The sequence below is a fragment of the Agromyces sp. Marseille-Q5079 genome (genome assembly GCF_051016555.1).
Taxonomy (GTDB): Bacteria; Actinomycetota; Actinomycetes; order Actinomycetales; family Microbacteriaceae; genus Agromyces.
This window is the reverse complement of record NZ_JBPEJF010000009.1, coordinates 1-111809: the sequence shown is the minus strand read 5'-3', so window position 1 is coordinate 111809 and position 111809 is coordinate 1. Positions and strand designations below refer to the sequence as shown.

The 111809-nt window shown below is 68.3% G+C and carries 106 protein-coding genes, 3 tRNA genes and 2 pseudogenes (1 of these 111 running past the window's edge); 56 read left to right on the top strand and 55 right to left on the bottom strand.

What is annotated here, in order from left to right:
* From ACR3IO_RS17375 to ACR3IO_RS17360, 4 genes are all read left to right on the top strand, one after another.
* On the top strand, positions 1-1119 hold the 3' portion of the coding sequence (locus tag ACR3IO_RS17375; protein WP_434072473.1) for a penicillin acylase family protein. Its footprint begins 1104 nt before the window's first position; only the last 1119 of its 2223 coding nucleotides appear in the window; its start codon lies off the left edge, out of view; its stop codon occupies positions 1117-1119.
* The gene (locus ACR3IO_RS17370; protein ID WP_434072472.1) at positions 1116-1730 is read left to right on the top strand and encodes a GNAT family N-acetyltransferase; all 615 of its coding nucleotides are present in this window, start codon (positions 1116-1118) and stop codon (positions 1728-1730) included. Before ACR3IO_RS17375 ends, ACR3IO_RS17370 begins: the two co-directional genes overlap by 4 nt.
* Positions 1731-1796: 66 nt before the next feature.
* The gene (locus tag ACR3IO_RS17365) at positions 1797-2690 is read left to right on the top strand and encodes a formylglycine-generating enzyme family protein (RefSeq protein ID WP_434072538.1); all 894 of its coding nucleotides are present in this window, start codon (positions 1797-1799) and stop codon (positions 2688-2690) included.
* A gap of 95 nt (positions 2691-2785) precedes the next feature.
* A complete protein-coding gene (locus ACR3IO_RS17360; protein WP_434072471.1) occupies positions 2786-3832 on the top strand; it encodes an NAD(P)-dependent alcohol dehydrogenase in 1047 nt (348 codons plus the stop codon).
* Positions 3833-3868: 36 nt separating this feature from the next.
* Here the strand turns inward: ACR3IO_RS17360 and ACR3IO_RS17355 are convergent.
* The 3 genes and pseudogenes from ACR3IO_RS17355 to ACR3IO_RS17345 form a co-directional block, all read right to left on the bottom strand.
* Positions 3869-4300, bottom strand: a pseudogene (locus ACR3IO_RS17355) (NUDIX domain-containing protein); the annotation flags it as partial.
* A gap of 12 nt (positions 4301-4312) precedes the next feature.
* Complete coding sequence (locus tag ACR3IO_RS17350) at positions 4313-4564, bottom strand: hypothetical protein (RefSeq protein ID WP_434072470.1); 252 nt, start codon at positions 4562-4564, stop codon at positions 4313-4315.
* 11 nt (positions 4565-4575) lie between these two features.
* A complete protein-coding gene (locus ACR3IO_RS17345) occupies positions 4576-5544 on the bottom strand; it encodes a proline dehydrogenase family protein (protein ID WP_434072469.1) in 969 nt (322 codons plus the stop codon).
* 255 nt (positions 5545-5799) lie between these two features.
* Between ACR3IO_RS17345 and ACR3IO_RS17340 the strand changes: the two genes are divergently transcribed.
* Positions 5800-6369 carry a dihydrofolate reductase family protein gene (locus ACR3IO_RS17340; protein WP_434072468.1) on the top strand — a complete coding sequence of 190 codons (570 nt, stop codon included), beginning with the start codon at positions 5800-5802 and terminating at the stop codon, positions 6367-6369.
* Here the strand turns inward: ACR3IO_RS17340 and ACR3IO_RS17335 are convergent.
* The 3 genes from ACR3IO_RS17335 to ACR3IO_RS17325 all read right to left on the bottom strand — a co-directional run bounded on the left by ACR3IO_RS17335 (position 6366) and on the right by ACR3IO_RS17325 (position 12719).
* Positions 6366-7688, bottom strand: a complete 1323-nt coding sequence (locus ACR3IO_RS17335) for an MFS transporter (RefSeq protein WP_434072467.1) — start codon at positions 7686-7688, stop codon at positions 6366-6368. The two genes, ACR3IO_RS17340 and ACR3IO_RS17335, sit on opposite strands and share 4 nt — an antisense overlap.
* Positions 7685-10771 carry an alpha-mannosidase gene (locus ACR3IO_RS17330; RefSeq protein WP_434072466.1) on the bottom strand — a complete coding sequence of 1029 codons (3087 nt, stop codon included), beginning with the start codon at positions 10769-10771 and terminating at the stop codon, positions 7685-7687. Before ACR3IO_RS17330 ends, ACR3IO_RS17335 begins: the two co-directional genes overlap by 4 nt.
* Before the next feature lie 109 nt (positions 10772-10880).
* A complete protein-coding gene (locus ACR3IO_RS17325; RefSeq protein WP_434072465.1) occupies positions 10881-12719 on the bottom strand; it encodes a threonine/serine exporter family protein in 1839 nt (612 codons plus the stop codon).
* A 148-nt stretch (positions 12720-12867) separates the two neighbouring features.
* Here ACR3IO_RS17325 and ACR3IO_RS17320 point away from each other — a divergent pair, with 148 nt between their 5' ends.
* Positions 12868-13311, top strand: a complete 444-nt coding sequence (locus tag ACR3IO_RS17320; RefSeq protein WP_434072464.1) for a MarR family winged helix-turn-helix transcriptional regulator — start codon at positions 12868-12870, stop codon at positions 13309-13311.
* 104 nt (positions 13312-13415) lie between these two features.
* A complete protein-coding gene (locus tag ACR3IO_RS17315; protein WP_434072463.1) occupies positions 13416-14924 on the top strand; it encodes an MATE family efflux transporter in 1509 nt (502 codons plus the stop codon).
* A gap of 106 nt (positions 14925-15030) precedes the next feature.
* Here the strand turns inward: ACR3IO_RS17315 and ACR3IO_RS17310 are convergent, their stop codons facing one another.
* Positions 15031-17160 carry an acyltransferase family protein gene (locus ACR3IO_RS17310; RefSeq protein WP_434072462.1) on the bottom strand — a complete coding sequence of 710 codons (2130 nt, stop codon included), beginning with the start codon at positions 17158-17160 and terminating at the stop codon, positions 15031-15033.
* Positions 17161-17214: 54 nt separating this feature from the next.
* Here ACR3IO_RS17310 and ACR3IO_RS17305 point away from each other — a divergent pair, with 54 nt between their 5' ends.
* Positions 17215-17358, top strand: coding sequence for a hypothetical protein (locus ACR3IO_RS17305; RefSeq protein ID WP_434072461.1), 144 nt, complete (start codon positions 17215-17217; stop codon positions 17356-17358).
* A gap of 86 nt (positions 17359-17444) precedes the next feature.
* Here the strand turns inward: ACR3IO_RS17305 and ACR3IO_RS17300 are convergent, their stop codons facing one another.
* Positions 17445-17867: a pyridoxamine 5'-phosphate oxidase family protein gene (locus tag ACR3IO_RS17300; RefSeq protein ID WP_434072460.1), complete on the bottom strand. Its 423-nt coding sequence runs from the start codon at positions 17865-17867 to the stop codon at positions 17445-17447.
* 275 nt (positions 17868-18142) lie between these two features.
* Between ACR3IO_RS17300 and ACR3IO_RS17295 the strand changes: the two genes are divergently transcribed.
* Complete coding sequence (locus ACR3IO_RS17295; protein WP_434072459.1) at positions 18143-18835, top strand: hypothetical protein; 693 nt, start codon at positions 18143-18145, stop codon at positions 18833-18835.
* A gap of 44 nt (positions 18836-18879) precedes the next feature.
* Here ACR3IO_RS17295 and ACR3IO_RS17290 read toward each other — a convergent pair whose 3' ends face one another.
* From ACR3IO_RS17290 to ACR3IO_RS17280, 3 genes are all read right to left on the bottom strand, one after another.
* The gene (locus ACR3IO_RS17290) at positions 18880-20364 is read right to left on the bottom strand and encodes an MFS transporter (protein WP_434072458.1); all 1485 of its coding nucleotides are present in this window, start codon (positions 20362-20364) and stop codon (positions 18880-18882) included.
* A 133-nt stretch (positions 20365-20497) separates the two neighbouring features.
* Positions 20498-20839, bottom strand: a complete 342-nt coding sequence (locus tag ACR3IO_RS17285) for a hypothetical protein (protein WP_434072457.1) — start codon at positions 20837-20839, stop codon at positions 20498-20500.
* 53 nt (positions 20840-20892) lie between these two features.
* Entirely contained in the window at positions 20893-22533 is a 1641-nt protein-coding gene (locus ACR3IO_RS17280) for a flavin-containing monooxygenase (RefSeq protein WP_434072456.1), read from the bottom strand.
* A 192-nt stretch (positions 22534-22725) separates the two neighbouring features.
* On the opposite strand from ACR3IO_RS17280, the gene ACR3IO_RS17275 reads away from it, so the two are divergent.
* Positions 22726-23664, top strand: a complete 939-nt coding sequence (locus tag ACR3IO_RS17275; RefSeq protein WP_434072455.1) for an SDR family NAD(P)-dependent oxidoreductase — start codon at positions 22726-22728, stop codon at positions 23662-23664.
* Positions 23665-23760: 96 nt separating this feature from the next.
* On the opposite strand, the gene ACR3IO_RS17270 is transcribed toward ACR3IO_RS17275, so the two are convergent.
* The 4 genes from ACR3IO_RS17270 to ACR3IO_RS17255 are packed head-to-tail and all read right to left on the bottom strand — an operon-like array spanning position 23761 to position 26407.
* A complete protein-coding gene (locus ACR3IO_RS17270) occupies positions 23761-24474 on the bottom strand; it encodes a TetR family transcriptional regulator (protein WP_434072454.1) in 714 nt (237 codons plus the stop codon).
* A gap of 2 nt (positions 24475-24476) precedes the next feature.
* Complete coding sequence (locus ACR3IO_RS17265) at positions 24477-24962, bottom strand: HtaA domain-containing protein (protein ID WP_434072453.1); 486 nt, start codon at positions 24960-24962, stop codon at positions 24477-24479.
* The gene (locus ACR3IO_RS17260) at positions 24959-25594 is read right to left on the bottom strand and encodes a carboxymuconolactone decarboxylase family protein (RefSeq protein ID WP_434072452.1); all 636 of its coding nucleotides are present in this window, start codon (positions 25592-25594) and stop codon (positions 24959-24961) included. Before ACR3IO_RS17260 ends, ACR3IO_RS17265 begins: the two co-directional genes overlap by 4 nt.
* Before the next feature lie 15 nt (positions 25595-25609).
* On the bottom strand, positions 25610-26407 hold the full coding sequence (locus ACR3IO_RS17255) for an SDR family oxidoreductase (RefSeq protein WP_434072451.1): 798 nt from the start codon (positions 26405-26407) through the stop codon (positions 25610-25612).
* 188 nt (positions 26408-26595) lie between these two features.
* On the opposite strand from ACR3IO_RS17255, the gene ACR3IO_RS17250 reads away from it, so the two are divergent.
* From ACR3IO_RS17250 to ACR3IO_RS17225, 6 genes are all read left to right on the top strand, one after another.
* The gene (locus ACR3IO_RS17250) at positions 26596-27417 is read left to right on the top strand and encodes an IclR family transcriptional regulator (protein ID WP_434072450.1); all 822 of its coding nucleotides are present in this window, start codon (positions 26596-26598) and stop codon (positions 27415-27417) included.
* A 262-nt stretch (positions 27418-27679) separates the two neighbouring features.
* Positions 27680-28912 (top strand): NAD(P)/FAD-dependent oxidoreductase, encoded by a 1233-nt coding sequence (locus tag ACR3IO_RS17245; protein ID WP_434072449.1) that lies wholly within the window; start codon positions 27680-27682, stop codon positions 28910-28912.
* A 35-nt stretch (positions 28913-28947) separates the two neighbouring features.
* Positions 28948-29271 carry a ferredoxin gene (gene fdxA, locus ACR3IO_RS17240; RefSeq protein ID WP_354241780.1) on the top strand — a complete coding sequence of 108 codons (324 nt, stop codon included), beginning with the start codon at positions 28948-28950 and terminating at the stop codon, positions 29269-29271.
* Positions 29272-29273: 2 nt separating this feature from the next.
* On the top strand, positions 29274-30635 hold the full coding sequence (locus ACR3IO_RS17235; protein WP_434072448.1) for an FAD-dependent oxidoreductase: 1362 nt from the start codon (positions 29274-29276) through the stop codon (positions 30633-30635).
* On the top strand, positions 30628-31785 hold the full coding sequence (locus ACR3IO_RS17230; RefSeq protein WP_434072447.1) for an Mrp/NBP35 family ATP-binding protein: 1158 nt from the start codon (positions 30628-30630) through the stop codon (positions 31783-31785). The genes ACR3IO_RS17235 and ACR3IO_RS17230 overlap by 8 nt, the downstream gene beginning before the upstream one ends.
* A gap of 102 nt (positions 31786-31887) precedes the next feature.
* Positions 31888-32256, top strand: a complete 369-nt coding sequence (locus ACR3IO_RS17225) for a VOC family protein (RefSeq protein WP_434072446.1) — start codon at positions 31888-31890, stop codon at positions 32254-32256.
* A 46-nt stretch (positions 32257-32302) separates the two neighbouring features.
* On the opposite strand, the gene ACR3IO_RS17220 is transcribed toward ACR3IO_RS17225, so the two are convergent.
* The 9 genes from ACR3IO_RS17220 to fdxA (ACR3IO_RS17180) all read right to left on the bottom strand — a co-directional run bounded on the left by ACR3IO_RS17220 (position 32303) and on the right by fdxA (ACR3IO_RS17180) (position 40289).
* Positions 32303-33532 (bottom strand): CaiB/BaiF CoA transferase family protein, encoded by a 1230-nt coding sequence (locus ACR3IO_RS17220; RefSeq protein WP_434072445.1) that lies wholly within the window; start codon positions 33530-33532, stop codon positions 32303-32305.
* On the bottom strand, positions 33529-34677 hold the full coding sequence (locus ACR3IO_RS17215) for a thiolase family protein (RefSeq protein WP_434072444.1): 1149 nt from the start codon (positions 34675-34677) through the stop codon (positions 33529-33531). Before ACR3IO_RS17215 ends, ACR3IO_RS17220 begins: the two co-directional genes overlap by 4 nt.
* Positions 34678-34693: 16 nt before the next feature.
* Entirely contained in the window at positions 34694-35107 is a 414-nt protein-coding gene (locus tag ACR3IO_RS17210; RefSeq protein WP_434072443.1) for a Zn-ribbon domain-containing OB-fold protein, read from the bottom strand.
* A complete protein-coding gene (locus tag ACR3IO_RS17205; RefSeq protein ID WP_434072442.1) occupies positions 35104-35316 on the bottom strand; it encodes a ferredoxin in 213 nt (70 codons plus the stop codon). The genes ACR3IO_RS17210 and ACR3IO_RS17205 overlap by 4 nt, the downstream gene beginning before the upstream one ends.
* Positions 35316-36605, bottom strand: a complete 1290-nt coding sequence (locus ACR3IO_RS17200; protein WP_434072441.1) for a cytochrome P450 — start codon at positions 36603-36605, stop codon at positions 35316-35318. Before ACR3IO_RS17200 ends, ACR3IO_RS17205 begins: the two co-directional genes overlap by 1 nt.
* Positions 36606-36863: 258 nt before the next feature.
* A complete protein-coding gene (locus ACR3IO_RS17195; RefSeq protein ID WP_434072440.1) occupies positions 36864-38357 on the bottom strand; it encodes an aldehyde dehydrogenase in 1494 nt (497 codons plus the stop codon).
* Positions 38358-38480: 123 nt separating this feature from the next.
* Complete coding sequence (locus tag ACR3IO_RS17190; RefSeq protein ID WP_434072439.1) at positions 38481-39356, bottom strand: SDR family oxidoreductase; 876 nt, start codon at positions 39354-39356, stop codon at positions 38481-38483.
* A gap of 77 nt (positions 39357-39433) precedes the next feature.
* On the bottom strand, positions 39434-39721 hold the full coding sequence (locus ACR3IO_RS17185; protein WP_434072438.1) for a hypothetical protein: 288 nt from the start codon (positions 39719-39721) through the stop codon (positions 39434-39436).
* A 265-nt stretch (positions 39722-39986) separates the two neighbouring features.
* Positions 39987-40289: a ferredoxin gene (fdxA, locus tag ACR3IO_RS17180; RefSeq protein ID WP_434072437.1), complete on the bottom strand. Its 303-nt coding sequence runs from the start codon at positions 40287-40289 to the stop codon at positions 39987-39989.
* Positions 40290-40469: 180 nt separating this feature from the next.
* Between fdxA (ACR3IO_RS17180) and ACR3IO_RS17175 the strand changes: the two genes are divergently transcribed.
* From ACR3IO_RS17175 to ACR3IO_RS17165, 3 genes are all read left to right on the top strand, one after another.
* Positions 40470-41639, top strand: a complete 1170-nt coding sequence (locus ACR3IO_RS17175; protein WP_434072436.1) for a cytochrome P450 — start codon at positions 40470-40472, stop codon at positions 41637-41639.
* Positions 41640-41641: 2 nt separating this feature from the next.
* On the top strand, positions 41642-41845 hold the full coding sequence (locus ACR3IO_RS17170; RefSeq protein ID WP_434072537.1) for a ferredoxin: 204 nt from the start codon (positions 41642-41644) through the stop codon (positions 41843-41845).
* Positions 41846-41912: 67 nt separating this feature from the next.
* Complete coding sequence (locus ACR3IO_RS17165) at positions 41913-42917, top strand: cyclase family protein (protein ID WP_434072435.1); 1005 nt, start codon at positions 41913-41915, stop codon at positions 42915-42917.
* 165 nt (positions 42918-43082) lie between these two features.
* On the opposite strand, the gene ACR3IO_RS17160 is transcribed toward ACR3IO_RS17165, so the two are convergent.
* The 6 genes from ACR3IO_RS17160 to ACR3IO_RS17135 form a co-directional block, all read right to left on the bottom strand.
* Complete coding sequence (locus ACR3IO_RS17160; RefSeq protein ID WP_434072434.1) at positions 43083-44072, bottom strand: ABC transporter ATP-binding protein; 990 nt, start codon at positions 44070-44072, stop codon at positions 43083-43085.
* Entirely contained in the window at positions 44053-45051 is a 999-nt protein-coding gene (locus ACR3IO_RS17155; protein ID WP_434072433.1) for an ABC transporter ATP-binding protein, read from the bottom strand. Before ACR3IO_RS17155 ends, ACR3IO_RS17160 begins: the two co-directional genes overlap by 20 nt.
* Positions 45052-45121: 70 nt before the next feature.
* Positions 45122-46684 (bottom strand): ABC transporter substrate-binding protein, encoded by a 1563-nt coding sequence (locus ACR3IO_RS17150; RefSeq protein ID WP_434072432.1) that lies wholly within the window; start codon positions 46682-46684, stop codon positions 45122-45124.
* A 108-nt stretch (positions 46685-46792) separates the two neighbouring features.
* On the bottom strand, positions 46793-47386 hold the full coding sequence (locus tag ACR3IO_RS17145; RefSeq protein ID WP_434072536.1) for an ABC transporter permease: 594 nt from the start codon (positions 47384-47386) through the stop codon (positions 46793-46795).
* A 302-nt stretch (positions 47387-47688) separates the two neighbouring features.
* Positions 47689-48690: an ABC transporter permease gene (locus ACR3IO_RS17140; protein WP_434072431.1), complete on the bottom strand. Its 1002-nt coding sequence runs from the start codon at positions 48688-48690 to the stop codon at positions 47689-47691.
* A 396-nt stretch (positions 48691-49086) separates the two neighbouring features.
* Positions 49087-50562: an MFS transporter gene (locus tag ACR3IO_RS17135; RefSeq protein ID WP_434072430.1), complete on the bottom strand. Its 1476-nt coding sequence runs from the start codon at positions 50560-50562 to the stop codon at positions 49087-49089.
* Positions 50563-50679: 117 nt separating this feature from the next.
* Here ACR3IO_RS17135 and ACR3IO_RS17130 point away from each other — a divergent pair, with 117 nt between their 5' ends.
* Positions 50680-51141: a MarR family winged helix-turn-helix transcriptional regulator gene (locus ACR3IO_RS17130; RefSeq protein ID WP_434072429.1), complete on the top strand. Its 462-nt coding sequence runs from the start codon at positions 50680-50682 to the stop codon at positions 51139-51141.
* A 25-nt stretch (positions 51142-51166) separates the two neighbouring features.
* On the top strand, positions 51167-51361 hold the full coding sequence (locus tag ACR3IO_RS17125) for a hypothetical protein (protein ID WP_434072428.1): 195 nt from the start codon (positions 51167-51169) through the stop codon (positions 51359-51361).
* A gap of 246 nt (positions 51362-51607) precedes the next feature.
* Here ACR3IO_RS17125 and ACR3IO_RS17120 read toward each other — a convergent pair.
* Positions 51608-51691: transfer RNA gene (locus ACR3IO_RS17120), tRNA-Leu, on the bottom strand.
* Between the two features lie 333 nt (positions 51692-52024).
* Here ACR3IO_RS17120 and ACR3IO_RS17115 point away from each other — a divergent pair.
* The 9 genes from ACR3IO_RS17115 to pknB all read left to right on the top strand — a co-directional run bounded on the left by ACR3IO_RS17115 (position 52025) and on the right by pknB (position 64284).
* Positions 52025-52780: an HAD family hydrolase gene (locus ACR3IO_RS17115; protein WP_434072535.1), complete on the top strand. Its 756-nt coding sequence runs from the start codon at positions 52025-52027 to the stop codon at positions 52778-52780.
* Positions 52777-55293 carry a glycoside hydrolase family 65 protein gene (locus ACR3IO_RS17110; RefSeq protein WP_434072427.1) on the top strand — a complete coding sequence of 839 codons (2517 nt, stop codon included), beginning with the start codon at positions 52777-52779 and terminating at the stop codon, positions 55291-55293. The genes ACR3IO_RS17115 and ACR3IO_RS17110 overlap by 4 nt, the downstream gene beginning before the upstream one ends.
* A 65-nt stretch (positions 55294-55358) precedes the next feature.
* Entirely contained in the window at positions 55359-56096 is a 738-nt protein-coding gene (locus ACR3IO_RS17105) for an FhaA domain-containing protein (protein WP_434072426.1), read from the top strand.
* Complete coding sequence (locus tag ACR3IO_RS17100; RefSeq protein ID WP_434072425.1) at positions 56093-56668, top strand: FHA domain-containing protein FhaB/FipA; 576 nt, start codon at positions 56093-56095, stop codon at positions 56666-56668. Before ACR3IO_RS17105 ends, ACR3IO_RS17100 begins: the two co-directional genes overlap by 4 nt.
* A 3-nt stretch (positions 56669-56671) precedes the next feature.
* Complete coding sequence (locus ACR3IO_RS17095; RefSeq protein WP_434072424.1) at positions 56672-57904, top strand: PP2C family protein-serine/threonine phosphatase; 1233 nt, start codon at positions 56672-56674, stop codon at positions 57902-57904.
* A gap of 85 nt (positions 57905-57989) precedes the next feature.
* Positions 57990-59324 carry an FtsW/RodA/SpoVE family cell cycle protein gene (locus ACR3IO_RS17090; protein WP_434072534.1) on the top strand — a complete coding sequence of 445 codons (1335 nt, stop codon included), beginning with the start codon at positions 57990-57992 and terminating at the stop codon, positions 59322-59324.
* A complete protein-coding gene (locus tag ACR3IO_RS17085) occupies positions 59321-60778 on the top strand; it encodes a peptidoglycan D,D-transpeptidase FtsI family protein (RefSeq protein ID WP_434072423.1) in 1458 nt (485 codons plus the stop codon). The genes ACR3IO_RS17090 and ACR3IO_RS17085 overlap by 4 nt, the downstream gene beginning before the upstream one ends.
* The gene (locus ACR3IO_RS17080; protein WP_434072422.1) at positions 60775-62502 is read left to right on the top strand and encodes a protein kinase domain-containing protein; all 1728 of its coding nucleotides are present in this window, start codon (positions 60775-60777) and stop codon (positions 62500-62502) included. Before ACR3IO_RS17085 ends, ACR3IO_RS17080 begins: the two co-directional genes overlap by 4 nt.
* A 102-nt stretch (positions 62503-62604) precedes the next feature.
* Positions 62605-64284, top strand: a complete 1680-nt coding sequence (gene pknB / locus ACR3IO_RS17075) for a Stk1 family PASTA domain-containing Ser/Thr kinase (protein WP_434072533.1) — start codon at positions 62605-62607, stop codon at positions 64282-64284.
* 97 nt (positions 64285-64381) lie between these two features.
* Here the strand turns inward: pknB and ACR3IO_RS17070 are convergent, their stop codons facing one another.
* Genes ACR3IO_RS17070 through ACR3IO_RS17060 form a run of 3 tightly spaced genes read right to left on the bottom strand, consistent with a single transcriptional unit; the run spans position 64382 to position 66002 of the window.
* Positions 64382-65026: an anthranilate synthase component II gene (locus tag ACR3IO_RS17070; protein WP_434072421.1), complete on the bottom strand. Its 645-nt coding sequence runs from the start codon at positions 65024-65026 to the stop codon at positions 64382-64384.
* Positions 65023-65181, bottom strand: coding sequence for a hypothetical protein (locus ACR3IO_RS17065; protein WP_434072420.1), 159 nt, complete (start codon positions 65179-65181; stop codon positions 65023-65025). The genes ACR3IO_RS17070 and ACR3IO_RS17065 overlap by 4 nt, the downstream gene beginning before the upstream one ends.
* 2 nt (positions 65182-65183) lie before the next feature.
* Positions 65184-66002 carry a class E sortase gene (locus ACR3IO_RS17060; RefSeq protein WP_434072419.1) on the bottom strand — a complete coding sequence of 273 codons (819 nt, stop codon included), beginning with the start codon at positions 66000-66002 and terminating at the stop codon, positions 65184-65186.
* Between the two features lie 71 nt (positions 66003-66073).
* Between ACR3IO_RS17060 and ACR3IO_RS17055 the strand changes: the two genes are divergently transcribed.
* On the top strand, positions 66074-66313 hold the full coding sequence (locus ACR3IO_RS17055; RefSeq protein ID WP_434072418.1) for a cell division protein CrgA: 240 nt from the start codon (positions 66074-66076) through the stop codon (positions 66311-66313).
* Positions 66314-66457: 144 nt separating this feature from the next.
* Here the strand turns inward: ACR3IO_RS17055 and ACR3IO_RS17050 are convergent, their stop codons facing one another.
* A complete protein-coding gene (locus ACR3IO_RS17050) occupies positions 66458-67315 on the bottom strand; it encodes a rhomboid family intramembrane serine protease (RefSeq protein WP_434072417.1) in 858 nt (285 codons plus the stop codon).
* A 7-nt stretch (positions 67316-67322) separates the two neighbouring features.
* Positions 67323-67862 carry a peptidylprolyl isomerase gene (locus ACR3IO_RS17045; RefSeq protein ID WP_434072416.1) on the bottom strand — a complete coding sequence of 180 codons (540 nt, stop codon included), beginning with the start codon at positions 67860-67862 and terminating at the stop codon, positions 67323-67325.
* Positions 67863-67982: 120 nt separating this feature from the next.
* Here ACR3IO_RS17045 and ACR3IO_RS17040 point away from each other — a divergent pair, with 120 nt between their 5' ends.
* Together ACR3IO_RS17040 and ACR3IO_RS17035 are read left to right on the top strand one after the other, a co-directional pair.
* Positions 67983-68507, top strand: a complete 525-nt coding sequence (locus tag ACR3IO_RS17040; protein ID WP_434072415.1) for a DNA helicase — start codon at positions 67983-67985, stop codon at positions 68505-68507.
* A 613-nt stretch (positions 68508-69120) separates the two neighbouring features.
* Complete coding sequence (locus ACR3IO_RS17035) at positions 69121-69372, top strand: hypothetical protein (protein WP_434072414.1); 252 nt, start codon at positions 69121-69123, stop codon at positions 69370-69372.
* A 187-nt stretch (positions 69373-69559) separates the two neighbouring features.
* On the opposite strand, the gene ACR3IO_RS17030 is transcribed toward ACR3IO_RS17035, so the two are convergent.
* From ACR3IO_RS17030 to dnaA, 10 genes are all read right to left on the bottom strand, one after another.
* Entirely contained in the window at positions 69560-70003 is a 444-nt protein-coding gene (locus ACR3IO_RS17030; RefSeq protein ID WP_434072413.1) for an NUDIX hydrolase, read from the bottom strand.
* Positions 70004-70089: 86 nt separating this feature from the next.
* Positions 70090-70162 (bottom strand) — tRNA-Ala (locus tag ACR3IO_RS17025).
* Positions 70163-70203: 41 nt separating this feature from the next.
* Positions 70204-70277, bottom strand: a tRNA-Ile gene (locus ACR3IO_RS17020).
* Between the two features lie 65 nt (positions 70278-70342).
* Positions 70343-70747: a DUF3566 domain-containing protein gene (locus tag ACR3IO_RS17015; protein WP_434072412.1), complete on the bottom strand. Its 405-nt coding sequence runs from the start codon at positions 70745-70747 to the stop codon at positions 70343-70345.
* A 6-nt stretch (positions 70748-70753) separates the two neighbouring features.
* The gene (gene gyrA / locus ACR3IO_RS17010) at positions 70754-73342 is read right to left on the bottom strand and encodes a DNA gyrase subunit A (RefSeq protein ID WP_434072532.1); all 2589 of its coding nucleotides are present in this window, start codon (positions 73340-73342) and stop codon (positions 70754-70756) included.
* A gap of 1 nt (position 73343) precedes the next feature.
* The gene (gene gyrB, locus ACR3IO_RS17005; RefSeq protein ID WP_434072411.1) at positions 73344-75356 is read right to left on the bottom strand and encodes a DNA topoisomerase (ATP-hydrolyzing) subunit B; all 2013 of its coding nucleotides are present in this window, start codon (positions 75354-75356) and stop codon (positions 73344-73346) included.
* Positions 75357-75479: 123 nt separating this feature from the next.
* Positions 75480-75980: a DUF721 domain-containing protein gene (locus ACR3IO_RS17000; protein WP_434072410.1), complete on the bottom strand. Its 501-nt coding sequence runs from the start codon at positions 75978-75980 to the stop codon at positions 75480-75482.
* The gene (gene recF / locus ACR3IO_RS16995) at positions 75973-77274 is read right to left on the bottom strand and encodes a DNA replication/repair protein RecF (RefSeq protein WP_434072409.1); all 1302 of its coding nucleotides are present in this window, start codon (positions 77272-77274) and stop codon (positions 75973-75975) included. The genes ACR3IO_RS17000 and recF overlap by 8 nt, the downstream gene beginning before the upstream one ends.
* 94 nt (positions 77275-77368) lie before the next feature.
* Positions 77369-78523 carry a DNA polymerase III subunit beta gene (gene dnaN / locus ACR3IO_RS16990; RefSeq protein WP_434072408.1) on the bottom strand — a complete coding sequence of 385 codons (1155 nt, stop codon included), beginning with the start codon at positions 78521-78523 and terminating at the stop codon, positions 77369-77371.
* 453 nt (positions 78524-78976) lie between these two features.
* The gene (gene dnaA, locus ACR3IO_RS16985) at positions 78977-80332 is read right to left on the bottom strand and encodes a chromosomal replication initiator protein DnaA (protein WP_434072531.1); all 1356 of its coding nucleotides are present in this window, start codon (positions 80330-80332) and stop codon (positions 78977-78979) included.
* Between the two features lie 512 nt (positions 80333-80844).
* Between dnaA and rpmH the strand changes: the two genes are divergently transcribed.
* The 8 genes and pseudogenes from rpmH (at position 80845) to ACR3IO_RS16945 (ending at position 88963) form a co-directional block, all read left to right on the top strand.
* Entirely contained in the window at positions 80845-80982 is a 138-nt protein-coding gene (rpmH, locus tag ACR3IO_RS16980) for a 50S ribosomal protein L34 (RefSeq protein ID WP_056010217.1), read from the top strand.
* Positions 80983-80990: 8 nt separating this feature from the next.
* Positions 80991-81395 carry a ribonuclease P protein component gene (gene rnpA, locus ACR3IO_RS16975; protein WP_434072407.1) on the top strand — a complete coding sequence of 135 codons (405 nt, stop codon included), beginning with the start codon at positions 80991-80993 and terminating at the stop codon, positions 81393-81395.
* Positions 81388-81681, top strand: a pseudogene (gene yidD / locus ACR3IO_RS16970) (membrane protein insertion efficiency factor YidD); the annotation flags it as partial. The gene rnpA and the pseudogene yidD, both read left to right, overlap by 8 nt.
* A 147-nt stretch (positions 81682-81828) precedes the next feature.
* Positions 81829-82782, top strand: a complete 954-nt coding sequence (yidC, locus tag ACR3IO_RS16965; protein ID WP_434072406.1) for a membrane protein insertase YidC — start codon at positions 81829-81831, stop codon at positions 82780-82782.
* Between the two features lie 2 nt (positions 82783-82784).
* Positions 82785-83282 carry a protein jag gene (locus tag ACR3IO_RS16960; protein ID WP_434072405.1) on the top strand — a complete coding sequence of 166 codons (498 nt, stop codon included), beginning with the start codon at positions 82785-82787 and terminating at the stop codon, positions 83280-83282.
* 16 nt (positions 83283-83298) lie between these two features.
* Entirely contained in the window at positions 83299-83934 is a 636-nt protein-coding gene (gene rsmG / locus ACR3IO_RS16955; protein WP_434072404.1) for a 16S rRNA (guanine(527)-N(7))-methyltransferase RsmG, read from the top strand.
* A gap of 3044 nt (positions 83935-86978) precedes the next feature.
* Positions 86979-87971, top strand: a complete 993-nt coding sequence (locus ACR3IO_RS16950; protein ID WP_434072530.1) for a ParA family protein — start codon at positions 86979-86981, stop codon at positions 87969-87971.
* A complete protein-coding gene (locus ACR3IO_RS16945; protein ID WP_434072403.1) occupies positions 87971-88963 on the top strand; it encodes a ParB/RepB/Spo0J family partition protein in 993 nt (330 codons plus the stop codon). The genes ACR3IO_RS16950 and ACR3IO_RS16945 overlap by 1 nt, the downstream gene beginning before the upstream one ends.
* Positions 88964-89091: 128 nt before the next feature.
* Here ACR3IO_RS16945 and ACR3IO_RS16940 read toward each other — a convergent pair whose 3' ends face one another.
* From ACR3IO_RS16940 to ACR3IO_RS16915, 6 genes are all read right to left on the bottom strand, one after another.
* Positions 89092-90066, bottom strand: a complete 975-nt coding sequence (locus tag ACR3IO_RS16940; RefSeq protein ID WP_434072402.1) for a D-alanine--D-alanine ligase family protein — start codon at positions 90064-90066, stop codon at positions 89092-89094.
* Between the two features lie 17 nt (positions 90067-90083).
* Entirely contained in the window at positions 90084-91406 is a 1323-nt protein-coding gene (locus ACR3IO_RS16935) for a PLP-dependent aminotransferase family protein (RefSeq protein ID WP_434072401.1), read from the bottom strand.
* Positions 91407-91571: 165 nt separating this feature from the next.
* Complete coding sequence (trxA, locus tag ACR3IO_RS16930) at positions 91572-91895, bottom strand: thioredoxin (RefSeq protein ID WP_116080086.1); 324 nt, start codon at positions 91893-91895, stop codon at positions 91572-91574.
* Positions 91896-91933: 38 nt separating this feature from the next.
* Entirely contained in the window at positions 91934-92908 is a 975-nt protein-coding gene (gene trxB, locus ACR3IO_RS16925; RefSeq protein WP_434072400.1) for a thioredoxin-disulfide reductase, read from the bottom strand.
* Between the two features lie 151 nt (positions 92909-93059).
* Positions 93060-94682 (bottom strand): murein biosynthesis integral membrane protein MurJ, encoded by a 1623-nt coding sequence (gene murJ, locus ACR3IO_RS16920; RefSeq protein WP_434072399.1) that lies wholly within the window; start codon positions 94680-94682, stop codon positions 93060-93062.
* Complete coding sequence (locus ACR3IO_RS16915) at positions 94675-97209, bottom strand: DUF6049 family protein (RefSeq protein WP_434072398.1); 2535 nt, start codon at positions 97207-97209, stop codon at positions 94675-94677. Before ACR3IO_RS16915 ends, murJ begins: the two co-directional genes overlap by 8 nt.
* Positions 97210-97308: 99 nt before the next feature.
* Here ACR3IO_RS16915 and ACR3IO_RS16910 point away from each other — a divergent pair, with 99 nt between their 5' ends.
* The 6 genes from ACR3IO_RS16910 to dnaB all read left to right on the top strand — a co-directional run bounded on the left by ACR3IO_RS16910 (position 97309) and on the right by dnaB (position 102540).
* Positions 97309-98739: a CCA tRNA nucleotidyltransferase gene (locus ACR3IO_RS16910; RefSeq protein WP_434072397.1), complete on the top strand. Its 1431-nt coding sequence runs from the start codon at positions 97309-97311 to the stop codon at positions 98737-98739.
* Between the two features lie 202 nt (positions 98740-98941).
* A complete protein-coding gene (gene rpsF, locus ACR3IO_RS16905; RefSeq protein ID WP_055854044.1) occupies positions 98942-99313 on the top strand; it encodes a 30S ribosomal protein S6 in 372 nt (123 codons plus the stop codon).
* A gap of 5 nt (positions 99314-99318) precedes the next feature.
* A complete protein-coding gene (locus ACR3IO_RS16900) occupies positions 99319-99843 on the top strand; it encodes a single-stranded DNA-binding protein (protein WP_434072396.1) in 525 nt (174 codons plus the stop codon).
* 76 nt (positions 99844-99919) lie between these two features.
* Positions 99920-100180 carry a 30S ribosomal protein S18 gene (rpsR, locus tag ACR3IO_RS16895; protein WP_022889097.1) on the top strand — a complete coding sequence of 87 codons (261 nt, stop codon included), beginning with the start codon at positions 99920-99922 and terminating at the stop codon, positions 100178-100180.
* Between the two features lie 11 nt (positions 100181-100191).
* The gene (gene rplI / locus ACR3IO_RS16890) at positions 100192-100644 is read left to right on the top strand and encodes a 50S ribosomal protein L9 (RefSeq protein WP_434072395.1); all 453 of its coding nucleotides are present in this window, start codon (positions 100192-100194) and stop codon (positions 100642-100644) included.
* 522 nt (positions 100645-101166) lie between these two features.
* Positions 101167-102540 (top strand): replicative DNA helicase, encoded by a 1374-nt coding sequence (dnaB, locus tag ACR3IO_RS16885; RefSeq protein WP_434072529.1) that lies wholly within the window; start codon positions 101167-101169, stop codon positions 102538-102540.
* A 75-nt stretch (positions 102541-102615) separates the two neighbouring features.
* On the opposite strand, the gene ACR3IO_RS16880 is transcribed toward dnaB, so the two are convergent.
* Positions 102616-102888 (bottom strand): hypothetical protein, encoded by a 273-nt coding sequence (locus ACR3IO_RS16880; protein ID WP_434072394.1) that lies wholly within the window; start codon positions 102886-102888, stop codon positions 102616-102618.
* Between the two features lie 248 nt (positions 102889-103136).
* Between ACR3IO_RS16880 and ACR3IO_RS16875 the strand changes: the two genes are divergently transcribed.
* The 9 genes from ACR3IO_RS16875 to ACR3IO_RS16835 all read left to right on the top strand — a co-directional run bounded on the left by ACR3IO_RS16875 (position 103137) and on the right by ACR3IO_RS16835 (position 110492).
* Positions 103137-103508 carry a hypothetical protein gene (locus ACR3IO_RS16875; RefSeq protein WP_434072393.1) on the top strand — a complete coding sequence of 124 codons (372 nt, stop codon included), beginning with the start codon at positions 103137-103139 and terminating at the stop codon, positions 103506-103508.
* Positions 103509-103782: 274 nt separating this feature from the next.
* Complete coding sequence (locus tag ACR3IO_RS16870; RefSeq protein WP_434072392.1) at positions 103783-104157, top strand: PadR family transcriptional regulator; 375 nt, start codon at positions 103783-103785, stop codon at positions 104155-104157.
* Positions 104158-104159: 2 nt separating this feature from the next.
* A complete protein-coding gene (locus tag ACR3IO_RS16865) occupies positions 104160-104528 on the top strand; it encodes a DUF1048 domain-containing protein (protein WP_434072391.1) in 369 nt (122 codons plus the stop codon).
* Positions 104525-105352 (top strand): ABC transporter ATP-binding protein, encoded by an 828-nt coding sequence (locus tag ACR3IO_RS16860; RefSeq protein ID WP_434072390.1) that lies wholly within the window; start codon positions 104525-104527, stop codon positions 105350-105352. Before ACR3IO_RS16865 ends, ACR3IO_RS16860 begins: the two co-directional genes overlap by 4 nt.
* Positions 105349-106113 carry an ABC transporter permease gene (locus ACR3IO_RS16855; RefSeq protein ID WP_434072389.1) on the top strand — a complete coding sequence of 255 codons (765 nt, stop codon included), beginning with the start codon at positions 105349-105351 and terminating at the stop codon, positions 106111-106113. Before ACR3IO_RS16860 ends, ACR3IO_RS16855 begins: the two co-directional genes overlap by 4 nt.
* 193 nt (positions 106114-106306) lie before the next feature.
* Positions 106307-106645, top strand: coding sequence for an ArsR/SmtB family transcription factor (locus ACR3IO_RS16850; RefSeq protein WP_434072388.1), 339 nt, complete (start codon positions 106307-106309; stop codon positions 106643-106645).
* The gene (locus ACR3IO_RS16845) at positions 106642-107382 is read left to right on the top strand and encodes a cation transporter (RefSeq protein WP_434072387.1); all 741 of its coding nucleotides are present in this window, start codon (positions 106642-106644) and stop codon (positions 107380-107382) included. Before ACR3IO_RS16850 ends, ACR3IO_RS16845 begins: the two co-directional genes overlap by 4 nt.
* Positions 107383-107435: 53 nt before the next feature.
* Entirely contained in the window at positions 107436-108323 is an 888-nt protein-coding gene (locus ACR3IO_RS16840) for an aldo/keto reductase (protein ID WP_434072386.1), read from the top strand.
* A gap of 204 nt (positions 108324-108527) precedes the next feature.
* Positions 108528-110492, top strand: coding sequence for an FAD-binding monooxygenase (locus ACR3IO_RS16835; protein ID WP_434072528.1), 1965 nt, complete (start codon positions 108528-108530; stop codon positions 110490-110492).
* 41 nt (positions 110493-110533) lie between these two features.
* Here the strand turns inward: ACR3IO_RS16835 and ACR3IO_RS16830 are convergent, their stop codons facing one another.
* Together ACR3IO_RS16830 and ACR3IO_RS16825 are read right to left on the bottom strand one after the other, a co-directional pair.
* The gene (locus tag ACR3IO_RS16830; RefSeq protein ID WP_434072385.1) at positions 110534-111190 is read right to left on the bottom strand and encodes a DUF305 domain-containing protein; all 657 of its coding nucleotides are present in this window, start codon (positions 111188-111190) and stop codon (positions 110534-110536) included.
* The coding region (locus tag ACR3IO_RS16825) for a DUF3105 domain-containing protein (protein WP_434072384.1) at positions 111187-111809 on the bottom strand (623 nt) is incomplete at its 5' end. The genes ACR3IO_RS16830 and ACR3IO_RS16825, both read right to left, overlap by 4 nt.

The following is a 111809-nucleotide window of genomic DNA, read 5'->3' as shown; positions in this document are numbered from 1 at the left end:
CTGCTCACCGCCGACCGCGCGGGTGCCGTGCTCTCGGCCACGGTCGGCCGGGCCCCCGACCGTCCGCGCGCCGAACGCCGCCTGCCGCTCGACGCGACGCGCACCCACCCGGTCGCCGACCGACGGATGCCGCCCGCCATCGCGGTCGACGCCGTCGCCGTGGATGCGAACGAACGACCGTCCCGCGACGACGTGGACCTCGGCTGGGCGTACGCGCACCCGCACCGGGCACGCCGCATCCGCACCCTGCTCGACGCGGCGCCGCCGGCCGGCCTGACGACCGACGACCTCGCGCCGATCTGGGGCGACGCGCTCCTCGGCGGCCTCGAGGGCTGGCTGGCTCTCCTGCCAACCGGCGCGGCGCTCGACGACCTCACTCCCGAGGCGCGCCGAACCTGCGCCCAGCTGCGCGCGTGGAACGGCGTCATGGATGCCGACTCGCCGGCGGCCGCGCGGTTCGCCGCGTTCCGCGAGGAGCTCGTCGCCGAGGTCGCCGCGCTGCCCGAGCTCGCACGCCTGCACGACCCGCACGGCTTCGGTGCGATCTACGACCCGTGGATGGGAGTTCGAGGCCGCATCGCGGCCGCGCTGCCCCGCCTCCTGGACGCCCCGGCGCTGCGCAGCCAGCGCGACCGGCTGGTGCGCGCCGCCCTGAACGCGGCCGCCGTCCGACCCGACGAGCCCTGGGGCGAGGAGCACCGGATGCTGCCGCTCCACGTGTTCGTCGACGTGCCGGGCGCGACGGATCCGGGCCGCGACCTCGACGTCGGCCTGTCCGGCGACGGCGAGAGCGTGCGCTGCACGGGCTCGACGCCCGGGGTCACGCGCCGCAGCTGGCGCGGCTCGGTCGCGCGCTGGGCGTGGGACCTCGGCGAGCGCGACCGCAGCCGCTGGGGCGTGCCGTTCGGCGCCTCCGGCGATCCGGCATCGGCCCACTTCGCCGACCAGCTCGCCGACTGGGTCGCCGCAACCCCGCCGCTCGTGCCGCGGCTCGCCCCCGACATCCGCCCCCTTCGCGATCCGAACGACCCCGCAGGAGATCAGGCTGCATCCCCGCTGTGGGGCAGGGATGCAGCCCGATCTCCTGCACCAGAGACCGAACAGGACGCCGACTCATGACCGATGCACTCGCCCGGCCCGCGGCATCCGACCGCCTCGCCACCGGCCGCCCCGGCGACCTCGTGCACGTCGCGCACGACCCCGCGCTCGGCACGATCGAGGTGCGCGTGCTCGACCCCGACGCCCACCTCGACGTGATCCACGCGTGGGTGACGCAGCCGCGCGCGCGGTTCTGGGGGCTCGGCGAGCTGTCGCGGCAGGAGCTGCGCGACCTCTACGCCTACGTCGACTCGCTCGAGACCCACCACGCCTTCCTCGTCTTCCGCGACGGCACGCCGGTCGTGCTGCTGCAGACGTACGAGCCCGAGCACGACCCCGTCGGCGAGTGCTACGACGTCGAGCCGGGCGACGTCGGCCTGCACGTCTTCATCGGCGACCGCGGGGCGCCCATCGACGCGTTCACGACGCGCATCTCGCGCGTGCTCGGCGACTTCCTGTTCGCCTCCCCGGGTGCGCGACGCATCGTCGTCGAGCCCGACGTGAACAACGACGGCGCGGTGAACCGGATGACGCGCATGGGCTTCACCCCGGGGCCCGTGATCGACCTGCCCACGAAGCAGGGGCAGCTCGCGTTCATGGACCGCGAACGGTGGTTCGGCGCCGGGCGGTGAGCCGGTGCTGAGCCGGCCGGGTCCCGGCAGCCCGCACCCGGCTACGGTGGAAGCGTGACCGACGACATGGTGCTCATCGCCGGGGGGACCTTCCGAATGGGCAGCGACGAGTTCTATCCCGACGAACGTCCCGTGCACGAGCACGCCGTGGCGTCGTTCCGCATCGACCGCTACCAGGTGACGAACGAGGAGTACGCGCGGTTCGTCGACGACACCGGCTACGTCACGGTCGCCGAACGCGAGCTCGACCCTGCTGCCTTCCCCGGCGCGGACCCCGCCGACCTCGTCCCGGGCGCCATGGTCTTCACGCCCACGTCGGGGCCCGTCGACCTGCGCGACTGGCGCAACTGGTGGCGCTGGCAGCCCGGCGCCTTCTGGCGCCGCCCGTTCGGACCCGACTCGGGCATCGACGACCGGCTGCGGCATCCGGTCGTGCACATCGCCTACGAGGATGCCACGGCCTACGCGACCTGGGCCGGCAAGCGCCTGCCCACCGAGGCCGAGCACGAGTACGCGGCTCGCGGCGGCGTCGACGGCGCGCGCTTCGCCTGGGGCGACGAGCCGTACCCCGGAGGCGTGCCGCAGGCCAACTCGTGGATCGGCCACTTCCCGTACGACAACCAGGGGTGGGGCGGCACCGCGCCGGTCGGGTCGTTCCCGGCCAACGGCTACGGGCTCTTCGACATGATCGGCAACACGTGGGAGTGGACGACCGACTACTACACGCCGCGGCACATGAAGCTCTCGGACGCGCCCGTCGATCCGGGCAAGCGCGAGAACCTGCTCGCCACGGCGAGCGCGCAGGAGGGATTCGCCGACATCCCGCGGCGCGTGCTCAAGGGCGGTTCGCACCTCTGCTCGCCCGAGTACTGCCTGCGGTTCCGGCCCGCGGCCCGTTCGCCCCAGGCCGAGGACACGGGCATGTCGCACATCGGCTTCCGCTGCGTGCGCGACGCCTGAGGTCCCTTCGACCACGACGAGCGAGCCCATGCCGACATAGGCTGGACACTCCGCTCGTCTCCCCATCTCGCCGCTCGACCCCGAAGGAGTCCGCCGTGCGCACCGTCCACGCCTACGCCGCCCCGTCCGCCACCGAGCCGCTCGTCCCCACGACGATCGAACGTCGCGAGGTGGGCCCGAGCGACGTGCTCATCGCGATCCGCTACGCCGGCGTCTGCCACTCCGACATCCACACCGTGCGCGGCGACTGGGGTCCGATCACCTACCCGCAGGTCGTCGGGCACGAGATCGTCGGCGAGGTCGTCGAGGTCGGGGCGGATGTCTCGAAGCACGCCGTCGGCGACCGGGTCGGCGTCGGCTGCATGGTGAACTCGTGCCGCGAGTGCGAGAACTGCAAGGCCGGCATGGAGAACTACTGCCTGAAGGGCAACACCCAGACCTACGCCGCCCGCGACCGCGACGGCTCGATCACGCAGGGCGGCTACTCGACCCACATCGTGGTCGACGAGGACTTCGTGCTGAAGCTGCCCGCCACGATCCCCTACGAGGCCGCCGCGCCGCTGCTCTGCGCCGGCATCACGACCTACTCGCCGCTCGCGCACTGGAACGCCGGGCCCGGAAAGCGCGTCGCGGTCGTCGGCCTCGGCGGGCTCGGACACATGGCCGTGAAGATCGCGGCGGCCATGGGCGCCGAGGTGACGGTGCTGTCGCAGACGCTCTCCAAGCGCGACGACGGCGTGCGCTTCGGCGCGACCGACTACTTCGCCACGAGCGACGACGCCACGTGGACCGAGCTCCGCAACCGCTTCGACCTCATCATCAACACGGTGAGCGCACCCATCGACATGCGCAAGTACCTCTCGCTGCTGGCGCTCGACGGCACGTTCGTGAGCGTCGGCGCCCCGCCCGAGCCGCTGCCCGTGCACGTCTTCACGCTGTTCGGCAACCGCCGTTCGTTCGCGGGTTCGAGCATCGGCAGCATCGGCGAGACGCAGGAGATGCTCGACTTCTGCGCCGAGCACGGCATCGCGCCCGAGATCGAGCTGATCTCGGCCGACCAGATCAACGAGGCCTACGAGCGGGTGCTCAAGAGCGACGTTCGCTACCGCTTCGTGATCGACGCGGAGACCCTCGCCGGCTGACTCCGAGGGCGACGGATGGCATCACGGCATCCGACCTCATGATGCCTGCTGACGGGCTGACCGGAACGGGCCATCGAGCAGGGCCCATTGGATCAGCATGATGGTCTTCCCATCGGTGATGCCGCCCTCTCGAATCATGTTGTGCGCGACGGCGATCGGCATCTCCAGCACTTCGATGTCTTCGCCCTCCTCGGCGAGCCCACCGCCGGCATGTCGCCGATCGATCCGGCTGTAGGGCGCGGCGAAGAAATGCAGACGCTCCGTCACGGATCCAGGACTCATGTAGGACTCGAAGACCGGGGTGAGGGTTCCCACCGAGACGCCGAGCTCTTCCTCCGCCTCACGACGGATGGCCGACTCGGGATCATCGCCCTCGAGCAGGCCCGCTGCGCACTCGATGAGCATTCCATCGGGATGGTCGTTCACGTACGCCGGGTAGCGAAACTGCCGTCCGAGCAGCACGGTCTGTCGTTCCGTGTTCTAGAGGAGGACCACGGCGCCATTGCCGCGGTCGTAGGTCTCCCGCTGCTGCCGGGACCAGTTCCCCTTACGATCGCGGTAGTCGAACGTCGTGCGCCGGAGGACGTGCCAGCCCTCGGACGTCAATTCGACGCTTCGCACCGCGACATCCGGGTTTCGACGCAGATCCAAGCCGGCCTGCGCAAGTCCCACGCGGCCGCGATGGTCCGGGATGTCGATCCCGCGGCGAGGGACTGATGCAGCGCTGTCCATGGGGATCTCTCCTAGAGGGTCAGCGGCGCGAGATCGGCGATCGCCCGGAACACACGCTCAGGGCTTTCGGCCATTCGATTGAGGACGTACAGCCACCATTCGTCCCCGAAGATGCAGTATTCGCGGGTAGCCCATCCCTCGGCCTGCAGGCTGTCGAGCAGGTCGTCACCGAGCCCCATCAGCATCTCCACCTCGACGGCTGCGGCATCCACCTGCCGGAGGGAGGCGCGCAGCAGGGGCTCGTCATGGGTCGCCAACGTCAGGGGGTGTTCGGCCGCGAGGATCCGCGCGGCCAGCTCCTGGTAGCGGACGGAAAGCTCACCGCTGTCTCGACCGAGCGCCACCGCAGATGGTTCGAGGAAGGCTCCCTTCACCAGACGGATGCGACCGGGGAGCGTGAGAAGGCGATCCAGGTCGGCGGTTGAGCGGTGCAGTCGAGCTTGGAGCGTGATGCCCGCACTGCGTGTACGAGCGGAGAGCCACTCGTACACGTCGAGCACCGCGTCCGTGCGGTCGGATCCCTCGGCCGAGATCATGAAGACAGTGCCGACTGCTTCGCACGCCTCCGCTATCCGGAGGGCATTGGCGCGAACGAGATCCGACGACACGAGCAGCCCGATATGCGACAGGTCGCCGGAGACGGTCGACGGAATCTCGGTGGCTCCGACGTGCTGCGCTAGAGAGACGAACACCTCCGTCGCGGCGATGGCCTCCGCCCTGTCGCGGATGCTCTCTCCCGCGAATTCAATGCTTCCGTCGTGCCCTCGGCCGACGGCTCTCCGCACGGCGAGCTCGGCCGCGCCGATGTCTTCTCCGGCGACATATCTCGCCGCGACCCGACGAGCCATGTCGGCGAGCACCGGATCGCTCATCACGTGTGCCTTCGCGCGCTCGTCCAGCGCCCAGGCTCGAAGCATCTCTGCTGCGATCGTCGTATCCATCCGTGCTGCGACCTCCGCGCGCGAGGGCATCTCATCCATGGTCACACACTAGCGCAGAACGTGCAGGACCGTGCAACTTCGTGCAGAAATCGAGGACGCACGGTTCATCGCGGTGGAACGAGGGGGTCCGAACTCGTCGCACAGGCGGGTGCGTCCGAGCCGGATCGTGCGCCGACACTGCCGTCGAGCGACGGGCTGATTATCCTCAGCCCATGAGCGCTTCACGCGAGACGCCGTCTGGTCGGCTGCCGGTCAGGTGAAGACGCGGTGCGCGGGTCAGAGGAGAGTGCAGAGATGAGACCACTTCGATACTCGATCAACGTGACACTCGACGGCTGCTGCCATCACGAGGCAGGGCTCCCTCCGGACGAGGAGTCGATGCGCTACTGGACCGACGAGATGGAGCGAGCCGATGCGTTGCTGTTCGGCCGGGTGACCTACGGAATGATGGAGTCCGCGTGGAGGAAGCCGGCCACGGGCACGTGGCCCGACTGGGTGACCGAGTGGCAGATGCCGTTCGCCGAGGCGATCGACGGGGCGAAGAAGTACGTCGTGTCGGCCACGCTCGACGCAGTCGATTGGAATGCCGAGCTGGTTCGAGGCGACATGGCGCAAGCGGTTCAGCGGCTCAAGCAGGAGCCGGGCGAAGGTCTGTGGGTCGGTGGCGTGACGCTCCCCCTGGCGTTGGCAGATCTGGGACTCATCGACGAGTACGAGTTCCTCGTGCAGCCGGTCCTCGCCGGACACGGGCCGACGCTGCTCGCCGGACTGCGCGAGCGAATCCAGCTCGAGCTCGTGGATCGCCAGGAGTTCCGGTCGGGGGCGGTCGCCATGCGATACCGGCCCACGCGAGAAACGTCCTAGTCCCGACCCCGGCGGCCCACCATGAAGGGCACCGCCGACAGCACGCAACTCACGGCCGGAACGATCGTGAGCGCCAGGAACACCGTCTGCTGCATGTCAGGCGTGACCGTCACGCCGCGCTCGTAACCGGCGATCACGACGAACACGCCGAACACCAGCACGGCGAGCGCGTTCATGATCTTCGAGACGAACGTGAGCGAAGCGAACGAGATGCCGTCGTTGCGCACGCCGAGGCGCCGCTCGGCGTCGTCGACCGAGTCCGCGATCATGGTCGCCTGCGTCACGAGGAACACGCCGAGCATGAGCCCGGTCAGGAAGATGAAGACGAGCAGCACGACCAGGTTCGCGAACCCGACGAGGTACATGGCGAGGTAGAGCGCCGCCGCGACGAACGAGCTCCACACCATCACGCGTCGGGCCGACGTCACGCGCAGCAGCAGCGGGCTCGTGAACGACGAGATCACCATGCCCAGGATGATCGCCGCGCCCACGAGGGTGAACGCCCCCTCGTCGCCGTAGGCGATCACGACGAAGAGGGCACCGCCGGCCTGCACGATGAACCGCCCGAAGCCGAGCACCGAGGCGAGCAGCACGGTGAGCAGCGCCGTGTTCTTGAACAGCGTCGTGACGAGCTGGCGAACGCTGAGGCCGTCGGATGCCGCGGTGGTCTCGCGCTCGCGCGCGAAGAAGAAGGCGAGCAGGAACACGCCCATGCCGAGGAACGACGTGAGGAACACGGCGAGCGTCCACCCGCTGCCCGTGGTCTCGGGGCCGAAGCTCAGCAGCTTCGCGATCCAGGGCATGCCGAGCGTCGAGAGGCCGAGGGCGATCGAGCCGAAGGCGCGCACGCTGCCGATGACCCGCGTGCGCCGGTCGGGCTCCACGAACGCCGATCCGATGAGCCCCCAGAACGGCACGTCGCACACGGTGTAGGCGAGGCTCCAGAGGATGTACGTGACGCCGAAGAACGCGATCTTCGCGGGTTCCTCGACGTCGGGCACCGCGAACAGCAGCCCCGAGAGCACCGCGACCGGCACCGCCGAGAACAGGATGTACGGGCGCAGCTTGCCCCACCGCGACCGGGTCATGTCGACGATGCTGCCCATGACCGGGTCGAGCACGGCGTCGATGAACTTCGAGGCGGTGATGATCACGGTGACGGCCGCGAGCCCGCCGCTGCTGATGCCGGCGTACTGCAGCAGGTACACGAGGATGAACGTCGACACCGTCGTGAGCACGAAGTTCTGCCCGAACCCGGCGGTGACCATGGCCCGCGCCTGGGTGCGCGGCGCGATCGTCGTGTGGGTGGCCTGGCTCACGGGCGGGTCTCCAACCGGATGGTCTTGATCTCGAAGGGGCCGAACTCGAGCCGCTCCAGGTCGACGCCGTCACCGGCGCCCGCCGATCGTTCGAGCAGGTCGGTCTCGACGGCGACGACCGTCGCGGTGACGGATGCCGCGGCATCCGCCGTCGCCGGTCGAGTGGCGGAGCGTATCGAGACCCCCGGGATCGCCAGGTGCAGGGCGGTCGTCGTGGCCCGCCCGAGGCTCTCGTACAACCGCAGCACGACGCCGTCGCCGTGCTCGGCGCGCTTGAGCGTCTCGATGATCACGCCGGGGTCATCGACGGATGCCGCAGGGCCGAACGGCGCGGCATCCGTCAGGTGCAGCGGGTTGTTCAGCCGGTACGCCTCGCGCACGACCTTCGCGAGGTCACCCGTCGCGAACGGCGTGAACGCGTACGTGAAGCGGTGGCTGCCACGGTCGGCCGTCTTGTCGGGAAACGTCGGCGCGCGCAGCAGGTTGAGGCTCAGCAGCCCGTTCTTGGCGCGGTGGCCGTACTTCGAGTCGTTGAGCAGGGCGAATCCGCCGGCCACGTCCTCGGTCGCGATCCACTTGTGCGCGCAGACCTCGAACTGCGCCTCCTCGACCGAGTCGCGCTCGGTCGTGACGCGCTCGAGGTGCCCGAACTGGATCTCGCAGCGCACCGTGTCGCCGTAGTGCGTCGGCCGGAACTCCGCGCGCAGCATGCGGTGCTTCTCGTGCCAGTCCACTTCGGTCTCGAAGCGCACCACGTCGCTGCCGGCCTCGAGCACGATCCGCTGTCGAACGGTCACCGAGCGCGAGCGATGCTCCTGCGTGCGCCACACGGTCGGCCCGTCCATGCCGGATGCGACATGCGACATGCGCAGCACGCGGGTCGGGCGCTTCACATAGTCGGGGTTGATGTCCCACGCGTTGAACGGCCAGACATACGGGTCCCGGTGCACGACCAGGCGATTGAGCCCCGCGCCGGCGTGCTCGGCGCCGTCACGGCCCCGGTACGACACGATCACGCCGTCGGCGTCGAAGCGCACGGTCACCAGGCCGTTGCCCAGGCTCTCATCGGTGAAGACGAGGCCGGATGCCGCCTCGACCGGCCTCAGTTCCGCCGCAGCGTAGGGGCCCACCTCCGCCCGGTACCAGTCGTCGCCCACCTTGACGACCTCGTCGCGCGCGTGGCTCGTGAGGTTGAGGGCGGTGCGCGGCGCGTTGGCGGTTGCGCTCGACTCGTCGCCGGCGGCATCCGCTCGCTCGTAACCATCTGAGCTGGAACCAACCGCCGTGCGCTGCGGCAGCCGCCCGATGAGCTCTGCCGCGTACACGTCGAGCTCGCGCTCGATGCGCTCGTACGTGGCGATCGCCTCTCGATTGACGCGCGCGATCGACGAGCCCGGGATGATGTCGTGGAACTGGTTCAGCAGCACCTCGCGCCAGTGCCCGGCGAGCACCGACCGGTGGTCGTCGCCGGTGAGCACGGCGAGGGCCTCGACCTCGTGCAGCTTGCGCTCGACGAGCCGGTTGTGCCGCTTGATCTGCGCCTGCGTCGTGTACGTGCCCTGGTGTGTCTCGAGGTAGAGCTCGCCCACGTGGGTGTGCGCGATGTCGCGCTGCTCGAGGCGGCGGAAGAAGTCGCCGGCCGTCGACATCCGGATCTTCGGCAGCCCGCGCAGCCCCTGCCCTTCGGAACCCCGCTCGCGGTCGGTGAGCTCGTGGTGGATCTCGTTCGGGCCGCCGCCACCGTCGCCCGAACCGTAGACGAGCAGCGCGGTCTCGAGCGCCTTCTCGGGGTAGCGCGCGAGGCCGGTCAGCAGGTTGTCGGCGCCGGCTCGGCTGTTGTAGTCGCCCTCGGGCGGCATGTGCACGAGCACGCTCGACCCGTCGATGCCCTGCCAGGTGAAGGTGCGGTGCGGGAAGTCGTTGGTCTTGTTCCACGCGAGCTTGATGGTCTGGAACCAGTCCATGCCGCTCTTCTTGAGGATCTGGGGCAGGTTGCCGTTGTAGCCGAACGTGTCGGGCAGCCAGCACAGCCGCAGCTGCTCGTCGGTGAGCCCGAACTGCTCCTGCAGGAACCCGCGGCCGACGAGTGCCTGGCGCACGAGCGACTCCCCCGACGGCAGGTTGGTGTCGGGTTCGACCCAGAACGAGCCCTGCAGTTCCATCCGGCCGTCCGCGACGGCGGCCCTCATGCGATCGAAGAGGGCCGGATGCTCCTGCTGCATCCAGTGCATCTGCTGCGGCTGGCTCGTGCCGTACACGTAGTCGGGCCGGTGCTCGAGCGCGTTCATGGCGCGCACGTACGTGCGGGCCGACTTGCGGTGCGTCTCGCGGAGCGGCCAGAGCCAGGCCATGTCGAGGTGGCCGTGGCCGACGGCGTCGTAGACGAAGTCGCTCGTCGAGGGTGCGGCGAGGGCCGGAGCGAGCGCCGCCCGTGCCGCAGTGACGTCGCCGTCACGGAAGGCGGCCCAGGCCGCCGCGAGGGCGCGACGCAGTTCGGAGGCCAGCGCCGCGTCATCCGTCGCATCCGCGAGCACGACGAGCGTCAGGTAGTCGTAATAGAGGGAGTACGCCTCGTCGTCGCGGGTCGCGAGCTGGGCGCCGTGGAAGCGACCGCGGCCGACCTCGTAGAGGATGAACCCGTTGTAGGCGACATCGGCGTAGAACTCGACGCGGCCGTTCGAGAGGTCCACGCCCTGCACCGGTCGATACCGGCCACCGCTGTGCGGGTGGTCGCCCTGCTGGAAGACCGTGCTCAGCGAGTCGAGCAGCTCGCCCCCCGGCGAGTACACCAACCCCTCGCCATGGATGCCGAGCAGCACGACCGGGTTCTCGACCCCGGCGGGCACCTCGCCGGTGATCCGCAGCCAGGCGCAGTCGAACACGCCGCCCCACGCGGAACCGGGCCGGATCGGCTCGAACGCCGCCCGATCGAGGTCGGCGAACGCGATCGGCTCGGGCGAGCGCACGATCTCGGCGCGCAGCGGCGCGACCCGCGTGTAGATGCGCTGTCGGATGCCCCGGAGCCGCCGATACTCGGCCGGCTGGCGTGCCGCGATCCCGAACAGGAAGTCCGCGAAGCCCATGGCACTCCTCCGGGTCGGTTCGATCAGCCCTCTCGACCCGGCCGCGTCGGTGCGGCGCGATGAGGGTGTCGCGGGCAGCAGTCTAGGTCACCGGCGTACCCGGCGAGCGTCAGAGGATCGGCCGGCCGAGTCGACTCGACACCGCCGTGCCGGCGAGCACGCCCAACGAGATCCCGACGATCGTCGAGATCGTCGTGATGAGCGAGGCCGAACCCGTGGAGTCGCCGCCGAGCACCGTCGCGACGCCGACGAGGCCGAGGGCACCCGGCACGAGCAGCCAGAACGCGGGCATGAAGCTCACGAGCGGCGAAGGCCCCGAGGGAAGCCGCGCGACGAGCGCCGTCACCGGCATCACGACGAGGGCGCCGATGAGCGCCGAGAGCACCCCGCCGAAGAACAGCGCCCCCAGCACCTGCGCGCCGTAGGCGACGTAGAGCACCACCAGGATCCACCCGAGCGACGCACGCGGAGCGCACTGGTACACGACGATGCCGATGCCGAACATGGCGACCGCGATCCAGGGCGCGACGACGCCGAGCGCGGTCGCAGAGGACGCCACCTCGAGCGAGGGGATGCCGACCAGGGCGCCCGCGGCGATGATGCCGACGGCGAGCAGCACGAGCTGCATGCCGCCGGCGGCCAGGCGCCCCGCGCCCGAGACCATCTGACCGGTCGCGAGTTCGATGGAGCCGACCGTCAGCAGCGCGCCGGGCAGCAGCACGACGAGCGGCGCGATGAGCGCCGGGAGCATCCCCGAGTCGAGCCCGAGCCGCAGGCCGAGCAGCACGACGAGCGCCACCGAGAAGGAGATGCCCACGCTGAGCAGCGCGCGGTAGCGCCCCGCGAGGCGCTCGCCCGCGAGCAGCGCGGCGCCGACCCCGGCGCCCAGCACCGCCGCGGCGGCGACGCCGGTCCACGAGGCTCCGAGGAGCACGGCGAGCCCGGCGCTCACCAGGACGTAGGCCGCACCCCGCTGCACCGGGGAGTACGGCGGCGGCAGGGCCCGCATCCGACGGATCCGGGCACGGATCTCGGCCGGATCGACGGAGCCCGACCGCGCATCGTCCACGATGTGCTGCAGGTCATCGACCTGGTGCAGCAGCAGGGTGCGTTCGCCGCTCGCCACGGCGCCCGTGGTCGTCACGCCCTCGCCGTGCGCGGAGACGAGCAATGCCGTCGGGAAGACGATGATCTCGGTGTCGACGACGCCGTTCGCTCGGGCGATGTCCTCGAGCGTCTGGCGCACGGTCACCACCGAGTAGCCGGCATCCGTCATCGCCTGGCCGATGTCCTCCATCGCGGCCTGGGTCAGCACGGGATCGGCCGCGGGGGCACCCGTGGCCGAGCCGATGATCGCCGACGCTCCGGGAGCGCCGGGCACGATGAGACCGGCGGAGCGCGGGCCGGGCGAGCGCCGCCCCGCCATCACGAGGATGACCACGGCCGCGAGCAGCACGACCGCCGCGATCGCCCACGACAGCGCCGACGTCGTGGGGTCGGCGGATGCGGGCGGCACGGCCGGCACCTGGGTCGGGACGGGCGTCTCGCTCGGCGTCTCGGTGGGCACGGCCGTCTCGGTCGGCTCCTCGGTCGCGGGCGGCTCGGTCGGCTCCTGGGTCTCGGGCGCCTCGGACTCGGTGGGCTCCACCGGCTCGACGGACTCGGTCGGCTCGACGGTCGGCGTGGGTGTGGGCGTCGGCGTCGGCGTGGGTTCGAGCGTCTCGGGCAGCTCGGTCTCGAGGGGCACGGGGTCCGGCTCGTTCGGCGCGGCCGGCCGGGACTCGACGAGCGGCGTCGCGATGAGCGAGGAGGCCGCGACGTCGGTCCCGCTCGCCATCGCCGCCGCGGGCGCCATCACCAGGGCGGATGCCGCGAGCCCGACACCGAGCGCGACGGCCGACCCGAGGGTGCGCAGTCGCCCTGGCGGCCGCGTTCCGGTGAAGCCCACGGTGCCCCCGATCTTCCGCGCGCCCCCGCGCACGGCCTGACCCCAGCGTAGGACCCGCGTCGATCGGGCGACAGGGACTCGACCCAACGGCGATGCGCCGAACAGTTCGAAGGTTGAATGTTAGAGATCGAACTGTTAGAGTATGAACATGGAGACACCGGAGAACGCCTTCACCACCAGCCTCGGCCTCGTGCGCTGGATCGGCTGGGCCCAGCGCAAGGCCGGCGAGGACTGGATCCGGGCTCGTGACCTCAGTCACGAGCAGGCATTCGTGCTCGGCTTCCTCGTGCAGAACCCCGGCGCGATCCAGCGGGACATCGCGCAGATGACCCGCACGAGCGCCGCCAGCGTCTCGAGCCTCCTGCAGGGGCTCGAGCGACGGGAGCTCGTCGAGCGACGCACCGACCCCGAGAACGAACGCAGCAAGCGCGTCTACGCGACCTCGGCCGGCGCCGAACTCATCGCCGGGTTCGACGCCGCGATGGTCGCCGCCGACGAGACGATCCTCGCCCCGTTGAACGAGGCCGAACGAGCCGCCCTCCTCCAACTCCTCCAGAAGATCACCGCGGAACTCCCGCAACCCACCCGGTAGTCCGGGCCGAGCGCGGCCGTCCAGAGTCGCGCCCCCACCACTTCTCACTTCGCCGTGCCGGCGCTCGTCGGCGCGCGCTCGAACCTGCCCGGAAAGGAGCAGTCATGAGCACCACGAACCTCGATTCCCCCAGGCCGGCCCCGGCCGACGCCGACACCTCGGCGCCCGCCGAAACCGCCACCGCCACGACCGCCGCCACCGCCGACGCCGTCGGCACGGACCGCTGGTACCTCTCCTCGGCGCCGATCGTGCGCGCCCTCATCCACCTCTGCGTGCCGATGGCCGCCGCGATGATCGTCGGCGCCGTCTACAACGTCATCAACGCCGGCTTCATCGGCTCGCTGCACGACTCCGCCCTCCTCGCTGCGATCACGCTCGGAGCACCCCTGCTCGGCCTGGTCATGGCGGTCGGCGGCGTCTTCGGCGTCGGCGGCGGCGCCCTCATCTCGCGCCTGCTCGGCGCGTCCGAGCACGACCCCGCGAAGGCCGGCGAGATCCGGCACGTCTCGTCGTTCGCGCTCTGGGGATCGGTCATCACGGGCGCCGTCCTCGGCGGCCTCGGGCTGCTGCTGCTGCATCCGCTCGTCTCGCTGCTCGGTGCGGATGCCGCCGCGGTGCCCGCGACCAGCGCCTTCGTCGGCGTCCTGCTGGCGTTCGTGCCCGTGCTCGCCGCGGCGTTCTGCCTCGAGCAGATCGTCCGGGCCGAGGGCGCGGCCCGACAGGTGATGGTCGCGCTGATCGCGTCGACCGTCGCGAACGTCGTCTTCGACGTGCTGTTCATCCTCGTGCTGCACTGGGGCGTCGCCGGCGCCGCACTGGCGATGGGGCTCTCGAACCTCGGCGTCGTCGCGTACTTCGTGGTCTGGCTGACGCGGCACAGCGAGCACGTGAGCCTCGCTCCGCGCTGGTTCACGCTCTCGCCCGCCGTGCTGAAGCCCGTCTTCGGCGTCGGCGTCGGCGAGCTCCTGCAGGCCTCGTTCCTCATCATCACGTCACTCGTGCTCAACAACCTCGCGATCGCGTACGGCGACAGCGCCTTGGCCGCCATGGGCGTGGCCGTGCGTATCGCGCAGGTTCCCGAGTTCCTGCTGATGGGCGTCACGCTCGGGGTGCTGCCCCTGCTCGCCTACGCCTACGGCAAGGGCGACCGGGCGCGGCTCACGTCGGCGCTGCGCGGCTCCGCGATCACGGTGGGCGGCATCGCCGCGATCACCGCGGCCGTCGTGTTCGTGTTCCGCGAGCCGCTCTTCTCGGCGTTCTCCGCCGATGACTCGGTGCTCGCCATCGGCGTGACGATCCTCACGGCACAGCTCGTCGCGATGATCGGCAATGCCCTCGCCGGCCTCATCACGTCGCTCTTCCAGGCGACCGGGAGGGCACGCGCGGCGATCGTCATGTCGATGGCGCAGGGCGTGCTGTTCATCCCGATCGTGATGCTCGGAAACCTCTGGTTCGGCCTCGCGGGCATCATCTGGGCGCTCACCGTCACCGAGCTCATCGTCTTCGTCGTTGGCGTGGTGATGTGGCTCGCGTCGCGGCGCGCGATCGACCGCGGCCTCGCCGACGGCAGCGCCGAGCGTGCGGACGCGGCGCTCGAGCAGGCGGACGTCTAGCCTGCCGCTCGCCGAACGGAGTCGCGTCGGGCGTGCGTCGATCGCTCCTGCTCCGGACGCGGCGCAGCACGTCGATGACGGCGTCAGCCCCCACCCCGACGCTCGGCTATCGGAGGCCCGGTACCGCCTCCTCGATGAACGGCCGCAGCAGTCTCGTGTACTCGACGTTGAGGTGGTCTCCATCGAAGTAGGCCGGGATGCCGCCGATCACCCCGTAGCAGAGGCTCTCGTCGCAGAAATACGGCGTGGGGTCGAATGCGATGACGTCGGGGTCCGCACTCGACCGTGCTGCCAGCAGCATGGGATCCGGGGGCTGGGCGACGTCTCGGCCCACACCGCACCGAAGCGGGTCGGAAGCATTCAGCAGCACGCAATCCCGGTCGCGAACCGCCGCATTGAAGGGAGGGTCACCGAGCACGACCACCGTCGAGCCCGCGGCCGTCCACCGGCTCCAGTACGCGGTCAAACCTTCCGCGTACTGCATCTCGGCCGGTCGGCCGGTGCCGTCGTCGACGAGCTGCTTTCGGGTGAACGATGACGTGAAGACGTATGCGGGTCGTTCCCGTTCGACGTGAGCCGCGGCCGTCTCGCCCCACCTCATGCAGCGCTCGTTCTTGGCGGTGGATTTGTCCCTGCCATACCCGGCGAACGCGACCTCGGCCGGCGGACACCCACCGAGGAAGCTGATCGTCAACCTCCAACCGCGCTCGCGGGCCATGTCGAACAACGCCCATTGCCACTGCTGTGCGTGAGAGTCTCCGATGAGCCAGACGTCGGTCGCCGCAGCAGAACCGTCGGAGTAATCGCAGACGCGAGTCGTTCTCTCGTCCCCGGCTTCGAGCACCGGAAGCAGGTCTCCGCACGCGTCGGGCGTCTGGTAATAGGCGTTGCGCTCACCCATCTCCGCGACCTTCGCGGGAACGGCGAACGGGTCCTGGCACCGCGCGGGGTCGGAGACCGCATTCGGCCCCTCACACGGCTCTGCGGTCGGCGCATCGACCGCCACGGTGCGAGATTGCTCGTCCATCGCAGAGCCCCACGCAATGCCTCCGGAAAGTACCGCGATGACGGCCATGCCCGCCACCATCGCACCGAACGTGCGTCGGGCAGAGGAACGCAGCCAGGTCCATCGCTGACCGGGGCTCTCGATGAAGCGTCTGGTGAGCCACGCGAGCACGAGCGTGGCGAGCACCACGCCGACCTTGTCGAGCGTGGTCATCGGCCGGAGGAGAACGAATGGCGTGATCACGATGAGCGGCCAGTGCCAGAGGTACACCGAATACGAGACGTCACCCAACCACTGGACGGGCCTGAGAGTCGAAACACGCTCGTGAACCAACCGAACTCCCGTGCCGCCGGCCGCGATGACGAGGAGCGTGCCGAGGACCGGCACGACCGCCGCGATTCCGGGGAGGGGAGTCGCCTGATCGAATACGAGTGCCGACGCGACGATGAGGGCGAGTCCGAGAAGGGAGGCGATCTCGGCGATCCTGCGCGGGAAGCGCACGCGATGAGCAGCGAGTGCGAGGAGTGCGCCCGCGGCGAATTCCCAGGCGCGCGTGAAGGTGACGAAGTACGCCTGAGCCGGTGACGACCACGTCATCCAGATGCTGGCGACGAGCGAGATGATGCCGATGCCGGCGAGCATCATCGCGACGGCGGCTCGCCGTCGTGCGGGCAGGAACGTGCGTGCGGCCATCCATGCGAGCATCATCGCGAGCGGCCAGATCAGGTAGAACTGCTCCTCCACCGAGAGCGACCAGTAGTGCTGAGCCACCGTTGCCGCGTCATTCTGCGCGGAGTAATCGACGGAGAGCGCGGAGAGGACCCAGTTCTCGACATAGAACGCACTCGCGGCGATCTCCATCGCCGCCCGCGGCCAGGAGATGGTCGGCACCCACAGCAAGGTTGCGATCGCGCCGAATGCGAGGACGACCAGCGCGGCAGGAAGGAGCCGCCGCACACGTCGCGCGTAGAACGCGCCGAGACGAACCCGGCCGGTTGCGAAGAGCTCACGACCGAGATGCGACGTGATGAGGAAGCCGGAGATCACGAAGAAGACGTCGACCCCCACGTAGCCGCCCGTCACGCGAATCGGCCAGAGGTGGTTGAGCACGACGAGGGAGACCGCGACCGCTCTCAGTGCCTGGATGTCGGGTCGGAATGCGCGGGAAGCTGCGGGAGGGTTCGGCTGGGCGGACGGTGCGTCTCGGGCGGTACCGAGCGAGGTCGTCATCGGATGCGCCCTCGACGTGCTTCGCGGACCGCGTGGACAGACATCCATCGGGAGTTGAGCGACGACCAGTCAGCAGCGGGCGAGACGATCGTGGCGCTGCCATTGGAAATCCTCACTGCCCAAGTATCACGGCTCGCGGATACGGGAAGCGTCACGACCTCTGGTTCGGCCTCGGCGCTCGAGCAGGCGGCGGCCTGACGCGAACGGCCGGCCGCGGCATCCGCTCGTGGCATCCGTCGCAGAGCCGCCCGGCGGTGACGCCAGTCGACGGATGTCGGCCTTCGTCAGACGCCGTCGGGCAACTGGAACGCCCGCCCCGAGATCTCGGTCGGCGTGATCCGCACCCAGCGATCCTTCTCCTCGGGCGCCCACGGCGTGACGCCGAGCTTCTCGGCCTCGCGCACCTCGGCGTCGTGGTCGAACTCCTCGGCGTCGCCCTTCACGACCACGCTGAAGGCCTCGGACCCGTCGGTGCCGTCGACCTCGAAGGCGACCCGGTGGCGGATCGTGAGCTCGAGCAGCTTCGTGCCGGGAGACGTGCGGAAGACGATGGTGCCGTCGGCCACCCCGTGGTTCACGGGGAAGATGTCGATCTCGCCGGCCGCCCCAGCCGCGATGCGCCCGTACGGCGCCGAACCGATGCGCTTCCAGCACTCCGCCGCATCCAGTTCGCGGGTCGGCGGCCGTCCATCATCTCTCTCGCCCATACCGTGAGCCTTCCACCGCGGCCCGCGGTCCGCAATGAATTTGCCCGCGTGATCAGAGCATCTTCGCGGGCCGGACGAGTCGCGTCGAGGTCACTGCTCCCGGTGCGCCAGACGAGGTCGTCCGGTTCATCGGCGAGTCTCATGCGCGCACACGATCGCCCGCGGTCGGCGAATGCCGGATTCCTTTGACGTGCTTGACCGGCCGGAACCCAGGTTCGGGTCGATTCCGCCCCGCAGACGTTGGTCGGGGACTCGAACAGGGCAAGGATGGGGTGGTGTCTGATCGCCGCGAACCTCGCCCCGGCAGACAGCCGCGGCCTCCGTGGTGGCTTGCCACGAAAGAGGAGCGCGCATTCTTCTATGCCGGCGTCTCGGCGCTGTTCAATGCGGTCTTCGCCGCGGCCAAGCTGCTCCTCTTCCTGCTTGAACCGAACCTGTTCCTGCTCGCGAACGTGCTCTTCTCCCTGGGAGTAGGGGCCGCGAAGGCGATCGCAGTCGGCAGCTACCGCCGATCGCGGCGGTCTGCAACCGACAGGGCACCCTCGATCGCGGAACAATACCGCGCCTCAACGCTGATCGGAGCGGTGCTGACGGGATCTGCGATCGTGTACATCGCCCTCTGCCTGCCGCTCCTGATCGAGACGAAGGTGGGCTTCGCGTTCGAGCCGCTGATCGCGGAGATCCTCGCGCTCATCGCGTTCATCGAGCTCGGTTTCGCGATCACCGGCACCATCCGAACCCGCCATTCCAAGCAACCGCTCGTGAAGAGCATCCGGATCGTCAACCTCGGGAGTGGTCTGATTCTGCTCGTTCTGGCACAGGCCGCGATTCTCTCGTTCGCATCGACCGCGGACTCCTCGTGGGGTGTTGGGATCTCCGCCATGCTCTTCGGCGGATCCACCGTTCTCTGCGGCCTCTACCTCGTGATCGGTTCGATCGTCCGTGGACGTGCCACCGGTGATCGATAGCGCGTCAGCAGCCCGGCCGAGTCCGACAATGCCAGAGGCGGCGGTCAGTTGACGCGGACGGGTGCAGCTTCCTGGTCCGAGGTCGTGTCGTCCTGAGCGATCGCCTCGATGACCTCTCCACGCTGGCTCATCGGCGTCGACCTCCTGATGGCGATGGTCGCGGCGAGCGCGATCGCGCCGGCGATGATGACGAGGACGATGCCTGCGTTCCAGGACTCGATCGTCGGTGATGTCGTGTCGGGCACTGTGCTCGAGGCGAGGACGATCCCGATGACGGCCGTGCCGATGGCGCTGAAGATCGTTCGACCGACCGTGAAGGTCAAGGCGACGGCCTCGCTCGTGTCTCGGGCGTCCACGTTCTCGACGATGACGATCGGCACGCTGACGGTGATGAAGACCGTGCCGACGGAGCCCACGACGATTCCCACGATCGCCAGCGGCAGGTTGTGAACCGAGAAGAGGAAGCTGGCGTACCCGATGACGCCGAGCACGATGCCGGCGGCCAACACGATCTTGCCTCCGCGTCGACCAGCGACCCGGCCCGCCAGCGGCGAGAGCATGAACGCGATCGTGCCCGAGATCAGCCCGTACAGTCCCGCCTCCGTCGGGGTCAGGCCGAGCCCGACGGGCATGTCGGCCGGAGTCTGTTGGAGGATCGGGGTGAGCAGTGCCGGCGCGGAGAGGATGCCGATGGAGGCGAAGGCGGTGGCGATGAGGGTGAGCACCAGCGAGCGCGTTCGGAAGAGCCGAAGGTTGAACATGGGGTTCTTGATCCGCAGTTCCCAGACGACCCAGAAGATGAACAGCACGGCCCCGACCACGATCAGCCCGAGAACGACGGGGCTGGCGCCCTGACTGCGCGAGATGGTGAAGCCGAAGAGGATCGCTGCGATCGCGGGGGCCATCACCAGCGCGCCGAGCACGTCGAGGCGACCGCGTACCGTCACGGCGACGACTGACTTCGGCAGGATGAGCGCAACCAGGATGGCTACGACCGCGAGCACCGCCGAGACCACGAACATGCTGTGCCAGCCGGAGGTCTGCAGCAGGATTCCAGCAGCCAGAGCACCGACCGATCCGCCGATCAGGCCGATGCCCGACGTCAGGCTGATCAACAGCGGCACCTTGCGGGCCGGTGCGACCTCGCGCGCGAGTCCGATCAGCAGGGGGAACAGCCCTGCACTCGTGCCTTGGAAGGCGCGCCCGATCAGGATTCCCTCGAGGTTCCCCGCGACGACGCTGATGATGGAGCCGACGGCGGAGATCACCATCAGGACGATGAGGACTCGCTTTCGACCGTAGATATCGCCGAGACGTCCGGAGATCGCCGCGGTTCCCGCACCGACCAGCAGGAAGATCGTGATCACCCACGAGATCGTGGCGGCGTCTGCTTCGAAGACTCCCATCAGTGTGGGGATGGCCGCGTACATCATCGTCACCTCGAAGATCGGCGTGAGTTCGATGATCATGAAGATCGCGATGATCAGTGCGAACGGCATGACCTTCGGCGGAGCTGTGGTGAGGGACATCGTGATGACTTCCTAACGTCGTTGTCGGAGAGGTCGCGCTGCACCAGAGCTGCGGCTGCTGCTCTGGTGCAGGTGATCATGAACGCTCGTGGGCCGGCCGACGGGCCGGCCGACCCGCGAGAGGGGTCCGCGGTCAGGCGGTGAACGGGGCGACGATCATGGCAGTGATGTCCATGGCGTCACTGGTACTCAGGCCGGAACCGAACATCAGGTTGCGGGCGTCCGATGCGGTCCCCTCGACCTCGTAGATCGTGGCGTACCGGAAGGGTGCTGGTCCCCCCGGCTCTTCCGTGAGCCGCAGTGTGCGGGCACTGATGAATCCTGGAAGCGCGAGGACCTCCTGGACGTGGGTGCCCCAGTACCACTCCTTGAACTCTGCGTCTCTACCGGGCGCCGAGTTGATCAACGTGATCAACGCTTCTCGGTTGGTCGCGCTCGACACGGTATCCGCGTCGGTCGTGTCGGTGTCGGTCATGCTCGTACCCCGTCGTTCGATGTTCTGCTGGTGAACTGGTTGTGGCGCCGAACTCAGACTGCGACGCGGTCGCGAGTCGAGGCGAGAGCGCCGCCGTAGTCCTCGGTGGACGAGAGCTCGCCGAGCATCTCGTGGAGTTTGGCGCGGCCGCCGGGATTGAGCAGGAACTTCTTCGGCTTGCCCTGCACGTTGGCGCCGTAGTAGTGGCTGTGCTCGGCCGAGAAGATCGAGAGCGGAGCGAGGGTCTCGACCATCGTCATCCATGCCCCCTCCTGCTCCTCGGTGGGCTCGAAGCGGTCCAGCCCGTGCTCACGGGCGTAGATGAGCGTGTCCGCGATCCAGTCGACCTGGTCCTGCGAGTACCGCGGGTAGTTGCCTCCGCCGGCACCGTGCGGACCTCCCGGGAAGAAGAAGTTCGGAAGCCGATGCGCACTGAAGCCGGCGAAGTCGGAGGGACCGTCCTCCCAGTCGGTGCTGAGGTCGAGGCCGTCGCGGCCGACGACCCCCATGCGCGTGAGCGCGCCCGTTCCGAAGTCGAAGCCGGTGGCGTACACGATGATGTCGTAGTCGCGGTGCCCCTCGGTGGTCTCGATGCCGGTCGCATCGACGCGGACGAAGGGCGTCTCGCGCAGCGAGACGAGCGACACGTTCGGCTTGTTGAATGACTCGAAGTAGTCCGCGATGAACGGCGGTCGCTTCGCCCCGAAGAGGTGGTCCTTCGGGATCAGCCGCTCGGCGGTGGCCTGATCGGTCACGATCGAACGGATCTTGTTCGCGAGGAACTCGCAGAACTCGAGGTTCACCTCGCGATTGGTCGTCATGTCGTAGTAGTTCGACGTGAGCTTGCCGAAGCCGGGCGCCTTCCAGATCTGTTCGTAGAACGCCTGGCGCTGCTCAGGGGTGTCATCGGTCGAGAACCGGCCTGCCGGCGGGTGCATGAACCCGGTCGGGTTGGTCGGCGCGGTGAGGGTCTGAACGACCTGCTCGAAGTTCTCGCTCAGCCACTGGCGCTTCTCGTCGGTCATCGGCGAGTTGTTGAGCGGCGTCGTCCAGGTCGGCGTGCGCTGGTAGAGATCGACCTGCGCCGCGATCTCCGAGATCACCGGCAGGATCTGCGCACCGCTCGGACCGTTGCCGATGATCGCGACCCGCTTGCCTGCGAAGTCGAGGGGCACGTGGGGCCATGCACCGGTGTGGTGGCCCTCTCCCAGGAAGCTCTCGAGACCGTCGATCTCGGGGTAGTGGGGCACCGAGAGCCCGCCGGTCGCCGAGATCACCCAGCGTGCTCGTACGTGCTCTCCGGTCTCGGTCGTGACGTCCCAGCGGTTCGCGTCCTCGTTCCAGACGGCCGACACGACGCGCTGACCGGTGCGGATGTGCTTGCGGAGGTCGAAGCGGTCGACGACGTGATTGAGGTAGCGCTCGATCTCGGGCTGGGTCGCGAACTCCTCCTCCCACTTCCACTCGTCGAAGAGCTCCTTCGAGAAGAGGTACGCGTAGGTGTAGCTCTCGGAGTCGAAGCGGGCGGCCGGGTATCGATTCCAGTACCAGACGCCGCCGACGTCGTCGCCGGCCTCGAGCGTCTGCGCACTGAACCCGGCCTCGATCGCCCGGTGGAGGGCATAGATGCCGACCACTCCGGCTCCGATGACCAGTACCTCGATGTCGACTTCGTTGTCCGACCTGCTCGTCATGCGACTTGCTCCCGCTCCTATGCTCTGGCTGGGCCAGCCATCGCACAAATCTAAGCATGATTGCTGAATTAAGGCAATCGGTGACTTGTAGCTGGAGAAATTACCTGAGATGCGCCGATTGCAAGTTCTGAGCGGATGTGATGAACTCCTGCATGGTCGCTCGCTGCAGGGACCGTCACTCAAGGGAGAATGATGAACGCCAAACCAGACCTGCGCTTCGACGGGCGCGTCGTGATCGTGACCGGCGCGGGCCGTGGACTCGGTCGCGCCCACGCCCTGCTGCTCGCACAACGCGGCGCGAAGGTCGTCGTCAACGACTTCGGTGGATCCAAGGAGGGCGTCGGAAGCGATACCGGGCCCGCGAACGATGTCGTGGCCGAGATCGTCGCCGCCGGCGGCGAGGCCATCGCCGACTCGAGCGACATCGGTGTCGAGGCGAACTGCCACGCACTGGTCGACGCTGCGGTGCGCGAGTTCGGACGCCTCGACGTCGTCGTCAACAACGCCGGCATCTCCCGGTGGGCGAGCTTCCCTGAAGCCGACGCCGACAACCTCGAGCGCACGCTCGACGTCCACCTCCGGGGCACCTGGCACACCACTCGCGCGGCCTGGCCGCACTTCGAGGCGCAGGGATACGGCCGCGTCATCACGACCGTCTCGACCGGCATGCTCGGCCTGCCCGACAACCTCGCGTACGCCACCGCGAAGGGTGCGCTGATCGGATTCACCCGCAGCCTCGCCGTGGCCGGCGAGCCCAAGGGCATCCTCGTCAACGCCATCGCCCCGAACGCGATCACGCGACCGAGCGAGTCCGCGACCAAGCCGAACATCGTCACCGCGACGGCGCCGGACTCCGGCATCCTCCAGGCGATGGAGACCGGGCTCGTCTCGCCCATGGTCGCCCTGCTCGCGCACGAGTCGTGCCCGGTGAACGGCGAGATCCTCGTCGCCGGCGCGAAGCGGTTCTCACGGTGGTTCCTCGGCATCACGCCGGGCTGGCTCTCCGACGGCACCCCGACGATCGAGGAGGTCGCCGAGAACTGGGACGAGATCAATGATCAGGACGGCTACTACGTGCCGGCCAGCCTCACCGACTGGTCATCGCGCTTCATGGCGCACCTGGGCCGCTGAACGAGCGAGCTACGGCATGCGCCAAGCCTGAGGGACGGCCCCAACACGAAGGGCCCCGACCGAATCGCCGGTCGGGGCCCTTCGTCGTCCAGTCGGTCAGTCCGTCGCGATCGCCCGCGGGTCGCCCTCGACGATCGGCGCGACGAGTCCGGCAGCCAGGAAGACCACGAGATCATCGATGAGGATCCCCATCTTCGCCGGCTGTGCGCGCTTCTGCTGCGCTGCCTGATACCGCGCGAGCGCGTGCACGGCGCTCGTCAACGTCACCCACCATCGCTCATCGAGGATCGGTTCCGGGATGCCGGGCGCGAGACGCGCGAGGAGCGCCCGAAGCGTGATGACGGATGCACCGGTGTGCACCCCCTGGGGGCGGAGCCCTTCGTATCCGCCTTCCTCGGTGATGAACAGCGAGAGGAAGGCCAAGTAGTGGTTGTCGGGCTGGATGTGAATGGCGAGCGGGCGCACGAACGCGCCGACCACATCGGCGACCGTCGGGACTTCGCCGCCCACCATGAGGCCGGCGACGAGCTCGGCGCGATCGGACTCGCTCTCGGCACCACGGAACTCCATGATCGCCTTCACGAGCGCGTCGCGATCGCCGAAGTGGTATTGCACCGCCGCGTGATTGCGCTGGCCGGCCTCCATGCCGATGTCACGCAGCGGCACCGCTGAAATCCCATGCTCAGCGAACAGGCGTTCGGCCGCGACGAGGATCAGTTGCCGCGTCGCCTCTCCGCGCACGTTTCCGCGCTCACCGGTGGGCCGACGGGTGCTCCGACGTGGTGCGCGCTCCGGCGCGGATTGAGACATGCTTAGGAATCTAGCGCGATGCGGATCCCGATCGGTGCCATTTCCGTTCCGGCCGGGTACACCGTGCCGAAGAGTTCGACGGCGCCCGGTGCGAGCTGCGTCGGCAGGCCGTCCCAGACGAGCGCCGCATCCGAGCCGGTCGAGTCTCCCGCTCCGATGGCGACCACGGCGAGCAGTTCGTTCGGGTCGTCCACCGTGTGCGTGGCGAGGACCCCGCCGTTCGGGCCGACCACGACCTCCGGATCCTTGATGAGGATGTCCAGGTGCCCGTGGTGGGCGAGGAAGCGGACCGATCCCTCGAACGACATCCGCCAGTCGTCGCCCTCGCGGTGGGCCGAGCGGAGTGGAAAGGTGATGACGCCGGACTCGCCCTCCGTGGCGCCACCTTCGACCGCATAGGTGCCATGTGCGATGTCCGTGACGTATCTGATGAGCGAGTCTCGGACCGCCCAGTGCAAGGCCTCGCCCACCGCGGTCACGGCGGTCACGGCTGCTCGTCGGATTCGGGAGCGTGACCGGCCGGGAACCCGGTCATGCCGGGCTCGAGCTCGAGCCCGAGGTTGCGGAACGCCATGCAGTGCATGTCGTACGTGCCGATCGTGAAGACGAAGTCGATGAGCTGCCGACGGTCGAGCTGGGAGGCGAGTGCCGCCCAGGTCGTGTCGGAGACCAGCTTGTCGCCCGTGACCATCTCGTCGATGGCGCGCACGAGGACGGCGTCCTCGACTGACCAGCCCGCGGCATCCGGACCCTCGGAGAGTGCTGCGACCTCGGCCTCGGTGAGCGCGCCGCTCGCGGTGCTCATCCAGACGTGCTGCGCCCACTCGTACTCGCCGTAGCCGAGCCAGGTGGTGCGCAGGATCGCGATCTCGCGCTGTCGGTCCGACAGCGTCGAGTGACGCAGGTGGTTGGAGAAGGGCATCCATCCGCGGATGAAGTCGGGGTGCCAGGCGTAGATGCCGAGGATGTTCGCCTTCGGGCGCTGCACCGGGCCGTCGGCGGGTGCGCCGCCCGGGGCGTGGGCGCGGAGCGCTGAGAAGGCGTCGTCGACGTCGTCGGTCCACTCCTCGGTGGGGCGGGGAGGGACGCGGGGGCTCGTGATCTCGATGGTGTCGCTCATGTTCGTTCGCTCCGTTCAGCCGATGAAGGATCCGCCGTTGACGCTGAGCGTCTGGCCCGTGACGTAGCCCGCCTGGTCGGAGACGAGGTAGGAGACCGCTGCCGCGATGTCCTCGCCGACGCCGACGCGGCCGACCGGGATGTACTTGGCCATGTCGTCGGCCGAGGGGATGGTGCCAGCCGCGCGCTTCTTCGCGACACTCGGCGTGTCGACCGATGAGGGGGCGACGGTGTTCACCGTGATGCCGGCCTTGCCGAACTCGACGGCGAGCGCCTTCGTCATCGCCATCTGGCCGCCCTTCGATGCGGCGTAGTGGGCCATTCGAGGGGCGCCGCGCTGGGCGCTCGACGAGGAGATGAGGATGATGCGCCCCCAGCCGGCGTCGATGAGGTCGGGAAGGCTCGATTGCACCGTGTTGAACGTGCCGGTGAGGTTGATGCCGAGCACGGTGTTCCACTGGTCGAGGGTCATCTCGAGGAAGGCCTGCTGCGGCGCGACGGCCGCGTTGGCGACCACGACGGAGACCGCACCGAGTTCGGCGCGGATCGCCGCGAGCGCGGCGTCGACCTGCTCACGATCGGCGACGTCGGCGTCGTAGCCGCGAGCCCGGCCCCCGTTCGCGACGATGCCTTCGGCTGCCTCCGCTGCCGTGCCGGGGGTCCGGCCGATGATCGCGACCGCGAATCCGTCCTCGGCGAGCCGCTGGGCGATCGAGAGTCCGATGCCTCCTGCGGCGCCGGTGACGACGGCGACCCTCTGCTCGGGGGCGGCGGTGTCGCCCGGTGCGATGACGGGCGCCTCGGCGATCGACATGTCGTACTTCCTCTCCATTGAAGGCGGGCCAGCGGGACTCGACTCAACTGCGAGGTGTCTCCGCGCCCGATGACGCAAGTGTCATTCAACGGAACATCTGTTCTGTTGAGTGACTGCAAATAGAATGCTTGCGCAGCGGTCGGATGTCAAGCCGCCGTTGGCGGTACTCGAGACGAAATGAGCGGGCGATGAGCATGGCGACGGATGCGACCGAGGGCGAAACAGGCGAGGCGAGCCGTCGGCGCCAGCCGCTGGCTCGCGGCATCGAACTGCTGACCTACATGATCGAGAGCCCGAAGGACTCCCACGGCGTGCGCGAGCTCGCGGGCCGGCTCGGCGTCAGCCCGAGCACCGCGCACCGCCTCATCACCGACCTTGAGAAGCTCGGCCTCGTGCGCCGCGCCGGCAACGGCACGTCGTATCGCCTCGGGCTCGAGTTCCTGCGACTCGCCTGGCTCACGACGGGCCGCTACCCCTCGCAGGAGCTCGCGCTCGGAGTCCTGGAGCATCTCGTCGCCCAGACGGGCGAGTCGGCGTTCTCGTCGCTCTATGACGACCAGCGTCGCCAGATGATGTTCACGTCGACCGTCGAGTCCTCGCATCCGCTTCGCTACACACTGCCGCTCCAGCAGTGGATGCCGCTGCACGGCGGCGCGAGTGGTCTCGCGATCCTCGCCTTCCTGCCCGACTCGGTGCAGCGCGAGGTCGCGAACGGGCCGCTCGCCCAGCTCACGCCCGACACCGTCACCACGCCCGACGCGCTCCTGGAGCGCCTCGCGCAGATCCGCCGCGACGGCTACGCCATCACGCGAGGCGAGCGCATCACCGGCGCGGTCGCCATCGCCGCCCCCGTCTTCGGCCTGGTCCCCGGTGACGTGGCCGGCGCGGCGGGCGTCTCCATCCCCGAGTCGCGCTTCGACGAGTCGACCTCCGTCGAATTCGCCCTCAAGGTGCGCGAAGCCGCCGCGCAGATCACCGCGAACATCAGCGGGCAGCGCCTCGAGCGCTGACGCGACCGCTCGCGCTCTCCCGCTCGATCCACCCGTGGGCTCCCAAGGGCCCTGCACCGCTCCGCCGCGCCCGGGCACGACCACGACGCCCTCCACGCGGCCCATCCGAGCGCCCTCACGCATCGATCGGCGACGCCGAACCACACGATCCGGTTGACATCCGCGACCCCTGCGGCGATACTCACTGTTGCGTACAACCGATCTCTTGTTCGGTTGTACGCACGGAACCACTCCCCCGACAGTGAAGTTGAGGATCACCACCATGAGCGAACACGGCGCCGACAGCCATGTCGTCATCATCGGAGCGTCGCTGGCAGGAACGCGCACCGCACAGGGCCTGCGCACCTACGGCCACGCCGGTCGAATCACCCTGATCGGCGCCGAGGACGAGCTCCCCTACGATCGCCCTCCGCTCTCGAAGGAGCTGCTGCGCTCCGACTGGTCGGATGAATCCGTCGCGGGCGTCCGGCTCATCACCGAGGCGGAGATCGCCGAACTCGACATCGACCTCCGCCTCGGGGTCGCCGCGAACGGCCTGGACACCGAGTCCCGCACCGTCTCCTTGGCCGACGGCACCTCGATCGCCTACGACCGGCTCGTCATCGCGACCGGTGCCGGTGCCCGCCCCTCCCCCTGGACGCCGCCCTCCGGGGTGCTCCAGCTGCGGACCCTCGCCGATTCGCGTGCCATCGCCGCACGCCTCGCCCGTCAGGAGCACGTCGTCGTCGTCGGCGGCGGCTTCATCGGCACCGAGATCGCCGCGGCCGCGATCGGCTTCGGCTGCCCCGTGACGGTCGTCGACCCCGTACCCGAACCCATGACCCGCCTCGTGGGCGCCGAGATCGCGGGCGCCCTCGTGGACCTCCACCACGCCAACGGGGCCGTGACCCGCTTCGGCGTCGGCGTGACCGACATCCGCGGCGAGGCCGGCGACCTCACCGTCGTGCTCGACGACGGATCCGAGCTGGCCGCGTCCGCCGCGATCGTCGGCATCGGCTCGGTCGCCAATACCGGCTGGCTGGACGGCTCCGGCCTCACGCTCGCCAACGGCGTGCTCACCGATCCCTACCTTCGCGCGATCGGCGCGGAGGACGTCTACGCGATCGGCGACGTCGCCCGCTGGCCGCACCCCGGTCACGGCATCGACATCCGCGCCGAGCACTGGACGAACGCGAGCGATCAGGCACGGTACGTGGCGGCCGCGATCACGCAGGGCGCGAGCGCGGCCTTCGACTCGGCCGACTACGTCTGGTCCGACCAGTACGCGTGGAAGGTGCACTCCGTCGGTCGACGCGATCCCGCCGGGAGCTCGATCGTGGTCGGCGACCTCGCCGCCGACGGCCGCGTCGCCGTCATCCACGCGGATGCCGACGGCATCGCCTGCGGCGCCGTGACGGTCAACTGGGTTCGCGCGCTCAACCAAGTCCGACGCCTGCTCGCCGTCGGACGTCCGGCCGACGCCATCGTCGAAGAACTCGGCCTGCGCGCCGCCTGACGGCGCGCGCCGCAAACCTGAAGGAAGGACACGCGATGGTCTACGTGGTCACCGAAGCCTGCGTCGACGTGCAGGACAAGAGCTGCATGCAGGAATGCCCCGCCGACTGCATCTTCGAGGGCGGGCGGATGAGCTACATCAATCCCGACCTCTGCATCGACTGCGGCGCCTGCGTCACCGCGTGCCCCGTCGACGCCGTCTTCTACGACGCCGAACTGCCGGCCGACCAGGAGCCGTATCTCGAACTCAATGAGCGGTTCTTCGCCGAGGTCGAGACTCCCAAGAGCGGCCGCAAGGCCGGGAAGATCTTCTTCGACGTCGACGAGATCGCGGCCCTCGCGCCGCGCGGAAAGGCCTGAACATGTCAACCACCCGTGTCGCCGTCATCGGCTCTGGACCGTCGGGCGCGTATACCGCGCAACTGCTCACCGAGGAGTCCGAGTCCCCCGTCGAGGTCGACGTCTTCGACCGCCTGCCGACGCCGTTCGGCCTCGTCCGCTACGGCGTCGCCCCCGATCACCCGCGCGTCAAGTCGATCACGACCTCGTTCGCCGAGGTGTTCGAGGACACCCCCGGCCTGCGATTCCTCGGCAACGTCCACGTCGGCGCGGATGTCTCGATCGACGAGCTCCGCAGCCACTATGACGCGGTCGTCTTCGCGCACGGTGCCCCGCTCGACCGTCGCCTCGACGTGCCGGGTGAGGAACTCGCCCGCGTGCACGCGGTCCGCGAGTTCGTCTCCTGGTACCAAGGACACCCCGACCAGTCGGCCGAAGCCTTCGCGCTCGACGGCCGGCGTGCCGTCGTCATCGGCGTCGGCAATGTCGCCCTCGACGCCGCGCGGATGCTCGTGCGGGAGATCGACGACCTGCGGCGCACAGACATCCCCGAACACATCGTCGACGCCTTCGCCTCGAGCACCTTCGAGGAGGTCGTGGTCATCGGCCGCCGCGGCCCCGGCTTTGCGAAGTTCACGAACAAGGAGTTCATCGAGCTGCTCGAGGTCGAGAGCACCGACGTCGTCATCGACCCCGCGGACCTCGAGCTGGATGCCGCACAGCAGGCGCACGTCGACGCCGACCCGGCGGCCAGGCGGCTGCTCACGACGTTCCGGAAAGCCGCCGATCGCGGCGTCCTCGGCCGCCCCAAGTCGATCCGCTTCCTCTTCGACCGCACGCCGATCGGATTCGTCGGCGAAGACGGCGCCGTCAGCGGCATCCACCTGGCGAAGACGAGCGATCCCTCGACGACCGAGGTGCTCGAGACGCAGCTCGCCCTGCGTTCCGTCGGCTACCTCGGCAAGCCGCTCGACGGCCTACCCTTCGACGAGCGCACCGGCACGGTGCCGCACTTGGACTCCCGCGTCATCGACGGCGACGTCGTCGTGCCCGGTGTGTACGTGGCCGGCTGGATCAAGCGCGGCCCGAACGGCGTCGTCGGAACGAACCGCAAGTGCGCGCTCGAGACGGTGACCTCGATCCTGGCGGACATCGCAGCGCGCGACGGCGTCTCCACCGCGTCGACAACCCTTGAGGTCGACGAACTGCTCAGATCCCGCGGCGTCCAGGTCGTCGACTGGCATGGCTGGCGTGCGATCGAGGCGGCCGAAGGCGCGACCGGCGCGACCGTCGGCCGGGAGCGCGTCAAGCTGCACGACCGCGACCAGATGCTCCGCGTGGCCGCCGAGCGACGATCGCTGGTGGGCGCGCCGGGCCATGGCTGAGAACGCCCTCGAGGCCACCGCTTCGGCCGTCCGGGAGGCGGTCGGGGCGGTGACCGATCCCGAGCTGCGCCGCCCGCTCGGCGAGCTCGGGATGATCGAGTCGGTGACGGTCGACGGCGGTGTCGCCGTCGTGGGCATCCTGCTGACGATCGCTGGCTGCCCGATGGCCCAGCGGATCGAACGGGATGTCGCGGCCGCAGCGGCGTCGACCGATGGCATCCACGAGGTGCGTGTCGACGTGGGCGTCATGACCGACGAGCAACGTTCCGAGCTCACGACACGGCTCCGCGGCGGCCGAACGACGGCCACGACCCCCTTCACTCCTGGCTCGCTCACGCGGGTGATCGCGGTCACGAGTGGCAAGGGCGGGGTCGGCAAGTCGACGGTGACCGCGAACCTCGCGGTCGCGATGGCGAACCGAGGACTTCGCGTCGGCCTCATCGACGCCGACGTGCACGGTTTCTCGATTCCGGGCCTCCTCGGCCTCATGGACGCGGAGGGGCGGGTGCTCCGGCCGACCCAGGTCGACGACCTCGCGCTTCCCCCAGTTGCCTACGGTGTGAAGGTCATCTCGATCGGGATGTTCCTGCGCCCGGGTTCCGAGGACTCGGCGGTTCCGTGGCGCGGGCCGATGCTCCACCGCACGCTCGAGCAGTTCCTGGCCGATGTCTTCTTCGGCGATCTCGATGTGCTGCTCATCGACATGCCTCCCGGAACCGGTGACGCCGCGATCTCAGTCGGTCACCTCCTCCCGCATGCCGAGATACTCGTTGTCACCACCCCGCAGTCCGCGGCCGCAAGCGTCGCGGTCCGCAGCGGACAGCTCGCGCGCCAACTCGGACAGCGCATCATCGGCGTGGTGGAGACGATGTCGCCGACAACGCTCGCCGACGGCTCGACGTTCGAACCCTTCGGCTCCGGGGGCGGCCGAGCGGTCGCCGACCGCCTGTCCACTCCCGACTGGGAGGTGCGCGCCGTCGCGAGCATTCCGTTCAGCACTGCCTTGCGCGCCGGCGGCGACGCCGGTCTCCCGGTCGTCGCCGAGCGACCCGCCGACCCCGCAGCGCGCGCATTCGCCGAGCTCGCCGCGAGCCTGGCCGTGCGCTCGCGCGGACTCGCAGGTATCAAGCTGCCGCTCAGCGTCGCCTGAACGCCACGGTCAGAAAGACCTGATCAGCACCCTGTTGCTCCTGTTACCCTCAACGCCATGGGCAACTCGGATGCGCAACCGACCATCTCCGTGATGTTGATCGTGTCCGACGCCGATGCGGCGGTGAGGTGGTACACGACCGCCCTCAGCGCCGGCCGACTGTGGGACTTGGGCGGCGTTGCCGGACTCGAGATCGGTGGCGCGCCGTTCTTTCTCCACGAAGCCGTGCCGGGCAAGGGGCACGAGCTGAGTCCGGCGGAGGCCGGCTTCACCACCACTCGCATCGAGATCTTCGTCTCCGCTCCCGATGACCTCATCGAGCGAGCCGCGCAGGCCGGCGCGACCGACGTGGAGGAGGCGACCGACCACGACATGCCATGGGGTGCCCATCGCCAGGGAGGGTTCACCGATCCCTTCGGCCATCGTTGGTCGGTGGGCGATCGGACCCCGCTGCACCGGGTCCCGCGGTAGTGCCATCCGCTGACGGTACTCTCTCCGCAGGTTCGTCGACACGAGCTCAGCGCACGCCCACCGGTTCCGCCTCCGCGCCGACGACGCCGTCCGCGACGAGCACGGCGACATCGTCGTCGGTGTACCCGAGCTCGCCCCGGAGGATGGCGATCGTGTCACCGCCGAGCACGGGCGGGTAGGCCGCCTCGACCTCGGCGGTGCGGACGAACCGGATGGGGGTCGCGACGTTCTCGAACGAGACCGCATCGTTGCGCACGGTCAGGAGCGAGCCGTCGTCGGCAGCGCGGGCATCAGTCAGGGCTTCGAGCACGTTCTTGACCGGCGCGACGGGCACCGACGCCTCGCCGAGCAGGTCCACCCATTCCGCGGCCGGTCGCTCGGCGATGCGCGCCTCGAGGACGTCCCAGAGCTCGCGCTTGTTGCGCAGCCGCGCCGCCGCGTCGACGAAGCGATCGTCCATGACGAGCGCTTCGAGCCCGAGCACCCCGCAGAAGTCCTCCCACATGCGCGGCGTGTTCGCCGTCACCACGAACTCGCGGCCGTCCTGGCCGCGGAAGGAGCGGTACGTGGCGATCGAGTCGTGCGCCGCACCCTGCGGACCTGGCGCCGCGTCGTTCACGCGCGTGTACAGCGCCTGGTACGACAGCATGGCGAGCTGCCCGCGCAGCATCGATACGTCGACGATCCGTCCCTGCCCGGTCTCGCCGCGGGCCTGCAGCGCGGAAAGGATGCCGATCACGGCATACAGTCCCGCGACGACGTCTCCGGCGGGGATGCCGAGGCGCGCGGCCGGAGCACCGGGGTGCCCGTTGAGGCTCATCACCCCGCTGAGCGCCTGCACGACCATGTCGTAGGCCGGCCGGTCGCGCCACGGCCCCTCCTGGCCGAAGCCGCTGATCGAGGCCCAGACGAGCGACGGATGCTCCGCCAGGATGATCTCGGGTTCGAGACCAAGCCGAGCAGTGACGCCGGGGCGGAAGTTCTCGATGACCACGTCGGCGCCGGCGATGAGCCGACGCACGACCTCCAACCCGCGAGGGGACTTGAGGTCGACGGCGATGCTCCGCTTGTTGCGGTTGTTGGCCAGGTAGTACGCGCTGTCGCCGGCGATCTCCGGACCGGCGATCGCGCGGCTGGAGTCGCCGGTCAGGGCTTCGACCTTGATCACGTCGGCACCGAGGTCCCCGAGGAGCTGCGTCGCCGACGGCCCGGAGAGGAAGGTCGTGAGGTCGATGACCCGCACTCCCTCGAGCGGCGGGCGCTGCACGGCGCTCACGCCGCCTCGAAGAGGTGGACCGTGCACGCTCCGTGGTCGAGGCCGGCGGTGCCCCCGCCGGTGACGTGCGTCATCGCCCAGCGGGCATCCGGCACCTGGCGATCGCCGGCGTTGCCGGTGAGCTGCCAGAAAGCCTCGGCGATCTGCGCGACTCCGCTCGCACCCACGGGGTGTCCCTTCGCGAGCAGTCCGCCGCTGGGGTTCACGACCACGTCGCCGCCGAACGTCGTTCGACCGTCACGGATGAGGTCGATGGCGCGACCGCGCTCGGCGAGCCCGAACGCCTCGTAGTAGACGAGCTCGGCGATCGAGAACGCGTCGTGCAGCTCGATCAGGTCCAGGTCCTCCGGGCCGATGCCGGCCGCCTCGTAGGCGTCGCGGGCGGAGTGGGCGCTGATGTCGGGGAAGGTCATGTCCCGGAAGCCCTCGGTGACGTGACCGGAGTGCAGGACCGACGCCGCAACCCGCATGCTCGCGTTCGCCCCGAGCCTGGCGCGCGCCCGCTCGGAGGCGAGCACCACCACGGCGGCTCCGTCGCCGGTGGGGCAGCACATCAGCAGGGTGAGGGGGTCCGCGACCGGGCGTGCGGCGAGCACCTCCTCGACCGTCACCTCCGACCGGAACTGGGCGTAGGGGTTCAGTGCCCCGTGCTTGCGCGCCTTCACGCTCACGAGTGCGAGGTCGGCTTCGGTCGCCTCGGTCTCGTACAGGTACCGAGTGGCCCGCATCGCGTAGACGGCGGGCATGACGATGCCCTGCTTGACCTCTCGGTCCTCGGGCGAGAGCGGCAGCGTTCCGCCGCCGAACTGCGTCAGCTTCTCCACGCCGATCACCACGGCGACGTCGATGAGTCCCTGTGCGATGGCCGACCATGCCTCGTGCACGGCGGTCGCACCGCTCGAGCAGGCGTTGTCGACGTTGACGGTCGGCACGGTGCCGAGTCCGATCTCCTTGCAGATCCGCTGGCCGGTCATCATGCCGCCGTAGGAGTGCCCGACGTAGACCGCGTCGACGTCGGACTTGTCGATGCCCGCGCTCCGGAGCGCGTCGATGAGCGGCGGCACGGCGAGGCCGACATAGGAGGAGGAGCGGTGCTTGCCGAACGGCACCATCGCCGCCGAGATCACGTGGACGTTCTCTGTCATGGGAGGGTTCTCCTTGTCATTCGCCGGATGGCGCAGAAGCGACCGGGATGAAGTACCAGTCGTCGCCGTCGACACCGAGTACGACGCGCATGCCGGGTCGCAGGGGTTCGCCGTCCTCGCGGAGGTCCGCGAGCGTGCGCACCTCATCGTCGAGGTCGACGTATCCGAGCGGGCGCACCGTCGCTCCGCCCAGGTGCAGGCGGGTGAAGGCGTACAGCACGCCGGTCGTCGACAGGGCGGTCGGGGAGACCTCGGTGCCGACGCAGGTGCTGCACACGATGCGGGCGCCGATCATCGTGCAGCCGCACGAGTCGCAGCGCGTGCCGACGAGCCGGCGCCCTTCGGGGAAGGTGCCGAGGAGTCCGTCGCCGTCGAGATCCGGGGTGGGCTGCGAGACGATGGTCTGCTCGATGCCGGTCGCGGCGATCATGCGGTCTCCTCCTGCGCGGCCGTGGCTCGCGCGATCGCGCGGGTGGGGCACACGTCGATGGCCATCTGGATCTTGTCGACCTGGTCACCGTGGTCATCGACCACGATGGCGATGCTCAGGTCGTCGAGGTCGAACGTGGCCGGCGCGTAGAACGTGCACTGTCCCGACCCCATGCATCGGTCGCGGTCGACCGTCAGGCTCGCGGACATCACGCGACCGCCTCGGTGTACTGGAGGTAGAGGTGCGTGTGGCCGCGGAACTTGTAGCTGCGGATGAGGTCCCATTCACGCGCGTCGGCGGTGCCGTGGTGCCACTCGTCGATCGAGATGCTCGTCGTGCGCTCGAGGATCCGCTGGATCGTGAAGACCGCCTCGGCCCTGGCCAGAGGGGCGCCCGGGCAGGTGTGGATGCCGCGGCCGAACGCGAGGTGCTGACGCGCGTTGGATCGGGTGGGATCGAACTCCGTCGGGTTCTCGAAGACGCGAGCATCGCGACCGGATGCCCCGTGGAGGAGCATCACGACGGTGCCCGGAACGAGCTCGAGTCCGCCGAGCTCGGTCGGCCGCTTGGTGAGGCGGAACGAGCCCTTGATCGGAGCCTCGATGCGGAGCGTCTCCTCGATGAACTTGGGGATGAGCGAGAAGTCGTCTCGGAGCCGCTGCTGCAGTTCGGCGTCCCCGGCGATGCGCTGCATCGTGATGCCCATGAGCTGGACCGTGGTCTCCTGGCCGGCGGCGAACATGTTCGACGCGATGCGGGCGACCTCGATCGGCTCGGGGAGCGAGCCGTCGGGGAACGTCGCGAGGGCCATGCCCGTGAGGACGTCGTCCTTCGGCTCGGCGCGGCGCTCCTCGATCCTGGCGACGAAGTAGTCGTAGAGCCGCTCGAGGCTGTTGTGGTGGTTGGCCTGGAGTTCGAGGTTGCCGAGCACGGGGCCGGGTTCGGATGCGAGCAGGTCGAGCAGCATCTGGTGATCCTCGACGGGGACGCCGAGCAGGTCGGCGACCGCGAGGATCGTGTAGCCCTTGCAGTAGTCCCAGATGAACTCGCCCTTGCCCTTGGGCAGGAACTCATCGAGGTACCGGTCGGCCGTGTCCTTCAGGAACTGCTCGTTCTCCTTGAGGCGCTTCGGCGTGATGAGGCCCATCAGGATCGACCGGTGGTCGGTGTGAACTGGCGGGTCGAACGTGACGATCTGGTCGTTCTGCGGGAAGAAGGCCCGGTGCTGCTCGAGGAGCTCGGAGATGTCGTCGCCGACGACTTCGAAGGGCAGGTCGACCACCGGGCCGCCGGTGCGGTTGATCGACGAGTAGACGTCGGGCTGGTGGTAGACCTGCAGCGCCTCCTCGTAGCCGGTGACGATGACCACGCCGTACTTCGGCTCACGGAACACGGGGTGGTTCGCGAGCATGTGGTCGAAGTAGGGCTCCGCCTTCTCGGCGACCTCGGGATCGGTGAAGAAGTCGGTTTCCGTGGCGGAGATCTCGACGGTGGGCATCTGTGGTTCCTCTCTCTGCGCGACCGCGGAGCGGGGTGCCGGCTGAAACCTCGTCGATTCAGCGCCCTGCTCGCGGCTGCGGTGCCGCTGCATGTCCCGTCAAGGGGACGTGTGATGGTGTTTCGTTCGGTAATACCTAACGCGTGTACCGTAGAACGATACGGATAGCATCGCCTGTCGCCGCGCCGCTGTCAAGCGAGCCGCGGGCTGACCGGGTCCGCCCCGGTGCGGCATCAGCACCGGGGCAGACCTCGGGGCCTACTGGAAGCGGGTCGGCGTGCCGTCGAGCAGCACCGTCTTCGACTCCAGGTACGGCGCCACGCCCTGGATGCCACCCTCGCGGCCGACGCCCGACTGCTTGAAGCCGCCGAAGCCCATGCGCGTGTCGGTCTTGAAGCCGTTGTGCCCGACCGTGCCCGAGCGAAGGCGGCGGGCGACCTGGTACGCGCGATCGACGTCGCCGGTGAAGACGGCGTTGTTCAGGCCGTACTGCGTGTCATTGGCCAGCTCGATCGCGTGCTCCTCGTTCTCGGCCGGAATCACCGAGATGACCGGTCCGAAGAGCTCCTCCTGGGCGATCGTCGACCGGTTGTCGACATTGCCGAACACGGTGGGCTCGACGAAGTAGCCGCGCTCGAGGTGCGCCGGCCGCTTGCCGCCCGTCACGAGACGCGCGCCGTCGGCGATGCCCTGCTGGATGTAACCGAGCACGCTCTGCTGCTGCTTCGCCAGCGCGAGCGGGCCGAGCTGCGTCTCGGGATCGAACGGGTCGCCGACCCGCACCGACCCGAACGTCGAGGCGAGCGCGTCGACGAACTCGTCGTGGCGGTGCTTGGAGACGATCACGCGCGTCAGCGACATGCAGACCTGGCCGTTGAGCGAGCACTCCTGCTGCGAGATCGCCGCCGCCGCGGTCGCGAGGTCGTAGTCGTCGAGGAGGACCGCAGCGGACTTGCCGCCGAGTTCGAGGGTGTACCGGGCGAGGCGGCCGCCGGCGACCCCGGCGATCTGACGGCCGACCGCGCTCGAGCCGGTGAACGCGATCTTGTCCACGCGGGGGTCCCGAACGAGCTGCTCGGAGACGTCGCGGTGGCCGTTGACGACGTTGAGCACACCCGGCGGCAGGCCGATCTCGTCGGCGATCTCAGCCAGGATGAGCAGCTCGCCCGGCGCCTCCGGCGGAGCCTTGAGGACGACCGTGCAGCCGACGAGCAGGGCGGGCGCGATCTTGTACGCGGCGAGCGACAGCGGGGTGTTCCACGGCACGATCGCGCCGACGACGCCGACGGGCTCGTTGACGACGGCGCCGAACGCGGCGAACTCCGGGGTGTCCAGCGTCTCCCACGGGTAGGTGTCGGCCAGGTCGGCGTAGTACTCGAACAGGTTGGGCACCCGGGAGATCGATCCGAGCGACATGCGCCAGACCGGACCCGTCTGGCGGGTCCAGAAGGTCGCCGCCTCCTCGGTGCGGGCCCGCAGGCCGGCGGCGAGCTTGCGCAGGTACTCCGCGCGTTCACGCGGCTCGAGGAACGACCACGTCGAGTGGTCGAATGCACGGCGGGCGGCAGCGATCGCCGCATCCATGTCCTGCGGCGTGGTCTCGGCCACCCGGAAGAACGTCTCCTCCGTCGTCGCGTCGATGACGTCGAGCGTCGATGAACCCGCCGGGGCGACCCACCGTCCGTCGATGTACAGGCGATCGGGGTGCTGCAGGCTGATGGGGGTGTCGCGGACTGTGAGAACGTCGGTCACGTCTCTCTCCTCACTTCATTGTGTTGCCGGCTCGAGGCGGCCGCCGCGAGCGTCGATGGTCGGGCGTTCAGGCCCGTGGCACGGGCATCCGATCATCGGATGCCGGTACCGGTCGGATGCCGGTCAGGCGGCCTGCCGCGACAGCACGCCGCGAAGGGTCCAGGTGAGCCGGTCGGGCTGCAGGCCGGCGAGCTCGAGGGCGTTCATGCCGTAGTCCACCGAGAGGTGCACGCCCGAGACGTAGCTCGCGAGGTCGCTGCCGAGGAAGGCGAGGGCCTTGGCCATGTCGACGGACTCCGCCAGCCGACCGGCGGGGCCGACCTCGGCCTCGACCTTGTCCTGCCCGCCCTTCATCTCGGCGAACTCGGAGAGCATGCCCGAGACGGTCATGGCCGGGAGCACCGCGTTGATGCGGATCTTGCGGAGGTCCGCGAGCGGCGAGACCTGTTCCGCCACCCAGAGGTTGAGGGCCCGCTTGGAGAGGATGTAGCCGAGCGATCCCGGCACCGTGCCGAACTCGGCCTCGAACTCCTCCGTGATCCGCACGAGGTCGTCCCAATCGCCGCCGCGGACGAAGGGCACGAGCTCCTCGCGGACCGACGGGTTGTCCCAGCGCAGGCCGCCGTTCGAGGTGACGAATGTGATCGAGCCGTTCGCCACGACGCGGTCCACGAGGTAGGTGTCGGTCACGTACTTGTTCGCGATGAAGTTCACGGTCAGGGTCTCGAGGAACGAGTTGTGCACGCCCGAGATGCCGGCGATGCCGAAGAAGGCGTCGATTCGATCGGGGATCTCCGCGAACGCGGCGTCGATGGATGCCTGCTCGCCGAGGTTCGCGATGATGGACCTCGTGAGGCCGGGTACCGGGGGCTCGACGCGGTCGAGTGCGTACACGTTCGCACCGAGATCGACGAGGATCTCGGAGAGCGCCCGGCCCATCCCGGATGCCGCGCCGGTGACGACGACCGTCTTGCCGGCGTATCCGAAGTAGTCGTTCATGTGGTTGCTCCTTGTTCGAGGTTTGCGGCGGTGCGCGAGTCGGCCCGCGCACCGCCCGGTTCTGAGGACGCGATCGGTCAGTGGCCGACGGCCATGGCGGCGACCAGGTCACCTGCGCCAGTCGCGGTGCCGGCCTTCGGCGTGCGCATGAGCATCGCGGTCACGAGGGCGCCGAGCGAGAGCACCACGACCACGGCGAAGACCGCGCTCTCGGTGCTCTCGAACTCGCTGATAAGGCTGGGCAGCGCGGTGTGCAACATCGTCAACTCGAACGAGCTGACGACAGCGACGAGCATGAGCACGGCGATCACGAATCCGAGCGATCGGCGCGTGCCGAGCCTCGGCTCGGCCAGGGGTGAGGTCATTGCCATTCTCCACATTGAGGTCGGCTCCGCGATGGCTTCATCGCCACCGCTTGATGCTGGTTCAGTTGCTCTGATATCGTTCGGTTGTAACGAACGACTGATCCTTACAACAGGACCAGTGTGAGCCACGATGCTTCGCGTGTCAATTGCGTTCATCAAAGACAGTTTTGAGCGAGTTCGCTCAACTTTGGTGCGCCTCTGGTCTTGCACCCATGACGAAGGGCCCGGACGAGCGTCGCTCGCCGGGCCCCTCGCGTCGTTCCGGTCAGCCCTTCGGCAGCCCGAGCACGAAGTCCGCGTCGTGCTCGATGAGTCCGAGCTTGCGACCGCCCTTCGAGATGTCGAGCCCCTCGAAGAACTGCTCGTTGACGGCGATGAACTGCTCGTCGTCACCGTCGAGTTCATCGTCGTAGCGGATCGCCTGGGTCGGGCACACGGCCTCGCAGGCGCCGCAGTTGATGCAGAGGTCCTGGTTGATGTACATCATCCGCCCGCCCTCGAAGAGGCAATCGGCCGGGCAGACCTGGATGCAACTGCGGTCCTTGACGTCCACACAGGCTTGGGTCACCACAAAGGCCATTTCGTTTCTCCTTCTCGACTTCGTCGTCCGAGCGGATGCCGTCTGGACTCACCCACTCGGGACGGGTACACTGACGACACTTCTAAGCGTTGGTTCTCAAATCTAACACCGGGAAGCCCCGAACACACGAATCACAGTGACCAAGGCTGTTCACGACAGGAGAGCTCGATGACGACAGCGACCTTCTCGATGCAACGCGTCGACCCGTACAACCCACCCGCCGAGCACCTCCGGCTACAGCAGGAGGACTCGATCGCCCAGGTGCCCTGGGCCAACACCGGCACCATCTGGGCCATCACCAAGCACGCCGACGTCCGGGCGGTGCTCGGCGACGCCCGGTTCAGCTCCGATCGCACGCTCCCCGGGCACCCGATGAACTCCGGCTACGTGACGGGCTCGGACCTCAAGCAGCTCATCGCGATGGACCCGCCGGAGCACACGCAGCACCGACTTCGCGTCATGGGCGAGTTCACGGTCAAGAAGATCGCCGCGTTGCGCCCGCGCATCGAGGAGATCGTCGAGGAGACCATCGACGCCATGCTCGCGAGCGGCCGCGAAGCCGACCTCGTCGAGGCGCTCTCACTTCCGGTCCCGTCCATGGTGATCGCGGATCTCCTCGGAGTCCCGTACGAGGACCACGGTTTCTTCCAGGAGAACAGCGCGACCTTCGTGGACATCGACACGCCGATGGAGGGCCGCGTCGCCGCGATGGGCGCGCTCAAGGCGTACGTCGGCGAGCTCGTCGGGTCGCGCGTCACCTCTCCCGGCGACGACATCCTGAGCCGTCAGCTCGCGGCGGGTGCAGACCCGGTGGAACTCACCGGGCTCGGATTCCTCCTGCTGATCGCCGGGCACGAGACCACCGCGAACATGATCTCGCTCTGCGTCGCGACCCTGCTCGACCGGCCCGAGCTCCTCGAGCAGCTCCGCGACGACCCCTCGCTCATGCCGGGCGCCGTCGAGGAACTGCTGCGCTACTTCACCATCGCCGAGGTCGGTCACCAGCGCCTCGCCACGGCCGACATCGAGATCGACGGAACGCTCATCCGTGCCGGCGAGGCGGTCTACGCCTTCGCGAATGTGGCCAACCGCGATCCCGAGGTCTTCCCCGAACCGAACGCGATCGACTTCACCCGTGGTGCGCGCAACCACGTCGCCTTCGGCTTCGGCCCCCACCAGTGCCTCGGCCAGAACCTCGCCCGCCTCGAACTGGAGATCGTGCTCGAAGCGGTCGTCCGCCGCCTTCCGACCCTCCGCCTCGCGGTGCCGTTCGACGAGATCCCGTTCAAGGAGCACGGCCCGAACTACGGCGTCTACAAGCTCCCGGTGGCGTGGTGACCATGCAGATCACGGCGAACAGGGCGACCTGCATCGGGTCGGGGCAGTGCGTGTTCACCGACCCCGACACGTTCGACCAGGATGACGACGGCCTCGTGCTGGTCCTCAGGACCACCCCCGCGACCCCGGGCGAGGTCGCGTCGGCGAAGGAGGCCGTGCACATCTGCCCGAGCCGCTCGCTGGCGTTGAGCGGGGACGCCCCGTGACCCGGCGGTCGACGACCTCCCCATCGCCGCGCGTGGCGGCATCCGCATCTCGAGAATGGAACACCCGATGACGATCGAGCAGACCGCGCCCGCGCTGGCCGGCCCCGACCCGTACGACGCGTGGCTCCGACGCGTCGCGAACGACCACGAGGCCGCGCGCCACGTGCCCGGCATCCAGTGCCGCGGATCGGTCGCGCTCATCGACGAGGCTGCGCGCCTGCGCGGCATCGCCGAGGTTCGGCTCGGACGGGCGATCTCGCTCGAACGCGAGGTCGAGACCCGACCCGACCGGCTCGCCGACGGCCGCGAGATCGCCGAGGCCGAAGCGGCGCAGTGGCGCGCGCTCGGAAACGCCGACCTCCCGCAGGGCCATGGCAGCGTCGACCTCGTCGTGACGGTCGGCCTGCACGGGCGTCACGCGCACGGCGGCGACGTCATCTCCTACGACGCGCACGGCGTGCACAACACGCATCTCGACGGTCTGGCCCACATCGGCGCGGATGCCGCGTGGCACGGCCCGATCCCGGCCGGGAACTCGCAGACCGACGAGGACACGATGGTCAACTGGGCGCAGCACGGCATCGCCACGCGTGCCGTGGTGCTCGACATGACCGCCGTCCGCGGGGTCGACTGGGTCACCGCCGAGCAGCCCGTCACGGCGGCCGAGCTCGACGCCGCCCTCGCCGCGACCGGAGTGGATCTCCTGCCGGGCGACGCCCTCGTCGTCTACCAGGGGCGCGACCGCTACGAGGCCGCCGGCAACGTGTATCCGAGCGGTGCCGCAGCCGTCGCCCGCCCGGGCATCGGCGAGGACGGCTCGGCCTGGATCGCCGCCAAGGAGCCCGGTCTGCTGCTGTGGGACTTCCACGACGCGCGTCACGACGCGCGCGGATCCCTCGAGGTGCACAACCTGATCTCCGCGATCGGCCTCTGCATCGTCGACAACTGCCTGCTCGGTCCGGCGGTCGCGACGCTCCGCGAGGCCGGCACGTCGACCGGTCTGGTGGTCGCCGCTCCCACGGCGATCCACCGCTCGACCGGCGTCCTCATCAACCCGCTGCTGCTGTACTGAGCCGCAGTCGAAGCGACGTCGAAGTGGGGCCGGTGTCGTGAGGACACCGGCCCATTCGTTGTCGCCCCGTCTCCCGAAAACCAAGCAGGGGCGGCCCATCGGCATCGAGAACGCAGAATGCCGGCCGGCCGCGGGTGAGCGGCAGGCCGGCATCCCGAACCCGATTCAGTCGAGCGGGAAGTGGCAGGCCGCGAACTGTCCCGCGCGCACCTCGCGCATCTGAGGCTCCTCGACGGCGCATCGATCCTGCGCGAGTGGGCAGCGTGCGCGGAATCGACATCCCGACGGCGGATTCAGGGGCGATGGGATGTCGCCCTTCAGCGCCGGACCGGTGAAGCCGTCCTCGCTCTCGGGGGACGGGACCGAGTCGAGGAGTCCGCGCGTGTACGGATGGGCAGGACGGGCGTACACCTCGACCGAGTCGCCGAATTCACATGTCTTGCCGAGGTACATCACGAGCACCTTGTCGCTGAAGCTGCGCACGACGCCCAGGTCGTGGGCGATGAAGACGATCGTGAGGTCGTACTTCTGCTTGAGTTCTTCGAGCAGGTTCAGGACCTGAGCCTGCACCGAGACGTCCAGCGCGGAGACCGGTTCATCGCAGATCAGCAGCCCGGGCTTCACTGCCAGGGCGCGCCCGATCGCGACGCGCTGCGCCTGGCCCCCGGAAAGTTGGCGAGGAAGCATCTCGGCGAATCGCTCACTCGGCAAGCCCACTTGCGTCAGAATCGCGGGCGCGTCGATATCGCGTTGCCGCTTCGCAACGCCGCCGATCTCTGCGCCTTCCATCACGAGGTCCTTGACCGCGCGGCGCGGGTTCAGCGAGCTGACCGGGTCTTGGAAGATCATCTGCATGTCACGGCGCAGCTCCCTCATGCGCGCCGGTGACGCGGACTCGATGCGCTCGTCACGATAGCGAACCGAGCCGCCTGCGATCGGGTCGAGGCGCAGCACGGCGCGACCGGTGGTCGACTTGCCGCAGCCCGACTCGCCCACGATGCCGAGGGTCTCGCCGGGCAGGAGGTCGAAGCTGACCCCCGCCACGGCCTTGAACGCCCCGTGCGCCGTGTGGTACTCGACGTCGAGGTCCTCGACGGACAGGATCGCCGCATCGCCGCGCAGGTGCGCGCTGCCACTACCGGCCAACGAGCTCACCTTCTCTCATCTCGGTGGGGTGGAAGCAGGCCACCGCGTGGTCGTTCGCGACCTCGAGCATCGCGGGTTGCGAAGACTCGCAGGCCTCGGATGCCGCGGCGCATCGCGGCGCGAACCGGCATCCGAGTGGCGGGTCCGTCGGCGACGGCAGCGATCCGGCGATGACGTTGAGCGGCGTGTGCCGTGCATGGTCGATCGACGGCGTCGCCGCCAGCAGTGCACTCGTGTAGCGGTGCCGCGAGTCCTCGAAGACCGCGCGGCTCTCCCCGATCTCCGCGAGCCGGCCGGCGTACATCACGGCGGTGCGGTCGGTGCTGCCGGCGACGACGTGGAGGTCGTGCGAGATCAGCATGAGCGACATCCGCCGTTCGATCTGGACGCGGCGGAGCAGGTCGAGCACCTGCCGTTGAATGGTCACGTCGAGTGCGGTCGTCGGTTCATCGGCGATGAGCAGCTCGGGTTCGCAAGCGAGAGCGACCGCGATCATCACGCGCTGCCGCATGCCGCCGGACAACTCGTGGGGGTACGCGCGGAGCCGTCGCTCCGGGTCGGGTACGCCGACCTCCTTCAGCAGGTCGAGCGCCCGCGTCGCCGCCTCGCTGCGCGATACCCCGAGATGACGGCGCATGCCCTCGGTCAACTGGCGCTCGACGCGGACGACCGGATTCAAGGATCGGCCGGGATCCTGGAACACCATTGCGATCTGCGGACCCCAGATCTCCTCGAGCTGCTTCCGCGACAGCGCGAGCAGGTCGCGTCCCTTGAAGAGGATCTCGCCGGTCCGGTCCGACCGTGCGGGCATCAGGCCCATGATCGCGCGGGCCATGACCGACTTGCCCGAGCCGGATTCGCCGACGATGCCGAGCGCTTCGCCGCGACGCAGGCGAAGCGAGACGCCATCGACGGCCTTCACTACGCCTTTGGGTGACCCGATGTAGGCGTGGAGGTCGGTGACCTCCAAGAGCATGTCTTCACTCATCGCTGCTCCTTCCTTGAACGACAGGGGTCCCGGGGGTGCAGGGCGCTCGCCCCGAACCCCCGGGCTCGGATCACTGCTCGAGCCAGATGCCGGCAGCTGCCGGCTGCGTGTAGCCGTACATCTCCACGCCATGGACCTTGTCGGTCACGGTCGCGCCGTTCAGGTATTCCTGGAACAGGACGTAGGGAACGATCTCGGCCAGGCGGTCCTGCACGATCTTGTACTGCGCCTTCTGCTCGTCGGGGTCGGTCGTCGCGAGTGCCGCGTCGAGCGCATCGTTCAGCTCCGCGTCGTCGATGCCCGAGTAGTTCGTGCGGTTCGCGTCGCCGTGCAGCGCACCCCACAGGCGCGAGGCCGGGTCGACGAAGGCGAGCGAAGACGACGCCAGGTTGTAGTCCCCCGTCGTCGTGACGACGCCCTGCTCGGAGGAGTCGCGCTGATCCGCGGTGACGGTGACGTTGTCGTACTGCTTGAGCTGAGCCTGTAGTGCGTCGAACGTGGCGGGGCCGGTCCCAGGGAACACGGTGTACGAGAACTCGACCGGCTTGCCTTCGGCAGCGAGTTCATCGAAGAGCTCCTGGGCCTTCTCCTGGTCGAAGGTCTGCAGCGGGATGTCCTCGTAGAACGGCGACTCCTTCGTGAACAACGTCTTCGGCACGGAGCCGTTGCCCCGGTTCACCGCGTTGGAGAGCTGTTCGAGGTCGAGGGCGTACGCGACCGCCTGCCGAGCCCGAACATCGTCGAACGGGGCCTTCTTCGTGTTGAACATGAAGCCGATGCCGCCGTTGAAGATGTCGATCTCGTTGGGGTACCCGGCGGCCTCCGCCTCGACGAATGTCGAGGGGTCGGAGTTGAGGGCGATATCAGCCTGGCCGGAGATGAGACCGTTGAGGCGCTGCGTGTTGTCGGGCACGCCCTGGACCTCGATGGCATCCACGTAGGCGGGGTCGCCGAAGTAGTCGTCGTTGCGCGTCAACTTGAGCGTGCCGCCCTGCGTCCAACTTTCGAAGACGAAGGGGCCCGCACCGATCGGGTTCTTGTTGAACGCCTCCTGGCCCTGTTCGAGCGCGGTCGGCGAGGCGATCCACTGCAGCGAGTAGATCGGCATGAGACCGAGCAGTCCGGGCGTCGGCACGACCATGTGGAGCTTCGCGGTTCGAGCATCGACGACTTCGATGCTCTCGATCTGGCTCGCGACGCCGGCACTTGCCGAGCCGAGGGCCGGATCCTTCATGCGATCCCAGTTGTACTTCAGTGCCGCCGCATCGAAGGGCGTGCCGTCGGTGAACGTCATCCCCTCGCGGGTGACGACGTCCCAGGTTGCGCCGCCGTCGCTCGTCATGAACGACTCGCACAAGCCGCAGTCGTAGTCGCCGGTCTCCTCGTTCGCGATCACGAACTGGCCGTAGAGGGCGGTGTACGTGATCGGCATCGAGGTGGAACTGAACACCTGCACCGGGTCGAATCCGGTCGGCTGAACGACTTCGAGCACCCGCAGCGTGCCTCCCGACACGGGTCCGCTCGCTGCCACGTCGTCGCTCGTCGCTGCGTTGCCTCCACCGGCGCAGCCGGTGAGCAGCAGCGCTGTCGCCGTCACGACGGCGATCAGCACTGATCGCTTCCTGGTGATCATGGTCATCCTGTCTCTCTCTTGGTGGGTCGGTACTGCGGAGCAGCGCGTCTGATCGGGACGGCGAACGGCGGTCTGAGCGAGTCGCTCGACCGTGCGCAGACGATCCGGTCAGTCGTGCAGGGTGCGGTCGAACCGCAGGCGGAGGTGCTCACCCGCCTGGTTCAGGGCGAAGACGGTGAGGAACAGCACCGTCGCTGGAACGAAGACGAGGTAGGGCGAGGTCCGCATCTCTGTCGCGCCGGCGTTGATCATCCCGCCCCAGCTGGGCGTGGGCGGTGGAACGCCGAGTCCGAGGAAGCTGAGGGATCCCTCTGCGACGATGAGCGCGGCGATGACCAGCGGCAGGTAGGCCGCGATGGTCGGGACGACGTTCGGCAGGATCTCTCGCAGCAGGATCCTGCTGTCGGATGCGCCCATGTTGCGGGCCGCACGGACGAACTCACGACTGGACCACGCCATGGTGTTCGCTCGGGCCAGCCGGATGAACGTGGGCGTGCTCGTGAGGGCGAGACCGACGAGCAGGGTCGGAACGCTCGGCGAGAAGATGGAGGTGATCGCCAGCAGGAGCACGAGCGCGGGGAATGACAGGAGCACGTCCGCGACGAGCGTCACCGACCAGTCGACGCCCTTTCGGAAGTATCCGGCGAAGAGTCCGAGGGCGGTGCCGACGAGTACTCCGCCGAGCGCGGATACCGTGCCCACGACGAGCGAGACCTGGCCACCATAGATCAGTCGGGAGAGCATCGACCGGCCGGTTCCGTCGGTTCCCAGGAGTGTGTCCAATGACCCGAGCTGGGGCGGCTGGCGTGGCGGCCCGACGACCTCGTCGATCGAGGGGATCGGGAGCGCCGACGCGAAGATCGCGAGGAACACGACGAGCGCGATCCAGACGTAGGAGAACCAGACGAGGACGGACCATTGGCGCTTCGCCGGGGCCACGACGGGGGTTCCGAATCGCACGACCGGCGGCTCGGCGATCGCGGAGACGCTTCGGGTGACGACGGTCATGCCGACACCGCCTTTCCGGGTGTCTTGGCGGTCGTCGACGACTTCTTCGACACCGGGGCGCGCCGGACGCGAGGGTCGATGATTCCGTAGCCGAGGTCCACGACCATGTTGATGACGACGAATCCGATGGCGATGAAGGCGACCACACCCTGAACGGTGACCACGTCGCGCTGGATGATCGAGGTCGAGATGAGCTGCCCGATACCGGGAAGGACGAACAGCGACTCGACGATGATCGTCCCGCCGATGAGCCGGGCGAGGCTGAGTCCCGAGATCGTGAGCAGCGAGAACGATGAGGGCCGGAACGCGTGTCGGAACATGACGTACGACCGGGACATGCCCTTCGCTCGTGCCGCCGAGACGTAGTCCTCACGAAGCGTGCCGATGAGGTCAGCGCGCAGTACGCGGTGGAAGGCGGCGATCTCGGTCAGTGCCACCGCCAGCGCTGGGAGGATGGCGCCGCGCAGATTCTCGCCCACGTCTTCGCTGATCGGCGTCCACCCGAGCGCAGGAAGGGACTTCATCGTCACCGCGAAGAGGTACACGAGCACCGGGCCGGCGACGAAAGCCGGGATCGAGAGGAAGGCCGAGGTCACGCCATTGATCCCGCGGTCCAGCGGCCGGTTCGGGAAGGTGGCCGAGAGCACCGCGAGGGGGACGGCCACGATGAGCGCGATGCTCAGCGCCAGGACGGCGAGTTCGATCGTTACCGGCAGGCGCTGCATGATCGCATCCATGACCGGGATGTGCGTGATCGGCGAGACTCCGAGGTCACCCTGCAGTGCAGAGAAGAGCCAGTCGAGGTACTGCACGATGAACGGCCGGTCGTAGCCGAGCTGCGCATTCATGGCCGCCACAGCATCAGGGGTCGCCGCCTCGCCGAGAATCACCTCCGCGACCGAACCCGGCGCCATGGCCATGAGGGCCTGCACACCGATGGTGACGAGCAGGATGACCAGGAGCGCGTATCCGACGCGCCGCGCCGCGTTAGCCCACATCGTGGATACCTCGCCGCGGATCGCTTGGGGTCGAAACTTGGTCGTGCACTCGGACTCCTTTGTCGAGCGGGCCGGCGCAGAAACGCGCTGCCGGTGTTCTGCTGAACAGAACAGTGTCGCTACATAACGCAACACAGGAGGAGTGTGTCAGGCCCACTCATCGCTTGTCAACCACTATTGAGCACCTTCGCTCAATTTGTCGGCCCTCGGTCCGTCTCCCGGGTCGAGCGACATTGCGCTTCAAGCTCTCTGCCGCCGAAAGGCGGGGCTATTGACACTCCCCCTTGGTGGCGTGAGAACTAAGCGACTGATCCGATAATTACCCGCCGCCGCACAACTCGCATTCCGAGGCGCGACATGGCGTTTCTCGTGCCCATCGGAGCACGGGCGCCCTTCTCACGCATTCGTGCCGGCGCCGACAAGCACTCCGGGCACCGCGTCGATCGAGGCATTCACCTTCACATCCGCCGGCTCGGACCCAGGCTTCGACTTCGGGATGAAGGCCGCCACGAGCGCTGCGATGAGCGTGACGCCGGCACCGATCAGGAGCGCCGTGCGGAAGCCGGCCTCCGACGGCACGGCGACACCACTGAGGGGAACGGTCATCTGCGCGAGCACCACGCCGATGATCGCGGCGCCGATCGTCGTGCCGAGCGAGCGCATGAGCGTGTTGAAACCGTTCGCCGCGGCCGTCTCGCTGCGCGGCACCGAGCTCATGATGATCGCAGGCATGGCGCCGTACGCGAACGCGACGCCGCCGTTGATGACGAGGCTGGTCGCGAGCAGGCCCCAGGTGCTCCCCATACCCACGAGCGCCACGCCGTAGCCGGCCGCGAGAATCACGGTGCCGAGCACGAGCGTGAACTTGGGGCCTCGAGCGTCGGTGATGTGCCCACCGATCGGCGAGAGCAGCAGCATCATGAGGCCGGCGGGGGCCATCCAGAGGCCAGCCGCGAGGATCGACTGGCCGAGGCCGTAGCCGGTCGACGACGGCAACTGCAGAAGCTGCGGCATCACGAGCATGCTCGCGTACATGCCGAAGCCGACGAAGATCGATGCGATGTTCGTCAGAAGCACCCGAGGACGGGCGGTCGTGCGCAGGTCGACGAGCGGGTCTTTCGTGCGCGTCTCCCACAGCCCCCACAGGGCGAACACCACGGCGGCGAGGCCGAGCAGGCCGAGGGTGGGCCACGAGGCCCAGCCCCACTCCGAGCCCTTCGAGACGGCGAGGATGAGGGCGATGAGGCCGACGGCGAGCCCGACGGCGCCGAGGCCGTCGAAGCGCTGGCCCGACGCTCCAGCCGGTAGCACCGGCACCAGCCACCAGATCGCGAGCGCGGCGAGCACCGTCACGCCCGAGCCGGCCCAGAACAGCACGCGCCAGTCGGCGAACTCGACCACGGCAGCCGACAGCGGCATCCCGATCGCGCCACCGACCCCGAGCGTCGCGCTCACGGTCGCGATGGCCGACGACAGCTTCTCCTTCGGCACGACGTCGCGCAGCAGCGCGATGCCGAGGGGCACCATGCCCGACCCGATACCCTGCATCGCGCGACCGACGATCATGATCTCGACCGACGGCGCGAGCGCACAGACGATCCCGCCGACGATGAGGGGCAGCGCGAGCAGCAGCATCATGCGGCGCTTGCCGAACAGGTCGCCGAGCCGGCCCGAGATCGGCACCGCGACGGCCGCGGCGAGCAGGGTGGCCGTGACGATCCACGCGGTGTTCGTCGACGGGGAGTCGAAGATGACGGGGAATTGCGCGATCAACGGCGTGACCATCGTCTGGGTGATCGACGACGCAATGCCCGCGAACGCGAGGACGGCGACGATGAGGCCGGGTCGTTCGGCGGGAGTGGGCGAGGTCATGCAATTCTCCATATCTTGCGATATGCATTCTGCATCCGATGTGCATCATGCATATGTACTACGCATATGCACTATACACTTTCGGCTAGGCTCGAGACCATCCAAGGAAGGAACGCCATGCAACGTCGCGTCGCCGACATCGAGTACGAACAGATGCTGCACAGCCGGTACACGATCGCTCAGCACCGGCCCGCGAATGGCCTCGAGCGCAGTGCATACCTTCTCCTCAGCCGCATCCACGCCGAAGGTCCGAAGTCCATCGGCGAACTGAGCGAGTTCTTCCGCCTCGATACCTCGACCGTGCAGCGGCAGACCAGCGCCGCGATGCGTGCGGGCCTCATCGAGCGCATCCCAGATCCCCACGGCGGCATCGCACGCAAGTTCGCATTGACGAAAACCGGCTTGGCCAGCCTCACCGAGGTGCGCGAGCGATCGGTGCGCGCACTCGACGACATCTTGTCGGACTGGTCCGACGAAGACGTCGCGACGTTCGCCGACCTGTTGCACCGCCTCAACCAGGACATCGAGCAGTACAGCGCGGCGACGCGCGAGGCACGCAGGCGAACCGCGGCGAGTTAACGACGCGCACCCATTGGCCGTCGGGATGGCGATCGTGTCCCTCAACCTTCGAAAGCTCCTCGCGTTCTACCGGGAGCGCCTGGCGAAGAAGCCGCTCGGCACCGCGAACGTCATGGTCATGGACACGTACTACTCGGAGCAGGAACTCCGAGACATGCGCGCGCGCGTCCCGAACCGGCGACCAGTTGACGAGGACGATTCACCGCCACAACGCCTGTAACGGCGCGCCCGCCATCTGACTCCTGCACCACCACGCGTACCGACAGCTTCGCCGTGCCCGAAAGCAGGGCGATTCGTCGTTTAAGCACGCCACGCAGCGACACAGAGCCCACCTGACCGCATCGATCGTCGCAACCCGGCCCTGCGACCCCGTTCCGGGCACACAAAAACGGCCCGGAACCTCATCGAGGTCCGGACCGTTTCTATATCGCTAATTGATTTCCGCTATTTCGCGAAAACCTCTGTGTGCGCGAGGGGGGACTTGAACCCCCACACCCTTGCGAGTACTGGCACCTGAAGCCAGCGCGTCTGCCAATTCCGCCACTCGCGCAAATGTGGTCGCACCGAAGTGCGTCCAGCCACGAGAGCCTAACATCTTGCGGGGGCAAAGGCCATTCGAGGCCCGCAGGGCCTCCACGGGCCGCCCGCAGGCCGCACGAATGCCGCACGAACCCCGCCCGCACCTCCGTGAATCCTCCGAACCGCGGCATCCGCCCTCGCGCTGTCGCACCGCGGCGGAATAGCATCGAACGGCGGGTCCCACTGCCGCGACCGGCACGACGAAAGGACGGCCGTGACCTCGCCTGAAAATCCAGACAGCACCCCCAGCAACACCCCGAGCAACACCCCAGACCCCTCCCCCGCCGACGCCGATCTCAGCGGCATCCGCGGCTGGCTCTTCGACCTCGACGGCGTGCTCACGCCCACCGCGATCGTGCACATGCACGCCTGGTCGCGCCTGTTCACGCCGTTCCTCGAGCAGCACGGCGCGGCCCCCTACGTCGAGGGCGACTACTTCGCGTACATCGACGGCAAGCCGCGCTACGACGGGGTCCGCAGCCTGCTCGAGAGCCGCGGCATCCGCATTCCCGAGGGCGAGGTGACCGACGGCCCCGATCTCGAGACCGTGCACGGCCTCGGTAACCGCAAGAACGACGCCTTCAACCAGACGCTGGCCGACGAGGGCGTCGCGGCGTACCCGGCGAGCGTCGCGTTCCTCGACGCGGTGATCGCGAGCGGATGCCGCGTGGCCGTCGTCTCCAGCTCGAAGAACGCCCCCTCGGTGCTGGCCGCGGCCGGCATCGACGATCGCTTCGAGGTCGTCGTCGACGGCCTCGTGGCCGCGCGCGACGGCATCCCGGGCAAGCCCGCACCCGACACCTTCGAGCACGCGGCCGCCCTGCTCGGCCTGCCGACGATGGCGTGCGCGGTCGTGGAAGACGCCGAGTCGGGCATCCGAGCGGGCGCGACCGGCGACTTCGGCCTCGTGGTCGGCGTCGACCGAGGCGTGGGGCGCGGCGCGCTGCGCGAGCTCGGCGCCGACGTGATCGTCGACGAGCTCGACGAACTGCTCCCGGCCGTCCGGCGCGCCGCCGAGGCATCCGACTCACCGACCCGAACCCGAGAGGACCCCGCATGAGGTTCGCCGACACCGATCCCCTCGACCGCAACCGGTTCCCGATCGACGAGTGGGCGCTCGTCGAGACCGAGTTCGGCATCCACGACCAAGGACGTACCGAGACGCTCTTCGCGGTCGGCAATGGATACCTCGGCCTTCGCGGAAACGTCGAGGAGGGCCGCGACGGCCACCTGCACGGCACGTTCGTGAACGGATTCCACGAGACGTGGCCGATCCGCCACGCCGAGGAGGCGTTCGGCTTCGCCCGCGTCGGGCAGACCATCGTGAACGCGCCCGATGCCAAGATCATCCGGCTCTACGTCGACGACGAGCCGATGGTCATCACGACCGCCGAGCTGCTCTCGTACGAGCGTCGCCTCGACTTCCGGCAGGGCGCGCTCTCTCGGTCGATGGAGTGGCGCACCCCGTCGGGCAAGCGCGTGCGGATCACGACCCGCCGCATGGTCTCGTTCACCGACCGGCACCTGGTCGTGCTCGACTACGAGGTCGAGATGCTCGACGCGGATGCCGCGGTCGCGATCTCCAGCCAGATCCTGAATCGCCAGGACGGGCGAGACGAGTACCGGTCCGGCGTCCTGGAGGAGCCGGGCGCATTCGACCCCCGCAAGGCCGACACGTTCACCGATCGGGTGCTGCAGCCGCGCGTCAAGCGCGCCCAGGGCGACCGCTACATGCTCGGCTACCAGTGCACGAACTCCGGCATGACGATCGCGGTCGCCGTCGAGCACGAGATCGCGACCGAGAACGAGTTCACCGAGTCGGGCTCCATCGACGACGACCTCGCGAAGCACCTGTACCGGGTGCACGCCATCAAGGGCCAGCCGATCCGCATCACGAAGTTCGTGAGCTACCACACGGCCCGCACCGTGCCCACACGCGAGCTCGTCGACCGCTGCGACCGCACGCTCGACCGCGGCATCGACGTGGGCGTGGCCGAGCTGTTCACGCAGCAGCGAGCCTGGCTCGACGACTTCTGGGCCGGCGCCGATGTCGAGATCGAGGGCCAGGCCGACGTGCAGCAGGCGGTGCGGTGGAACCTGTTCCAGCTCGCGCAGGCGACGGCGCGCACCGACGGCGACGGCGTGGCCGCCAAGGGCGTCAGCGGATCGGGCTACGGCGGTCACTACTTCTGGGACAGCGAGATCTACGTGCTCCCGTTCCTCAGCTACACCGCGCCGAACGTCGCGCGCAACGTGCTGCGGTTCCGCCAGCGCATGCTCGACTCCGCCCGCGCCCGCGCGCTCGAGCTGAACCAGCGGGGTGCACTCTTCCCGTGGCGCACGATCAACGGGCTCGAATCGTCGGCCTACTACGCCGCCGGAACGGCGCAGTACCACATCGACGCCGACATCTCCTATGCGCTCTGCCAGTACGTCGCCGCGACCGGCGACACCGATTTCATGGGACGTGGCGCGATCGACATCCTCGTCGAGACGGCGCGCATGTGGGAGGACCTCGGGTTCTGGCGTTCCGGCGGCACGGCCGATTCGGTGTTCCACATCCACGGCGTCACCGGGCCCGACGAGTACACGACGGTCGTGAACGACAACCTCTACACGAACGTCATGGCCCGCGCGAACCTCGCGTCGGCGGCAGCCGCCGTCGACAACCTGCAGGCGAGCGATCCGGTCGCGTACCACAAGCTCGTCGCCCGCCTCGGGGTGAGCCCGAGCGAGGTCGGCGAGTGGCGGCGCGCGGCCGCGCACATGCACATCCCGTTCGACGACCAGCTCGGCGTGCACCCGCAGGACTCCGCCTTCCTCGAGAAGGAGCTCTGGGACCTCGAGCACACGCCCGAGAGCCGGCGTCCGCTGCTCCTGCACTACCACCCGCTCGTCATCTACCGCTTCCAGGTGCTGAAGCAGGCGGATGTCGTGCTCGCCCTCTACCTGCAGGGCGACCGCTTCTCGAACGAGGAGAAGCTCGCCGACTTCGAGTACTACGACCCGCTGACCACGGGCGACTCGACCCTGTCGGCCGTGGTGCAGTCGATCATCGCCGCGGAGGTCGGGTACCACGAGCTCGCGATCCGCTACTTCCGCTCAGCGCTGCACGTGGACCTCGCCGACCTGCACCACAACGCGGCCGACGGCGTGCACGTCGCCTCCACGGGCGGGGTCTGGGCCGCGCTCGTCATGGGCTTCGCCGGCTTCCGCGACCACCTCGGCAAGTTCACGTTCGATCCGCGCCTGCCCGACTCCTGGCAGAAGATCACGTTCCCGCTCGCGCTGCGCGGCAACCGCCTGCGCGTCACGGTCGAGGCCGCGTCGATCTCGTTCCACCTGGAATCGGGCGAGGGCATCGAGGTGACCGTGCGCGGCGAACGGGTCTTCATCGCCCCCGGAGCGGATGTCTCGGTGCCGCTCGCCGGCCAGGGCCCGCGTCTCTACGGCGCACCGCGCATGAAGGACGTCGAGGGCTCCCGCCGTGCCGACGGCACCCTGCTCACGGCGTCGATCCCGACGCTGTCGATCGATCTCGAGGCTGACGAATCGGCCATTCCGGTCGACTGAGGGGCGGTGTTCCCAGTCGATCGGGCTAGCATGTCAGCAATCTACGGAACCGGATCGGGAGACCTGTGGGCCTACTGGACAACTTCGAGAAAGGTCTCGAACGCGCCGTCAACGGCGCCTTCGCGAAGACCTTTCGATCGGGGCTGCAGCCCGTCGAGATCACCGCGGCACTGAAGCGGGAGATCGACACGAAGGCGGCGGTCGTCTCACGCGACCGCGTCCTCGTGCCGAACCAGTTCCGCGTGCGGATGTCGCCGGCCGATCACGCGCGCATGGCCGGCCTCGGTCCCGCGCTCACCGACGAGCTCGTCGACCTCGTGCAGAAGCACGCGGCGAGCCAGCGCTTCCAGTTCGCCGGCGGCATCACGATCGACCTCGTCAGCGACGAGAGCCTGGCCGAGGGCCTCGTGCAGGTCGACTCGCGCAACGTCAAGGGCCAGGTCGCCTGGACGCCCGTGCTCGACATCGGCGGCACGCGGCATCCGATCATCAAGGGCCGCACCGTCATCGGGCGCGGCAGCGAGGCGGATGTCACGATCGACGACTCCGGCGCATCGCGTCGCCATGCCGAGGTGCAGTGGGACGGTTCGCGTGCGCGCGTGCGCGACCTCGGCTCCACGAACGGCACGCAGCTGAACGGCGCGCGCGTCACCGAGGCGATCCTCGAACCCGACGCGGTCATCACCATCGGCCGCTCGCGTATCGTGTTCCGGGTGCTCGCCCAAGCCGCGTCCCCCGCGCCCCGCGCCGATCCGGCCACCGAACGCCACGATCTCGGCGGTTTCTGGGGGCCGGCCGAATGAGCGAACTCACGCTGCTGGTCCTGCAACTGGGCTTCCTCCTCCTGCTGTGGGGCTTCATCTTCGCCATCGTGTACGCGCTGCGCAGCGACCTCTTCGGCCAGCGTGTGCGCAAGCTCCAGACGGATTCCGTGAGCTCGACGCCGGCGCCCGCGCCGGCGTTCCCGTCGCCGTCCGCGTCGCCCGCACCGGCGGCGGCCGGCGGCGCCGCGGCCGCGGGCGCGGCGATGGGCGGCGCCGCAGCCGGCGCGGCGACCCGCACCGCGACCTCCGGCGGCTCCGACACGCCCTCGAAGCTCGTCATCACGAGCGGCCAGAAGGCGGGCACGGAGTTCCCCCTCGGCCGTGACGAGATCACGATCGGCCGCTCGAGCGACTCGGCCATCATCATCCGCGACGACTACACGTCGACCCACCACGCGCGCATGATGCTGTGGAGCGGGCGCTGGATGATCCAGGACCTGGATTCCACGAACGGCACCTTCCTCGACGGGGTCCGGGTGACCGCCCCCGTGCCCATCCCCATCGGAGCCACCATCAAGGTCGGAGCGACCACGTTCGAGCTGCGGCGGTAGGCCATGGTCTCGGTCAAGGCGAGCGCCGCGGTCTCGCACGTCGGGCGCATCCGCGCGAACAACCAGGACTCCGGCTACGCCGGACGACGGCTGTTCCTCGTCGCCGACGGCATGGGCGGCCACGCCGGCGGTGACGTCGCCAGCGCGATCGTCACGCAGCGCGTCGCCGAGGCCGACGGCGACTACGCCTCCGCGCCCGAGGCCTCCGCCGCACTCGAGGGCGCGCTCATCGCCGCGAATCGGCGCCTCGCCGAGACGGTGTCCGAGCATTCCGAGCTCACGGGCATGGGCACCACCGCGAGTGCGATCCTGCTCCACGGCGACCGCGTCATCATCGCCCACATCGGCGACTCCCGCATCTACCTGCTGCGCTCAGGCGAGCTCAGCCAGATCTCCATCGACCACACGTTCGTGCAGCGTCTCGTCGATGCCGGCCGCATCACCGCCGAGGAGGCGATGGTGCACCCCCGGCGTTCGGTGCTCATGCGCGTGCTCGGCGACGTCGAGGCCTCCCCCGAGATCGACTCCATGCTGCTCGACACGCGTCCGGGCGATCGCTGGCTGATCTGCTCCGACGGGCTCTCGGGCGTGGTCTCGTTCGACGAGATCCTCGAGCAGCTGTCGGCCGAGGCCGGCGCGAAGCAGGTCGCCGACCGCCTCGTGAAGGCGTCGCTCGACGGCGGCGCCCCCGACAACGTGACCGTCGTCGTGCTCGACATCGGCGATCCGCCTGCTCCTGCGACGCCGCCGCTCGTGGTCGGCTCCGCCGCCGCCCCGCTCGCCTTCGGTGCCCCGTCCGAGCCCGTGCGGGCCAGGGCCATCCGACTGGCGCCGTTCCGGCCGCATCCGGTGCAAGAGACGCACTTCGAGCCCGACTCGGCCGACTACTTCGACGAGATCATCGAAGAGGATGCCCGCCGGCGCCGTCGTCGCCGCTGGGTCTGGGGCTTCTGGATCTTCGCCCTGGTCGCGGCCATCGTCGCGATCGTGGCTCTCGGTTACCAGTGGACGCAGACGCGGTACTACGTGGGCGAGTCGAACGGCCGCGTGGCGATCTACCAGGGCATCCAGCAGGATCTCGGTCCGATCTCGCTGCACGAGCTGTACCGCGAGACGAGCATCGACATGGCCGACCTGCGCACGTACGACCAGCAGCGCGTCGAGAAGACGATCAGTGCCGGATCGCTCGCCGACGCCACCCAGATCGTGGCCAGATTGGAGGAGTCCCTTGAGTGACGCCGCCACCGGCCGCATCGCCGCGACCCCGCAGCCGACCCCGCAGCCGACCGCGACGCCGCCCGACGGCATCCGTCGCATCCGGATGCCGCAGCGCCTGCGCAACCTCGAATTCTGGCTGCTGCTCGTGGCCTGCTTCATCAACGCGAGCGCGATCGTGCTCGTGCAGCTCGGCGCACTCGGACACATCGACACGCAGCTCGTCCTGCTGGGCGCCGGGCTCTCGGTGCTGGTGTTCGGCCTGCACGTCGTCATGCGCTTCGTCGCGCGTGACGCCGACCCCTTCCTGCTGCCCATCGCGACCGTGCTGAACGGGCTCGGTATCGCCCAGATCTACCGCATCGACATCGCGTTCGGCGAGACCGGCTGGGAGAGCGCATCCGTGCGCCAGATCGCGTGGAGCGCCATCGCGATCATCGCCGCGATCACCACGATCCTGCTGATCCGCAACCACCGGGTGCTCTTCCGCTACACCTACCTCTCGGGCCTCGTCGCGATCGTCCTGCTGCTCCTGCCGCTCGTGCCCGGCATCGGCCAGGAGATCAACGGCGCCCGCGTGTGGATCAGCGTCGGCTCGTTCGCGACGTTCCAGCCCGGTGAGATCGCGAAGATCGCCCTCGCGGTCTTCTTCGCCGGCTACCTCGTGCGCAACCGCGACTCGCTGTCGATGGTGGGCACGAAGTTCCTCGGCATGCGATTCCCGCGGGCGCGCGACCTCGGTCCGCTCCTCATCGTCTGGGCCCTGTCGATGGCCGTGATCGTGTTCCAGCGCGACCTCGGCACCGCCCTGCTCTACTTCGGGCTGTTCCTCGTCATGCTCTACGTGGCGACGAGCCGCCTCTCGTGGGTCGTGCTCGGACTCTCCATGTTCCTCGCGGGCGCCCTCATCGCCAGCCAGACGCTCGACTACGTCCACGCGCGGTTCCAGAACTGGCTGGAGCCCTTCAGCGACGCCCGCTACAACGCGGACCCAGGCGGAAGCTACCAGCTGGTGCAAGGGCTCTTCGGGCTCGCCAACGGCGGTCTCATCGGCACCGGATGGGGCCGCGGCAGCCCCGACATCACGCCGGTCCCGCAGAGTGACTACATCATCGCCAGCCTCGGGGAGGAACTCGGCCTCGCCGGGCTGTTCGCGATCTTCGCGCTCTACGTGCTGCTCGTGGCCCGCGGGTTCCGCATCGGCTTCGCCGGGCAGGACGACTTCGGCAAGCTCCTCGGCGTGGGCCTGGCCTTCGTCGTCGCGCTCCAGGTCTTCATCGTCGTGGGCGGCGTGACCCGCGTGATCCCCCTGACCGGCCTGACGACCCCCTTCCTCGCGGCCGGTGGTTCCTCCCTCGTCGCGAACTGGATCATCGTGGCGCTGCTGCTGCGACTCTCGGACACGGTCCGCAACCACCCGAGGCTGGTGATCGACGGATGAACCGAGAACTCAAGCGCGTCAGCATCGTCGCCCTGCTGATGTTCACGGCGCTCTTCGTCTCGACGACGATCGTGCAGTACTTCGCGGCCGACACGCTCGCATCGGATCCGCGCAACTCCCGCACGCTGTACGAGAGCTACTCGGTGGAGCGGGGCCCGATCCTCGTCGACGGCACGCCGGTGGCCTTCTCGCAGCCGTCCGATGACGACTACAAGTTCCTCCGCGTGTACCCGAACGGCCCGCTCTACGCGGCGGTCACGGGCTACATCCCTGTCAACGGCGAGGCGACCGGGCTCGAGAGCTCGCTCAACGACTACCTGAGCGGGCAGGCGTCCTCGCAGTTCTTCGACAAGATCAACCGCCTCATCTCCGGTCAGGACCCGATGGGCGCCTCGGTCGACGTCGCGATCGACCCGGTCGCCCAGCAGGCGGCCTGGGACGCGCTCGGCGACTACCAGGGCGCGGTCATCGTCACCGAGCCGTCGACGGGCAAGATCCTCGCGATGGTCACCAAGCCCACGTTCGACCCGAACGCCCTCGTCTCCCACAACACGGCCGAGGTGCAGGCGACCTACGACGGTCTCCTCGCGGATCCCAGCGATCCGCTCATCAATCGCGCCACCGGCGGCGACATGAACCCGCCCGGATCCGTGTTCAAGCTGGTCGTGACCGCCGCCGCGCTCGAGTCGGGCCGCTACACGCCCGAGAGCACGTTCCCGAACCCGGGCACGCTCACCCTCCCCGGCACCGATTCCGTCGTCATCAACTCGGGCGGTGGAACCTGCGGCGACGGCGGGAGCACCGTGACCCTCGCCGACGCGCTCCGGTTCTCGTGCAACATCCCGTTCGCCGAACTCGGCATGGAGCTCGGCGACGATGCGATCCGCGAGCAGGCCGAGAAGTTCGGCTTCAACCACGAGTTCGAGATCCCGACGGCGACCGAGCCGAGCGTCTACCCGCGCGGCCTCGACGAGCCGCAGACCGCGCTGACGGCGTTCGGCCAGTACACGGTGCGCGCGACCCCGCTCCAGATGGCGATGGTGTCGGCCGCGATCGCGAACGGCGGCATCGTGATGAACCCGAACCTGGTCGACGGGATCACCGCACCCGACTTCACGCCACTGCAGGAGTTCGAGCCGTCGGAATTCGGACGGGCCATCAGCGAGGACACGGCGAGGACCATGACCGAGATGATGACCAACGGCGTCGAATCCGGGGCCGCGAGTAATGCAAGAATAGACGGCGTCAGCGTGGCCGGTAAGACGGGTACAGCGGAGAACGGCGAGGATGACCCTTACACCTTGTGGTTCACCGGTTTTGCCCCCGCGGACAACCCTCAGTATGCGATCACGGTACTCGTGGAGGATGGCGGGGGACTTGGTCAGGAGGGGTACGGCAATCTCATCGCCGCACCCATCGCAAAGCAGGTACTAGAGGCGGTGCTGAACAAATGAGACCGAGCGCAGGGCTCACCTTCGGGGGGCGCTACGAGCTGCAATCCCGCATCGCGATCGGCGGGATGGGCGAGGTGTGGCAGGCCACAGACCTCGTCATCGGCCGACAGGTCGCCATCAAGATCCTGAAGGACGAGTACCTCGGCGATCCGGGCTTCCTCGAGCGCTTCCGCGCCGAGGCGCGCCACGCGGCACTCGTGAACCACGAGGGCATCGCCAACGTCTTCGACTACGGCGAAGAGGAGGGCAGCGCCTACCTCGTCATGGAACTCGTTCCGGGCGAGGCGCTCTCCACGATCCTCGAGCGCGAGCACGTGCTGTCCACCGACAAGGTGCTCGACATCGTGGCCCAGACGTCCAATGCCCTGCAGGCCGCACACGCCGCGGGCCTGGTGCACCGCGACATCAAGCCCGGCAACCTGCTCATCACGCCCGACGGCCGTGTGAAGATCACCGACTTCGGCATCGCGCGCATCGCCGACCAGGTGCCGCTCACCGCGACCGGCCAGGTCATGGGCACGGTGCAGTACCTCTCGCCCGAGCAGGCCTCGGGTCACCCGGCGTCGCCGACGACCGACATCTACTCGCTCGGCATCGTCGCCTACGAGGCGCTCGCGGGTCGTCGACCGTTCACCGGCGAGTCCCAGGTCGCCATCGCGATGGCGCAGATCAACGAGACGCCGCCCGACCTTCCCGTGACCGTCTCCGAGCCGGTCCGCAACCTCGTCTACGCGTGCATCGCGAAGAACCCGGCCGAGCGCCCGCAGACGGCGGCCCATCTCGCACGCGCCGCGTCGGCCCTCCGCCGAGGCGACGTGCAGGGCGCCTCCGTGGCCGTTCCCGCAGTGCTCGGCCTCGCCGGCGCAGCGACCGCCGCGACCATGCTCATGCCCCAGGCCGGAGCCACCACGGCGACCACCGTCCTCCCCACCGGCGCCCCCGGCGAAGAGGAGGAGGGCGAGCCCGAGGAGAAGAAGCGCAGTCCCTGGACCTGGCCGCTCATCGTGCTCATCGCCATCCTCGCGATCGTGCTCATCGGCACGATCATCGCGCTCGCCTCGAACGGCGGCGGCGGCAAGGAGACCCCGAGCAGCAGCACCGCCAGCACGCGCAGCACGCCGCCCAGCACGCCGGCCAGCACCCCGCCGCCCACGAGCGAGGCGCCGACGACCGCGCAGATCAATCCCGACGACTTCGTCGGCCTCTCCTCCGACGACGCGCGCGCCAAGCTCAGCGAGCTGGGCATGCAGGCGAACGCCGTCGAGGGCAAGGCTGCGACCGACCCGTCCGGCACGGGCATCGTCTACGACGTGAACCCCACCGGCCCCGTCCCCATCGGGTCCGAGGTCACCATCACGTACTACGCGGCGCCTGAGACCCCCACCACGCCTGCGGCACCCACCCTGACCCCGACGACCGTCCTGCCCGGCGGGTCCATCGAGGTCTCGTGGCCCGCAGCCACCTGCCCGGCCGGCCAGACCCTGTCCGGCTACCAGGTGAACGTCGGCGGCCCGGCCTCCGCGGCACCTCCGCTCGGCGCCGGCGCGACGAACGTCTCGATCACGGTGAACGCCGACGCGGCCGAGGGCGACACCGTCACCGTGTCGTACCTCTACTTCTGCGGCCAGCTGAGCTCGGGCACCTCGCCCGAGTCGTCGGCGACGGTCGCCGCAGCAGACGAAGACCCCGCTGCCGAGCCCGAGCCCGAGACCGAGACGAACTGACGACGCCCCTGGTTCCCCGACGGGAACCAGGGCTTCCGCCGGCATCCAGTGCGGGCCGATGCGAACGAGAGGGACTGACCACACGTGACTGACGAAGGACGGATGCTCGCCGAGCGGTACCGCGTCGGTCAGCTCATCGGCCGTGGCGGCATGTCCGACGTCCATGTCGGTCAGGACACCCGGCTCGGGCGCCAGGTCGCCATCAAGCTGCTGAAGCCGCAACTGGCGACCGATCCCGCGTTCCGCATGCGGTTCCGCCAGGAGGCCCAGTCGGCCGCGCGCATGGCGCACCCGACCATCGTGCGCGTGTTCGACGCGGGCGAGGAGACCGTGACCGATGCATCCGGTCACGAGGTGCAGCTGCCCTTCATCGTCATGGAATTCGTCGAGGGGCGCCTGCTCAAGGACATCATCCACGACGGCCCCCTCGAGCCGGCCGCTGCCGTGCGCGTCATCGACGGCGTGCTGACCGCGCTCGAGTACTCCCATCGAGCCGGTGTCGTGCACCGCGACATCAAGCCCGGCAACATCATGATCACCACCACCGGCCAGGTGAAGGTGATGGACTTCGGCATCGCGCGTGCCGTCTCCGACTCCTCCACCACGGTGGCCCAGACCACGGCGATCCTCGGCACCGCCTCGTACTTCTCTCCCGAGCAGGCCAAGGGCGAGACGGTCGATGCGCGCACCGACCTCTACTCCACCGGCGTCGTGCTCTTCGAGATGCTCACCGGTCGGCCGCCGTTCCGCGGAGACACGCCCGTTGCCGTCGCCTACCAGCACGTGAGCGAACGGCCCGTCAAGCCGAGCGTCATCAACCCGCGCGTGTCCCCTGCGCTCGACGCGGTCGTGATGCACGCGCTCACCAAGACCCGCGAGGGCCGCTACCAGACCGCCGCCGAGTTCCGTGCCGACATCGACACCGCGGCATCCGGTCGCGTCCCGGTGCACCAGGCGCCCGACGAGGCCAACGCGTTCTTCGGCACCACCCCCACGGGCTCACTCTCCACGTCGGAGCTGGCGCTGCGCCAGCTGACCGAAGACGAGACGATGGCCCGAACCCAGCGCCGCCCGCCGGCCATCTGGATCTGGTCGGGCATCATCGGCGTGATCGTCATCGTCGTGGCGGTCATGTACTGGGCGTTCAACCTGCAACCCACGGTCGAGGTCCCCTCCAACGCGCGCGAGGTCCCCGCGTTCACCGACACCACGTACGAAGACGCCGTCGATCAGCTGCAGGAGCTCGGGCTCTCGGCCACGCGGGTCGACGAGACGAGCGACGACATCGCCGCCGGCAACGTGACGCACACCGATCCCCCGGCCGGCGAGATCGTCGACGTCAACACGCCGATCACCGTCTTCGTCTCGACCGGTCGCGAGGCCGTGTCCGTGCCCGACGTGCGCAACAAGTCCCTCGACCAGGCCAAGGCCGACCTCGAGGCAGCGGGGCTCAAGCCGGGCACCGAGACCAGGCAGACCTCACCGACCGTGGCGGCCGACATCGTCCTCGGCACCTCGCCCGAGGCCGGAGCCTCGGTCGAGGTCGGCTCGACCGTGAACTTCGACATCTCGAACGGATCGGTCACGCTCCCCGACCTCACCGGCCAGACCCTCGAGGCGGCCTCGTCCTACCTGTCCGCCGAGAACCTGCAGCTCACGCCGGTGCCGAAGCCCGACCCTGCGTGCGCCTCGCAGCCCGGCTCCCCGGTCACGCAGCAGTCCCTCCCGCCGGGAGACGTGCCGCAGCGGTCCGAGGTCGAACTCACCTACTGCGCGGGCTGAGCACCCTCCGCGGCACCCTCGGCTGAGCACCCTCGGCAGAGCGGTCGGGCGACCGCCGGCAGCGATCGCATGGGCCCACCGGCTCGGTCGCCTGTGTTCAGCCGGCAGTCGCGCGCAGCAGCGGGTTCAGTCCGGCGGCCCGCTCCGGGGCATCCGCCAGTCCTGCGACGGCGAGCCAGTTGCCGAGCATGCGATAGCCGCCCTCGGTGAGCACCGACTCGGGGTGGAACTGCACGCCGAAGATCGGCGCACTCTCGTGCCGGAGACCCATGATGACGCCGCCCTGCGTACGGCTCGTCACGATCAGGTCGGACGGAACCGTCTCATCGACGACCGCCAGCGAGTGGTACCGGGTCGCCGTGAACGGCTGTGGCACGCCACGGTAGAAGTCGCTGCCGTCGTGCGTGATGCTCGACGTCTTGCCGTGCATCAGCTCCTCGGCGTTCGTGACGACGGCACCGAACGCCTCGGCGATGGCCTGGTGTCCGAGGCAGACGCCGAGCAGCGGGATGCCCGCCGCGTGGGCCGCGTGCACCGTGGGGATCGAGACGCCGGCATCCGACGGCTTGCCGGGCCCGGGCGAGACGAGCACCGCGTCGTACCGGGCGATGCGCTCGGCGACCTCGGACACGGGGAACGCGTCGTTGCGCAGCACCTCCGTGTCGGCGCCGAGCTCCTGCAGGTACCCGTTCAGGGTGTACACGAAGCTGTCGTAGTTGTCGATGACGAGGATTCGGGTCATTGGTCCACCGTGACGTCGATCGGGTTGACGATGCCGTCGACCCAGGGGAACACCCACGTGAAGAGGGCGTAGACAGCGGCTGCGATCAGGATCAGCAGCAGGATGAGGCGCAACCAGACGGGTCCGGGCAGTACGCGCCACAGCGCTCCGTACATGTTCAGGACCCCCAGGTTGCGACGATGTCGGCGATCTCGGCCGGCGGACCGGCGGAAGCCGGCTGCCAGGCGTCGAGCACGCCGTAGGCGACGAGGCGCTCGGCCGTCGAGTACAGCGGATTGCAGGTCGTCAACGTGATGACGCGATCGGTCGGTTGCAGGTCGGGACGGTGCGGCACCGCGGCGAGCACGTCGACCGTGTCGGGTGTGACGTACTCGAAGTCGCGGAAACGGTACGTGTACCAGCCGTCCTTCGTCTGGATGTAGATCGGGTCGCCGAGCTGGAACTGCTCGATCTCGTGCATGCCGCCGCCGTAGGCACTCCGGTGCGACGCGATCGCGAAGTTCCCGACCTGGCCCGGCATCTGCGTGCCCGGATAGTGGCCGACGCCGGTCTCGAAGCTGTTGAGCACGTCGAGTCCGTAGCCCTCGGCGATCTGGCGCACCGAGTCATGGGTGCCTGGCGCGTCGAACCGCGGCACGTACATGACCGCGAACGCCTCGCCGTTCGGGTACTCCGCGGGCCCGACGACGGGCTCGCCGTAGTCCTCGGGCTTCGGCGCAGGCTCGCCGCTCTGCTGCGCGCGGGCCTGCTCGGCCCATTCCGCACTCTGCTCGGATGCCGCGGTCGCCTGCTGGCTCGCCATGATCGCGTCGTTCCACCACAGCTGCCATCCGAGGAACAGCAGGATCAAGACGCCGGCGGTGAGCAGCAGCTCGCCGATCACGCCGACGACGCTGACCCGGTGCCGGGGCTTGGCTCGCTGCGCGTCGTCGCGCCCGCGCGCGCGACGAGGCCCCTCGAGCTCCGGATCGGACATGGGCTCGATTCTATTGGTCCCGCGGCACCCTCGGCTGTGAGTCCTGCCCGCTCTCGGCTAGAATCACCCGCATGGCACGTACGAAATCCCCCAAGCCCGCGCGCGCGGAGCAGACGAGCGGCGAAGAAGCCCCGAACCCGGTCTGGTTCAAGCCCGTCATGTTCGGCTTCATGCTGCTCGGACTCGCGTGGATCATCCTGTTCTACGTGAGCCAGGGCAAGCTGCCCATCGCAGACCTCGGCTCGTGGAACATCCTCATCGGCTTCGGCATCGCCTTCATCGGCTTCCTCATGACGACGCGCTGGCGCTGAGCCGAACCACACACCTTCAGAAGACGAGCGGATGCGGCATCCGCTCGTCTTTCTGCGTGTCCGGTGCACTCGGGCCGACCGCCCGGGCGTCGACAATTACACGGGTGTAACTCTCTCCCCAGTTGTGGAGGGACCTGTGGATAACTACAGTGCGTCGAGCTTCAGGTCGGCCACGACCGTGCCGAGCACCATCAGCACGACCACGAGCGCCGCGAGCAGGGCGATCTGCATGCCCCGACGGGCACGTGACCGCGTCTCGAGGTAGATGAGGCCGACCAGCGCACCGCCCACGAGCCCGCCGAGGTGCGCCTGCCACGAGATGTTCGCACCCGGCAGGAACCCGATGCCGAGGTTGATCGCGAGCAGGATGTAGAGCTGCGTGAGGTTGCCGCCGAGGCGCCGCTGGATCACGACGAACGCGCCCATGAGTCCGAAGATGGCGCCGGAGGCACCGAGCACCCAGCCGAGCGGCGCGGCGAGCAGCACCACGCCCACCGAGCCGGCGAGCCCGCTGATCAGGTAGAGCGCCAGGAAGCGCCAGCGGCCGAGCATCGACTCGAGGAGCTGTCCGAACAGCCACAGGGTGTACATGTTCAGCAGCAGGTGCAGGATCGAGCCGTGCAGGAAGACGCTCGTGAGCGCCCGCCACGGCTCGTACGTGTCGACCGACATCGCCTGGGGCGTGAACGCGAGGTAGGTCGCGACCACAGGCCCCAGCAACCACTGGAACACGTACGCCACCACGGAGATGCCGATGAGGGAATACGTGACGACGGGTGCACCGCGGCCCGCCGCCGCACCCACACGGGCGAAGAACGCGGGCTTGGTGCGAGGCGCGGAGGCGCGCTGTTCGCGCATGCACTCCGGGCAGATCACGCCGACGGGCGCCGGTGTCTGGCATTCGCCGCACACCGTGCGCCCGCAGCGCTGGCAGAGCACGAAGCTCTGACGGTCGGGATGCCGGTAGCAGAAGTTCGCGCGCTGCGCGCCGGCATCGCTCACCGGTGGATCAGACCTGCTCGACAGTGATGCTCTCGATCACCACGTCGTCGAGCGGACGGTCGCGGCCGTCGGTCGGAACGGACGCCAGCTTGTCGACGATGGCCTGGCTGTCGGCATCCGTCACCTTGCCGAAGATGGAGTGCTTGCCCTGCAGCCAGGTGGTGGGGCCGACGGTGATGAAGAACTGCGAGCCGTTGGTGCCGCGGCCGCCCTGGATGCCGGCGTTCGCCATGGCGAGGACGTAGGGCTCGGTGAAGTCGAGTTCGGGGTTGATCTCGTCGTCGAACTGGTAGCCCGGTCCGCCGATGCCCTGGCCGAGCGGGTCGCCGCCCTGGATCATGAAACCGGGGATGATGCGGTGGAACACGACGCCGTCGTACAGCGGGTCGTTCGACTTCTGGCCCGTGGCCGGGTGGGTCCATTCGATCTCGCCGGTCGCGAGACCGACGAAGTTCTTGACCGTCTTCGGTGCGTGGTGTCCGTAGAGGTCGACCTTGATCGGTCCGAGGTTGGTGTTGAGGGTCGCGACTGCGGTGTGAATCGGCATTCCCATATTCTGTCACGCACTGATTCGTCAAGGGGAATACGGGTTTACGACTCCCACCCCGCTTCCAGCTCATTCGATGGCAAGATGGAGTGATTCGCTGCACATCGATGGAGGGTCGAGATGAGCCTGTCACGCAAGCGCCAGAAAGAACTCAAGCGGCTGCGCAGTAGTGCCGAAGATCTGTGGGGGGACCAACAGCTCGTGATCGACCGCGCGAACGAGGTCGCACGCGAGGTCACTCGCCAGCTCAAGGCACTCTCGCAAGAAGAGGTGGTGCCCCGCGTCCGGTCCGGCTACCAGGGTTACGTCCGTCCACGCCTGAGCCAGGCGAAGGAACTCGCATCCACTGCAGGCGACTCGCTGGAGCGCGCCGCCGGCTCGGCGCTGGGTTCGGTGCTGTCGATCGGCGACATCGCCAACGACACCCGCGTGCGACGCGCGCTGCAGCGTGTCGCACCCGCCGCCGCCCCTGCCCCCGCCAAGAAGAGCGGGCTCGGCTTCGGCGGCTCCCTGGCCGTCGTCGCCGGCATCACCATCGCCGCCGGCATCGCGTACGCGGTCTGGCAGACCTTCCGAGCCGACGACGAACTCTGGGTCGCCGACGACGAGCCGGCACCCGGCGCGGGCTCCTCACCCGCACTCTGACGCGCCACGCCCGAAGCTCCGGCAGGTTGATGCCTGGCGGAGTTCCGGTCGATGTTCGACCCCGAAGGCCCCGCACACGTGCGGGGCCTTCGTCGTCCCCGCACCCGTTCTTCTCAGGGCTGCCACTGAATTCGAGACGGATTCGCGTTCGGTGCTTGCGCAACCTGTGAATCTCCCGCTATGTTTTCATTTCGGTGATACTCACCAGAACACGAGAGGAGTTGAGTCCCATGAACAAGCACATCGATTTTGATCGGCACATCGGATTCCTCCTCGTGCCCGCGGCCGGCTGAGCCGCTTCGACGTCACACGCCTCGGGCGTGAACGTCATCCCGCCTGAAGAGGTCGGGCTCCCGGTTCCCGCCGCGGACAGGTCGAACGTCGACCGACCGGCACGGACCGTCCGAACCCTCTGAACTCCGGTCCATCCGACCGCGCCTTCCCGCCCGCCGTCTACGGTTCGCTCACGCGTGCCGTGATACGGCTTCGGCGATTCCGTCCGCCGCTCGGCCGCCGCTCCGGGGCCTGGAATGCGGCATCCGTCCAGAGACCCTCCCCCGCCGACGACGTCGTGCGGAACCTCACCCAGCACCACCGAACAAAGGAACCGATCGTGAACTCCACGACCCTCACGGCCGCTCGCCCCACCGCGGGACGCAGCAGCTACTATCAACCCCGACACCTGGACCTCCAGGATCGCGTCGCACGACGTCTCGGCCTCGCGCTCCTCGCGTGGAGCCGTCGACGTGAAGCACTGCGCACGCCCGAGACGGTGCTGCTGCGCCGTCACACGGCGCGGGCCGCATCCGAGGCCCATGGTGATCTCCTGGTGCAGCTGCACACGCTCGGAAGCCCGATGGCCTGATGTGCGCCGCAGCCGAACACCACGCACCTGCACGGATCGGGAACGGTCGTCTCGGCCGTTCTTGGTCCGTGCGGGTGCCTCACACCTCGCACCTCGCACGAACCGTGGAACGCGCCCCTCGCGCGCGACGCGGAGCCCGCATCACCGACGTCCTCGGTGCGGGGTCCGGATCGCACGCGAGCGGGTTTCAGCCGACCGGCGGAACCCCGTCGGCCGGCTCAGCCGCGTCGAGGCGCAGCCCGATGTCGAGCAGGCTCACCCGGTGCAGCGACGAGACCTCATCGAGCGGCACCCATCGTGCCTCGTCACTCGATCCTCCGACCTCGTTGCGAAGCTCGCCGCCGGTCACGTGCGCTCGGTAGATCACGCGCATCGCGTACAACGGGGCCGAGCCCTTGAGCCGCTTCGCCGCCGGTACGACCATCGTGTCGATGCCGAGGAGACGGTCTACGGATGCCTCGTGGCCGGTCTCCTCGCGGATCTCGCGTACGACCGCCGCAGACGGGTGCTCATCGCCCTCGATGCCGCCGCCCGGGAGCGTCCATCCGGAGCGCCCGTGCTCGTTCCAATGGGACAGCAGGATCTCTCCGTTGCGGATGATGACCCCGTACGCGGCGATGCGAATGTCCATCCGGACACTGTAACCGCTGAGACCCGACGGATCACGAGCGGAACCGAACGAGGCTGGCGTGAATGCACGCCTGAAGAAGAAGACCGTGGAGCCTAGGAGATTCGAACTCCTGACATCCTGCTTGCAAAGCAGGCGCTCTACCAACTGAGCTAAGGCCCCGGATCGGATGCCGTGGGCATCCTGGGTGTGGAGTTGTGGAGTGGGGATACGAGGACTTGAACCTCGGACCTCTTCGTTATCAGCGAAGCGCTCTAACCGCCTGAGCTATATCCCCGAATTTCGGCCGAAGGAAAGACTACCTGAAGGTTCGGCAATATCCGAATCGAGCCGAAAAGCGCATCAGTTGTTCGTGAATCCGACGAGGATTCCGCCCGTGATCTTGACGCTCAGGTTGTACAGCACGGCCAGGATCGCCCCGAGCGCCGTGGTGACGACCAGGTTGAGGAGCGCCGCGACGATGGCGAATCCCATGACGTTGCCGAGCGAGAGCACGGACGTCAGGTCGGTGCCGGCGCCGGCGACGTCCTGCACGAGCGAGTTCAGGTTCTCGAAGATGCCGGTCGAGCTCAGCACCGTGTGCACCAGGAACGTGACGACGATGCCGACCACGGCAAGGGCCACGGCGATCAGGAACGACAGCTTCACTGCCGACCAGAAGTCGATGTAGACCAGGCGCAGGCGCACCTGCTTCGCGGCGGGTCGGCGGTTGGACTTGCGTGCGAGCTTCTCTGCGACGCTACTCATAGACGACTACTCCTCTCCCGTGACCTCGACCGCATCGGTCTCTGCGGCCTCCTCCACGAGATTCCGTTCGGAATTCTTCGCGATCGCGATGATGCGGTCGTCGACGGCGAACTTCGCGAAGACGACGCCCATCGTGTCCCTGCCCTTGGCGGGAACCTCGGCGACGTCAGAGCGTACCACCTTGCCGCTGGCAAGAACCACGAGGACCTCGTCGCCGTCGGCGACGATGAGCGCGCCTGCCAGGTCGCCTCGATCGTCGGACAGCTTCGCGACCTTGATGCCGATTCCGCCTCGATTCTGAAGGCGGTACTGCGCCACATTCGTGCGCTTGGCGTAGCCGCCCTCGGTGACGACGAAGACGTACGGGCCGTCGCCGACCGCGTCATCCGAGTCGATCGCCGCATCGTCGATCTCGACGGACGCGGGGACGACGGATGCCTCGAGCAGGGAGTCGCCCTCGCGGAACGACATGCCCTTCACGCCCGAGGTCGAGCGACCCATGGGCCGGATGGCGTCGTCGGTGGCCTTGAAGCGGAGCGACATGCCCTTGCGGGAGACGAGGAGGATCTCGTCCTTCTCGTCGGCCAGCATCGCGGAGACGAGCTCGTCGCCCTCGCGCAGGTTGATCGCGATGACGCCGCGCGAGCGGTTCGTGTCGTAGGCCGTCAGGTCGGTCTTCTTGACGAGGCCCTCGCGCGTGGCGAGCACGAGGTACTGCGCCACCGCGTAGTCGCGGATGTCGAGGATCTCGGCGACCTGCTCGTCGGGCTGGAGCTCGAGCAGGTTCGCGAGGTGCTGGCCCTTCGCGTCGCGGCCGCCCTCCTGCAGCTCGTAGGTCTTCGCGCGGTAGACGCGGCCCATGTTCGTGAAGAACAGCAGCCAGTGGTGCGTGGTGGTCACGAAGAAGTGCTCGACCACGTCATCCGCTCGGAGCTGTGCGCCCTTCACGCCCTTGCCGCCGCGGTGCTGCGAGCGGTAGTTGTCGCTGCGCGTGCGCTTGACGTACCCGCCGCGCGTGACGGTGACGACCATCTCCTCCTCGGGGATCAGGTCTTCGACCGACATGTCGCCGTCGAAGCCGGGCATGATCTGGGTGCGCCGGTCGTCCCCGTACTTGTCGACGATCTCGGCGAGCTCTTCGGAGATGATCGTGCGCTGCCGCTCGGGCGACGCGATGATCTCGCGGTAGTCGGCGATCTCGTGCTCGAGCTTCTCGGCCTCTTCGATGATCTTCTGGCGTTCGAGAGCTGCGAGCCGACGGAGCTGCAACTCGAGGATGGCCCGGGCCTGGAGTTCGTCGATCGTGAGCAGGTCGATCAGCCCGTCGCGGGCCTCCTCGACTGTCGGCGACCGACGGATGAGCGCGATGACCTCGTCGAGCGCGTCGAGCGCCTTGAGGTAGGCGCGGAGGATGTGCATGCGAGCTTCGGCCTCGCGCAGCAGGTACTGCGTGCGGCGCACGATGACCTCGACCTGGTGGTCGACCCAGTGCGCGATGAAGCCGTCGATCGAGAGGGTGCGGGGCACGCCGTCGACGATCGCGAGCATGTTCGCGCCGAAGTTCTCCTGCAGCGGGGTGTGCTTGTAGAGGTTGTTCAGCACGACCTTGGCGACGGCGTCGCGCTTGAGCACGAGCACGAGGCGCTGGCCGGTGCGACCCGACGTCTCGTCGCGGATGTCGGCGATGCCGCTGAGCTTGCCGTCCTTCACCATGTCGGCGATCTTGATCGCCAGGTTGTCGGGGTTCACCTGGTAGGGCAGTTCGGTGACGACGAGGCAGGTGCGGCCCTGGAGCTCCTCGACCGAGACGACCGCCCGCATGGTGATCGAGCCGCGGCCGGTGCGGTAGGCGTCGTTGATGCCCTTGACGCCGAGGATCTGCGCACCGGTCGGGAAGTCGGGTCCCTTGATGCGCTGGATCAGCGCCTCCTGCAGTTCCTCGCGGGATGCCTCGGGGTGCTCGAGGTACCACTGGGCGCCGGATGCCACTTCGCGCAGGTTGTGCGGCGGGATGTTCGTGGCCATGCCGACCGCGATGCCGACCGAGCCGTTGACGAGCAGGTTCGGGAACCGCGCGGGCAGGATCGACGGCTCCTGCGTGCGACCGTCGTAGTTGTCCTGGAAGTCGACGGTCTCCTTCTCGATGTCTCGCACCATCTCGAGCGCGAGCGGAGCCATCTTGGTCTCGGTGTATCGAGGGGCGGCGGCGCCGTCGTTGCCCGGCGAGCCGAAGTTGCCCTGCCCGAGTGCGAGCGGGTAGCGCAGGCTCCACGGCTGCACGAGACGGACGAGCGCGTCGTAGATGGCCGTGTCACCGTGCGGGTGGAACTGGCCCATGACGTCGCCGACGACACGGGCGCACTTGGAGAACGCCTTGTCGGGGCGGTAGCCGCCGTCGTACATCGCGTAGATCACGCGGCGGTGCACGGGCTTGAGGCCGTCGCGCACGTCGGGCAGCGCGCGCCCGACGATGACGCTCATCGCGTAGTCGAGGTAGGAGCGCTGCATCTCGAGCTGCAGGTCGACCTGGTCGATGCGCCCGTGGATGCCGTGGCCGCCGTTGGTGTCGTCGCCGCCCACGCCGGGCTCGATCACATCAGATGTCAAGGAAACGCACGTCCTTCGCGTTCTTCTGGATGAAGTTTCGGCGGCTCTCGACGTCTTCGCCCATCAGGGTCGAGAAGATCTCGTCGGCAGCAGCCGCGTCGTCCATGGTGACCTGCAGCAGGGTGCGGGTCTCGGGATTCATCGTGGTCTCCCACAGCTCCTGGTGGTTCATCTCGCCGAGACCCTTGTAGCGCTGCACGCCGTTGTCCTTCGGGATGCGCCAGCCCCTGGCCTGGCCCTCGACGAGGAGCGCGTCGCGCTCCTTGTCGGAGTAGACGTACTCGTGCTCGGCGTTCGTCCACTTGAGGCGGTACAGCGGCGGCTGCGCGAGGTACACGTAGCCGAACTCGATGAGCGGCCGCATGTAGCGGAAGAGCAGCGTGAGCAGCAGGGTCGTGATGTGCTGGCCGTCGACGTCGGCGTCGGCCATGAGCACGATCTTGTGGTACCTGGCCTTGTCGGTGTTGAAGTCCTCGCCGATGCCGGCCCCGAAGGCCGTGATCATGGCCTGCACCTCGGCGTTCGCGAGTGCACGGTCGAGCCTGGCCTTCTCGACGTTCAGGATCTTCCCTCGGAGCGGGAGGATGGCCTGCGTCTCGGGGTTGCGGCCCTGCACGGCGGAGCCGCCGGCCGAGTCGCCCTCGACGATGAAGATCTCGGAGACCGAGGGGTCCTTCGACGAGCAGTCCTTGAGCTTGCCCGGCATGCCGCCGGACTCGAGCAGGCCCTTGCGGCGGGTGGCTTCGCGCGCCTTGCGCGCCGCGAGGCGTGCCGTCGCGGCCTGGATCGCCTTGCGGATGATCTCGCGCGCCTGCGTCGGGTTGCGCTCGAACCAGTCGCCGAGCTGGTCGGCCGTGACCTTCTGCACGAAGGACTTCGCCTCGGTGTTGCCGAGCTTGGTCTTCGTCTGGCCCTCGAACTGCGGCTCGCCGAGCTTGACCGAGATGACCGCGGTCAGGCCCTCGCGAACGTCGTCGCCGGAGAGGTTGTCGTCCTTCTCCTTGATGATGTTCTTCTCGCGGGCGTACCGGTTGACCAGAGTCGTGAGTGCGGCGCGGAAGCCCTCTTCGTGGGTGCCGCCCTCGTGCGTGTTGATCGTGTTCGCGTAGGTGTGCACCGACTCCGAGTACGAGGTGGTCCACTGCATGGCGACCTCGAGCGCGATCTTGCGCTCGGGGTCCTCGGACTCGAACGAGATGATCTCGTCGTTCACGACGTCGTTCTTCTTCGAGCGGTTGAGGTACTCGACGTAGTCGACGAGGCCGCGCTCGTAGAGGAACGTGTCGGTCCGCGGCGCCGCGGGATCCGACTCGTGCTCTGCGGTGTCCTCGAGGGAGACCTCGTCGTGGCCGGCCCGGAGGTCGGTCAACGTGATGCGCAAGCCCTTGTTGAGGAAGGCGTACTGCTGGAAGCGGGTTCGCAGCGTCTCGTAGTCGAACTCGGTCGTCTCGAAGATGTCGGGGCTCGGCCAGAACGTGATGGTCGTGCCGGTCTCATCGCTCGCCTCGTCCTGCGAGAGCGGCGCGTCGGGCACGCCGACGCTGTACGACTGGCGCCAGGCGTGGCCCTCGCGCTTGACCTCGACATCGAGGCGCGTCGACAGGGCATTCACGACCGACGAGCCGACGCCGTGCAGGCCGCCCGAGACGGCGTAGCCGCCACCGCCGAACTTGCCGCCGGCGTGGAGCACGGTGAGCACGACCTCGACGGTCGAGCGTCCCTCGGTCTTGTGGATGCCGACCGGGATGCCGCGGCCGTTGTCGATGACACGCACGCCGCCGTCGGGCAGGATGGTGACGTCGATGGTGTCGGCGTAGCCCGCGAGCGCTTCGTCGACCGAGTTGTCGACGATCTCGTAGACGAGATGGTGGAGGCCCCTCGGGCCGGTCGAGCCGATGTACATTCCCGGCCGCTTGCGGACCGCCTCGAGGCCCTCGAGAACCTGGATCTCATCCGCGCCGTATTCAGGCGCGCTCTCGGCCTTCGTCGGTTCCGCTGTCATGGGTGAATCGGGCTCCAAACCGTCGTTCAAGCGACTCTCGATCCTATCAAACCGATGCACGTGAACGATCGGAAAGCGCCGATCTCAGGCGATGTCGCGGGCGGGGTGACCGAATTTGCCGTCTCAACCGTAGGTATCGCGTGGACCACGCCCTGGAATCGATCTGGGACCCCTTTTCCAGGTGGGGGCATCCGGCCCTTGAAAGCGAATGCTCTCGACCCCGGCGTCGGGGTACCGGTCGAGGATCCTGGTGACCAGGTCCGCGCGCAGCAGCCTGAGCTGCGTCGCCCACGCCGTGGACTCGCATCGCACCTGCAGCACGCCGTGCTCGATGGTCACGGGCTCGGAGTGCGCCGCGATCTCGTCGCCGGCGATCGACGGCCACGACGAGAGCAGTTCGTGCTGCGAGAGCGGGGCCGCCCAGCCGAGCTGCGTGGTGAGGCCGTCGATCGCCGCGCCCAGCGGCTTGGGGTCGCGACCCGGCGTGAACGGCTCGCCGCCGGGCCGTTCACGGGCGCGGCGACGGGCGCGTGCTGCGCTGGTCGCCCGTGGTTGCCCTCCGAACACCTCGCGGAAGTGCTGGTAGACGCGGAGGGACTCGGACTCGTTCGGCGTCTCAGGCATCACCGCCACCCCCGTTCGCATGTTCGACAGGCTCGCTCGGCTCTGCGGCATCGCGGTCGGGGTCTGGGTCGGGGTCTGCAGTCGGGGCAGGGCCGGACACCGGCTCCGTCGTCGGCCCGCCCACCGGCTCATCGAGGATCCGGCCCGCATCGATGCGGATGACGCGGGCGACCAGGCGTTCGGGCACGTCTTCGAGCACGGCGGCCGTGACGAGCACCTGCTCGTAGTCGCCGATCGCGGCGGCGAGACGTTCGCGGCGAGCACGATCGAGCTCGGCGAAGACGTCGTCGAGCACGAGCACCGGATCGCCCGTGGCGGAGTCTCGACGCAGGAGTTCGGCCGATGCGAGCCTGAGGGCGAGCGCGAACGACCAGGACTCGCCATGACTGGCGTACCCCTTGGCCGGAAGCGAGTTGAGCATGAGCAGGAGGTCGTCGCGATGCGGGCCGACGAGCGTGATCCCGCGCTCGAGCTCCTTCGCGCGCAGGACCCGGAGTGCCTCGGTGAACCGGGCGGCCGTGGTGGACGACGACGCGACGCCGGCGGGATCGACGGGGGTCGCTTCGTCGACGGATGCCTCGGCGTCGGGGTCGGCACCGTCGATCGAGAGCATCGCGCGCAGGGTGGGCGCGTGGTCGGCGTCGACGATCGACGCATAGGCGTCGGCGAGCGGTCCGGCGAGCTCGCCGATGAGGGCGACCCTGCGGTCGATGAGCTCGGAGCCGAGCTGAACGAGACGCTCGTCCCAGATGTCGAGCGTGGTGAGCTTGTCAGCCGCCAGCCCTCGGGCCCGCGCGCTCTTGAGCAGCGTGTTTCGCTGACGGAGCACCCGGTCGTAGTCGGACATGACGCCCGCGAGGCGCGGCGTGCGCTGCACGAGGAGTTCATCGAGCAGCCGGCGGCGCACCGACGGCTCGCCACGGACGATCGCGAGGTCTTCTGGCGCGAACAGGACGCTGTGCGCATATCGAGGGAGCTCGCGCGTCTTCACCGGGGACCGGTTGAGCTGCGCGCGATTGGCGCCGGTGCGATTGAGTTGGAGTTCGACGAGCACCTCGCGCTCGGCGTGCGCGAGCAGTGCGCGCACGATCGCGGCATCCGCACCGGCCTTGACCAGGGCCTGGTCGGAGGAGACGCGATGCGAGCCGAGCGTGGCGAGGTAGCCGATGGACTCGACCAGGTTGGTCTTGCCCTGCCCGTTGCGACCGACGAAGACGGTCGTGCCGGGACCCAGCGTGAGCTCGGCGCGTGCGTAGTTGCGGTAGTCGGTCAACGAGAGCCGAACGACATGCATTCCGGTTCCCTTCGCGTCGAACGAGTCAACGCTACCGACGGCCCACGACATTCCGAGCGCGGCATCCGCTCGGATCTCGATCGCCCTGAGCGGGTCAGCGCAGCAGCAGGTTGGGCTGCAGCAGGTAGCGGTAGGTGTCGGCGCCCGCCTGCTCGCGCGACGTCTGGCTCGTGATGAGGACCGGCCCCGGCTTGTTCGGGTTCTCGGTCTTCGTGAACGAGATGCGCACGAACTCCGAGTTGACGGCGCCGAGGCCGTCGAGCAGGAACTGCGGCTTCAGCGAGACGACCGTGTCGTCGCCGGTCAGGATGGCGTCGATCGTCTCCTGCGCCTGGGCCTGCTCGCTGCCGATCGCCTCGAGGGTGAGTCCGTCGGCCGAGAACGTGAAGCGCAGCGCGGCCTCGCGCTCGAGCACGAGGGCCACACGACGGGTCGCCTCGATGAGCTCGGCCGTGTTCATCACGGCGTAGTTCTCGACCGTCTCGGGGAAGAGTCGACGCACGGGCGGGAAGTTGCCCTTGATGAGCAGGCTGGTGACGGTCTTCTTGTCGGCGCTGAACGCGATGAGTTCGCGGTCGTCGCGACTCGTGATCGCGACCGAGATGGTGCCGGAGTGCCCGAAGGTCTTGCCGACCTCCTGCAGCGTGCGCGCCGGCACGAGCGCGGTGACGGTGTCGCCCGAATCGGAGGCGACGGTTCCGCCGTCCCACTCGATCTCCCGGACCGCGACGCGATACCGGTCGGTGGCGACCAGGCCGAGGTTGTTCTCCCGAACCTCGAGCTGGACGCCCGTGATGACCGGCGTGACGTCGTCGCGAGAGGCGGCGACGGCGACCTGGGCGACGGCGGCCGCGAACTCCTCGGCTGGCACGACACCCGACTGCTCGCCGATCTCGGGAATCGACGGGTACTCCTCGACCGGCATGGACAGCAGCGTGAAGCTCGCGGAACCGCAGCTGACCGAGATGCGAGACTCCTCGGTCGCGATGCGCACGGGCGCGTTCGGAAGGCGACCGGCGATCTCGGCGAGGAGACGACCCGACACGAGCACCGTGCCGGTCTCTTCGACGTCGGCCTGGATCTCGGTCTGCGAGGAGACCTCGTAGTCGAAGGACGAGAGGACGAGTCCGTCTTCGTTCGCCTGGATGAGCACCCCGGAGAGGATCGGGAGCGTCGTGCGCTGCGGCAGGAGCTTCACGGCGAACGACACGGCTTCGCTGAAGACGTCGCGGTTGACCTGGAACTTCACGGTTCTCCCGTCGTGGAGGTGCTGAGGATGGCTCCCATGCTATCCGCAGGGTGGTGCCGGGTGCGGTGCGGATTCCTCCGCTTCGACGCGACGAGCGCTCTCGACCGTCGATGTTGTCGGGCCCTCTGGGATTAACAAGTTCTCTTAACGGTGTTAACCGTTGTGGAAACTGTGGATGGTGTTCGGAGATCCCCGGAATGGTGCCGATCGGAGCCCATCGCATCTGTGCACGGTGTGTGGATTCACTCCGCAGGCGATGCCGGCATATCTGCACGGTGTCTGCAGTTCTCCACAGGCATGTTCGAGCCGTGCACAGTGTTCAGGCGGTTGCTCGTTAACAATCCACAAGCTGTCCACAGGTGTGGGTTTCGGCGCCGGATGCCGCGATCGGGCGATTCCGGGGGCGTTCGACGGGCTTCGACCGACGGTCGAACGTGCCGGCGCGGCATCCGATCAGCGGTATCGGTTCGTCTGGCGGATGCGCGCGGTCAGCTCCGTGACCTGGTTGTAGATCGAGCGGCGCTCCTTCATGAGCTCCGAGATCTTCTTGTTCGCGTACATGACGGTGGTGTGATCGCGATTGCCGAACAGCTGCCCGATCTTCGGAAGCGACAGGCTCGTCAACTCCCGGCAGAGGTACATCGCGATCTGCCGCGCGGTGGCGACGGCCTGCGAGCGGCTCGAGCCGTACAGGTCGTCGACGGTGAGCTTGAAGTAGTCGGCCGTGACCGTGATGATGTCGACCGGTGCGACGACGTTGTCGGTGTCATCGGTGATGAGGTCCTTCAGGACCGTCTGCACCAGGGGCATGTCGACCGGCGCCCGGTTGAGGCTCGCGAACGCGGTGACCCGGATGAGGGTGCCCTCGAGTTCGCGGATGTTGCTGGAGACCTTCGTCGCCATGTACTCGAGGATCTCGTCGGGCACCTGGAGTCGTTCGGACTGCGCCTTCTTGCGGAGGATCGCGATGCGCGTCTCGAGGTCGGGCGCCTGCACATCGGTGATGAGGCCCCACTCGAACCGGCTGCGCATGCGGTCCTCGAAGCCGGTGAGGTGCTTCGGCGGCACGTCGCTCGTGATCACGACCTGCTTGTTGTGGTCGTGCAGCGTGTTGAAGGTGTGGAAGAACGCCTCCTGCGTCTCCGCCTTGCCCTGCAGGAACTGGATGTCGTCGATCAGCAGGATGTCGATGTTACGGTAGCGCTGCTGGAAGAGCGAGCCGCGGTTGTTCGCGATCGAGTTGATGAAGTCGTTCGTGAACTCCTCCGACGAGACGTACCGAACGCGGATGCCGGGATACATGGTCATGGCGTAGTGACCGATCGCATGCAGGAGGTGCGTCTTGCCCAGGCCGGAGTCGCCGTAGATGAACAGCGGGTTGTACGCCTTCGCCGGCGCCTCCGCGACCGCGACCGCGGCCGCGTGCGAGAACCGGTTGGACTGGCCGATGACGAAGCTGTCGAAGCTGTACTTCGGATTGAGTCGGGTGTCGCCCGGGCGGTCGGGGCTCGTGTTCTCGAAGACCGACTGCGGCGAAGCGGGCAGGTCGACCCGGTCGACGGCGCTCGGAAGCGATTGCCCCGAGAACGCATCGGAGTCGGGCGCCCTTGACTCCTCGAGCTCGGGATTCACCACGACGTAGAACGAGGTGACCGGAGTCGGCGCCTCGATCGCGCTCATCGCCGAGAGCAGCGACACCCGCATGCGCTGGTTCAGCATGCTCCCGGTGAAGTCGTTCGGGACCTCGAGGTAGAACGTGCCCGCTGCGATGCCCTTCGGCTCCACCAGATTCAGGAATCCCTGCAGCATCGGCGTGATCGTCTCGTCATTCGAGAGTCGCTCGAGGACCGTGGCCCATGTATCGGTGATGGGCTGTTCGGTCATCGTTCCCCGCTATCTCGGTGCTCTCGTCGGCCACTCGTCGATCCCCCGATCGACGGAGCAAGCGGCACGAGATGAAGTATTCACAGTGTTATCCACTGGTTGTGGGCAGATTCGGGGCGAACCGCGAGATTCCGCGCTCAAGGCTGGGGATAACTGGTCTCAAACGGTAGCGAAAGACTGCCCTGTGGACAAATGCCGCTTGCGGGATTCTTCCTGCACGGCGTGTCTTTCCACAGGCTTTCCCGAGGTAGGAGAGATACTCTTCGTTTTGCGCTACGTCGACTCGATCGCCTCCTGGTTTGACCACAGGACCTCGAGGCCGTAGTTTTAATCAGTTGACCCCAGCCCGTTTGGGCACCCAGTTTTTCCCGTCACCGTCGAGATCGGCCCTGCCGAGCTCCCGAGAGACGCGGAGATCCGAAAGCCGGAGAAGAAGAATGAGCAAGCGTACGTTCCAGCCGAACAACCGTCGTCGTGCCAAGAAGCACGGCTTCCGACTTCGCATGCGCACCCGCGCCGGCCGTGGCATCCTTTCGGCACGCCGCGCCAAGGGTCGCACCGAACTCTCCGCGTAGTCGATTCGGTGCTCGCCAAGGCGAATCGCATCACGAGTGCCGACGACTACCGTGTCGTCGTGCGTCGTGGTGCGAAGGTGGCGACGCCGCACACGGTGAGTTATGTGCGGTCGCGCGAGTCTGCCGGCGACCCACGATTCGGATTCATCGTCTCGAAGAAGGTCGGATCGGCGGTTCGCCGCAACCGAGTTCGTCGGCGGCTCAAGGCCGTCACCCACGAGGTGGTGCTCGCCGGCGCATCTCACGTCGATGTCGTCGTCCGCGCACTCCCCGGAGCCGCGGACGCCTCGTGGGCGGAGCTCCGGTCCGAGGTGTTGCGGGCGCTCGCCCGCCGCGGTGTGACGACGCCATCGCCCTCGACCGACCGACCCGCACTCGACGATGCACCGGGAGAGGTGCGCGCTGATGCGTGATGCGCTCCTCTTTCTCCTGCTCCTCCCGCGCAACCTCGGCGTACTGCTCATCCGCGGCTATCGCGCGATCATCTCCCCCTTGTACGGAGATGTGTGCCGGTACTATCCGTCCTGTTCCGCGTACGGACTCGGATCGGTGCAGCAACGCGGCCTGGTCCTCGGCAGTGCGTTGACGGCATGGCGCATCGTCCGCTGCAATCCCTGGTCGGCCGGCGGCATCGACGACGTGCGCCGCGCGAACCACGATCGGTACTCGGTCACACGATTCGGATGGGTGCTCCCCGCCTCCTGGGTCTCCTCCCCCGCCGGTGACACCCGGCCCCTCGATCGCAACGCCCACGCGTCGCACGACGGATGCGACGATGCATCCGACGCGCTGATGACGACGAATGCCTCAGCCCCCACCATGTCCCGAAAGGACTGACCCGCCGCAATGGATATCATCAGCCTGCTTCTCTGGCCCATCAAATGGGTCATCGAGCTGATCCTCGTCGCATTCCACTCGCTGTGGACGTTCACGGGTCTCGACCCCGACGCGGGTATCACCTGGATCCTCTCGATCGTGGGACTCGTCATCGTGGTCCGCGCCGCGCTGATCCCGATCTTCGTCCGCCAGATCAAGAGCCAGCGCCGCATGCTCGAGGTCGCGCCGCAGCTCAAGAAGATCCAGGAGAAGTACAAGGGCAAGAAGGACCAGTTCTCGCGCGAGGCGATGTCGCGCGAGACCATGGAGCTGTACAAGAAGACGGGCACCAACCCTCTCTCTTCCTGCCTTCCACTGCTACTGCAGATGCCGATCTTCTTCGGCCTCTTCTCGGTGCTCAACGACGCTCAGCACGACAAGGCCGGCGTCGGCGTGTTCACCCAGGAGCTCGCGAACTCGTTCGCCAACTCCGAATTCCTCGGCGCACCGCTGAAGGGCACCTTCATCGGTGCGATGAACGGCGAGTACCCCTGGCAGGTCATGGTCATCGCCGCGACGATGATCGTCCTCATGACCGCGTCGCAGTTCATCACGCAGCTGCAGATCGTCTCGAAGAACATGTCGCCCGAGACCAAGGCGAGCCCCATGTTCCGCCAGCAGCGCATCATGTTGTACCTGCTCCCCCTCGTGTTCGCCTTCTCGGGTGTCGCCTTCCCCATCGGCGTCATGTTCTACTGGCTCGTCTCGAACTTCTGGACCATGGGCCAGCAGTTCCTGGTCATCCGCAACATGCCGACCCCGGGCAGCGAAGCTGCCAAGGCTCGTGAGGAGCGACTCGCCAAGAAGGGCAAGCTCGTCATCGAGGACAAGGACACCACGACCATCGTCGTGGAAGAGAAGAAGACGACGCAGCGCCAGCAGCCGGTCAACAAGAACCGCGCGAAGAAGCAGGGTGGAAAGTAGCCATGACCGACGTTCAGAACCTGAATGACGAGCGAACCGTCTCGCAGCTCGAAGAGGAAGGCGACATGGCCGCCGACTACATCGAGGAACTGCTCGACATCTGCGATCTCGATGGAGACATCGACATCGATGCTCGCAACGGCCGCGCCTATGTCTCGGTGAACGCGGGTGACGGTGCGAACCTCAACCTGCTCTCCAAGCCCGACACGGTCAACGCGCTCCAGGAGCTCGCCCGCCTCGCGGTGCAGACGAAGACCAGCGCATTCTCCCGCTTGATCCTCGACATCGGCGGATCCCGCGACGCTCGTCGCGACGAGCTTGCGAGCCTCGTCGAGCGTGCGGTCGAGCGCATCGAGGCCGGCGCAGCCGAAGCCTCGCTCCCCCCAATGTCGTCCTACGAGCGCAAGCTCGTGCACGACCTGGTCGGCGAGCGTGGATTCCACTCGGCGTCGCGCGGCGAGGGCGCGGATCGTCACACGGTCATCACGCGCTCGGCGTGATGTTTCACGTGAAACGATGACAGACGAACTCGAGATCGAGCCGGCAGTCGCATCCGTCGTCTTCGGCGACCGCATCGACCTCGGTCGAGCCTTCACCAGCGCACTGGCGCGTCATGGCGAGGAACTGGGCCTGATCGGCCCGCTGGAACTCCCCCGCCTGTGGACGCGTCACGTCGTGAACTCGGGCCTCGTGGCGTCGTTGCTTCGCCCAGGAACGGTGGCGGATGTCGGCTCCGGAGCAGGTCTCCCCGGACTGGTGTTGGCGATCATCCGCCCCGACGTCTCCTTCACGCTGATCGAGCCGATGGAGCGTCGCGTCGACTGGCTCGAGCGTCAGGTGCGCGAACTCGACCTGTCGAACGTGGTCGTCGAGCGAGCACGGGGTGAGGAATCCGCGCACAAGCGGCAATTCGACCAGGTGACTGCCCGAGCGGTCAGTGCGCTGCGTACCCTCATTCCCGTCACCGCTCCCCTGGCCAAGCCGGGCGGCGAGCTCGTGCTCATGAAGGGCGCCGGCGTCGACGGCGAGATCGGCGCAGCTCAGAAGGTGTTCCGCAAGTACCTCATCTCCGACCCCGAGGTGCTCGTGCTCGGAGAGGATCTCGGTACCGAGGTCACCCGCGTCTTCCGCGCGACCGTCGACGCGCGCTGAGTCGAGCCCTTCGGACGCCGGCGCGCATCCACAGACCGATGCGCGCCGGTTCCGGGTCCCGTCATGGTCGCGGGACGGTCGCACGCATGGGGTGTGTTCGATGCCTGCGGCTGACGCGGGCAGGCGGGTGCATCGAGCGATTGCTCGGTGCGGGTTCCTCCGCTGATCCGCTCGGACGCCCGCGTCGAGTTGAACAGGCTCTTTCCCTTCCCCAGGCGGTCTTCGAGTGCTTCGGTGTGGAGCCCGAGCGTGCGCCTGGGTCGGTGGGCCTGCGATTCGGTGGGAATCTTGCGCACCTGCATTCATGGGCGCCCGGTCGTGCTCGGTGAGTACATCGTCAGCGCCGGACGTCATGGTCGGGCCACTCCCCTGTTCGTCGCTCACATGGTTGCGGTTGGCTGGATGCGCACCCCTCTGGGTCTCTGTGCCTCTGCCCGTCTGAATTCTCCGCGCGCTCGTGTCGCCCGTGTTTTGTGATTCGCTGGCTCTTGATCGATCGTGGGTGCCGGTGCCGGTGCCGGTGCCGGTGCCGGTGCCAGTGCCAGTGCCGGTGCCGGTGCCAGTGCTGGTGTTGGTAGGCGGTGTTGGAGGCCAGTGTCGGTGTTGGTAGGCGGTGTTGGTGTTGGTAGGCGGTGTTGGTGTTGGTAGGCGGTGTTGGAGGCCAGTGTTGGTGCGGGTGCCGGTGTAGCTTCTTAACTTCACTCGCATGTTGCGAGTTCTCAACTCTGACCCCGTCCGTCGCTGGGATCGACGTCGCCCGTCGCGATGCCTTACGTCCTGACTCCTTGGTCGAGTCCGGCGCACGATGTCCCTCGCCGCGGCGTCGGTGGCTGGACCCGTGCTCGAAGGCGTGGGAAGACATGGCGTTCATGGAGAGGAGCGGGCGCCGTTTCACGTGAAACGGACCAACGTGTGTACGCTTGCGCGGCGATGCTCCCCCCACCCCTTGTCTCGCCGGCAGCACGATGGTGAACGTGTCCCTCTCGGATTCCTCGTGATGCGGGGTCGGCTAGCGGCGACCGCTCTTCACTCGTTCGTTGATCGCCCGTCGATCATCGAGCACCCTCAGACTGCTCGCGCGCAGATGCAGGGCATGGCTCGTGTTCACTCGAGCGCGTCTTGGTGGTCGAGGCGCCGTTTCACGTGAAACGGGCGTGTGGGTCATGCCCGCTGAGCGTGGCGGTGCCCCATCCGCAGACATGGATGCATGCGACTTGGATTCCTGGTGGCGCAAGGGCGCAGGTGGCAGTCCCCTTCGCGCATCGCTGATCGCCGACCGTCCTGGCTCAGCAGTTGTGTTGCACGCAGGTTCGTGCACGGAGTGCTCGTTCGAGTTGCGTTATGCGAGATCGGTGCAGCCCAGGCTCCAGGCTTATCTCGGCGCAGATCACCAACAGCCGGGGGTGGACTCGTGCGACCTGCGCACGCCTGGCACCCAATACGCGGAGCGGTGTCCCGAGAGGTTGAAGCGCTGCCTCGAATCGGGCCGGTCCTGGCCGCTCGTATGTCACCGCCGGTCGCAGGCAGCGGAAAGACGATTGCCTGAGGGCCCGATCCGGTGATGGCCGAAAACCGACATGCGCGGGCGGTGCTGCAGGGACGGGTCCAAATGCTTGTCGCGCGCGAGCCGTGATGTTTCACGTGAAACGGCGTTTGCCGAGATGGAGCGCTGCGACCGCCTATGGAGGCGGCGCGCGTGGCGCGGGCGAGAATACCTGGTGCGAACAGCGTGCGATGCATCTCGCGGAACTTCGTCCTCACACGTCGGCGGTGGCGGTTAGGCTTGGGTGTCTGGTGCGGTTCAGCAAACTTCGCCGGCTGGGTGGGCACCCGATCGTGGGGAATGACGGATCAGGTTTGGAGAATTCGGCATGGCACAGGGCGGAGGTCGCGGATGGTTCCATCGGCGTCGACCACAGCCCGAACCAACTGCCGCCCCGCTTGAACCCGAAGTGAAATCAGATCCAACTGTGCCGTACCCAGAGAGCTCCACTGCTGCGAATCCGCCGCACGAGTACCCAGTCACCGCACTCCCGCCGAAGCCGGCTTGGCTTGCGTCCGCCGCAAGCAGTCAAGGCGTACCTGCCGTGGGTGGCCCGGTAGATGTCCAAGACGCTCCCCACGTTGAAACCGACTTGCGTCGAGTCGACGGGGCAGCAGCGCAGACCGACACTCCCCCTCCAGCGTCCACACCCACTCCTTCTGCACCGACTTCATCCAGCACGGGCGATCCCGTGTCGTCGAACGTGGGTGCCGCTGACGTGAACGATCAGGCCGCGAAGGCCTCGTCGGGCGTGGCGACCGGTCCCTCCCCTGTCTCAACGACCACTTCGAACTACGACTGGGATGCGGCGACGGCAGCGGCCCTCTCCGGCCAGGAAGGGCCGGCCGTACCGGAGCGGTCGGCACACTCGATCGCCCAACCCGATCGGCTGCTCGAGGACATCATCCGTGAGATCGTCGGCGACGCGGCTGCCGATACGGTGAGCTCCCTGCATTCTGCACGAGCTGCGTCTGCATCACCCGATGAGGGCCCGGCGCATACCGAGTCCCAGGAGGCCCTCGGCGCTGACGCTTCGGTGGCCGAAATGCCGGTGCAGGCGTACGTCGATTCGCCGCAGACTGCCCAGGCTACCGAGGTCCCCGCCCCGGATGTCGTCCAGGACCAGGACCAGGACCAGGACTCCGGCTCGTCGGTGCACGCGGCGACCAAACCTCGCGATGCCGAGGACCCGGCAACGCCCGCGTCTTCCACTGGAGACGGAGGCCATGTTTCACGTGAAACGGGTGATGGCCTCGTCAGCGCGGATCCCCACGTGGAGGACACCGAGTCTGACATCTACGGGGACTCGGCGCCATCGTCCCGGGTGGAGGAGCCCGTGTCGCCCGCGCCCTCCGTGGAGGTTCCGGAAGGCATGGACCGCTTCGATCGCGTGCCCCCCTCCCCCGAAGGCGGCGATCACGCCGTCGCCGTCGAACCAATTGGCACGCAGCCGGTTGCTGCGTCTCTCGATGCAGGCACCGAATACACAGTGGCGACACCGATGTCCGAGGCTGCGCCCTCTGATCTTCGCCCGAACCTGACTCAACCCACCGTGGCTCAGCCCACGCCTACGCGAACCGTTTCACGTGAAACGGAGCCCGAATACGGAGGAACTCCCCTGGCCGATCAAATTGCCGACGAGACCCGTCGACGCATCGCACTCGAGACGGCGGTACTCCCCCTTCCCGCGCAGACCCGCGTCTTTACGATCTCGAACCAGAAGGGCGGAGTCGGCAAGACGACGACGGCCGTCAACCTCGCGGCGGCGCTCGCACGTTCTGGCGCCCACGTGCTCGTCGTCGACCTCGACCCTCAGGGCAACGCCTCGACGGCACTCGGGGTCGACCACCGCTCCGACCAGCAGAGCGTGTACGAAGTACTCGTCGCCGACCTCGATCTGGCGGCCGTCGTACGTCGCTCGACCGAACATGAACGTCTCGACTGCGTGCCCGCGACGATCCATCTCGCCGGTGCCGAGATCGAGCTCGTCTCGCTCGTCGCCCGTGAACAACGACTCCGTCGCGCCATCGACAAGCACCTTGCCTCGATGGAGCGTCCGTACGACTACGTCTTCATCGACTGCCCGCCGTCGCTCGGGCTCCTGACGATCAACGCCTTCGTCGCCGCTCGCGAGGTGCTCATTCCGATCCAGTGCGAGTACTACGCACTCGAGGGTCTCTCCCAGCTGCTCAGCAATATCGAGCTGATCGAGAAGCACCTGAATTCCGAGCTTCGACTCTCGACGATCCTGCTGACGATGTACGACTCGCGGACCAACCTGGCTCAGCAGGTGGCTCAGGAGGTCCGCGACCACTTCCCGGTGCAGACGCTCGAGACGATCATCCCTCGTTCCGTTCGTGTCTCCGAGGCCCCGAGCTACGGCCAGAGCGTCATCAGCTACGACTACTCCTCGTCAGGTTCGCTCTCCTATCGCGAAGCGGCGGCGGAGATCGCCCAACGAGCGGCCACCGCGGCACGCATGGAAGGAAACTGATGGCGACGAAGCGAACAGGACTCGGCCGCGGTATCGGCGCGCTGATCCCTCAGGGTGACGACTCCAGCCGGGCCACGCGCCCGGTCGATGTGTTCTTCCCCGACTCGGAAGCGGCGCCGGTGTCTTCCGTCTCCGTGGTCGAGGACGCGGCGGAGTACGAGAGCGAACTCATCTCGGTTCCGGGTGCTCGTCTCGCACGGCTGAATCCCGATGACATCGTCCCGAATGCCGTTCAGCCCCGCCATGTCTTCGACCCTGAAGACCTCGCCGAGCTCGTTCACAGCGTTCGTGAGTTCGGCGTGTTGCAGCCGATCGTCGTTCGTCCGCATCCCGACGAGCCGGGCAAGTACGAGCTCGTCATGGGCGAGCGTCGACTGCGGGCGACGAAGGAGGCGGGTCTCGATTCGATTCCCGCGGTCATCAAGGACACCGCGAACGAGGACATGCTGCGCGATGCGCTCCTCGAGAACCTCCACCGATCGCAGCTGAACGCGCTCGAAGAGGCATCCGCATATCAACAGTTGCTCGCGGATTTCGGGATCACCCAGGAGGAACTCGCCTCGCGCATCGGTCGGTCACGACCGCAGATCTCGAACACGCTCCGACTCTTGAAGTTGCCCGAGCCGGTTCAGCTCCGGGTCGCGGCGGGTGTGCTGAGCGCAGGTCATGCACGCGCAATTCTCGCGACCGGCGGCGACAGCGAGACGATGCAGCGGTTCGCCGACAAGATCGTGAACGAGGAACTGTCCGTGCGTGCGGCCGAGGCCGCGGCGACGTCAGCCGCGCCGGCCACCTCGGCGCGTGCGAAGCCGTCGGCAGGCAAGCGACAGGATTTCCTCGACGACCTCGCCGGACGTCTCGGCGATCGCCTGAACACACGGGTCAAGATCAATCTCGGCGCTAGAAAAGGCCAGATCAGCATAGATTTCGCGACGGTTCAAGACCTTCGGCGCATCCTGACGGACCTCGGCGAGGAACTCGACGGCGTGTGATGCGCGATCGCGCTCAGAATCGCTCCTGACGAAGCGAAACGGGTGCGAAAAGGCCGCGCTCGCGGCGCGCGCGTCGACGTAGAACGAAGGGGTGGGGTCGCAGCAGACAAGTGCCCGACCCCACCGCATCACTCCGAGACGGGAACCTTCACCCGTGCTGCCGCGGCTTCGACCAAGCCCGAGTAGACCTCGGCGGCGCTCGAGCCGGACGCGTCGATGGCAAGCGGCAGGAGCGACGTCTCGGTCAGGCCCGGCATGACGTTCGCCTCGAGGAACCACGGGGTGCCTGCGGCATCCACGATGAAGTCGATTCGCGAGAGGTCGCGAAGTCCGAGCGCGACGTGGGCGTGCACCGCCGCGGCCGAGGCCATCTCGATGATCGCGGCATCCAGACGAGATGGCGCGTAGAAGGTGGTCTCCCCCGCGTTGTATCGAGCCTGGAAGCTGTAGATTCCGTTGGTCGGGTCGATCTCGACGGGCGGGAGCGCGACCGGACCGGATCCGGTGTCGATGACGCCGACGGCGATCTCGGTGCCCACGATGCGCCGTTCGACGACGACGACCTCCGCATACGTGAACGCATCGACCATGGCACGCGGCAGGTCGTTCGGATCGGTGACGATGGACACGCCCTGGGCTGAACCGCCCATCGCCGGCTTCACCACGAGTTCGCCTGCGAGCGATTCGCGAACGACGCGGAGGACGCCGGCTGCGCCGAGCTCGCGGAACGACTCATGCGAGAGCACGATCGAGTCGGGCACGGCGGCGCCCGTGGCCGAGATGAGCGAGCTCGCGATCGGCTTCGACCATGCCCGACGCGCGGCAGACGCGCTCGACCCCACGGTCGGAACGCCGAGTGCCGTGAGGAGGCCGATGAGCGAGCCGTCTTCGCCGCTCGAGCCGTGCAGCGCGGGGAAGACCACGTCGGGGCGTTCGTTCGCGAGGAATGACAGGAGTCCGGCATCGGGGTCGCGCAGGACGACCCGGTGGCCGGCCGCCGCGAGGGCGTCGGCGACGCGTCGACCGGAGCGGAGTGAGACATCGCGTTCATGCGAGATGCCACCCGCGAGGACGACGACGGAGAGACCGTGGGAATCGCTCATGATCAGGGGTTTCTCCACTACTTCATATCGGACGGAGGGGCGGTTTCGATGCCGGGCTTCACGGGGAGCTGGAGTGGACCGGTGCCGGCGAACGTGTCGAGCAGGTCGAGCTCGCCGTTGACCACGGTGGCGAGTCGACGGATGCCGACCCGGATCGCGTCGGGTGTCGGGTAGCAGAACGAGAGGCGCATGGCATGACGCCCGCGGCCGTCGGCGAAGAACGCCGTGCCGGGCGTGTACGCCACGAGTTCCTTCACCGCACGGGGCAGCATCTGCTTCGAGTCGAGGACGTCGGGCATGGTGACCCAGACGTAGAAGCCGCCGTTGGGATTGGTCCAACTGAGCTGGGGAAGGTACTCCCCCAGAGCTTCGATCATCGCGTCCTTGCGCTCGCGATAGACGCCGCGGAAGGTGTCGATCTGTCCGCGCCAGTCAGTGGTCGACAGGTACTCGGAGACGACGAGTTGGCTGAACGAACTCGGCGAGAGGATCGCGGCCTCGGCGGCGAGGATGAGCTTCTCGCGGATCGCGTGCGGCGCGAGCGCCCACCCCACCCGGAAGCCGGGTGCGAGCGTCTTCGAGAACGAACCGAGGTAGATGACGCCGTCTGGGTCGAGTGAGCGGAGCGCATTCGGTGCGGGTTCATCGAAGTGGAGCAGGCCGTACGGGTTGTCCTCGAGGACGAGGATCTCGTTCGACCGGCAGATCTCGAGGATCTCGGGTCGGCGCTCGGCCGAGAGGGTCACGCCCGCTGGATTGTGGAAGTTCGGGATCGTGTAGAGGAACTTGATGCGGCGGCCCTGGCCACGCAGGTGCGCGATGGTCTGCCGCAGCGCCTCGGGGATGAGCCCGTTCTCGTCCATGGCGACATGGACGACGTTCGCCTGGTACGAGCGGAACACGCCGAGTGCGCCGACATAGCTGGGCGACTCCGCAAGAATGACGTCACCCGGATCGATGAAGAGCTTCGCGACGAGGTCGAGTGCCTGTTGCGAGCCGGTCGAGGTCACGACGTTGTCGACGGAACCTTGGATGCCCTCGAGCGCCATGACGTCGAGGATGTGCTCGCGGAGCGCGGGAACTCCCTGACCAGAGCCATATTGCAGGGCTGTCGGACCCTCGGTGCGCATGACCCGATCCATCGAGGAGATGATGAGGTCTTGGGGCAGGGCGGAGACGAACGGCATGCCGCCGGCGAGCGAGACCACCTCGGGGCGGGATGCCACGGCGAACAGCGCGCGCACCTCGGAGGCGGCCAGGCCGGCGGCTCGCTCGGCGTAGTTCGCGTACCACGGGTCGAGGTTGTTGCCGGTCCGCTGGGGGACGCCGTCAGAGGTCACGAGTGCTGCTTCCGTTCTGTTCGGGGTTGTTCAATGCTAGTTGCCGCTCGAAGTGCGACTCGTCACGAGATGAGTCGCGCACGCCATGCTCGGCATCCGCCGGGAAATGCAGAAGACCCGCCCGGCGTCTGCCGGGCGGGTCTCGAAGCGTTACGAGGCGGCCGACTACGCGATGTAGGCGGCGAGGTCGGCCTCGAGGGCGGGCTTCGGCTTGGCGCCGATGACGGTCTTGACGACCTCGCCCTTCTCGAAGACCTTGAACGCGGGAATCGCGGTGATCTGGTACTTCATCGCGAGCTGCGGGTTCTCGTCGACGTTCAGCTTGACGATGTCGAGCTTGTCGGCGTGCTCGGTCGCGATCTGGTCGAGGATCGGGCTGACCGCGCGACACGGGCCGCACCACTCGGCCCAGAAGTCGACGAGGACGGCCTTCTCGTTGTTCAGGACCTCCTGCTCGAAGGTCGCCTCGGTCACGGCACGTGCGGTCATGGGTGTCTCCTCAGGTTGAATTGGATACGCGTCGTCGGTCAGTCGACCGAGACGAATTCGTTCTCGAGCACGGCCTCAGCAGCGTTCACGTTGCCGAGTGCCGCCAGGTAGTGCTCGGCGTCGAGCGCCGCGACCGTGCCCGAACCGGCAGCCGTGACGGCCTGACGGTAGTGGGGGTCGATCACGTCGCCGGCGGCGAACACGCCGGGCAGCGAGGTCTTCGACGTGCGGCCGTCGACCCAGATGGTGCCCTCAGGGGTCAGGTCGAGCTTTCCGTGCACGAGGTGCGTGCGGGGGTCGTTGCCGATCGCGACGAACAGGCCGTCGAGCTCGAGGAGGCGCTCCTCGCCCGTCACGGTGTCGCGCAGGGTGACGCCGGTGACCGCGTTCGTGCCCTGGATCGCTGCGACCTCGGAGTTCCACACGAACTCGATCTTCTCGTTGTCGACGGCACGCTGCTGCATGATCTTCGACGCCTTGAGCGTGTCGCGGCGGTGGACGACGTACACCTTGTCGGCGAACCGGGTGAGGAACGTCGCCTCCTCCATGGCGGAGTCGCCACCGCCGATGACGGCGATCGTCTTCTGCCGGAAGAAGAAGCCGTCGCACGTGGCGCACCAGGAGAGGCCGTGGCCCGACAGGACCTCCTCCTCGGGCAGGCCGAGCTTGCGGTACGCCGAGCCGGTCGCGTAGATGAGGGCGGATGCCTCGTGGGTCTCGCCGTTGCCGAGCGTGACGCGCTTGACGGGGCCGTCGATGTCGAGCGAGACGACGTCGTCATAGACGACCTCGGTGCCGAAGCGCTCGGCCTGGGCCTGCAGCTTGCCCATGAGGTCGGGGCCCATGATGCCCTCGGGGAAGCCCGGGAAGTTCTCGACCTCGGTCGTGTTCATCAACTCGCCGCCGATCTCGACGGAACTCGCGATGAGCAGGGGTTTCAGCTCCGCGCGGGCTGCGTAGATCGCCGCGGTGAAGCCCGCAGGACCAGAGCCGATGATGATGATGTCGCGCAAGGAGGCTCCTGTCGTCGGTCGGTGGTTCGTGGCATCCGGATCGGTGGTCGGATCGGAGGCAACGACATGGTCAACACAGTCTAGGCGTCGCGTATTCCGTCGCCGACGGCGCGGACGGCATGTGACGGATGCCGCGCAGCGGCGCCCGGGCTCAGCGTCGGCGGAGGCGCGCCACGAGCGGGTCGGCGAAGCCGCGCAGTTCGGGCGAGCGGAGGAGCCAGAGCACGCCGAAGTACACCGCGCTCATCGCGGCGCCGATGATCGCCATCGAGACGATCGCGCCGAACACGCTCGACAGCGCGAACCCGTCGAACGAGGTTCCGCCGAGCGCCCACAGCACGCCGACGCCGACGATCACCGGCAGGACGAGCGCAAGGGCCGACCGGCCGAACGCGACGAGGACGCGGCGGCCGTCGAGCGGGCCGATGCGCCGGCGCAGCAGCCCGACCGCGACGATCGCCTGGACGGTGCCCGCGACGGTGATGACGACCGCGATGCCGAAGGCCACCCAGGCGCTCGGCAGGGCGATGCAGGCCAGGGTTCCGGCGATGGTGAGCACGACCTGGACGAGCGTGACGAAGAACGGGGTCTTCGTGTCGTGCAGCGAGTAGAACGTGCGCTGCACGATGAAGAGCACGCTGAACGGGATCAGGCCGACGAGGTAGGCGATGACCATGAGCCCCGTGGACCATACGAGCGGCTCGAGCGGCGTGAACACGCGGGCGAAGAGGAACGCGCACACCATGAGCACGGCGGTCGCGATCATGAGGATGACGCCGACGCCGCGTACCGCGCTGGAGAGGTCGTCGCGCACCTTCGGGAGATCGCCGATCGCGGCGTGCTCGCTCATGCGCGTGAAGTAGGCGGTGGCGATGGACACGGTGATCACCGAGTGCGGCAGCATGAAGATCAGCCAGGCGTTCTGCTGCATGCTCACCGACGCCTCGTCGGGGGATGCTGCGGAGACGCCGACGACGGACGTCTCGACGAACCCGGCGATCGTCGTGAGCAGCAGCATGCCGAAGGTCCAGCTCGCGACGCCGGCGGTCGACCGGAGCCCGACGCCGCGCCAGGCGAAGTCGGGGCGGAACCGGAGGCCCGCCCGACGCCAGAACCAGAACAGCACCAGCGCCTGCACGGCGACACCGAGCGTCGCGCTGCCGGCGAGCAGCGCGATCATGGCCGGATCCCACGCGCTCGCGGGGCGCGCACCCAGGGCGTCCGAGCCGAACACCAGGGCGAACACCCCGAGCCCGGCGAGGGCGACGACGTTGTTCAGGACGGGCACCCACGTGAACGGCCCGAACACCCGCTTGGCGTTCAGCACCTCGCCGAGCAGCGAGTACATGCCGTAGAAGAAGATCTGCGGCAGGCACCAGTAGCCGAACGCGACGGCCAGCGCGAAGACGCCGTCGCTCATGCGGCTGCCGACCAGTGCGGTGAGCAGCGGCGTGAGCAGCGTGGCGATGATCGCGGCGCCCGCGAGGATCACCAACCCGAGGGTCATCACCTTGTTGATGTAGGCGACCCCGCCGTCGCGATGCGCGGCGGAGCGGACGATCAGGGGCACCAGCACGGCGCTCAGCACGCCGCCGGCGACGACCGCGTAGATCGTGTTCGGCAGCTGGTTCGCGGCCGCGAACGCGTTGGCTCCGGCGCCACTGCCGCCGATGACCGCGGCGAGCAGGGCCGCCTTCACGAAGCCGAGGATGCGGGAGACGATCGTGCCGGACGCGAGGAAGAAGCTCGCGCGCCCCAGGCGATCGTCAGTCATCCGTGCGCTCCGAGGGCGAGGTGTCGGTGTCGGGCTCGTCGGCGCGCGCGGAACGTTCGGGCTCGGTGCCGGCGGCATCCGCGTCAGCATCGGTCGACGCGTTCTCATGCGCGGCATCTGCCTCGGTCTCGTCGCCCTGCGGGCTCGGTGCGGCCTCGGCCGCGCGCTGGCGACGGCGGCGGCGGATGTTGCGCCAGATGCCGATGCCGAAGATCACGACCAGGACGGTGGCGAGGGCGGCGGCGCCGAGACCCTCCCAGTCGGCCTGCACGTCGGCCTGGATCACCACGGTCGACCCGACGGAGACGCCCGTGAGCGACTGGAGCGAGACCATGAGGAGGACCTCGCCGTTGCCGACGCCGGCGGCGACGGGCACGCTGACGGTGTTGCGCGAGCCGGGTTCGACGGTGACCTGGACGGGTTCGTCGACGACGAGGCGGCCGTTCGAGGGCGCCACGTCGACCTGGACGGTGATGGCGTACGCCGACGTGTTCTGCACGGTGATGGGGATGCCGGTCGCGCTCGCGACCACGAGGACCGTGCTGCTCGGCACGACGGAGACGGAGTGGACGAGCTCGCGCTGCGCGGTGAGCCAATCGGTCGCCGAGCCGGTCCAGTCGGCGGGGCTCGCGAGCCAGCCGACGTCGTACAGCGCGAGCAGGTCGCGCCGCGTCGGGCCGGTGAGCGTCTGGGGGTCGTCGAGCACGGTGGCGAACGCGTCGACGTCGGTCTCGGCGGAGACCATGCGACTGGCGAGGGTGCGCCGTGCATCGTCCTCCTGCCCGTCGATGAGCGTGCGGGCCGCGGGCGGAGAACCGATCACCTGAGCGAGACCGGTCGGCGTCACGAACGGCGAGTTCGCGAGCTCGCCCAGCAGATCGGCGACGCGCTCGGAGCCCTGCCCATAGTCGCGGTCGAACGTGGCCAGGAGCGGGATCGACGAGTCCTCGGCGCCGTCGAGCGTGGAGCGGGCGAGGACCTCGCTCGTGGCATCGCGCCACTCGAGGTCGCTCGTCGCGGCGGCCGCGGCTCGCACCGCCGTGGTCAGGTCGTCGTCGGCGACGATGGCGGTGCCGCCGTCGACCAGGGCCGAGGCGCGAGCGGTGTCGACCGGCTCGAGGTTTGACGAGTCGAGGATCGTCGTTGTGAGGCCGGCGGCGTTGAAGAACGCGATGTCGCCGGGCGCGACGGTGTCGTCGCCGGGCCAGGCGATGTCGGCCCGCGTGTACGACCAGTCGAGCAGCTCGTCGGTGGTGGGAACCGGCGAGACCGGCTCGGTCGGCGTCGGCGTCGGGCTCGGTGCTGAGGTCGCGGAACCATCGGCGTCGACGTCGGCGGAGTCACCATCGACGTCGGCGGAGTCACCGTCGGCGGAGTCGTCGGCCGCGGCATCCGGAACGAAGTCGTCGGGGTCGAGCACGTCGACGAAGGACTCGGGGGCCAAGGGCGCAGGCAGCCCGATCTGCGACTGCAGGGCGAGATCGGCGTCGGCGTACGCGAGCGGGAACGTCTCGTTCGACACGTCGGCGAGTCGCTGGAGCCAGTCGAGCGCCTCTTGCGGGGCGGATGCGCCGAGCGACCGGATCGACGCGATGATGCGGGGGTCGATGCCGATGGCGATCTGTCGGCCCGCGAGGGCGTCGAGCTGGCGGGTGAGCAGGCCGGTCGGAGCGGTCCACTCGGCGAGTTCTTCGCTGCTGATGATGCCGGATGCCGCCGACGGGACGGTGATCGGCGCGACGAGCGCGACCGGTGCGGTGCCGACAGCCGTCGACGCGGTGTTCGCGAGGGCGGAGGTCTGGGTCGAGATGACGAGGTCGCCGACGCGGAACTCCGCGCCCAGCCCGATGACGGGCGAATCGGCCACGTCGGCGAAGGCCTCGGCCGGAATGGTGAAGGCCAGTTCGGTGACGCCGCCCGCGCCGAGGGAGCGCGTCGGCGACTCCCCGAGCGAGACCGTGTCCGATCCGAACCCGGAGGTCGCGCCCGCGCCCGAGAGCCAGGCGTCGAGGTCGTCGGTGGTGTCGATCGGCGCGCCCGCGCGCACGAGCTCGAGCGTGCCCGCCTCGACGAAGGAGCCGCTGAGGTTCTCGAGCTCGACCGAGACGGCGACGGCGCTCCCGGGGGCGCCTGGCGTGAACGTGGTCGAGACGGTCGGGGCGATGCTGATGTCGACGCCCTCGGCGCCGGTGTCGGGCGCGGTCGACGTCGACGCGGTCGAGGAGGCGCTCGGCGAGGTCTCATGGTCTGTGCCGATCGACTCCGCCCCGATGAGGACGTCGCGGATGCCCGAGACGGCGTCGAGGCCCCCCGCTTGCGCGGCCAGCGGCACCACGACCGCGGCCACGACGCCGACGGCGCCTGCTCCGAGCGCAACGCGGCGGAGCCAGGGGCGGGAGCGAACATCCGAGGACGACGCAGGCGAGGACGCGGCCGTCGAGTCGACGGCGTCGTGCGCGCCCGAAGCGCCGGTGGATCCGAATCGCCTGCGGGCACGACGACGCGCAGCGTTCGAGTCGGCCACCATGCTGGCGATTCTACGGCGTGCGCCCGTGGCGCCCGTGCGGCGATGCACAGGTTCGCAGCGCGTGGGGGCCCTGCGGTGCACCCGAATAGCATTGACGGCATGCAGAGTGTCGCGGAGGCCATCGCCCGGCTGGGCGAACTGGCCGCATCGCCGACCGTCTCGAAGCTCGCGGCGGCGTTCGAGCGGGCCGGATTCGAGCTCGCCCTCGTCGGCGGGCCGGTTCGCGACGCGTTCCTCGGCCGAGCGGTGAACGACCTCGACTTCACGACGAACGCCACGCCCGACCAGATCCTCGACACGGTGAAGCCCATCGCCGAGGCGCACTGGGACATCGGCCGGGCGTTCGGCACGATCGGCGCGAAGATCGCCGGCGAGACGGTGGAGATCACCACCTACCGGGCCGACGCGTACGACGGCGACTCGCGCAAGCCCGAGGTCGTGTTCGGGTCGAGCCTCGAAGACGATCTCGGTCGACGCGACTTCACGGTCAACTCGCTCGCACTGCGCCTGCCGAAGCTCGAGCTCGTCGACCCGTCGGGCGGCGTCGAGGACCTGCTCGCGAAGACCCTTCGCACGCCCTCGGCGCCCGAGCGCTCGTTCGGCGACGACCCCCTGCGGATGCTCCGCGCCGCCCGCTTCTCGGCCCAGCTCGGCTTCGAGGTCGAGGCCGGCACCCGTGCGGCGATGTCCACGCTCGCCCCCGAGATCGACCGCATCTCGGCCGAGCGCGTGCGCGACGAGCTGTCCAAGCTCCTCCTGACCGCGGCGCCGACCGGCGGCATCCGCCTGCTCGTGGAGTCCGGCCTCGCCGAGCGCGTGCTGCCCGAGGTCCCGGCGTTGCGCCTCGAGGTCGACGAGCACCACCACCACAAGGACGTGTACGAGCACTCGCTGACCGTGCTCGAGCAGGCGATCGACTACGAGGTCTCGCGCGGCAACCTGGACTCCCCCGACCTCGTCGTGCGCCTCGCCGCGCTCCTGCACGACATCGGCAAGCCCGGCACCCGGCGTCTCGAGAAGGGCGGGGTGGTCTCGTTCCACCACCACGACGTGGTGGGCTCGAAGCTCGCGCGCAAGCGCCTGCGCGCCCTCCGCTTCGACAACGACACGATCGCGGCCGTCTCGCGGCTCATCGAGCTGCACCTGCGGTTCTTCGGCTACGCGGATGCCGCGTGGACGGACTCCGCGGTGCGCCGGTATGTGCGCGACGCGGGCGACCAGCTGGAGCGGCTGCACATCCTCACGCGGGCCGACGTGACGACCCGCAACCGCCGCAAGGCCGACCGCCTCGGGTTCGCCTACGACGACCTCGAGGAGCGCATCGCCGTGCTCGCCGAGGAGGAGGAGCTGGCGGCTGTGCGCCCCGAGCTCGACGGAGCGGCGATCATGCGCCTGCTCGACATCCCGCCCGGGCCGCTCGTGGGCGAGGCCTATCGCCACATGCTCGAGGTCCGGCTCGACGAGGGCCCCATCGGGCCGGATGCCGCGGAGCAGCGCCTGCGCGCCTGGTGGGCCGCGCGCGACGCCTGAGCCCACCGCACCGAGCCTTCGGCGCCACGGGCGGACCGGCGGTCGGGCACGTCGCGCTCGAATGGCGCCCGCATGCGGCATCCGCTAGACTGTCAAGGTTGCCCGTGCGCCTCGATTGTGAGGCCTCCTCGGGTGGCGTATGCACAACCCTCCTGTTGCAGAGATCCTGCAGCCGTTTGAGTCCGAAGGAGGTGGGTTAGTCATGCACCAGTACGAGCTGATGGTAATCCTCGATCCCGAGATCGATGAGCGCACCGTTGCTCCCAGCCTTGACAAGTTCCTCAACGTCATCCGTAACGATGGCGGCAGTGTCGACAAGGTCGACATCTGGGGACGTCGTCGCCTGGCCTACGAGATCAACAAGAAGAACGAGGGCATCTACGCCGTCGTCGACTTCACCGCCGAGTCCAAGACCACCGACGAGCTCGACCGCCAGCTGAACCTCAGCGAGGCCGTCATGCGCACGAAGGTGCTCCGCGCAGAAGAGGCGATCGCACAGGTCGCCGCTCACGCGAAGGCTCAGGAAGAGAAGGCCGCCAAGAAGGCTGCCGCTTCGGCCAAGAAGGACGCCTAGTCCCCATGGCAGGCGAGACCATCATCACTGTGGTGGGCAACCTCACGGCAGATCCCGAACTGCGTTACACGCAGGGCGGACTGGCGGTTGCCAACTTCACCATCGCTTCCACTCCCCGGACGTTCGATCGTCAGGCGAACGAGTGGAAGGACGGCGAAGCGCTGTTCCTGCGCGCGAGCTGCTGGCGTGAATTCGCCGAGCACGTCGCGGGTTCGCTCACCAAGGGTTCCCGGGTCATCGCTACCGGACGTCTCAAGCAGCGTTCCTACGAGACGAAGGAAGGCGAGAAGCGCACCAGCATGGAGTTGGAGATCGACGAGATCGGTCCCTCGCTCCGGTACGCGACCGCTTCCATCACGCGTGCACAGTCCAACCGCGGTGCGGTCGGGGGTGGCGGCAACTCCTTCGGGGGCGGCGGCAACCAGTCCGACGACGCGTGGGCTCCCAGCGCTCCCGCAGCTCAGCAGAGCGGCGGCGGCGACGTCTGGAACACGCCCGGAACGAACTACGGCGACGAGACGCCCTTCTAGGCCCCAGGGCCGGTGAACGGATGCCGCCAGCCGGGGCATCCGATTCGCACATCGTTTTCTACAGACAGGAAATCCAATGGCTGGAAAGAGCAGCGGCGACCGCCGCAAGCCGAGCCGCGGGAAGGGCGCGAAGAACGCCGCCCCGGCGAAGTCGATCAAGGTCGGCATCATCGACTACAAGGACGTTGCGACCCTTCGCAAGTTCATCTCCGAGCGTGGAAAGATCCGCGCCCGCCGCATCACCGGTGTCTCCGTGCAGGAGCAGCGCCTCATCGCCCGTGCCGTGAAGAACGCACGCGAGATGGCACTCCTGCCCTACTCGGGCTCCGGCCGCTAAGGAGCACGACAATGGCAAAGGTTATTCTCACGCACGAGGTCACCGGCCTCGGCACGGCCGGCGACGTCGTCGAGGTCAAGAACGGCTACGCGCGCAACTACCTGGTTCCCCAGGGCTTCGCGACGCCGTGGACCCGCGGTGGCGAGAAGCAGGTCGAGCAGATCAAGGCCGCTCGCGCGGCTCGCGCCCTGCACTCGCTCGAGGACGCGCAGGCCCTCAAGGCCTCGCTCGAGTCCACCAAGGTCAAGCTCGCCGTGAAGGCGGGCGTCGGCGGTCGCCTCTTCGGCTCCGTCAAGACCTCGGACGTCGCGGCTGCGGTCGAGGCCGCCGGCCTCGGCTCGGTCGACAAGCGCAAGGTCACCATCACCTCGCCGATCAAGCTGGTCGGCGACCACGAGGCGATCGTGCGTCTGCACGACGAGCTCTCGGCCACGATCACCCTTCAGGTGGTCGCCGCGAAGTAATTCGCGCACGCACGACGAACGGCGGCTCGGGCTTCGGCCCGGGCCGCCGTTTCGCGTTTCCCCGGGCCGGCGCGGACGTGCGTGGACGAAGGCTGCGGCGGGTGCATTCCATCGCAGTTTCCTCGCGTTCGGGGCCTCTGAACGCAAGGATTCTTCAGGGTTTCCTGTGATCGTTGTACACAGGTGGGGTATCGCACACCGTGGACTTCTCAAGAAGTTTTTCCACACAGGTGTGGAAACTCTAAATGCCCGATCAACCTGAAATTCAACCCGTGTAATTCACACTATTTCCACAGATATCCACAGGCTGATTGCACATGTTCTGCGGCGTTTCGCCCAGATTGTCCCCAGAGTTATCCACAGGCTGGGTTGTGCTGTGGAGATGGCTTCCATATCGTGAAGCAGCGTCCTTCGATTCCCTTGATTCTCAATGCCGGGAAACCCCATGTCGGTGGTTCCCAGCAGACTCGGTCGTGGGCGCGCATCACGCAGCCCTCGCGGCTGGAACCGGAGGTCATGGAGTTGTCGATCGCGCACATCGGGCTCGCCGAACCTTCAGACGACGGTGACGCCCGCCGCGGCGAACGAGTACCTCCGCACGACCTGCTGGCAGAGCAGAGCGCGCTCGGCGGCATGATGCTCTCGAAAGACGCCGTCGCCGACGTCATCGAGACCGTTCGCGGCGTCGACTTCTACGTGCCCAAGCACGAGGTCGTCTTCAACGCGATCCTCACGCTCTACTCGCACGGCGAGCCGACCGACGTCATCGCCGTCACCGATGAGCTCACCAAGATCGGCGACCTGCAGCGTGCCGGCGGCATCGAGTACCTGCACACGCTCACGAGCATCGTGCCCACCGCGGCCAACGCCGGCTTCTACGCCTCGATCGTCGCCGAGCGAGCGCTGCTCCGGCGCCTCGTCGAGGCGGGCACGCGCATCGTGCAGATGGGCTACGCCGGAGAAGGCGAGGTCGTCGACCTCGTCAACAACGCCCAGGCCGAGATCTACTCCGTCACCGGCTCGGTCGAGACCGAGGACTACGTGCCGCTCTCCGACGCGGTCGCCGTGGCGATCGACGAGATCGAGGCGGCCAAGCACACCGACGGCAAGTTCACGGGCGTGCCGACCGGCTTCGCCGACCTCGACGACCTCACCAACGGGTTCCACCCCGGCCAGATGATCATCGTCGCCGCACGTCCCGCCATGGGAAAGTCGACGCTCGCGCTCGACTTCGCCCGCGCCGCGGCGATCACGAACGACCTGCCTGCCGTCTTCTTCAGCCTCGAGATGGGCAAGAGCGAGATCGCGATGCGCCTGCTCTCGGCCGAGGCATCCGTGCCCCTGCAGAACATGCGCAAGGGCACCGTCGACTCGCGCGACTGGACCACCATCGCCTCCACGCGCGGTCGCATCAACGACGCCCCGCTGTACATCGACGACTCCCCCAACATGACCCTGGTCGAGATCCGCGCCAAGTGCCGACGGCTCAAGCAGAAGGTCGGGCTCAAGATGGTCGTCATCGACTACTTGCAGCTCATGACGAGCGGCAAGCGCGTCGAGAGCCGCCAGCAGGAGGTCTCGGAGTTCTCGCGAGCCCTGAAGCTCCTCGCCAAGGAGCTGCAGGTTCCGGTCATCGCGCTCTCGCAGCTGAACCGTGGGCCCGAGCAGCGCGCCGACAAGATGCCCGCCATCAGCGACCTCCGCGAGTCGGGCTCGATCGAGCAGGATGCCGACATGGTGATCCTGCTGCACCGCGAGAGCGCCTACGAGCGCGACAGCCCTCGCGCCGGCGAGGCCGACCTCATCGTCGCCAAGCACCGAAACGGCCCGACCCGCACCATCACGGTTGCGTTCCACGGTCACTTCTCGCGCTTCGCCGACATGGTGCAGGGCTAACGCGCCACGGGACTCGTTGGGTCCCGCGCGCTGAGGTCCGTTTTCACCGGGATCGGCAGCGTCCCGGACGGCATCTCAGAGGTTGCGACGAGCGTCCGGGTCGTCTGCGAGCTGGTCTGCCAGGCGCGCCACGGCCTCTTGCTCGGCCTCGCTCAGCGGCGGGAGGCCGACTTCGTCGGCCGGAATGCCCGCGTACGGGGCGGCGCCGGGGAACTCCTGACTGAAGGAGCCCGCGACGACTCCCCCAGGGGGAACCTCGTCGCCTGCAGCGCCCAATAGTGTCTCTTCACCGGGACCCTGCTCCGGTACGTCGTCTCCGAGGTGCTTGCGATGCCACTTGCCGCTCATGTCCACTCCCACCGGTATTCCACTCCCACCAGTACCAACAGTGTCACACTGATCATCATCGCGACCATGAAGATGTGGGCGTCGGAGATCGCCGGCATTCGAGTCAGGGCGACATCGCCGCTCGGAACCTCCAGGATCGACGACCCGCCCATCAGGGTGAAGACGACGTCGGCTCGTGCGGGCGGACTGCCCCTGCACGATCGACTTCGGGTCTAGCCGTGCGCGGACATCGCGCGTACGGTCGAGCCATGGCGAAGCTCATCGAGAACCTGGCGGAATCGGTGCCCGCGTGGGGCGCGAAGGTGGCATACGGCGAGAAGACCACGGTGGACGGGCGGGAATTCGTGCCCGTGGCGCTCGTGGCCTTCGGCTTCGGCGGCGGCGAAGGCTCCGGCGACGTGGCGCCGACGGAGAAGACCCCGGAGGGCCGGGGTGAGGGAAGCGGTGGTGGCGGCGGCGGATACGCGGTGCCGATCGGGGCGTACATCGGCGGCCCCGACGGGTTGAAGTTCCGGCCCAACACCGTCGCACTCGCCGTCGTCGCGGTGCCACTGGTGTCCGCGCTCGGCGCGGCGCTGGCCGTGATCATCGGCGCGACCCGGTTCACCAACTCCCGCTGACCGCGGTGTGACATCCGAGGCGGTGTGACCACCCGCCTCGGATGATGTTGCGCGCCCGGATGCTGGGCGCGACGATGCTGCGCGCCCGGATGCTGCGTGCGTGGATGCTGCGTGCGCGGACGCCAGCCGCGCGCCGCCGCGGCGCGGCATCCGCCCCCTGAGGAATTCTGAAGATTTCTCCATTTCTTCGGTATTCAGTGTTGCTATCTACCGGTACTCATGCTTACTATGTACCGGTAGTCAGCAACACCGAGTAGTTGAAGGGAGGGGTTCCATGGGCAAGCAATCGACCGAGATGCTGAAGGGCACGCTCGAGGGAATCGTCCTCGCGATCCTGGCCGTTCGGCCGGCATACGGGTACGAGATCACGGCCCGGCTGCGCGATCAGGGCTTCACCGACATCGTCGAGGGCACCGTGTACGCGCTCCTGGTCCGCATCGAGCAGCGCGGCCTCGTCGACGTCGAGAAGGTGCCGTCCGAGAAGGGGCCGCCACGCAAGGTCTACTCGCTCAACGCCTCGGGCGGCGAGTACCTCGACGAATTCTGGAGGACGTGGAGCTTCCTCGCAGAGCGCATCGACCAGCTCCACCACCAGATCGAGAACGAACAGAACCACCCGTTCGAGAAGCATCAGGACGAAGGAGAGTAACCATGGCTGCGAAGTGGATCGAGACCCTCACCGGGTCGCTCGAGCAGAAGAAGCAGTACAAGCAGGCCAAGGCGCGCCTCGATGCGCTGCCCGAGCCCTATCGGACCGCCGCGAACGCGCTCAACCGGTACTTCATGTACTACGGCGGCGTCGTCGACGGCGACACGATCGTGCAGATGTTCGTCGACCAGGCCGACCTGTGGGAGCGCGCGGCCATCGACGGCACGCCCGTCAGCGACATCGTCGGCGACGACCCCGTCGAGTTCGCCGAGGCGTACGCCTCGGCCTACGGCGGCACGCAGTGGATCGACAAGGAACGCGCTCGCCTGGTCAAGGCGATCGACGAAGCGAAGAAGGGGGAACAGCGATGAACACCGAGATCGCCATCCGGGTGCAGGGCGTCGAGAAGTCGTTCAAGGACCTGCACGTGCTGCGAGGCGTCGACTTCGAGGTGAAGGCGGGCAGCATCTTCGCCCTCCTCGGCTCGAACGGCGCCGGCAAGACCACACTGGTCCGCATCCTCTCCACACTGTTGAAGGCGGATGCCGGCACCGCGACGGTGCACGGATTCGACGTGGTTGCGACGCCGGGCGACGTCCGCGAGTCGATCAGCCTCACGGGGCAGTTCGCGGCGGTCGACGAGGTGCTCACGGGCCGTGAGAACCTCGTGCTGGTCGCGAAGCTCCGCCACCTGAAGAACCCGGGCGCCATCGCCGACGACCTGCTGGCCCGGTTCTCGCTCACCGAGGCGGGCAGCCGCCGGGCGGGCACGTACTCGGGCGGCATGCGCCGCCGGCTCGACATCGCGATGAGCCTGATCGGCAATCCGCCGATCATCTTCCTCGACGAGCCGACGACCGGACTCGACCCGCAGGCGCGCATCGACGTCTGGCAGACCGTCAAGAAGCTCGCCGACGGCGGCACGACCGTGCTGCTGACGACGCAGTACCTCGATGAGGCCGAGCAACTCGCCGACCGCATCGCGATCCTGCACAAGGGCACCATCATCCAGAACGGCACCCTCGCCGAGCTCAAGCAGCTGCTCCCGGCCGCCAAGGTCGAGTACGTGGAGAAGCAGCCGACGCTCGAGGAGGTCTTCCTCACCCTCGTCGGAGAGACCGGCGAGACCGAAACGGACGATGCCGATGCGAGCCGCGCGAGCGATTCGGCCTCGGCAGGAAAGGAACTCCGATGACCACCCACGTCCTCGGCGACACCCGGGTCCTCACGGGCCGGTCGCTGACCCACATCCTCCGCAGTCCCGACACGATCATCACGACGGCGGTCACCCCGATCGCGCTGATGCTGCTGTTCGTGTACGTGCTGGGCGGAGCGATCAACACTGGATCCGATGAGTCGTACATCAACTACATGCTCCCCGGCATCCTGCTCATCACCATCGCGTCGGGCGTCGCGTACACCGCGTACCGACTGTTCCTCGACCTGCAGGGCGGCATCTTCGAGCGGTTCCAGTCCATGCCGATCGCAAGGTCGAGCGTGCTCTGGGCGCACGTGCTCACGTCCGTGGTCTCGAACGTCATCTCGATCGCGATCGTGATCGGCGTCGCGCTGCTCATGGGGTTCCGCACCGGGGCATCCGTGGGCGTCTGGCTCGCGGTCGCCGGCATCATGGTGATGTTCACCCTCGCCCTGACGTGGCTCGCCGTGGTCGCGGGGCTCTCGGCGAAGACCGTCGACGGCGCGAGCGCGTTCAGCTACCCGCTGATCTTCCTGCCGTTCATCAGCTCGGCGTTCGTGCCGACCGAGTCGATGCCGGCCCCGGTGGCCTGGTTCGCCGAGAACCAGCCGGTCACCTCGATCGTGGACACCACGCGGGCACTGTTCGAGGGCCAGCCGGTCGGCAGCGACATCTGGGTCGCCCTCGCCTGGCTCGTGGGCATCCTCGTGGTCGCCTACATCTGGTCGGTCTCCATCTACCGTCGCAAGTTCAGCTGAGCCGCCGGCACGCAGCAGGACGACGGATGCCGCCCGCTTCCCCTCGGGGACGCGGGCGGCTTCGTCGTGCATCCGTTCCTGCGGCGGCCTGCGGGGTCTGGCAGCCAGGAGTTCAGGTCGGACCCGCGGCCGGCGTCGGCCGGACGCGGTCCCTGGGTTCTGTTGATACATGATTCGCTGTACTATTGCGCGCATGTCGTCGACGATCGCCTCCGCCACGCACACGGCCGCACTGGCCCGCCTCGGGCACGCCCTCGCCGATCCGACCCGCGTCGGAGTGCTCCTCGCGCTCCGCGACGCGCCCGCGTACCCCTCCGATCTCGCCGAGGCGCTCGGCGTCTCGCGACAGGTGATGTCCAACCAGCTCGCGTGCCTGCGCGGGTGCGGGCTCGTCGAGGCGATGCCCGAGGGCCGGCGGTCCCGGTACCGGCTCGCCGACCCGCACCTCGCCCCCGCCCTCGACGAACTGCTCCGCGTGACGCTGGTCGTCGAGCCCGACTGCTGCGTCGGCGAGGGCTGCACATGCGCATGATCGGGCCCACGTCGTCGATCCCGGCCGACCGCCGGAAGCTCCTGCATCGCCGCATCCGCTGGATCGTCGGCGCGACGATCGCGTACAACGTCGTCGAGGCGATCGTGGCGATCACGGCCGGCACCGCGGCATCCTCCGCGGCACTGATCGGATTCGGCCTGGACTCGACGATCGAGGTGCTCTCGGCCGCCGCGGTGGCGTGGCAGTTCACGCGCCGGGAACCCGAGCGCTGGGAGCGCGGCACGCTCCGCGTCATCGCGATCGCGTTCTTCGCGCTCGCGGCTTACGTCACGGCGACCTCGGTGCTCGCGCTCGTCACCCGGGTCGAGGTCGAGCATTCGCCACTCGGCATCGCGATCACGGCGCTCAGCGTCGTGATCATGCCGTTCCTGTCGCTCCTCGAGCGCCGCACCGGCCGCGAACTCGGATCGGCGACGGCGGTCGCCGACTCCAAGCAGACGCTCATCTGCACGTACCTCTCGGCCGCGGTGCTCGTCGGCCTCGTGGCGAACAGCCTGCTGGGGTGGTGGTGGGCTGACGCCGTGGCCGGGTTGGTGATCGTGGTGTTCGCCGTGCGGGAGGGCGCCGAGGCCTGGCGAGGCGATGCGTGCGCGACATCCGTCGGCATGCTCCTCGAGGAGGGCGAGCACGAGGACGGGCACGCGAATGATCACGGCCACGATCACGATCACGGCCACGATCACGACCACGACCACGGAGACGCGCACCGGCGCTGACAGGTACGGACGGGGCCTCCCAGCGCTCGCCGAGCGCGCGTAGCGTCGAAGCCATGAGCATCATCCCGTCACTCACCCTGAACAACGGCGTCGAGCTGCCCTCCCTGGGCTTCGGCGTCTTCCAGACCGCACCCGAGGAGACCGTCGACGCCGTCAGCGAGGCGCTGAAGGTCGGCTACCGGCACATCGACACCGCGGCCGCCTACGGGAACGAGCGCGAGGTCGGCACGGCGATCGCCGCCTCTGGCATCCCGCGCGACGAGCTCTTCCTCGAGACGAAGGCGTGGATCAGCGACTACGGCTACGACGAGACGCTCCACGCATTCGACAAGTCGGCCGGCAAGCTCGGCGTCGACCAGCTCGACCTGTTCATCCTGCACCAGCCGCTGCCCACGGCTTTCGAGCGCACGCTGGGCGCCTACCGCGCGCTCGAGAAGCTCTACGCCGACGGGCGGGTCCGGGCGATCGGGGTCAGCAACTTCATGCCCGAGCACCTCGAGGAGCTCCTGAAGGTCAGCGAGGTCGTCCCCGCGGTGAACCAGATCGAGGTGCATCCGTACTTCCAGCAGCGCGAACTCCTCGAGCTCGACACCGAGCGCGGCATCCTGAATCAGGCGTGGTCGCCGATCGGCGGCATCACGTTCTACCGCGACGGCGTCGGCGGCAGCACGCTCGAGGACCCGGTGATCACGACGATCGCCGAGGCCCACGGCAAGTCGCCGGCCCAGGTGATGCTGCGCTGGCACCTGCAGGAGGGGCGCTCGGCCATTCCGAAGTCGACGAAGGCGCACCGCATCGCCGAGAACTTCGACGTGTTCGACTTCGAGCTCACGGCCGATGAGCTGGCCCGGATCGACGCGCTCGACCAGGGCGTTCGGCGCGGGCCCGAGCCGGTGAGCGTGACGCTCGAGACGTTCGGTCGTCCGATTCCGGAGGCCTGATCCTCGGGGCGGTGCGGGGCGGTGCGAGCACGGGCCCGCACCACCCGGCCGCGGATCGGCATTGGGCCGCTTGTCGTGATCCGGCTCGCGACGTACACTGACCGAGCGATATCCGAATAGCGCGTTCTTTTATAGAACACGAGCGGATGCCGCAGCCGGGCGCTCGACGACGCCGCGGTGCACCCACGACGAAGTGAGAAGCCCGTGCAGTTCCACCACTACGGTTACGTGTCCGGCGACCCGAGGGTCGAACCCGCGGCCGGCGTCGGCCTCGACCGCCCCGAGGAGCTGCCCGACGAGGTCGACGTGCTCATCGTCGGGTCCGGACCGGCCGGCATGGTCGCGGCGGCGCAGCTCGCGCAGTTCCCGGCCGTCACGACGCGCCTGGTCGAACGGCGCGGCGGTCGTCTCGAGATCGGCCAGGCCGACGGCATCCAGGCACGTAGCGTCGAGACCTTCCAGGCGTTCGGGTTCGCGGAGCGGATCATCGCCGAGGCGTACCGCATCACCGAGATGGCGTTCTGGAAGCCCGACCCCGAGAACCGCGCGAACATCCACCGCGCTGCCGTCACCCCCGACGACCCGACCGGAATCAGCGAGTTCCCGCACCTCATCGTGAATCAGGCCCGCGTCCTCGACTACTTCGCCGAGTACGCCCGCAACTCCCCCGGCCGCATCGTGCCCGACTACGGGTGGGAGTTCGTCGGGCTCGAGGTCGCGCAGCCCGACGCCGACGGCGGGCTGCCCGAGTACCCCGTCACCGTCACGCTCGAACGGGCCACCGGCGTCGGCGTCGGCGCGGGCGACGCCTCGCACGCGGCCCCGCTCGACGGCGAGCTCACGGGCGAGCGCCGCACGGTGCGCGCGAAGTACGTCGTCGGAGCCGACGGCGCGCGCAGCCGAGTGCGGGAGTCGATCGGGGCGCAGCACGTCGGCGCGCAGTCCTTCCACGCCTGGGGCGTCATGGACACGCTCGCCGTGACGGACTTCCCCGACATCCGCACGAAGTGCTCGATCCAGTCGGAAGCCGGCAACATCCTGCTCATCCCGCGCGAGGGCGGGCAGCTGTTCCGCATGTACGTCGACCTCGGCGAGGTGGCCGAAGACGACCACGGCGCCGTGCGCAGGACGACGCTCGACCAGGTCATCGCGAAGGCGAACGACATCCTGCACCCCTACACGCTCGACGTGCGCAACGTGCCGTGGCACTCGGTGTACGAGGTCGGCCACCGAGTGACCGACCGGTTCGACGACGTGCCGCTCGAGGCGCAGGGCAGCCGAACGCCGCGCGTGTTCATCACGGGCGACGCCTGCCACACGCACAGCGCCAAGGCCGGCCAGGGCATGAACGTCTCCATGCAGGACGGCTGGAACATCGGCTGGAAGCTCGGGCACGTGCTCGACGGCCGCGCCGATGCGGGGCTCCTCGAGACGTATCACGCCGAGCGCCACGTCGTCGCGGCGGAACTCATCGCCTTCGACCGCGAGTGGTCCAAGTTGATGGCGACCAAGCCCGAGGACCTCGGCGACCCGGCGGAGCTCGAGGAGTTCTACGTGCGGACGTTCGAGTTCCCGGCCGGCTTCATGACGCAGTACGAACCCTCGATGATCATCGGGTCGCAGCAGCACCAGGAGCTCGCGACCGGGTTCCCGGTCGGCAAGCGCTTCAAGTCGGCGCCCGTCGAGCGGGTCTGCGACGGCAACCCCGTGCACCTGGGCCACCACCACCGCGCCGACGGGCGGTGGCGCATCTACGCCTTCGCTGACGCGGCTCCCGCGACGACGGATGCCTCGGGCTCGGCACTCGCGTCTTGGGCGACGTGGCTCGCCGAGGCATCCGATTCACCCCTCGCGGCGCACGTTCCGTCGGGCGGCAGCTTCGACGACGTCTTCGACGTGAAGGTCGTCTACCAGCAGCCGCATCTCGAGGTCGATCTCGGTACGGTGCCGAGCGTGTTCCTGCCGGCGACCGGGCCGTTCGGGCTCACCGACTACGAGAAGGTGTACGCGACCGACCCGGCGCACGACATCTTCGAGGACCGCGGGCTCTCGCGCGACGGCGTCGTCGTGGTCGTGCGACCCGATCACTACGTCGCGCAGGTGCTGCCGCTGTCGGCCACGGCCGAGCTCGCCGAGTTCTTCCGGGGTGCGCTGCTCGTGGTCGAGTAGGGAGCGCAGCGAGCGTATCGACACCCTCGGAGCGGAGCCGCTCAGCCGCGCTCGGCGAGCAGGTCCTCCATGAGGGCGATCTCCGCGTTCTGGCTCGTCACGACCGACGTGGCGAAGGGCGTGACGAGCGCGTTCGTCGATCGCTCGAGCACCGCGTCGGCCATCTCGATCGCGCCGCGGTGATGCGCGATCATCAGTTCGAGGAAGATCCGTTCGGCGTCGACCCCGCTGGCGGCCTGCAGCTCGGCGATCTGCTCGGGGGTCGCGAGGCCCGGCATGGGCCGGCCGGGCTCATGCGTCCCGCCGTCGTGCGCGTCGTGTTGCGCCGTGCCTGCCGGCGCCTTGGTCATCCAGGTCATCGACGGCTCGGATGCCGCCTGCGGCAGCGCCCACGCCCGCAGCCATCCGTACAGCTGACCTGCCTGCTGCGACTGCGTCTGGGCGATGTCGTACGCGAGCAGCCGGATGTCGGGGTCGTCGGTCTCGTCGCGCACGATCATCGCGAGCTCGGCGCTCTGGAGGTGGTGCACCTGCATGTCGCGGGCGAATCCGGCCTCGGCGCTGGCATCGGTCGGCGTGGGTTCCGCGAGCGTGCTGAGCCGCCCGATCGAGAAGGCGACGACGGCGACCACCACCAGGGCGACGGATGCCGCGATGAGCACCGACATCCGTCCGACGGAGCCGTTCCGAGGGGTCATGAGACCTTGCCGGGGGCGTCCAGCGCGCCGGTGCAGGGTGCGCCCGGCTCGGGCACGTTGCCGTTCTGCCAGTACTCCTCGATGAAGGACTCGATGCGGGAATCGTCGACGTCGTCGACGGACAGCTGCGTGTTCCATCCGCTCAGGACGATCTGCCCGGGCAGGCCCTCGAACGGCGAGAGGATCACGTAGGTCGACGGGAGCTTCGCCCGCAGTTCGGTGAGGTCGGACTCGGACAGCGACGGGTCGTAGGTGATCCAGAGCGCGCCGTGCTCGAGCGAGTGGACGGCGTTCTCGTTCGGGACCTGCTCGGTGTAGACGCCGCAGTTCAGCCATGCCGGGTTGTGCGGGCCGCCGACGGGCGGCGTCTGCTCGTAGTCCACTGGGCCTTCGACGTGCTCGGATGCGTTGTCGAACGTCGCGACGCCCTCGATCTCGACGCCGTCGCCGCCGGCCGCGTAGGTTCGCGGCTGCGGGGTAAGGACGATCGCCGTGACGATGAGGGCGACGACGACGCCGCCGCCGACCGCCGCGGACCAGATCCCGATCCGGCGGTTGCGCTTCGTGCGGGCCTCGCGCCGCCGGTGCTCCTCCAGTTTCCTGGCGCGTTCGTCGGCCC

What these genes read in the sequence shown, in the direction of transcription:
- ACR3IO_RS17370 (WP_434072472.1), top strand. Translation starts at nt 1,116, where the DNA reads ATGACCGATGCACTCGCCCGGCCCGCGGCATCCGACCGCCTCGCCACC.
- ACR3IO_RS17365 (WP_434072538.1), top strand. Translation starts at nt 1,797, where the DNA reads ATGGTGCTCATCGCCGGGGGGACCTTCCGAATGGGCAGCGACGAGTTC.
- ACR3IO_RS17350 (WP_434072470.1), bottom strand. Translation starts at nt 4,564, where the DNA reads ATGGACAGCGCTGCATCAGTCCCTCGCCGCGGGATCGACATCCCGGAC.
- ACR3IO_RS17345 (WP_434072469.1), bottom strand. Translation starts at nt 5,544, where the DNA reads ATGGATGAGATGCCCTCGCGCGCGGAGGTCGCAGCACGGATGGATACG.
- ACR3IO_RS17340 (WP_434072468.1), top strand. Translation starts at nt 5,800, where the DNA reads ATGAGACCACTTCGATACTCGATCAACGTGACACTCGACGGCTGCTGC.
- ACR3IO_RS17330 (WP_434072466.1), bottom strand. Translation starts at nt 10,771, where the DNA reads ATGGGCTTCGCGGACTTCCTGTTCGGGATCGCGGCACGCCAGCCGGCC.
- ACR3IO_RS17320 (WP_434072464.1), top strand. Translation starts at nt 12,868, where the DNA reads ATGGAGACACCGGAGAACGCCTTCACCACCAGCCTCGGCCTCGTGCGC.
- ACR3IO_RS17315 (WP_434072463.1), top strand. Translation starts at nt 13,416, where the DNA reads ATGAGCACCACGAACCTCGATTCCCCCAGGCCGGCCCCGGCCGACGCC.
- ACR3IO_RS17310 (WP_434072462.1), bottom strand. Translation starts at nt 17,160, where the DNA reads ATGACGACCTCGCTCGGTACCGCCCGAGACGCACCGTCCGCCCAGCCG.
- ACR3IO_RS17300 (WP_434072460.1), bottom strand. Translation starts at nt 17,867, where the DNA reads ATGGGCGAGAGAGATGATGGACGGCCGCCGACCCGCGAACTGGATGCG.
- ACR3IO_RS17290 (WP_434072458.1), bottom strand. Translation starts at nt 20,364, where the DNA reads ATGTCCCTCACCACAGCTCCGCCGAAGGTCATGCCGTTCGCACTGATC.
- ACR3IO_RS17285 (WP_434072457.1), bottom strand. Translation starts at nt 20,839, where the DNA reads ATGACCGACACCGACACGACCGACGCGGATACCGTGTCGAGCGCGACC.
- ACR3IO_RS17280 (WP_434072456.1), bottom strand. Translation starts at nt 22,533, where the DNA reads ATGACGAGCAGGTCGGACAACGAAGTCGACATCGAGGTACTGGTCATC.
- ACR3IO_RS17275 (WP_434072455.1), top strand. Translation starts at nt 22,726, where the DNA reads ATGAACGCCAAACCAGACCTGCGCTTCGACGGGCGCGTCGTGATCGTG.
- ACR3IO_RS17270 (WP_434072454.1), bottom strand. Translation starts at nt 24,474, where the DNA reads ATGTCTCAATCCGCGCCGGAGCGCGCACCACGTCGGAGCACCCGTCGG.
- ACR3IO_RS17260 (WP_434072452.1), bottom strand. Translation starts at nt 25,594, where the DNA reads ATGAGCGACACCATCGAGATCACGAGCCCCCGCGTCCCTCCCCGCCCC.
- ACR3IO_RS17255 (WP_434072451.1), bottom strand. Translation starts at nt 26,407, where the DNA reads ATGTCGATCGCCGAGGCGCCCGTCATCGCACCGGGCGACACCGCCGCC.
- ACR3IO_RS17250 (WP_434072450.1), top strand. Translation starts at nt 26,596, where the DNA reads ATGAGCATGGCGACGGATGCGACCGAGGGCGAAACAGGCGAGGCGAGC.
- ACR3IO_RS17245 (WP_434072449.1), top strand. Translation starts at nt 27,680, where the DNA reads ATGAGCGAACACGGCGCCGACAGCCATGTCGTCATCATCGGAGCGTCG.
- fdxA (WP_354241780.1), top strand. Translation starts at nt 28,948, where the DNA reads ATGGTCTACGTGGTCACCGAAGCCTGCGTCGACGTGCAGGACAAGAGC.
- ACR3IO_RS17235 (WP_434072448.1), top strand. Translation starts at nt 29,274, where the DNA reads ATGTCAACCACCCGTGTCGCCGTCATCGGCTCTGGACCGTCGGGCGCG.
- ACR3IO_RS17230 (WP_434072447.1), top strand. Translation starts at nt 30,628, where the DNA reads ATGGCTGAGAACGCCCTCGAGGCCACCGCTTCGGCCGTCCGGGAGGCG.
- ACR3IO_RS17215 (WP_434072444.1), bottom strand. Translation starts at nt 34,677, where the DNA reads ATGACAGAGAACGTCCACGTGATCTCGGCGGCGATGGTGCCGTTCGGC.
- ACR3IO_RS17210 (WP_434072443.1), bottom strand. Translation starts at nt 35,107, where the DNA reads ATGATCGCCGCGACCGGCATCGAGCAGACCATCGTCTCGCAGCCCACC.
- ACR3IO_RS17205 (WP_434072442.1), bottom strand. Translation starts at nt 35,316, where the DNA reads ATGTCCGCGAGCCTGACGGTCGACCGCGACCGATGCATGGGGTCGGGA.
- ACR3IO_RS17200 (WP_434072441.1), bottom strand. Translation starts at nt 36,605, where the DNA reads ATGCCCACCGTCGAGATCTCCGCCACGGAAACCGACTTCTTCACCGAT.
- ACR3IO_RS17190 (WP_434072439.1), bottom strand. Translation starts at nt 39,356, where the DNA reads ATGAACGACTACTTCGGATACGCCGGCAAGACGGTCGTCGTCACCGGC.
- ACR3IO_RS17185 (WP_434072438.1), bottom strand. Translation starts at nt 39,721, where the DNA reads ATGACCTCACCCCTGGCCGAGCCGAGGCTCGGCACGCGCCGATCGCTC.
- ACR3IO_RS17175 (WP_434072436.1), top strand. Translation starts at nt 40,470, where the DNA reads ATGACGACAGCGACCTTCTCGATGCAACGCGTCGACCCGTACAACCCA.
- ACR3IO_RS17170 (WP_434072537.1), top strand. Translation starts at nt 41,642, where the DNA reads ATGCAGATCACGGCGAACAGGGCGACCTGCATCGGGTCGGGGCAGTGC.
- ACR3IO_RS17165 (WP_434072435.1), top strand. Translation starts at nt 41,913, where the DNA reads ATGACGATCGAGCAGACCGCGCCCGCGCTGGCCGGCCCCGACCCGTAC.
- ACR3IO_RS17155 (WP_434072433.1), bottom strand. Translation starts at nt 45,051, where the DNA reads ATGAGTGAAGACATGCTCTTGGAGGTCACCGACCTCCACGCCTACATC.
- ACR3IO_RS17150 (WP_434072432.1), bottom strand. Translation starts at nt 46,684, where the DNA reads ATGATCACCAGGAAGCGATCAGTGCTGATCGCCGTCGTGACGGCGACA.
- ACR3IO_RS17140 (WP_434072431.1), bottom strand. Translation starts at nt 48,690, where the DNA reads ATGTGGGCTAACGCGGCGCGGCGCGTCGGATACGCGCTCCTGGTCATC.
- ACR3IO_RS17135 (WP_434072430.1), bottom strand. Translation starts at nt 50,562, where the DNA reads ATGACCTCGCCCACTCCCGCCGAACGACCCGGCCTCATCGTCGCCGTC.
- ACR3IO_RS17130 (WP_434072429.1), top strand. Translation starts at nt 50,680, where the DNA reads ATGCAACGTCGCGTCGCCGACATCGAGTACGAACAGATGCTGCACAGC.
- ACR3IO_RS17125 (WP_434072428.1), top strand. Translation starts at nt 51,167, where the DNA reads ATGGCGATCGTGTCCCTCAACCTTCGAAAGCTCCTCGCGTTCTACCGG.
- ACR3IO_RS17110 (WP_434072427.1), top strand. Translation starts at nt 52,777, where the DNA reads ATGAGGTTCGCCGACACCGATCCCCTCGACCGCAACCGGTTCCCGATC.
- ACR3IO_RS17100 (WP_434072425.1), top strand. Translation starts at nt 56,093, where the DNA reads ATGAGCGAACTCACGCTGCTGGTCCTGCAACTGGGCTTCCTCCTCCTG.
- ACR3IO_RS17095 (WP_434072424.1), top strand. Translation starts at nt 56,672, where the DNA reads ATGGTCTCGGTCAAGGCGAGCGCCGCGGTCTCGCACGTCGGGCGCATC.
- ACR3IO_RS17090 (WP_434072534.1), top strand. Translation starts at nt 57,990, where the DNA reads ATGCCGCAGCGCCTGCGCAACCTCGAATTCTGGCTGCTGCTCGTGGCC.
- ACR3IO_RS17085 (WP_434072423.1), top strand. Translation starts at nt 59,321, where the DNA reads ATGAACCGAGAACTCAAGCGCGTCAGCATCGTCGCCCTGCTGATGTTC.
- ACR3IO_RS17080 (WP_434072422.1), top strand. Translation starts at nt 60,775, where the DNA reads ATGAGACCGAGCGCAGGGCTCACCTTCGGGGGGCGCTACGAGCTGCAA.
- pknB (WP_434072533.1), top strand. Translation starts at nt 62,605, where the DNA reads ATGCTCGCCGAGCGGTACCGCGTCGGTCAGCTCATCGGCCGTGGCGGC.
- ACR3IO_RS17070 (WP_434072421.1), bottom strand. Translation starts at nt 65,026, where the DNA reads ATGACCCGAATCCTCGTCATCGACAACTACGACAGCTTCGTGTACACC.
- ACR3IO_RS17065 (WP_434072420.1), bottom strand. Translation starts at nt 65,181, where the DNA reads ATGTACGGAGCGCTGTGGCGCGTACTGCCCGGACCCGTCTGGTTGCGC.
- ACR3IO_RS17060 (WP_434072419.1), bottom strand. Translation starts at nt 66,002, where the DNA reads ATGTCCGATCCGGAGCTCGAGGGGCCTCGTCGCGCGCGCGGGCGCGAC.
- ACR3IO_RS17055 (WP_434072418.1), top strand. Translation starts at nt 66,074, where the DNA reads ATGGCACGTACGAAATCCCCCAAGCCCGCGCGCGCGGAGCAGACGAGC.
- ACR3IO_RS17045 (WP_434072416.1), bottom strand. Translation starts at nt 67,862, where the DNA reads ATGCCGATTCACACCGCAGTCGCGACCCTCAACACCAACCTCGGACCG.
- ACR3IO_RS17040 (WP_434072415.1), top strand. Translation starts at nt 67,983, where the DNA reads ATGAGCCTGTCACGCAAGCGCCAGAAAGAACTCAAGCGGCTGCGCAGT.
- ACR3IO_RS17030 (WP_434072413.1), bottom strand. Translation starts at nt 70,003, where the DNA reads ATGGACATTCGCATCGCCGCGTACGGGGTCATCATCCGCAACGGAGAG.
- ACR3IO_RS17015 (WP_434072412.1), bottom strand. Translation starts at nt 70,747, where the DNA reads ATGAGTAGCGTCGCAGAGAAGCTCGCACGCAAGTCCAACCGCCGACCC.
- gyrB (WP_434072411.1), bottom strand. Translation starts at nt 75,356, where the DNA reads ATGACAGCGGAACCGACGAAGGCCGAGAGCGCGCCTGAATACGGCGCG.
- ACR3IO_RS17000 (WP_434072410.1), bottom strand. Translation starts at nt 75,980, where the DNA reads ATGCCTGAGACGCCGAACGAGTCCGAGTCCCTCCGCGTCTACCAGCAC.
- recF (WP_434072409.1), bottom strand. Translation starts at nt 77,274, where the DNA reads ATGCATGTCGTTCGGCTCTCGTTGACCGACTACCGCAACTACGCACGC.
- dnaA (WP_434072531.1), bottom strand. Translation starts at nt 80,332, where the DNA reads ATGCTGCAGGGATTCCTGAATCTGGTGGAGCCGAAGGGCATCGCAGCG.
- rpmH (WP_056010217.1), top strand. Translation starts at nt 80,845, where the DNA reads ATGAGCAAGCGTACGTTCCAGCCGAACAACCGTCGTCGTGCCAAGAAG.
- yidC (WP_434072406.1), top strand. Translation starts at nt 81,829, where the DNA reads ATGGATATCATCAGCCTGCTTCTCTGGCCCATCAAATGGGTCATCGAG.
- ACR3IO_RS16960 (WP_434072405.1), top strand. Translation starts at nt 82,785, where the DNA reads ATGACCGACGTTCAGAACCTGAATGACGAGCGAACCGTCTCGCAGCTC.
- rsmG (WP_434072404.1), top strand. Translation starts at nt 83,299, where the DNA reads ATGACAGACGAACTCGAGATCGAGCCGGCAGTCGCATCCGTCGTCTTC.
- ACR3IO_RS16950 (WP_434072530.1), top strand. Translation starts at nt 86,979, where the DNA reads ATGTCCGAGGCTGCGCCCTCTGATCTTCGCCCGAACCTGACTCAACCC.
- ACR3IO_RS16945 (WP_434072403.1), top strand. Translation starts at nt 87,971, where the DNA reads ATGGCGACGAAGCGAACAGGACTCGGCCGCGGTATCGGCGCGCTGATC.
- ACR3IO_RS16940 (WP_434072402.1), bottom strand. Translation starts at nt 90,066, where the DNA reads ATGAGCGATTCCCACGGTCTCTCCGTCGTCGTCCTCGCGGGTGGCATC.
- trxA (WP_116080086.1), bottom strand. Translation starts at nt 91,895, where the DNA reads ATGACCGCACGTGCCGTGACCGAGGCGACCTTCGAGCAGGAGGTCCTG.
- murJ (WP_434072399.1), bottom strand. Translation starts at nt 94,682, where the DNA reads ATGACTGACGATCGCCTGGGGCGCGCGAGCTTCTTCCTCGCGTCCGGC.
- ACR3IO_RS16915 (WP_434072398.1), bottom strand. Translation starts at nt 97,209, where the DNA reads ATGGTGGCCGACTCGAACGCTGCGCGTCGTCGTGCCCGCAGGCGATTC.
- ACR3IO_RS16910 (WP_434072397.1), top strand. Translation starts at nt 97,309, where the DNA reads ATGCAGAGTGTCGCGGAGGCCATCGCCCGGCTGGGCGAACTGGCCGCA.
- rpsF (WP_055854044.1), top strand. Translation starts at nt 98,942, where the DNA reads ATGCACCAGTACGAGCTGATGGTAATCCTCGATCCCGAGATCGATGAG.
- ACR3IO_RS16900 (WP_434072396.1), top strand. Translation starts at nt 99,319, where the DNA reads ATGGCAGGCGAGACCATCATCACTGTGGTGGGCAACCTCACGGCAGAT.
- rpsR (WP_022889097.1), top strand. Translation starts at nt 99,920, where the DNA reads ATGGCTGGAAAGAGCAGCGGCGACCGCCGCAAGCCGAGCCGCGGGAAG.
- rplI (WP_434072395.1), top strand. Translation starts at nt 100,192, where the DNA reads ATGGCAAAGGTTATTCTCACGCACGAGGTCACCGGCCTCGGCACGGCC.
- ACR3IO_RS16880 (WP_434072394.1), bottom strand. Translation starts at nt 102,888, where the DNA reads ATGAGCGGCAAGTGGCATCGCAAGCACCTCGGAGACGACGTACCGGAG.
- ACR3IO_RS16875 (WP_434072393.1), top strand. Translation starts at nt 103,137, where the DNA reads ATGGCGAAGCTCATCGAGAACCTGGCGGAATCGGTGCCCGCGTGGGGC.
- ACR3IO_RS16870 (WP_434072392.1), top strand. Translation starts at nt 103,783, where the DNA reads ATGGGCAAGCAATCGACCGAGATGCTGAAGGGCACGCTCGAGGGAATC.
- ACR3IO_RS16865 (WP_434072391.1), top strand. Translation starts at nt 104,160, where the DNA reads ATGGCTGCGAAGTGGATCGAGACCCTCACCGGGTCGCTCGAGCAGAAG.
- ACR3IO_RS16860 (WP_434072390.1), top strand. Translation starts at nt 104,525, where the DNA reads ATGAACACCGAGATCGCCATCCGGGTGCAGGGCGTCGAGAAGTCGTTC.
- ACR3IO_RS16855 (WP_434072389.1), top strand. Translation starts at nt 105,349, where the DNA reads ATGACCACCCACGTCCTCGGCGACACCCGGGTCCTCACGGGCCGGTCG.
- ACR3IO_RS16850 (WP_434072388.1), top strand. Translation starts at nt 106,307, where the DNA reads ATGTCGTCGACGATCGCCTCCGCCACGCACACGGCCGCACTGGCCCGC.
- ACR3IO_RS16845 (WP_434072387.1), top strand. Translation starts at nt 106,642, where the DNA reads ATGATCGGGCCCACGTCGTCGATCCCGGCCGACCGCCGGAAGCTCCTG.
- ACR3IO_RS16840 (WP_434072386.1), top strand. Translation starts at nt 107,436, where the DNA reads ATGAGCATCATCCCGTCACTCACCCTGAACAACGGCGTCGAGCTGCCC.
- ACR3IO_RS16830 (WP_434072385.1), bottom strand. Translation starts at nt 111,190, where the DNA reads ATGACCCCTCGGAACGGCTCCGTCGGACGGATGTCGGTGCTCATCGCG.